This window comes from Aequorivita aurantiaca (assembly GCF_030410135.1).
Lineage (GTDB): Bacteria > Bacteroidota > Bacteroidia > Flavobacteriales > Flavobacteriaceae > Aequorivita > Aequorivita aurantiaca.
This window is the reverse complement of sequence record NZ_JAUGQQ010000002.1, coordinates 57,672-173,014: the sequence shown is the minus strand read 5'-3', so window position 1 is coordinate 173,014 and position 115,343 is coordinate 57,672. Positions and strand designations below refer to the sequence as shown.

102 protein-coding genes and 3 tRNA genes (2 of these 105 cut by a window edge) are annotated in these 115,343 nt (G+C 39.1%); 64 read left to right on the top strand and 41 right to left on the bottom strand.

The window, feature by feature from the left end; all coding sequences use genetic code 11:
• The 20 genes from QRD02_RS04140 to QRD02_RS04045 form a co-directional block, all read left to right on the top strand.
• Positions 1–1,302: the 3' portion of an arylsulfatase gene (locus QRD02_RS04140; RefSeq protein WP_290253653.1), read on the top strand. 1,077 nt of this gene lie to the left of the window's left edge; only the last 1,302 of its 2,379 coding nucleotides appear in the window; its start codon lies beyond the left edge, outside the window; its stop codon occupies positions 1,300–1,302.
• A 95-nt stretch (positions 1,303–1,397) separates the two neighbouring features.
• On the top strand, positions 1,398–2,534 hold the full coding sequence (locus QRD02_RS04135) for a DcaP family trimeric outer membrane transporter (RefSeq protein ID WP_290253652.1): 1,137 nt from the start codon (positions 1,398–1,400) through the stop codon (positions 2,532–2,534).
• A gap of 47 nt (positions 2,535–2,581) precedes the next feature.
• Complete coding sequence (locus QRD02_RS04130) at positions 2,582–3,400, top strand: carbonic anhydrase (RefSeq protein ID WP_290253651.1); 819 nt, start codon at positions 2,582–2,584, stop codon at positions 3,398–3,400.
• 428 nt (positions 3,401–3,828) lie between these two features.
• On the top strand, positions 3,829–5,445 hold the full coding sequence (locus QRD02_RS04125) for a tetratricopeptide repeat protein (RefSeq protein WP_290253650.1): 1,617 nt from the start codon (positions 3,829–3,831) through the stop codon (positions 5,443–5,445).
• A gap of 171 nt (positions 5,446–5,616) precedes the next feature.
• Positions 5,617–5,862, top strand: a complete 246-nt coding sequence (locus QRD02_RS04120) for a hypothetical protein (protein WP_290253649.1) — start codon at positions 5,617–5,619, stop codon at positions 5,860–5,862.
• A 27-nt stretch (positions 5,863–5,889) separates the two neighbouring features.
• Positions 5,890–6,663, top strand: a complete 774-nt coding sequence (locus QRD02_RS04115; protein ID WP_290253648.1) for a hypothetical protein — start codon at positions 5,890–5,892, stop codon at positions 6,661–6,663.
• Positions 6,664–6,711: 48 nt separating this feature from the next.
• Positions 6,712–9,057 carry an arylsulfatase gene (locus tag QRD02_RS04110; protein ID WP_290253647.1) on the top strand — a complete coding sequence of 782 codons (2,346 nt, stop codon included), beginning with the start codon at positions 6,712–6,714 and terminating at the stop codon, positions 9,055–9,057.
• A 113-nt stretch (positions 9,058–9,170) separates the two neighbouring features.
• Positions 9,171–9,983: a hypothetical protein gene (locus tag QRD02_RS04105; RefSeq protein WP_290253646.1), complete on the top strand. Its 813-nt coding sequence runs from the start codon at positions 9,171–9,173 to the stop codon at positions 9,981–9,983.
• An 88-nt stretch (positions 9,984–10,071) separates the two neighbouring features.
• Entirely contained in the window at positions 10,072–11,655 is a 1,584-nt protein-coding gene (locus tag QRD02_RS04100) for a DUF1254 domain-containing protein (protein WP_290253645.1), read from the top strand.
• Between the two features lie 164 nt (positions 11,656–11,819).
• The gene (locus QRD02_RS04095; protein WP_290253644.1) at positions 11,820–12,299 is read left to right on the top strand and encodes a hypothetical protein; all 480 of its coding nucleotides are present in this window, start codon (positions 11,820–11,822) and stop codon (positions 12,297–12,299) included.
• 95 nt (positions 12,300–12,394) lie between these two features.
• Positions 12,395–12,904 carry a glycine zipper family protein gene (locus tag QRD02_RS04090; RefSeq protein WP_290253643.1) on the top strand — a complete coding sequence of 170 codons (510 nt, stop codon included), beginning with the start codon at positions 12,395–12,397 and terminating at the stop codon, positions 12,902–12,904.
• A 20-nt stretch (positions 12,905–12,924) separates the two neighbouring features.
• The gene (locus QRD02_RS04085) at positions 12,925–13,698 is read left to right on the top strand and encodes a hypothetical protein (RefSeq protein WP_290253642.1); all 774 of its coding nucleotides are present in this window, start codon (positions 12,925–12,927) and stop codon (positions 13,696–13,698) included.
• 6 nt (positions 13,699–13,704) lie between these two features.
• Positions 13,705–14,343 (top strand): hypothetical protein, encoded by a 639-nt coding sequence (locus tag QRD02_RS04080; RefSeq protein WP_290253641.1) that lies wholly within the window; start codon positions 13,705–13,707, stop codon positions 14,341–14,343.
• A gap of 92 nt (positions 14,344–14,435) precedes the next feature.
• Positions 14,436–15,161, top strand: coding sequence for a DUF3575 domain-containing protein (locus QRD02_RS04075; protein ID WP_290253640.1), 726 nt, complete (start codon positions 14,436–14,438; stop codon positions 15,159–15,161).
• Positions 15,162–15,263: 102 nt separating this feature from the next.
• On the top strand, positions 15,264–15,935 hold the full coding sequence (locus tag QRD02_RS04070; RefSeq protein ID WP_290253639.1) for a hypothetical protein: 672 nt from the start codon (positions 15,264–15,266) through the stop codon (positions 15,933–15,935).
• Positions 15,936–16,068: 133 nt separating this feature from the next.
• A complete protein-coding gene (locus tag QRD02_RS04065; RefSeq protein WP_290253638.1) occupies positions 16,069–17,163 on the top strand; it encodes a BamA/TamA family outer membrane protein in 1,095 nt (364 codons plus the stop codon).
• 113 nt (positions 17,164–17,276) lie between these two features.
• Positions 17,277–17,885 (top strand): hypothetical protein, encoded by a 609-nt coding sequence (locus QRD02_RS04060; RefSeq protein WP_290253637.1) that lies wholly within the window; start codon positions 17,277–17,279, stop codon positions 17,883–17,885.
• Between the two features lie 43 nt (positions 17,886–17,928).
• Positions 17,929–18,846, top strand: a complete 918-nt coding sequence (locus QRD02_RS04055; RefSeq protein WP_290253636.1) for a transporter — start codon at positions 17,929–17,931, stop codon at positions 18,844–18,846.
• 23 nt (positions 18,847–18,869) lie between these two features.
• Entirely contained in the window at positions 18,870–19,478 is a 609-nt protein-coding gene (locus tag QRD02_RS04050) for a DUF502 domain-containing protein (protein WP_290253635.1), read from the top strand.
• A 65-nt stretch (positions 19,479–19,543) separates the two neighbouring features.
• Positions 19,544–20,020 carry a YqhA family protein gene (locus tag QRD02_RS04045; protein WP_290253634.1) on the top strand — a complete coding sequence of 159 codons (477 nt, stop codon included), beginning with the start codon at positions 19,544–19,546 and terminating at the stop codon, positions 20,018–20,020.
• Positions 20,021–20,130: 110 nt separating this feature from the next.
• Here the strand turns inward: QRD02_RS04045 and QRD02_RS04040 are convergent, their stop codons facing one another.
• Entirely contained in the window at positions 20,131–20,565 is a 435-nt protein-coding gene (locus QRD02_RS04040) for a hypothetical protein (protein WP_290253633.1), read from the bottom strand.
• A 110-nt stretch (positions 20,566–20,675) separates the two neighbouring features.
• Here QRD02_RS04040 and QRD02_RS04035 point away from each other — a divergent pair, with 110 nt between their 5' ends.
• Entirely contained in the window at positions 20,676–21,353 is a 678-nt protein-coding gene (locus QRD02_RS04035; RefSeq protein WP_290253632.1) for a DUF2461 domain-containing protein, read from the top strand.
• Positions 21,354–21,400: 47 nt separating this feature from the next.
• On the opposite strand, the gene QRD02_RS04030 is transcribed toward QRD02_RS04035, so the two are convergent.
• Entirely contained in the window at positions 21,401–21,805 is a 405-nt protein-coding gene (locus QRD02_RS04030) for a glyoxalase (RefSeq protein WP_290253631.1), read from the bottom strand.
• 131 nt (positions 21,806–21,936) lie between these two features.
• Here QRD02_RS04030 and QRD02_RS04025 point away from each other — a divergent pair, with 131 nt between their 5' ends.
• The 3 genes from QRD02_RS04025 (at position 21,937) to QRD02_RS04015 (ending at position 26,084) form a co-directional block, all read left to right on the top strand.
• Positions 21,937–23,475: an NAD(P)H-hydrate dehydratase gene (locus QRD02_RS04025; protein ID WP_290253630.1), complete on the top strand. Its 1,539-nt coding sequence runs from the start codon at positions 21,937–21,939 to the stop codon at positions 23,473–23,475.
• Between the two features lie 191 nt (positions 23,476–23,666).
• Positions 23,667–25,178: a histidine ammonia-lyase gene (gene hutH / locus QRD02_RS04020; protein ID WP_290253968.1), complete on the top strand. Its 1,512-nt coding sequence runs from the start codon at positions 23,667–23,669 to the stop codon at positions 25,176–25,178.
• A 21-nt stretch (positions 25,179–25,199) separates the two neighbouring features.
• The gene (locus QRD02_RS04015) at positions 25,200–26,084 is read left to right on the top strand and encodes a T9SS type A sorting domain-containing protein (protein ID WP_290253629.1); all 885 of its coding nucleotides are present in this window, start codon (positions 25,200–25,202) and stop codon (positions 26,082–26,084) included.
• A 9-nt stretch (positions 26,085–26,093) separates the two neighbouring features.
• On the opposite strand, the gene QRD02_RS04010 is transcribed toward QRD02_RS04015, so the two are convergent.
• On the bottom strand, positions 26,094–26,471 hold the full coding sequence (locus QRD02_RS04010; RefSeq protein WP_290253628.1) for a hypothetical protein: 378 nt from the start codon (positions 26,469–26,471) through the stop codon (positions 26,094–26,096).
• Positions 26,472–26,584: 113 nt separating this feature from the next.
• Positions 26,585–29,140, bottom strand: coding sequence for an ATP-dependent Clp protease ATP-binding subunit (locus QRD02_RS04005; protein WP_290253627.1), 2,556 nt, complete (start codon positions 29,138–29,140; stop codon positions 26,585–26,587).
• Positions 29,141–29,397: 257 nt separating this feature from the next.
• Between QRD02_RS04005 and gyrA the strand changes: the two genes are divergently transcribed.
• The gene (gyrA, locus tag QRD02_RS04000; RefSeq protein WP_290253626.1) at positions 29,398–31,923 is read left to right on the top strand and encodes a DNA gyrase subunit A; all 2,526 of its coding nucleotides are present in this window, start codon (positions 29,398–29,400) and stop codon (positions 31,921–31,923) included.
• A gap of 10 nt (positions 31,924–31,933) precedes the next feature.
• Positions 31,934–33,187 carry a tetratricopeptide repeat protein gene (locus tag QRD02_RS03995; protein WP_290253625.1) on the top strand — a complete coding sequence of 418 codons (1,254 nt, stop codon included), beginning with the start codon at positions 31,934–31,936 and terminating at the stop codon, positions 33,185–33,187.
• A 62-nt stretch (positions 33,188–33,249) separates the two neighbouring features.
• Here the strand turns inward: QRD02_RS03995 and QRD02_RS03990 are convergent, their stop codons facing one another.
• Together QRD02_RS03990 and QRD02_RS03985 are read right to left on the bottom strand one after the other, a co-directional pair.
• Positions 33,250–33,999, bottom strand: coding sequence for a C40 family peptidase (locus QRD02_RS03990; protein WP_290253624.1), 750 nt, complete (start codon positions 33,997–33,999; stop codon positions 33,250–33,252).
• Positions 34,000–34,023: 24 nt separating this feature from the next.
• Complete coding sequence (locus tag QRD02_RS03985) at positions 34,024–35,202, bottom strand: acetyl-CoA C-acyltransferase (RefSeq protein WP_290253623.1); 1,179 nt, start codon at positions 35,200–35,202, stop codon at positions 34,024–34,026.
• 129 nt (positions 35,203–35,331) lie between these two features.
• Here QRD02_RS03985 and QRD02_RS03980 point away from each other — a divergent pair, with 129 nt between their 5' ends.
• From QRD02_RS03980 to QRD02_RS03965, 4 genes are all read left to right on the top strand, one after another.
• Positions 35,332–37,377 (top strand): HD family phosphohydrolase, encoded by a 2,046-nt coding sequence (locus QRD02_RS03980; protein ID WP_290253622.1) that lies wholly within the window; start codon positions 35,332–35,334, stop codon positions 37,375–37,377.
• 150 nt (positions 37,378–37,527) lie between these two features.
• Positions 37,528–37,611: transfer RNA gene (locus tag QRD02_RS03975), tRNA-Ser, on the top strand.
• 59 nt (positions 37,612–37,670) lie between these two features.
• Positions 37,671–37,745, top strand: a tRNA-Pro gene (locus QRD02_RS03970).
• A gap of 40 nt (positions 37,746–37,785) precedes the next feature.
• Positions 37,786–37,859 (top strand) — tRNA-Arg (locus QRD02_RS03965).
• Positions 37,860–37,899: 40 nt separating this feature from the next.
• Here QRD02_RS03965 and QRD02_RS03960 read toward each other — a convergent pair.
• The 5 genes from QRD02_RS03960 to tsaD form a co-directional block, all read right to left on the bottom strand.
• Positions 37,900–39,069 (bottom strand): THUMP-like domain-containing protein, encoded by a 1,170-nt coding sequence (locus QRD02_RS03960; RefSeq protein WP_290253621.1) that lies wholly within the window; start codon positions 39,067–39,069, stop codon positions 37,900–37,902.
• A 3-nt stretch (positions 39,070–39,072) separates the two neighbouring features.
• Positions 39,073–40,167 (bottom strand): AI-2E family transporter, encoded by a 1,095-nt coding sequence (locus tag QRD02_RS03955; protein ID WP_290253620.1) that lies wholly within the window; start codon positions 40,165–40,167, stop codon positions 39,073–39,075.
• 69 nt (positions 40,168–40,236) lie between these two features.
• A complete protein-coding gene (locus QRD02_RS03950; RefSeq protein ID WP_290253619.1) occupies positions 40,237–40,881 on the bottom strand; it encodes a DUF4159 domain-containing protein in 645 nt (214 codons plus the stop codon).
• A 62-nt stretch (positions 40,882–40,943) separates the two neighbouring features.
• Positions 40,944–41,657 carry a 16S rRNA (uracil(1498)-N(3))-methyltransferase gene (locus tag QRD02_RS03945; protein WP_290253618.1) on the bottom strand — a complete coding sequence of 238 codons (714 nt, stop codon included), beginning with the start codon at positions 41,655–41,657 and terminating at the stop codon, positions 40,944–40,946.
• 22 nt (positions 41,658–41,679) lie between these two features.
• On the bottom strand, positions 41,680–42,702 hold the full coding sequence (gene tsaD / locus QRD02_RS03940) for a tRNA (adenosine(37)-N6)-threonylcarbamoyltransferase complex transferase subunit TsaD (protein ID WP_290253617.1): 1,023 nt from the start codon (positions 42,700–42,702) through the stop codon (positions 41,680–41,682).
• Positions 42,703–42,787: 85 nt separating this feature from the next.
• On the opposite strand from tsaD, the gene QRD02_RS03935 reads away from it, so the two are divergent.
• Positions 42,788–47,194: a translocation/assembly module TamB domain-containing protein gene (locus QRD02_RS03935; protein WP_290253616.1), complete on the top strand. Its 4,407-nt coding sequence runs from the start codon at positions 42,788–42,790 to the stop codon at positions 47,192–47,194.
• 16 nt (positions 47,195–47,210) lie between these two features.
• On the opposite strand, the gene QRD02_RS03930 is transcribed toward QRD02_RS03935, so the two are convergent.
• On the bottom strand, positions 47,211–47,846 hold the full coding sequence (locus QRD02_RS03930) for an alpha-ketoglutarate-dependent dioxygenase AlkB family protein (protein ID WP_290253615.1): 636 nt from the start codon (positions 47,844–47,846) through the stop codon (positions 47,211–47,213).
• A 164-nt stretch (positions 47,847–48,010) separates the two neighbouring features.
• Here QRD02_RS03930 and QRD02_RS03925 point away from each other — a divergent pair, with 164 nt between their 5' ends.
• Positions 48,011–49,000: a T9SS type A sorting domain-containing protein gene (locus tag QRD02_RS03925; protein WP_290253614.1), complete on the top strand. Its 990-nt coding sequence runs from the start codon at positions 48,011–48,013 to the stop codon at positions 48,998–49,000.
• Positions 49,001–49,197: 197 nt separating this feature from the next.
• On the opposite strand, the gene QRD02_RS03920 is transcribed toward QRD02_RS03925, so the two are convergent.
• Together QRD02_RS03920 and QRD02_RS03915 are read right to left on the bottom strand one after the other, a co-directional pair.
• Positions 49,198–49,578, bottom strand: a complete 381-nt coding sequence (locus tag QRD02_RS03920; RefSeq protein WP_290253613.1) for a RidA family protein — start codon at positions 49,576–49,578, stop codon at positions 49,198–49,200.
• A 33-nt stretch (positions 49,579–49,611) separates the two neighbouring features.
• A complete protein-coding gene (locus tag QRD02_RS03915) occupies positions 49,612–52,374 on the bottom strand; it encodes a putative LPS assembly protein LptD (RefSeq protein ID WP_290253612.1) in 2,763 nt (920 codons plus the stop codon).
• Between the two features lie 79 nt (positions 52,375–52,453).
• On the opposite strand from QRD02_RS03915, the gene QRD02_RS03910 reads away from it, so the two are divergent.
• The 7 genes from QRD02_RS03910 (at position 52,454) to bshA (ending at position 61,404) form a co-directional block, all read left to right on the top strand.
• Complete coding sequence (locus QRD02_RS03910; RefSeq protein ID WP_290253611.1) at positions 52,454–53,578, top strand: N-acetylmuramoyl-L-alanine amidase family protein; 1,125 nt, start codon at positions 52,454–52,456, stop codon at positions 53,576–53,578.
• Between the two features lie 54 nt (positions 53,579–53,632).
• Positions 53,633–54,583 carry an MlaD family protein gene (locus QRD02_RS03905; protein ID WP_290253610.1) on the top strand — a complete coding sequence of 317 codons (951 nt, stop codon included), beginning with the start codon at positions 53,633–53,635 and terminating at the stop codon, positions 54,581–54,583.
• Positions 54,584–54,586: 3 nt separating this feature from the next.
• Positions 54,587–55,918, top strand: a complete 1,332-nt coding sequence (locus QRD02_RS03900) for a 4Fe-4S dicluster domain-containing protein (RefSeq protein ID WP_290253609.1) — start codon at positions 54,587–54,589, stop codon at positions 55,916–55,918.
• A 68-nt stretch (positions 55,919–55,986) separates the two neighbouring features.
• Entirely contained in the window at positions 55,987–56,778 is a 792-nt protein-coding gene (locus QRD02_RS03895; protein WP_290253608.1) for a (Fe-S)-binding protein, read from the top strand.
• A gap of 3 nt (positions 56,779–56,781) precedes the next feature.
• Entirely contained in the window at positions 56,782–57,267 is a 486-nt protein-coding gene (locus tag QRD02_RS03890) for an ABC transporter ATPase (RefSeq protein ID WP_290253607.1), read from the top strand.
• 16 nt (positions 57,268–57,283) lie between these two features.
• Complete coding sequence (locus tag QRD02_RS03885) at positions 57,284–60,202, top strand: serine hydrolase domain-containing protein (protein ID WP_290253606.1); 2,919 nt, start codon at positions 57,284–57,286, stop codon at positions 60,200–60,202.
• 56 nt (positions 60,203–60,258) lie between these two features.
• Positions 60,259–61,404 carry an N-acetyl-alpha-D-glucosaminyl L-malate synthase BshA gene (bshA, locus tag QRD02_RS03880; protein WP_290253605.1) on the top strand — a complete coding sequence of 382 codons (1,146 nt, stop codon included), beginning with the start codon at positions 60,259–60,261 and terminating at the stop codon, positions 61,402–61,404.
• On the opposite strand, the gene QRD02_RS03875 is transcribed toward bshA, so the two are convergent.
• Together QRD02_RS03875 and QRD02_RS03870 are read right to left on the bottom strand one after the other, a co-directional pair.
• Complete coding sequence (locus QRD02_RS03875; protein ID WP_290253604.1) at positions 61,398–62,852, bottom strand: membrane dipeptidase; 1,455 nt, start codon at positions 62,850–62,852, stop codon at positions 61,398–61,400. The genes bshA and QRD02_RS03875 overlap by 7 nt on opposite strands.
• 129 nt (positions 62,853–62,981) lie before the next feature.
• Positions 62,982–63,470, bottom strand: coding sequence for a hypothetical protein (locus tag QRD02_RS03870; protein WP_290253603.1), 489 nt, complete (start codon positions 63,468–63,470; stop codon positions 62,982–62,984).
• A 130-nt stretch (positions 63,471–63,600) separates the two neighbouring features.
• On the opposite strand from QRD02_RS03870, the gene QRD02_RS03865 reads away from it, so the two are divergent.
• From QRD02_RS03865 to QRD02_RS03850, 4 genes are all read left to right on the top strand, one after another.
• Entirely contained in the window at positions 63,601–66,561 is a 2,961-nt protein-coding gene (locus tag QRD02_RS03865) for an FAD-binding and (Fe-S)-binding domain-containing protein (RefSeq protein WP_290253602.1), read from the top strand.
• Positions 66,562–66,623: 62 nt separating this feature from the next.
• Positions 66,624–67,688 carry a chorismate synthase gene (aroC, locus tag QRD02_RS03860; protein WP_290253601.1) on the top strand — a complete coding sequence of 355 codons (1,065 nt, stop codon included), beginning with the start codon at positions 66,624–66,626 and terminating at the stop codon, positions 67,686–67,688.
• A gap of 35 nt (positions 67,689–67,723) precedes the next feature.
• Positions 67,724–69,169, top strand: a complete 1,446-nt coding sequence (locus QRD02_RS03855) for a dicarboxylate/amino acid:cation symporter (protein WP_290253600.1) — start codon at positions 67,724–67,726, stop codon at positions 69,167–69,169.
• Positions 69,170–69,302: 133 nt separating this feature from the next.
• The gene (locus tag QRD02_RS03850; RefSeq protein ID WP_290253599.1) at positions 69,303–70,103 is read left to right on the top strand and encodes a phage tail-like protein; all 801 of its coding nucleotides are present in this window, start codon (positions 69,303–69,305) and stop codon (positions 70,101–70,103) included.
• Positions 70,104–70,166: 63 nt separating this feature from the next.
• Here QRD02_RS03850 and QRD02_RS03845 read toward each other — a convergent pair whose 3' ends face one another.
• Together QRD02_RS03845 and QRD02_RS03840 are read right to left on the bottom strand one after the other, a co-directional pair.
• Positions 70,167–70,571, bottom strand: a complete 405-nt coding sequence (locus tag QRD02_RS03845) for a thiol-disulfide oxidoreductase DCC family protein (RefSeq protein ID WP_290253598.1) — start codon at positions 70,569–70,571, stop codon at positions 70,167–70,169.
• Positions 70,572–70,627: 56 nt separating this feature from the next.
• The gene (locus tag QRD02_RS03840; RefSeq protein WP_290253597.1) at positions 70,628–72,802 is read right to left on the bottom strand and encodes an endonuclease MutS2; all 2,175 of its coding nucleotides are present in this window, start codon (positions 72,800–72,802) and stop codon (positions 70,628–70,630) included.
• Positions 72,803–72,841: 39 nt separating this feature from the next.
• On the opposite strand from QRD02_RS03840, the gene ung reads away from it, so the two are divergent.
• Positions 72,842–73,507 carry a uracil-DNA glycosylase gene (gene ung, locus QRD02_RS03835; protein WP_290253596.1) on the top strand — a complete coding sequence of 222 codons (666 nt, stop codon included), beginning with the start codon at positions 72,842–72,844 and terminating at the stop codon, positions 73,505–73,507.
• Between the two features lie 340 nt (positions 73,508–73,847).
• Here ung and QRD02_RS03830 read toward each other — a convergent pair whose 3' ends face one another.
• The 4 genes from QRD02_RS03830 to QRD02_RS03815 are packed head-to-tail and all read right to left on the bottom strand — an operon-like array spanning position 73,848 to position 76,909.
• Positions 73,848–74,702 carry a substrate-binding domain-containing protein gene (locus QRD02_RS03830; RefSeq protein ID WP_290253595.1) on the bottom strand — a complete coding sequence of 285 codons (855 nt, stop codon included), beginning with the start codon at positions 74,700–74,702 and terminating at the stop codon, positions 73,848–73,850.
• Complete coding sequence (locus QRD02_RS03825; protein WP_290253594.1) at positions 74,699–75,571, bottom strand: nucleoside phosphorylase; 873 nt, start codon at positions 75,569–75,571, stop codon at positions 74,699–74,701. Before QRD02_RS03825 ends, QRD02_RS03830 begins: the two co-directional genes overlap by 4 nt.
• 10 nt (positions 75,572–75,581) lie before the next feature.
• Positions 75,582–75,911 carry a translation initiation factor gene (locus QRD02_RS03820; RefSeq protein ID WP_290253593.1) on the bottom strand — a complete coding sequence of 110 codons (330 nt, stop codon included), beginning with the start codon at positions 75,909–75,911 and terminating at the stop codon, positions 75,582–75,584.
• A 47-nt stretch (positions 75,912–75,958) separates the two neighbouring features.
• The gene (locus QRD02_RS03815) at positions 75,959–76,909 is read right to left on the bottom strand and encodes an isopenicillin N synthase family dioxygenase (protein ID WP_290253592.1); all 951 of its coding nucleotides are present in this window, start codon (positions 76,907–76,909) and stop codon (positions 75,959–75,961) included.
• Positions 76,910–77,031: 122 nt separating this feature from the next.
• Here QRD02_RS03815 and QRD02_RS03810 point away from each other — a divergent pair, with 122 nt between their 5' ends.
• From QRD02_RS03810 to QRD02_RS03755, 12 genes are all read left to right on the top strand, one after another.
• Positions 77,032–79,041, top strand: a complete 2,010-nt coding sequence (locus tag QRD02_RS03810) for an alpha-ketoacid dehydrogenase subunit alpha/beta (RefSeq protein WP_290253591.1) — start codon at positions 77,032–77,034, stop codon at positions 79,039–79,041.
• 98 nt (positions 79,042–79,139) lie between these two features.
• Positions 79,140–79,301 (top strand): DUF1328 domain-containing protein, encoded by a 162-nt coding sequence (locus tag QRD02_RS03805; RefSeq protein ID WP_290253590.1) that lies wholly within the window; start codon positions 79,140–79,142, stop codon positions 79,299–79,301.
• A 45-nt stretch (positions 79,302–79,346) separates the two neighbouring features.
• The gene (locus tag QRD02_RS03800) at positions 79,347–79,829 is read left to right on the top strand and encodes a lipocalin family protein (RefSeq protein ID WP_290253589.1); all 483 of its coding nucleotides are present in this window, start codon (positions 79,347–79,349) and stop codon (positions 79,827–79,829) included.
• A 1-nt stretch (position 79,830) separates the two neighbouring features.
• Positions 79,831–80,538, top strand: coding sequence for a YiaD family glycine zipper/OmpA-like lipoprotein (locus tag QRD02_RS03795; RefSeq protein WP_290253588.1), 708 nt, complete (start codon positions 79,831–79,833; stop codon positions 80,536–80,538).
• Between the two features lie 68 nt (positions 80,539–80,606).
• A complete protein-coding gene (locus QRD02_RS03790; RefSeq protein ID WP_290253587.1) occupies positions 80,607–81,731 on the top strand; it encodes an NAD(P)/FAD-dependent oxidoreductase in 1,125 nt (374 codons plus the stop codon).
• Positions 81,728–82,447: a methyltransferase domain-containing protein gene (locus QRD02_RS03785; protein ID WP_290253586.1), complete on the top strand. Its 720-nt coding sequence runs from the start codon at positions 81,728–81,730 to the stop codon at positions 82,445–82,447. The genes QRD02_RS03790 and QRD02_RS03785 overlap by 4 nt, the downstream gene beginning before the upstream one ends.
• Positions 82,444–83,496, top strand: a complete 1,053-nt coding sequence (locus QRD02_RS03780) for a type III polyketide synthase (RefSeq protein WP_290253585.1) — start codon at positions 82,444–82,446, stop codon at positions 83,494–83,496. The genes QRD02_RS03785 and QRD02_RS03780 overlap by 4 nt, the downstream gene beginning before the upstream one ends.
• A 2-nt stretch (positions 83,497–83,498) precedes the next feature.
• Positions 83,499–84,272, top strand: coding sequence for an SDR family NAD(P)-dependent oxidoreductase (locus QRD02_RS03775; RefSeq protein ID WP_290253584.1), 774 nt, complete (start codon positions 83,499–83,501; stop codon positions 84,270–84,272).
• Positions 84,273–84,284: 12 nt separating this feature from the next.
• Positions 84,285–84,731: a 3-hydroxyacyl-ACP dehydratase FabZ family protein gene (locus QRD02_RS03770; protein ID WP_290253583.1), complete on the top strand. Its 447-nt coding sequence runs from the start codon at positions 84,285–84,287 to the stop codon at positions 84,729–84,731.
• Between the two features lie 55 nt (positions 84,732–84,786).
• A complete protein-coding gene (locus QRD02_RS03765) occupies positions 84,787–86,058 on the top strand; it encodes a beta-ketoacyl-[acyl-carrier-protein] synthase family protein (RefSeq protein WP_290253582.1) in 1,272 nt (423 codons plus the stop codon).
• Between the two features lie 5 nt (positions 86,059–86,063).
• The gene (locus QRD02_RS03760) at positions 86,064–86,315 is read left to right on the top strand and encodes an acyl carrier protein (RefSeq protein ID WP_290253581.1); all 252 of its coding nucleotides are present in this window, start codon (positions 86,064–86,066) and stop codon (positions 86,313–86,315) included.
• A 112-nt stretch (positions 86,316–86,427) separates the two neighbouring features.
• Positions 86,428–86,796, top strand: a complete 369-nt coding sequence (locus tag QRD02_RS03755; RefSeq protein ID WP_290253580.1) for a hypothetical protein — start codon at positions 86,428–86,430, stop codon at positions 86,794–86,796.
• A gap of 4 nt (positions 86,797–86,800) precedes the next feature.
• On the opposite strand, the gene QRD02_RS03750 is transcribed toward QRD02_RS03755, so the two are convergent.
• From QRD02_RS03750 to QRD02_RS03740, 3 genes are all read right to left on the bottom strand, one after another.
• Positions 86,801–87,262, bottom strand: a complete 462-nt coding sequence (locus QRD02_RS03750; protein ID WP_290253579.1) for an arsenate reductase family protein — start codon at positions 87,260–87,262, stop codon at positions 86,801–86,803.
• Between the two features lie 16 nt (positions 87,263–87,278).
• Complete coding sequence (hpf, locus tag QRD02_RS03745; RefSeq protein WP_290253578.1) at positions 87,279–87,581, bottom strand: ribosome hibernation-promoting factor, HPF/YfiA family; 303 nt, start codon at positions 87,579–87,581, stop codon at positions 87,279–87,281.
• Positions 87,582–87,660: 79 nt separating this feature from the next.
• Complete coding sequence (locus QRD02_RS03740) at positions 87,661–88,623, bottom strand: TerC family protein (protein ID WP_290253577.1); 963 nt, start codon at positions 88,621–88,623, stop codon at positions 87,661–87,663.
• A gap of 132 nt (positions 88,624–88,755) precedes the next feature.
• Between QRD02_RS03740 and QRD02_RS03735 the strand changes: the two genes are divergently transcribed.
• From QRD02_RS03735 to QRD02_RS03705, 7 genes are all read left to right on the top strand, one after another.
• Positions 88,756–89,367: a nitroreductase family protein gene (locus QRD02_RS03735; RefSeq protein ID WP_290253576.1), complete on the top strand. Its 612-nt coding sequence runs from the start codon at positions 88,756–88,758 to the stop codon at positions 89,365–89,367.
• Positions 89,368–89,372: 5 nt separating this feature from the next.
• Positions 89,373–89,573 (top strand): hypothetical protein, encoded by a 201-nt coding sequence (locus QRD02_RS03730; RefSeq protein ID WP_290253575.1) that lies wholly within the window; start codon positions 89,373–89,375, stop codon positions 89,571–89,573.
• 20 nt (positions 89,574–89,593) lie between these two features.
• Positions 89,594–90,232, top strand: coding sequence for an NADPH-dependent F420 reductase (locus tag QRD02_RS03725; RefSeq protein ID WP_290253574.1), 639 nt, complete (start codon positions 89,594–89,596; stop codon positions 90,230–90,232).
• A 341-nt stretch (positions 90,233–90,573) separates the two neighbouring features.
• Entirely contained in the window at positions 90,574–92,544 is a 1,971-nt protein-coding gene (locus QRD02_RS03720; protein ID WP_290253573.1) for a tetratricopeptide repeat protein, read from the top strand.
• Between the two features lie 36 nt (positions 92,545–92,580).
• On the top strand, positions 92,581–94,815 hold the full coding sequence (locus QRD02_RS03715; protein ID WP_290253572.1) for a caspase family protein: 2,235 nt from the start codon (positions 92,581–92,583) through the stop codon (positions 94,813–94,815).
• A 23-nt stretch (positions 94,816–94,838) separates the two neighbouring features.
• Positions 94,839–95,069 (top strand): PGDYG domain-containing protein, encoded by a 231-nt coding sequence (locus QRD02_RS03710; RefSeq protein ID WP_290253571.1) that lies wholly within the window; start codon positions 94,839–94,841, stop codon positions 95,067–95,069.
• Between the two features lie 29 nt (positions 95,070–95,098).
• The gene (locus QRD02_RS03705) at positions 95,099–96,103 is read left to right on the top strand and encodes a toll/interleukin-1 receptor domain-containing protein (RefSeq protein ID WP_290253570.1); all 1,005 of its coding nucleotides are present in this window, start codon (positions 95,099–95,101) and stop codon (positions 96,101–96,103) included.
• 131 nt (positions 96,104–96,234) lie between these two features.
• On the opposite strand, the gene QRD02_RS03700 is transcribed toward QRD02_RS03705, so the two are convergent.
• The 11 genes from QRD02_RS03700 to hisG form a co-directional block, all read right to left on the bottom strand.
• Positions 96,235–97,389 carry a PepSY-associated TM helix domain-containing protein gene (locus QRD02_RS03700; protein WP_290253569.1) on the bottom strand — a complete coding sequence of 385 codons (1,155 nt, stop codon included), beginning with the start codon at positions 97,387–97,389 and terminating at the stop codon, positions 96,235–96,237.
• Between the two features lie 30 nt (positions 97,390–97,419).
• Complete coding sequence (locus QRD02_RS03695; protein ID WP_290253568.1) at positions 97,420–99,843, bottom strand: TonB-dependent receptor; 2,424 nt, start codon at positions 99,841–99,843, stop codon at positions 97,420–97,422.
• Between the two features lie 150 nt (positions 99,844–99,993).
• Positions 99,994–101,079 (bottom strand): magnesium/cobalt transporter CorA, encoded by a 1,086-nt coding sequence (gene corA, locus QRD02_RS03690; protein ID WP_290253567.1) that lies wholly within the window; start codon positions 101,077–101,079, stop codon positions 99,994–99,996.
• Between the two features lie 46 nt (positions 101,080–101,125).
• On the bottom strand, positions 101,126–101,731 hold the full coding sequence (gene hisIE / locus QRD02_RS03685) for a bifunctional phosphoribosyl-AMP cyclohydrolase/phosphoribosyl-ATP diphosphatase HisIE (protein ID WP_290253566.1): 606 nt from the start codon (positions 101,729–101,731) through the stop codon (positions 101,126–101,128).
• A 3-nt stretch (positions 101,732–101,734) separates the two neighbouring features.
• Positions 101,735–102,490, bottom strand: coding sequence for an imidazole glycerol phosphate synthase subunit HisF (gene hisF, locus QRD02_RS03680; protein ID WP_290253565.1), 756 nt, complete (start codon positions 102,488–102,490; stop codon positions 101,735–101,737).
• The gene (gene hisA / locus QRD02_RS03675; protein WP_290253564.1) at positions 102,480–103,238 is read right to left on the bottom strand and encodes a 1-(5-phosphoribosyl)-5-[(5-phosphoribosylamino)methylideneamino]imidazole-4-carboxamide isomerase; all 759 of its coding nucleotides are present in this window, start codon (positions 103,236–103,238) and stop codon (positions 102,480–102,482) included. Before hisA ends, hisF begins: the two co-directional genes overlap by 11 nt.
• 7 nt (positions 103,239–103,245) lie before the next feature.
• The gene (gene hisH / locus QRD02_RS03670; protein WP_290253563.1) at positions 103,246–103,839 is read right to left on the bottom strand and encodes an imidazole glycerol phosphate synthase subunit HisH; all 594 of its coding nucleotides are present in this window, start codon (positions 103,837–103,839) and stop codon (positions 103,246–103,248) included.
• The gene (gene hisB, locus QRD02_RS03665) at positions 103,839–104,975 is read right to left on the bottom strand and encodes a bifunctional histidinol-phosphatase/imidazoleglycerol-phosphate dehydratase HisB (protein WP_290253562.1); all 1,137 of its coding nucleotides are present in this window, start codon (positions 104,973–104,975) and stop codon (positions 103,839–103,841) included. The genes hisH and hisB overlap by 1 nt, the downstream gene beginning before the upstream one ends.
• Positions 104,975–106,027, bottom strand: coding sequence for a histidinol-phosphate transaminase (hisC, locus tag QRD02_RS03660; RefSeq protein WP_290253561.1), 1,053 nt, complete (start codon positions 106,025–106,027; stop codon positions 104,975–104,977). Before hisC ends, hisB begins: the two co-directional genes overlap by 1 nt.
• Positions 106,020–107,318 carry a histidinol dehydrogenase gene (hisD, locus tag QRD02_RS03655; protein ID WP_290253560.1) on the bottom strand — a complete coding sequence of 433 codons (1,299 nt, stop codon included), beginning with the start codon at positions 107,316–107,318 and terminating at the stop codon, positions 106,020–106,022. The genes hisC and hisD overlap by 8 nt, the downstream gene beginning before the upstream one ends.
• Positions 107,319–107,370: 52 nt before the next feature.
• Positions 107,371–108,228, bottom strand: a complete 858-nt coding sequence (gene hisG / locus QRD02_RS03650) for an ATP phosphoribosyltransferase (protein ID WP_290253559.1) — start codon at positions 108,226–108,228, stop codon at positions 107,371–107,373.
• 290 nt (positions 108,229–108,518) lie between these two features.
• Here hisG and QRD02_RS03645 point away from each other — a divergent pair, with 290 nt between their 5' ends.
• The gene (locus QRD02_RS03645) at positions 108,519–110,246 is read left to right on the top strand and encodes a sodium:solute symporter family protein (RefSeq protein ID WP_290253558.1); all 1,728 of its coding nucleotides are present in this window, start codon (positions 108,519–108,521) and stop codon (positions 110,244–110,246) included.
• Positions 110,247–110,360: 114 nt separating this feature from the next.
• Here QRD02_RS03645 and QRD02_RS03640 read toward each other — a convergent pair whose 3' ends face one another.
• From QRD02_RS03640 to QRD02_RS03620, 5 genes are all read right to left on the bottom strand, one after another.
• Positions 110,361–111,176, bottom strand: coding sequence for a prohibitin family protein (locus QRD02_RS03640; protein WP_290253557.1), 816 nt, complete (start codon positions 111,174–111,176; stop codon positions 110,361–110,363).
• Positions 111,177–111,195: 19 nt separating this feature from the next.
• The gene (locus QRD02_RS03635) at positions 111,196–113,229 is read right to left on the bottom strand and encodes a VWA domain-containing protein (protein WP_290253555.1); all 2,034 of its coding nucleotides are present in this window, start codon (positions 113,227–113,229) and stop codon (positions 111,196–111,198) included.
• 84 nt (positions 113,230–113,313) lie between these two features.
• Positions 113,314–114,060 (bottom strand): 3-oxoacyl-[acyl-carrier-protein] reductase, encoded by a 747-nt coding sequence (gene fabG, locus QRD02_RS03630; RefSeq protein ID WP_290253554.1) that lies wholly within the window; start codon positions 114,058–114,060, stop codon positions 113,314–113,316.
• A gap of 154 nt (positions 114,061–114,214) precedes the next feature.
• Positions 114,215–115,087 (bottom strand): succinate--CoA ligase subunit alpha, encoded by an 873-nt coding sequence (gene sucD, locus QRD02_RS03625; RefSeq protein ID WP_290253553.1) that lies wholly within the window; start codon positions 115,085–115,087, stop codon positions 114,215–114,217.
• A gap of 111 nt (positions 115,088–115,198) precedes the next feature.
• Positions 115,199–115,343 carry the 3' portion of a nuclear transport factor 2 family protein gene (locus QRD02_RS03620; RefSeq protein ID WP_290253552.1) on the bottom strand. It continues 269 nt past the right edge of the window, so only the last 145 of its 414 coding nucleotides appear in the window; its start codon lies beyond the right edge, outside the window — the gene reads right to left on this strand; it ends in the stop codon at positions 115,199–115,201.

Genomic DNA, 115,343 nt, shown 5'->3' with positions numbered 1-115,343 from the left:
CTGGACAACACGCTAATTTTTTACATATGGGGCGATAATGGATCTTCAGCTGAAGGTCAAAACGGAAGTATTAGCGAATTACTGGCACAAAACGGTATTCCAACGACTATACAACAACATATTGATGCCTTGGAAGAACTTGGTGGTTTGGACGCCTTGGGATCTCCAAAAACCGACAATATGTACAATGCCGGCTGGGCATGGGCAGGTTCAACACCATACAAGTCCACAAAATTGATCGCGGCCCACTTTGGTGGCACAAGACAACCAATGGCAATTTCTTGGCCTAAAAACATTAAGCACGACAACACGCCACGCCCGCAGTTTCACCACGTTATTGATATTGTGCCAACTATTTATGAAGCCGTCAATATTGAGGAACCAAAAGTAGTGAATGGCTTTACCCAGGATCCTATCCACGGGGTAAGTATGAACTACACATTTGCAAATGCAAAGGCCGAAGGCACTCGAAAACTTCAGTTTTTTGATATTATGGGAAGTCGCGGTCTCTATTATGACGGATGGTTTGCTTCTGCCTTCGGACTTCGGAATCCTTGGGTGCCCGGCTTGCCGCCCGGTGCCGCCAATTGGAATCCACAAGAGGATACTTGGGAACTTTACAATTTAAATGAAGATTGGAGTCAAGCAAATGATTTATCCAAAAAGAATCCAGAAAAATTGGCCGAAATGAAAAGCATGTTCTTGGTAGAATCTGCAAAAAACAAAAACCTGCCCATTGGCGGTGGACTATGGTCTGTTGTTTATCATCCTGAAGATGCCCCGGCAACCCCTTTTACAGACTGGACTTTTACAGGAAGGATAGAGCGTATGCCAGAATTTACAGCCCCAAAACTTGGAAAATTTGATAACGATATAAGCATGGAAATAACCGTTCCTGAAAACGCCAACGGAGTTTTATACGCCCTCGGCGGTTTTTCTGGCGGACTCTCCTGTTATATCCAAGATGGTTATTTGTGTTATGAATATAATTTATTTGAAATCAATAGAACACAAATCAAATCGAAAACAAAGTTGCCTACGGGTAAGGTAAAAATTGGGGTGGTTTCCAGATTGGCTGCGGCTAAGCCAGGATCGCCAATGGATATTACCTTAACAGTAAATGGAAAAGAGGTGGCGACAGGACGGGTTCCAATTACGGCCCCCCTGGTATTTACTGCAAATGATTGTTTGGATTTTGGAAGTGATTTGGGCTCACCAGTTTCTATGGATTATTATGACAAAGCGCCATTTGAGTTTAATGGAACCATGGGCACTACAAAGATTTGGTATCCTCAAAAATAAATTTATCCAAATAAAATAAACTCTAGTTTAATGAGGGAGAAAATTTTTCGATTAAAAAATATTTCTCTCTCATTTCATTTAAAATCGTTTAGAAAATGAAAATAAACACACTTTTTCTGATAATATGTTTGTTAGCGGGAACAACCATTTTTTCCCAAGAAGAACAAGCCCCTCAGATTTCCGAATTGCCCGCAGGATGGTGGCAAATTCCTAAAACCCCGGTTATATTTACGTTCGGCGGATACGTGAAAACGGATTTAATCCATGATTTTGATGCCATCGATTCACCAGACTTTTTTGATGTTTCAAAAATACCAACCGATGGAAGCAAAGGGGAATCCACACATTTTAATGTAAAGGAAACACGTTTAAAGCTAGATGTAAAATATCCTGAAAGAGGGTTACGAGCCTACATTGAAGGGGACTTTTATGGATCGGGCAGTTCCCTTAGGATTAGGCACGCTTATGTAGAATATAAAGGTTTGCTGGCAGGACAAACTTGGTCGAATTTTATGGATGAAAATATTATTCCGGCAACCCTCGATTTTGAAAAACCTGCAGCATATGCTTTCGCTCGCCAGGGTATGTTGCGCTACAAACATGCCATTTCAGATGATATGTATTTTGGTGTTGCCTTGGAAGAATCAAAGGCTACAGGGCAGGCTCCAGTTCAGGCGGGGAAATTTGAGAACCCGCTTCCAGACCTTACCGGGCGATTTCGGGTGACGAAAAATTGGGGCCATATTCAAATTTCAGGATTTTTGGCATCCATTCGCTACCGCTACGACGCCGGTAATAAAGATGACATCACACTATACGGTGGAAATTTATCCGGTCAATTCAATTTTCTGAAAAAAGATAAAATAATTTATCAAGTGGTCTATGGGCCCGGAATTGGCAGGTACCGTGGCGGCCAATCTGTAGCATTGGACCAAAATGGCAATTTGGAACCCCTCACTGATTTAGGGTTAACATTTGGAATTGAACACTTTTGGACCGATAAACTTTCATCGTTACTAGTGTATAATTATGGAAAGGTAGAAAACACAGCCGGCCAGCCAACTTCTGCCTTGGAATCAACAGATTACTTTGCGGCAAATTTAATCTACTACGTAATGAATGGAACCTTTATAGGTGTGGAATATTTAAGAGGAAATAGAGAGGATTATAATGGCGCGGATGGTACTGCCAACCGTTTGCAACTGAGTGTTCGCTATAGCTTTAATATGTAATGGATTCAAAATATAACAAATTAATTATCAACGAAAATAGTAAAATCATGAAAAAACTAGGAGCATTAGCCATACTTTTCGCAATGGTATTTATAGTATCATGCAAGGACGAAAAGAAAACAGAAAACGAAGGTGAAACCACTGAAGTTGTAGTGGAAGAAACCACCGAAAAACCGAAACATTGGGGATATGATGGTGAGAGTAGCCCGGAACATTGGGCCGAAATTGAAAAGGAATCTACTTGCGGAGGCAGTCATCAATCTCCCATAGATATTGTAACAGCAAATGTAGTGTCACAAGCCTCCGGATTAAAAGCATCGGATATTCATTATGACGCCTCAACGCTTATCCACGATGTTACTAACAATGGCCACTCCATTCAATATAATTTTGAAGCCAAAGACAATTATGTCGATTTTAAAGGAAAGCGGTATGATTTGGTACAGTTTCATTTCCATGCAGCATCCGAACATTCCATAAATGGGATGCACTACCCACTTGTAGTACACCTAGTTCATGTAAGTAGCGATAAGGAATATGTAGTATTGGCAATTATGGTTGAGGAAGGAAAGGAAAGCAAGACATTTGATTTTATTGAAACCTATTTGCCTGTACAAGCAGGCGAAACAAAGACCATTGGTCAGCCCCATAGTTTTTCGAAATATATTTTAGGCAATTTTGAGCACTATTATTACAAAGGATCGCTGACTACGCCTCCTTGCACGGAAGGGGTAAATTGGTTCATATTTACAGAACCGCTAAGCATATCAGCAGCGCAGGCAAAAGCTATAGCTGATTTAATGCCACGATACAATTACAGGCCCACCCAACCCTTGAATGATAGGAAGGTATATTTGAGCAAGTAGTTCTCACCATATATATTTATTTAAAATTTACATTGCCAACTTTGCCATGGGGCAAGGTTGGCAATTTTTTTATTACAGTTTGCCGAAAATTTTAATTTTAAAAAAACCAATAAAACCAATAGGTTTAAGGTTTTTGAGTTTATTTTAAACAAAATAAATCTTAGGATTTTACATATTTCTCAGGTTCAAGGGATTATTTAATAGAAAAAGCGGTATTTTTTTTTCTATATTTGTTAAAATAATTATAAAAACATAATTGAGAAATCGCCATTATAGCATTATACAGCAATAATACATTATGATTTTTTAAGACTTTTCGTAATTAGAGCTTGGAAAAGATGGGGTCGAGCCGAAAATAATCAACAATTGAAATATACTTTTTAGTTATAAATTTTTATTCGTCGACCTAAAACCAAATTCAATTTTCAATGCTTTTAAACACTCAAGAAAATAACGAATTGTACAAATATTCAGAAAAGGAAATTGTTGGAGAATTGCACCTAATTCTCTCAAGCCAATTGTTTGCTCGTTCTACCGTGCTTTCAAACTTTCTGAAATATATAGTCCATGAAACCCTTGACAATCGAACCGAAAATTTAAAGGAATATACCATAGCGGTAAATGCCCTCGGAAAATCGAGTTCATTCAATCCCCAAGTTGATGCCATTGTCAGAATTCATGCAGGCAGACTTAGACGATTATTAAATGAGTATTATACCAGTAACGGTAATTCCAATACCATTCGGATTGAAGTGGTAAAAGGTACGTATGTGCCAGTTTTTAGGCCAAGGTTGGAGTACAACACTAATAACGTTTCCGAAAATGAAAAGCCAATAAAACAATTTTCAAGATCAAAACTTACCCTTGCCGTTCTTCCGTTTCGGAATTTGTGTCCAAATAACGACTATCAATTTTTTGTGGATGGATTTGGAGAGGAACTCACCCGCATTTTCAGCAATTTTCAGGAAATTGCAGTGGTAGCACATTATTCCACTCGAAAATATATATCGGAGCCAGAGGATATTAGAAGCATTGGTTCAGATTTGGGCGCTCATTATCTTATTACAGGTTCTGTAAAGCGCTCCACACATGAAATAAGGGTAAATATATGTTTGGTGAAAACTTTGGATGGAATGCAGGTTTGGTCCCAAACTTATAATAACCCTTTAAATCTTGATACGTTAATAGATATTCAGGACCAAATTGTTAACGAAGTATGCTCACTTTTGGGAGGTTTTTATGGTATAATAATTCACGAAGATTCAAAAACCCATCGTAAAACCTTGCCTAGTATTCATTCCTTCGATGCCGCGTTGTGGAATTATTATTTTCATATGAATTTTTCACTTGAAGCTTATAACCAAACGCGCCAAGCCCTTGAGGAAGCAATGGTTCAATCTCCTAACTATGCTACAGGGTTAGCGATGCTTTCAGAATTATATCTTGATGCATATTCCCTCGGATTTCCAACCGTGGACGAGCCTGTTTTGAAAGCTTATGAACTTGCTAAAAAGGCCATAAAAATAGATCCGCACTGTCAATATGCATATCAAGAATTTGCCTGGGCAAATATTTATTTAAAAAGAAAGGAGGAAGCTATAAAAGCAATGGAAAGTTGTATGGCGCTAAACCCTTCCTCAGTTTCCGCCATGGGTGCCATTGGTTTTGGCCTGGCGTGTGTAGGGGAATATAAACGGGCAGATATAATGCTTACAAACTCTCTCGACCTTAACCCAAATTGTCCATGGTGGTTTTTTCTCGGATTTTTCCTGGCCCGATTTAAAGCAGGCCGTTATAAGGAAGCTTTAATTTATGCTGAAAAAATAGAAGTTCCAGACGTTTTTCTGGATCCTTTAACCAAAGTTTTGGCCAAGGCAGAACTTGGAATGGTTGAAGAAGCCCAAAGGGATTTGAAAAATTTAACCCAGAATTTTCCGGAAATTGTGGAAAATCTTGAAGAACATTTAAGTTCTTTCCTGCTCGATACTGAAATTATAGAAAAAATGGTACAAGGTATCCAGAAAGCGCAACGCGCCACTGCCTGAAATTAGCATACCATTATTATTCATTCCTAGGCGCTCTACTTAATAAATTTCTACGCTGCTACAGCCAATTTTTAACTTCCCATTTAACGGTTAAGTAACCGTATTGAACTTACCTAATACCTTATTGAGTCGTAGTTTTACTTGCTTGCATTAAATAGCAATACAACTTCAATGGAGAAAAGCATTCATTCTATTGTTAGTCTATTTCCAGATTTTGAGGAAAGGATTGAATTTCTGTTCGAATCTGACGAAAATTTTCGGGATATCTGTAAAGATTACATTTTGTGTACTAGCTATATAATGGAACAGAAGAAAAATTCAAATAAATACCGAATCCAACTTGAGGAATACGAAGACGTAAAGCAAAATCTGGAAGAGGAAATCTTCAGAATGCTCAGCAAAAACGAATCAACTTAAATGATATCGAAATTAAATTCAATGCCTATGAAAACGCTGCCCAAGATACCATTCATTTTCTCCATTATATTTTTCTCAGCAAGCTTATTCCTGTATGCCCAGGAAGAAATTCAGCCGCAAGAGCAAAGTTCAGAATGGAGATTTGTTATTGAACCCTATATCATGTTGCCAAATATGAGTGGCGAAACCGGAATCGGCGAACTCATTCCGCCCGTTGAAGTTGATGCTAGCGTTGGCGACATTTTTGGACATCTAAAAATGGGAGCCATGCTTTATATGGAAGCTACCAACGAAACTTGGGCAATAACTTCCGATGTGCTATACATGAAGCTGGGCCAAGATATTGAAACGGGAAAGTTTATAACCGGGGGCGATGTCACAATGCAACAAATAGCTTGGGAAGTGGCTGGTTTGCGACGCGTCGCCCCTTGGTTGGATGCAGGGCTGGCTTTAAGATTGGTAAGTCTAGATATGGAGATAAATACTTCGACGCTGCTAACAAACAGAAATGCTTCCACCAATGAAACTTGGGTTGATCCGGTATTTGTGGCCAGGTCTCAAGGAATTATTCATAATAATTGGATTTACAATGCACGTGGCGATTTTGGTGGTTTTGGAATTGGATCAGACTTTACCTGGCAAGTGCAGGCAGATTTCGGGTATAAATTTTCGGAACTCTTTCAAACATCCTTAGGTTATCGGGTAATTGGAATAGACTATGACAGCGGAAGTGGCTCAGAACGTTTTCTTTACAATGTTGATACTTATGGTGCAGTGGTGCGACTGGGTTTTAATTTTTAGAGTCTCACAAATAAGATATTGAATTTAAATTAATTAAAAACAAATAAAATGAAATCAACAAAACTATCCTTCGCCTTATTATTGGTACTTATGTGCTTTACAGGTTTAAAAGCACAGGAGATCCTCAACCGAGAAATATTGCCAATAGTTCCACCCGAGCCACAGACCTATACAGAACTGGATGTTCGAAACACCAAACCACCCAAACCCTTTAATGTTACACCCCCAAAGGGAGCACCAAACGTGGTAATTGTACTCATAGACGATTTGGGTTTTGGAGCCACTACTACCTTTGGTGGACCAATAAAAACACCCACTATGGATAGACTTGCGAGCAATGGATTGCGGTATAATAATTTTCATACAACTTCCCTATGTTCCCCTTCAAGAATGGCCATTAAGACTGGAAGAAATCATCATACTGCCAATACAGGATCCATTATGGAAACGGCTACGGCCTATCCGGGCAATACTGGTTCACTTCCCAGTAGTGTAGCGCCACTCGCCGAAATGTTGAAATTAAATGGATACAGTACCGGAGCCTTCGGAAAGTGGCACGAAACAGCAGCTTGGGAAACTTCCGTTTCCGGCCCGTTTGATAGATGGCCAACTTACCAAGGTTTTGATAAATTCTATGGATTCATTGGCGGAGAAACAGATCAGTGGGCGCCCCTTATTTATGATGGACTTAAAAAAGTGAACCCACCAAAAATGGATAATTACCACTTTACCACGGACATGACAAATCAGGCCATCAACTGGGTAAAAGCGCAACAATCCATGACTCCAGATAAACCATTCTTCGTCTATTTTGCAACTGGGGCAGTGCATGCACCACACCACGTATCGAAAGAATGGTCCGATAAATACAAAGGTCAGTTTGACAAAGGATGGGATGTTACACGGGAAGAAACCGTGAAAAAAATGAAAAGTATGGGTATAATCCCTCAAAACACAAATCTCACCCCGAAACCAAAGGATATAAAAGATTGGGATAAACTTACAGACAACGAAAGAAGACTATTTGCTCGCCAAGCAGAAGTATTCGCCGGCTTTATGGAAATGACAGATTATGAAGTGGGAAGATTAATGGATGCCATAACCGAGATTGGAGAAATGGATAACACCCTATTTATTTTTGTTGCTGGGGATAACGGTACAAGTGCAGAAGGCGGTATGGTGGGAATGTATAACGAAATGACCTACTTTAATGGTGTAGAGGAAAAAGTGGAAGATTTGCTTCCTTTAATGGATGAGTGGGGTGGTCCGTCCACATTTCCACACATGGCCGCCGGATGGGCCGTTGCCTTCGATGCACCCTTTAAATGGACCAAACAAGTAGCTTCAGATTTTGGCGGAACGCGCAATGGAATGATTGTTCATTATCCACAAGGGATAAAAGAAAAGAGTGGGCTGCGGAGCCAGTTCACCCACGTAATTGATGTTACCCCGACCATTTTAGAATTGGCTGGCCTGCCCGAACCCAAAGTTGTTAACGGGGTTCCGCAAATTCCCATAGAAGGAACCAGTTTTGCATATACTTTGAATGATGCCAAAGCTGCGGAAAGACATACCATTCAATATTTCGAAATGTTCGGTAATCGCGCTCTTTATAACAATGGTTGGTTTGCACGAACCATTCATAGAGCAGCCTGGCAGGTTAATAACCTTCCCAATTTGAAGGATGATGTTTGGGAATTGTATAATACGAAGGAAGATTTCAGTCTTTCCAATAACCTAGCCTCCCAATATCCAGAAAAATTAGAGGAAATGAAAGGTTTGTTTATGTATGAGGCGCAAAAATATCACGTACTTCCCATTGATGATCGCACAATATTGAGAACCAATGCGGAACTAGCCGGACGTCCCGATATTTTGGCAGGCAGAAAATCTTTGAAATTATATGAAGGAATGGAAGGAATGATGGAGAATACATTTATAAACATTAAAAACAAATCATTCTCAGTTACGGCAAAATTAGATCTTCCACAAGATGCGGCCAACGGTGTTATATTGGCTCAAGGAGGTCGATTCGGCGGCTGGTCTATGTATATGAAGGACGGTATTCCGGCCTTTACATACAATTTTCTTGGCCTAGATCGGTACGTTATTACTGGTAGTGATAAATTGGCGAAAGGTCCAACTACAGTAAAAGTTGATTTTAAATATGATGGCGATGGCCTTGGCAAGGGAGGTTTGGCTACTCTGTACGTGGATGGAAAAGAAGTTGGAAAAGGAAGAATTGAAAAAACACAACCAAACATTTTTTCTGCCGATGAAACTGCAGATGTTGGCCTTGACAACCAAACCCCAGTTGCCGAAGGTATTGGGTATGGCCCCGATGAAACCAGGTTCACCGGCAAAATAAATGAAGTAACTGTAGATTTAAAATAACATTTCCAAACTCGGTATGGCAGGTACAAATTTTTACACTGACATTCTTATAATGAAATTGGTGCTAATACGCCTTAATGAATTTTAATCTAATTGAAACCTAAAAAATAACAATGAAAAATATCTTATTTCTAAGTTTTGCAATATTAATAGGAACTATTGCCTATTCCCAAGACGATCCACCCGCCCAAACGGCTGGAGCGGACGCTTTGGCAAAACAACTTCAGAACCCTATTGCCAGCCTAATAAGTGTTCCAATACAAGGAAATTTCGACTTTGGTTACGACCCCAATAATGGATCCCGTGTCCTTATAAATCTTCAGCCAGTCGTTCCAGTGAGCATTGGCGAAAATTGGAATTTAATAACAAGGGCAATTCTTCCAATAATTTCCCAAACCGATATTTACGGACCAAGCGGAAACCAATTTGGTCTGGGCGACATTACCGCAAGTGCCTTTTTTTCTCCCAAAGCACCAACTAAAGGAGGATTGATTTGGGGAGTTGGTCCCGTATTAACCGTGCCAACAGCTACCGATCAACTATTAGGTTCTGAAAAATTGGGCATCGGTCCAACGGCTGTCGGCTTAATGCAAATTGAAACAGTAACGATAGGGCTTTTATTTAATCACGTGTGGTCTATTGCCGGGAGTGATACTAGGGCAGATATCAACAATAGCTTTTTCCAGCCATTTTTTGGAAAAAATTTTAAAGGTGGCTATGCCGTAAATCTTAATACCGAATTAAGTCAAAATTGGGATGCCGATGCCACAGTAGGAACCATAAATGTGGGAGGTTCGAAAGTGATAAAATTGGGCAAGCAATTGGCGCAAGTGGCGTTAGGACCACGCATTCCTTATGGTAACGGGAACGCTTCAGACTGGGGTTTTAGGGCGCAGTTCATACTTCTTTTTCCGACGGGGAACTAAATTGGTTGCTTCAGATTATGAATGAATTAGCAGCCTTCAAATACCTTATTGAGTTTAATTATATCAATCTTTTTAATACTATAAAAAAATGAATTACAGACTTAAATTACCAATTACAATCAGCATCATATCGCTCTTGGCTTTTGGATGCCAAAATGCAGAGAAGAAGGAATTGACAACGGATAATGTTCAGGAAGCACAATCAATAGATTCCATTAAAGCCAAATATAATACCGACATACCTGAAAAAATATTGACGCCGGATGTGGTAGAGACACGAATAGGGACGCTCAATTTCTTTGATGGTTTACCTTCCGATGAAACCGTTCAAAAAGTTTATGATCAACTTGATTTCGCCAGAGGGGTTGAAACCTTTTTGAGTGGCATTCCCGCTACCTCTATAGAAGGGCTCCGTTTGGGATCTGAGGACATGGGCGCGACAAATTCAAATCAAGTTTTAATTTTTGATGAACTAATGGATTCAAATCCATTGTTTCTAACAGGCAATACTAGTACCGTATATGCAAGTATGTTTTTAGATCTTGAAAAAGATGGTCCAACGGTAGTGGAAGTTCCGGCCGGCTCTGGTCCGGGAACCGTTAATGATGCCTACTTCAGATTTGTAATTGATATGGGCGCTCCGGGCCCCGATCGTGGAAAAGGCGGAAAATATCTCATCTTACCTCCAAATTATGAAGGGGAAATACCTTCGGGCTATTTCGTGGCGAATTCGTCCAGTTATGTGAATTGGGTAATCTTAAGAGGATTTTTAGTTGATGCAAAACCAGAATCTTCCTCAAAAATGTATCGGGAAGGTTTAAAGGTGTATCCACTAAAAGACAAGGACAATCAGCCAAAAATGGAATTTATTAACGCATCCAAGAAAGCCTTCAATACCATTCATGCCAATGATTATGAATTTTACGAAGAATTGGACCACGTAGTTCAACGCGAACCGATTTCATTTTTAGATCCCGAATTACGCGGATTATTTGCCAGCATCGGAATTGAAAAAGGAAAACCTTTTGCACCCGATCAAAGATTGGAAGGGATCTTAAGAGATGCGGTTATCGTGGGCAATGCCACTGCAAGAGCAATTGTATTTAAATCTCGGGAAAAGGAAGCCCGGATTTTTGAAAAAGGCTCATGGGAATCAGGATTTCTTGGCGGCAATTATGAATGGATAAAAGACGAAGGCAATGGGGGTCGTTATTTAGACGCCAGAACAAGATTTTTCTACGCCGCTACGGTTAATACTCCCGCAATGGTAATGAAAATGATAGGGTTAGGATCACAGTACGCACTTGGCATGCGTGATTCCGACGGAAATTATTTGGATGGAAAGAAAAATTACACTTTAAATATTCCCGCAAATGTACCCGCAAAAGAATTTTGGTCAGTGGTTATGTATGACCCACAAACTCGCTCTATGCTACAAACGGACCAATCCCTACCCAGTGTGAGCAGTCAAAGAACGCCATTGGTTAAAAATGATGATGGCTCAGTAACCATATATTTTGGACCAACCAATAACGCCCCCAAAGGAAGTGAGGCTAACTGGCTACAATCCGTCCCGGGAAAAGGATTTTTTGTGTTGTTTAGACTCTATGGCCCATTGGAGCCTTGGTTCGACAGATCTTGGCAACCCGGTGAATTCGAACTTGTGAAATAAACCAAGTCTTTTAAAACGAATAATTTAAAATGCAAAAAATGAAGTAAATAAGAAAAGAAACGAATTCCGGCAGATTTTTCCACAATAATTATTGCTCCGGCCGGAAGTCAAAATCATTTCAAAACTGAGAATAAATTAATAATCAAATCAAAAAACCAATACAAATGAAAAAAACATTTTTAAGCGTAGTAAGCATCCTTTTTATGTCGGTATTTTTTAATCAAACCGTCAATGCGCAATCCAACAAGGAAGAAACAGACCTAATCCAATCCGTTTTTGGAATGGAAAAAAAGGCGATCGTAGCCGATTTTGTAGGCAACGATGCCGGAGAAACTTTCTGGACACTCTATGATGAATATGAAACCAAGCGAAAGGAATTGGGAAAAAGGAGAGTAGCCGTAATGGCAGATTATGTGGAAAATTACAACAATCTGGATAATGCCAAATATGATGAAGTGATAGCCAATATGATATCACTGCAAAAGGAAACGGACAAGTTGATTGACCAATATTATAAAAAAATAAAAAAAGCGTCGGGATCAAAAGTTGCCGCGCAGTTTTTTCAGTTAGAGGGTTATATACTCACCCAAATCAGGGCGGCTATATTTGAAAGAATACCCATTATTGGAGAATTCGGAAATTAAACCAATAGAAACTATGCTAATGCCCATTTTTGATATTTTCCATTAACCTAAAAACAATTAATGGGCATTTTCATTATAATCAAATATGTAAAAAGATGAAAAAAATAATATTTACTTCAATTTTATTACTGTTTCAAATAGGTATATCATTCGGCACTTTCGCGCAAAGTGCGGGAGAGGCGGTTGCAAAGAAAATGAGCGTATATGTATTCCCAACGAAAAACCAATCTGCCGAGCAACAAGCGCAGGATCAGTCTGCCTGCTACACCTGGGCAGTTGAGCAATCTGGTTATGATCCCATTAACCCAACCGTGGTAAAGGCCCAACAAGTGCCAACCGGACCAGATGGCGCAGCGGTAGTAGGTTCTGCTGGAGGTGCCGCAGTGGGAGTTGCCATAGGTGCCATTGCCGGCGATGCTGGAAAAGGTGCAGCCATTGGTGCCGTAAGTGGCGCAGTAGTGGGAAGAAGAAGAGGGAATATGCAAAAAGCTTCCGCCCAAAATCAAGCTAATAATCAAGCCGCGCAGGCCAATAAAAATCTTGAAGATGGATTTAGAAAGGCTTTTTCAGCCTGCCTGGAAGCAAAGAATTATACGGTCAAATAAATCCCTTTAAATATCAACAAATGAAAAAAATAACTACAATATTATTATTGCTCTTCATTTCCTGCTTTGAAGGGGCATTTGCACAGATTTCTGATAAGGACTGGAAATATATAATGGTTAGAGAGGACATAGTCAAACCATCCATGACAAAATATTACGAAGCGACTCTGTCTGATTTAAAGCAGTTTCTAACAGAAAATAATGTAAAACACGTGAGCTACATGACTCAGTTGCAAGATAATTTTAATTACTCGCACGTAACCCCGCTCAAGAATATGAACGATATGGATGGCGGATTAGAATCCTTCATAAAAGGAAAGGAAAGGTCTGCCGAGTTTGACTTGATTTGGAGTGACCTAAATGAAACCATAGAAAGCTACAGCTATTATGTAGTAAAATATGAGTCTGAAATGTCTTACGTTCCAGATGGAAAGGTATGGCTTGAAGATGCCCCTTACCGAAGGTGGAATTATTTATATTTTGAACCGGGAACAGAAAAGGAAGCAGATCAAATACTTCTAGCCTATAAAAACTTATACCAAACTAAGGGAGTTAAAAGTGGCTTTCGAGTATTTAAAGGCGTAATTGGTCTTGACCAGCCCGTTATTATGTTCACTACATGGTCCAAAACGCCATTAGATTATCAAAAAGAACTTCAGGAAAGCATAGCTCTGTTAGGGGAGGAAGGTGCTGTTTTATGGGTGGCAATGATGGAACTTGTCAGCAATGCCCAAACCCTCGAAGGTTGGTATCTGCCTCAATATTCATATAATCCCGAAACCCAAAAAAAGTAAAAAAAAATGAAAAAGATTATCCTCATATTCGGTTTTCTTTCCTTTCTAATAATTAGCTGTGCAACTCCCTATTTGCAGAGTTCCACAAATGTTAGCAAGGTTAAAAAGAAGTACGATAAGATTTTGATTTTTGCTAATTCCAAAGACAAAACTACCCGTTTACAATTTGAAAATCAAATGGTCCAAGATTTTGCGGCTCAGGGTATAAAGGCGTTCTCATCTATGGCAGTCATTCAAACGAATAGTTTCTCAAAGCAATTAAACGAAAAGGATGTTGAAGAATTAAGGGCCAAGTTGGTAGCCGATGGATATACAGGGGTAATTATTACAAACTTGCTAAGTAAGGATCAATATTCTGATGTGGTTTCCGGTGGAACTTCTACCGCCTATGTACCAATGCGGTACGGAAGATTTGGTCGCTATTATGGCGCCTATCCAGTGAACTATTGGGAGCCAGATCAAGTGCAAATTGGCACGGAATACACTTTGGAAAGTTGTCTTTATGACATCACCGAATCGGATAAAGATAACTTACAGTGGGTGGGAAGGTTTCAAGTGAAGGATCCGAGCTCGTTAACGGGTTCCATCGAAAAATATTCAAAGGAATTGGTGGATCAATTATTATTAGAAAACATTGCACAGTAATTTGATTATTAGGTAATTAAATATTCCGCCATTAGCTTGAATTGGGTTAATTTATCTACATTAGTTATACTAATTAAACTAAAAATTTCAACATGAAAAAGCTATTCCTTTCCGTCATTTTTCTACTAACGTTATACAGTTTAAATGCCCAAAATCCAGAAGAGGACCTGAAGGCTAAAAACGAAATTGATCTAGTAATATCAGATTTACTCGATGGCGCATTCCAACTGAAATACGAACGAATGCTCAGCAAGCATTTTACCGCCAATTTGGGAATTGGATTTAAAGGGGAAAATGGCATCATAAATTTAGCCGGACTGGATACCGATAAAATAAAAACAAACGGTATAACCTATTCGGGCTACAAACTTGTACCCGAGGTGCGATATTATTTAAATAATTCCGGACAGGCCTCCATGCGCGGGTTTTATTTTGGCGCATACCTTAAATATTCCGATTATAAATCGGACTTAAACGGGAGGTATTTCACAAATTCCTTTGAAGAATATGAAATAGCATTTCAAGCCGATATAAAAGTGACCTCAATTGGCTTATTGGTAGGATATAAACTGCCCGTATCTAAAAGATGGACCGTAGATTTTTTGATTGCTGGCCCTGGCACAGGATTTTATAATTTTTCCATAAAAAACACAAAGGATTTGCCTGATGAGTTTTACGAGGATTTAAATCAAGCGCTTGAGAATTACCACATTTTTGAATTGTTGGATGGTAATTTTAGGTTCAGTGCTTCGGAAAGAAAATCCAATTTTAACTTGCTGAGTCTTCGTTATGGCATTTCTGTTGGGTATTCCTTCTAAAATTACGCAAATCAAAAGATTGCTTTTTTCAAGCTTGAGTACAAAAAATGTTTTGAAGTAATATCTATTTCATCCTTCGAATTATTCAAAATTTAATTTATAATGAAAAAAATAACCAGTATAATCATCGCCGTTGCTCTACCGCTTTTTATAATCGGTTGTTCAAGTGTAAAAGTGCTGAGCTCATGGAAGACAGAAAATATAGAGCAAGCCAAGGAAAATAATTTTATTGTCATTGCAAGGACAGCAAACAAACAAGCCCGAATTGCTTTTGAGAATGAAATCGTAAAACAGATGACGGAAAAAGGCTTGAAAGCCACTGCGAGTTTTACAAAATTTCCAGATTTAAACCCAGACCAGAAAGTTACAGAGGAAAGTAGGGGCGAAATTATAGCTATATTGGAGAGTGAAGGGTTTAATGGAGTAGTGCTAACCGTAGTTAAGAAAGTAGAGGATCTAACCAAAACTACTAAAGATGGAGGATATTATGCCGGGGAGAACTATAGTGAATATTACCCGGTGTATTATGGCGGGTTCACAGATTATTATCACAATCCGATGTCCTACGTTTCCACGGGAAATTATGTGCCCGAAACCTATACTACTTCCACGGCCCATAACTATGTTTTGGAAACTTTAATTTACAATTTAGAGAATACCGGTGAAAAACAATTAATTGCAGTTGTGACCTCAAAAATTGAGGAGCCTCAAAAAGCATCGGAAGCTGCAGAACAATACGTAAAGGCGATTACAAAAAGTTTTGATGACAATTGAAACATATACTTTCTAAATTTTAAAATCAAGGAAACTAATATTTCCGAACGATAATTAAGCCAGAGTGCCTTCCACATCAGATTCTACAATTAATATGAAATAATTCAACATTAAAAAATCACTGCTCATATTATTGATTGCGCTACCCATATTCGGTTTTTCCCAAGATGGGAAACAAATTATTGACTCCATGGTGGTGCGCAGCAAAGATTCTGTGAAAGTAAAAAAATTCACCTTCAATGGGTATCCTTATGCTTTTTATTCTCCCGAAACACAAGCTGCGGTGGGTGCCGGCGGCATAATATTGTTTTATACAAAGAATGATTCAAAAAATTTAAGACCTTCCAAAATCGGCTTTGGTGCTTTTTATACTTCAAATAAGCAGTACAAATTTTCCGTGAATCCGAGTATTTACTTCAATTCCAATAATCTAGTGGTGCAAATGCCGGTGTCTTTCAGCTTCTCCCAAGATAAATTCTGGGGCATCGGCAATGAAACTATTGAAACGGGAACAGAAGATTTTTTGCGGGAAGATTTTAATATACAATTGGAAGTTCAAATCCCACCTTTTCTATTTTTTTCTGACCGTTTTGGATTCGTTTTGGATTATAAACATACCACCATAGTTGACGTGGAGGAAAATCAATTCTTAATTGATGAAACCGTTATTGGCTATGAAGGTGGCGATATTTTTGGCGCGGGAATCGATTTGGTTTGGGACCGACGCGATAACTTGTTCTATCCAACATCTGGCCACTATCAATTCATAAAACTATTAGTTTATACCGAACCCAGCGATTACACCTACACCACTTTTGAAATAGATGTGAGATATTATAAAAAGATTTTCAAAAATCAGGTTTTGGCCACAAATTTTTACTTCAAAAACGTTAGCGGCGACGTACCGTTTTATGAATTGCCAGCCTTGGGTGGACATCAGCGTATGCGGGGATATTTTCTGGGTAGGTACAGGGACAATAATTATTTCTCGCTCCAAACCGAATACCGTCAGTATTTTTGGAAAAGCTGGGGTTTTGTGGCTTTTGGAGGAATTGGGGATGTAAGCTCGGAAATTACCGATCTAAATTTAAAGGAATTGAAATACAGTTTCGGCGGTGGCCTTAGATACCTCTTCAATAAAAAGGAACATGTAAATTTAAGAATGGACATAGGCGTGGGACGCGACGGCACCACAGGAATTTATTTCGGTATTGAAGAGGCATTTTGAAACTATTTAAATAAACATATAAAGCACTTAAATTATTAATTATGAAAAACTATTGTATTCTCATTTTAACTCTTATTCTTATATCCCTTCAAAGTTGTTCCAGTTCCAAAATATTGGATTCATGGAAAGCCGAACCGTCAGTAGTTGATCTTTTTAAGAAAAAAAACGTGTTGGTTATTGCGCGAACTTCAAATAATGACGCACGTTTCGCTTTTGAGAGTGCAATGGCAGATGCCTTAAGGGCACGAGGCATTAAAGCTACGGAAAGCTACAACAAAGCTCCACATATCCACCCCCACCGGGAAATGACAGAGGAACGGCTCACTTTGTTAAAAACCCTCATGAAAACTGAAGGACTCAACGCCGTACTTTTAACAGTGGTAAAGGATAAGCAGCAAACCGTGAGGACCACCACGGATGGGTTTTATACAGGCGGATTATATTCGGCATATTATCCGGGATATTACGGCAGTTTCTATAATTATTATAGCTACCCTTATGCTTACGGAGGTTACTACAGTTCCTTCGGCGGCTATATTCCTTCAGAAACCACAGAGGAAACAACTTATGTTTTGGAGACTGTTGCATACATTCTTGATGAGACTGAAGAAAACCAATTGGTGGCGGTTGTAACCACACGTTTGGATGATCCGAATGATGCGCATAAAAGTGCCAAACAATACATTGACACAATGATCAAGGCATTAGAAACCGACAAATAATGAATATAAAATATTTCAAATAAATATTTGGTTTGCAAAAAACATGGCGCCTTCGCATTTCATAATTCTGCTCTTTTGCTTACATCTTGGTTGTAACCCTAAGGGTTATGCACAGGATGTGGAACCGAGACGTTGGACCCCTTTACCCTTAAAAACCAATGTCATAGGCATAGGTTATGTTTATACTGAAGGCAAAATTGCCTTTGATCCGGTAATTCACATTGAAGATGCTACTGTTGCCGTAAATACATTCGCAATTCAATATGTTCGACCTTTCAAACTTGGCCATAAATTGGCACGGGTTGATGTATTGCTGCCATATGCCTTTGCCCATTGGAAGGGATTGTTGGATGGTCTTACCGCGGAAGTGTCCCGAAACGGCTTTGCAGATCCTAGATTGCGGCTGTCCCTCAACTTCCTTGGCCCGCCGGCAATGGAGGCAAAAGAACTACAGGAATATTTATTGGTGCATCCAACACATACTGTTGTTGGCGCATCTCTGTCCATTACTTTTCCGCTGGGGCAATATTATGATGATAAACTTCTAAATTTAGGCCAGAACCGCTTTGTGTTCCGGCCACAAATTGGTTTTGTGCACACTTGGAATAAATGGTCGTATGAATTAACGGGATCAGTATTTTTTTTTACGGACAATAATGAATTTTTCAACGGCAAAAAGCGCGAGCAAGATCCAGTTTTTGCATTGCAAACACATTTGGTACGGAAGTTTAAACCGACAATGTGGGCCTCATTGAGCTTGGGAACAGGTTTGGCGGGGCAATCCATTGTGAACAATATTCCCCATAATGACGATCAGGAAAATATTTTGGCCGGCGTTTCCTTTGCAATGCCCATAATGAAAATGCAATCCCTTAAAGTAGTTTACGTTCGGTCCCAAACGCTGACAAATATTGGGGCAGACACAAACAGTATTAGTGCTGTTTGGTCAACAATATTTTAAAATAATTGAAAACGAAAGGTTTTATGAAAAGAATACTACTGTTTGTAAAGACTACTTTAATTGGCGGGCTCTTTTTCATATTCCCGTTGGCATTGTTCATTTTTTTACTGTTGAAAATAATCGAAATTTTTCGGCGTATTACCGCTCCCATTGCTGATAAAATAGATATTTCGTTTTTCGGTGAAGAAACTATGGCCAGAATTATAGCCGTGCTCATTTTGCTATTAGTATGCTTTATTGCCGGATTGGTGGCAAGAAGAAAAAAATCAAGTCCTGTAAAGGATTGGATTGAGACGAATATCTTTTCCAATATTCCAGGCTATACCCTAGTAAAAGGAATGACTGAAAGGGCCGCAGGGTTCGAATCTAAAAACTTAAAAGAAGTGGTTTTGGTGAACATTGAAGAAGTTTGGCAAGTGGGTTTTTTAATGGATCGAGTAGATATGGACATTAATGTTGTTTTCATCCCTAGCGCGCCAAATCCAATGGAAGGCGATGTCGTGCTTGTGAAAAATGAGCGCTTGAAAAAATTGGATATTGATGAAATCAATGTTATAAAAATCTACAGAAAACTAGGTCAGGATTTCCGACAAATTCTTGAAGGGAAGATTGATAAATCTATATTCGATTAAAACAAAATCGCAATTCAATAAATCCTTTTGCAACGGCGCAATTAAGCTACAAAAAATCAAATATTATGAGAACAATTTTAAAAATAATAATCGGAATTCCTATTATTACCACCTTCATTATCGGAATTATATTTATTGGTTTAGGAGTTTATGAAGCCTCCCTTGGACTTATCGGAATTCTACTGGGTGAAATTTTATCGGAAGGAAGACCAGGGTTAAAACTCTTTCAAGCCTTGGATCTTTTTTTAATAGGATTTCTGTTTTTAATTTTTTCCATTGGATTTCTGCAACTTTTCTTCCCAAAATCTTCAAAGATTATGGCCCATTTGGAAGGAATTGCCCCGCCCTGGTTGCACGTAGAAAATTTTACGCAACTCAAATTAATACTCTGGGATACGGTATTAACAACTTTAGTAGTCCTTTTTATTGGTGATGTGTTTATTGCTTCAGGGAATTATAATTGGAATTTAACTATTATACCCATCGCAATTCTTATGATTTCTCTCGCCAAATTTTTGATTAAAAAAATAAAAGAACATTGAAGCTGCAAATTTTCATTGCAGCACAACTTGACCCATAATGGGAATTCTTTTTTTCGAAAAGAGGAGCGCATTGTAGTCTTTTCTAAACGCAATTTATGGTCTGACTATATTTAAACCAGCCATCCATTTCGAGCTGCACCTTTACTGTAAAAATATTCAAAAATAGCCACAGCTATTACCAATAATGGCATTATTAAAGATTGTGGTCCCATCACTTCCACTAAATCCATTGCGAAAATCCAATACAATTGCAACAATAGCACGGCGATAAGCGAAATCAAAAAAAGGCCGATCGCAAGTCTCTTCCGAAGCAATAAAATCAAGCTGCCCAACAATCCCCCGAAAACGGCTATGGCATAAATATACATGCTCCAAGCTGGTGCGTTGGCCATCAGTTCTACCTGCTCTGCGGGAATAGTGGCCCTAATTTCGTCAGTCATCAGAAAATATTCCAAAAGCCAGAAATACACTCCAATAATGTTCCATAAAAGTGCGGCAACGGCAATTATCCAAAAGGCTGTATTTGGTTTTGCATTGGTGTTCATTTTTCTTAGGTTTAATGTTGTTTTTATAAATGTAGTAATAATCTGCAAAAAAATATTGGTTTGTTATGAACCATCCACATTGCTTAACTTTCCACAGAAAAATAATTTATATGACCCCCACCATTCCAAAAACTGCTTTCGATTTTCTTTTAAGATTAAAGCAGAACAATAACCGCGACTGGATGCAGGAGCACAAGCAGGAATATTTGGCACATGAAAAGGCCTTTCGAAGTTTTTATGACGCAGTGGCAACTGGTCTCAATCGCACCGATGAAATAGCGAAAACAAAAATATTCCGAATTAACCGAGACATCCGTTTCAGTAATGACAAAACACCCTACAATGTCCACCGAAGCGTGAGTTTCAGTAGGGCAGGGGCTCACAGACGTGGGGGTTATTATCTTCGTCTAGAGTCCGGCAATAGCTATTTGGCGGGGGGATTTTTCGATCCGATTCCTCCCGACCTGCTTAGAATTCGAAAGGAATTTGAAATGGATGGGAATAGTATTCGAAAAATTTTAAGCAATACTGAATTTAAAAGAGCCTTTGGAAACTTCAATCAGGAATATGCGGTCAAAACTGCTCCAAAAGGTTTCAATAAAGAAGATGGAAATATCGATCTAATCCGGCTTAAAAGCTTTTTTGTTAGACATCCATTTACTGATGCTGAAGTATTTTCGCCAGATTTTGGTGAAAACGTGATTATGCATTATCAACTGCTAAGGCCATTTTTCGATTATATGAGTGAAGTGTTGACAACAGATTTAAATGGTGAATCTCTACTTTAACTATAACTCTTAAATATCTAAAATATAGTTATTTAATACTCGTCACATCAAGCATATTGATAGTCCAAAAGCTGAATATTACTTTTCAAGCGATCCTTCACGATGTCCATCATCCGCTTGTTGAGGGCGGAAGAGTTTTGTATATAAACGTCAAATTCATCCAAAGTGAATTGGCCAATAATAATACCTTTTAGCGAATTTCTGAATTTCATATCCTTGTGAATGGCATTCTCAATATAATCCAGTCTTTTATCGATGGTGAGATCATAAAAAACGTTTTTGTGTTTCACCACATAATTTTTAAAAACCGCCAACAATAAATCGTTCTGAAGCTTTGCCACGGGGCGCAAAGTTCTGTTTTGAAAACATTCGTCAGCAGTCATCAATGGAAAGTTTTTTGCCGAGGCAATTTCGGGGCGCATACGGAGCAGTGAACTATCGCGTGATTCCATGTATGGTTTTTTCTAAAATTATAAATAATCAGAGGTTATTTCGGACGCTTCACAATTAGTTATAAACGTTCTTTTCAACAAAGCAAAAGAATGTTGCTATCTTTGAAAATAACGCTTAATTGTCTTAAAAAATGAAAATATTCTCCGCGGAACAATTGTACGAGGCCGATAAAACAACTCTCGAAAAACAGGAAATCACTTCGGAGGCGCTGATGGAGCGAGCCGGAACGAAAATATTTAATTGGCTGCAAAAAAGAATGCAGGGCGCACCCGTTAAATTCCATATTTTTTGCGGCATTGGGAACAACGGCGGTGATGGTCTGGTGGTTGGCAGATTACTGATTGAGCATGGTTATAACGTGCACGTGTATGTAGTGAATTGTAGCGACAAACGTTCCAAAAACTTTTTAATTAATTACGATAAAATTAAAAACGCAACCAAAAAATGGCCCAGCCTAATGAAAGGCGAGGATGATTTTCCTCAAATAAATCCCGATGATATTATTGTGGATGCCATTTTCGGAATTGGCCTAAACCGCTGCCCCAGCGGATGGGTCAAAAATTTAATTCAATATCTCAACCGCAGCCAGGCTTTCATACTGGCAATTGATATTCCCAGCGGATTATCGGCCAATGCGCCGTTGGAAGATATGGAAGCGGTAATTAAGGCCAACCATACCCTAACTTTCCAGACTCCAAAACTATCTTTCTTTTTACCGGAAACAGGGGTTTTTGTTTCCAATTTTGATGTTTTGGATATTGGTCTAGATTTGGAATATCTTCAAAAAACTGAACCTTTGGCGCAGATTATCTCAAAAGCGGAAGCGCAGCGGTTTTACCGAACCCGTGAAAAATTTGGACACAAAGGCACTTATGGCCACACCTTGATAATTGCCGGCAGTTATGGGAAAATAGGGGCTGCAGTGTTGGCATCAACAGCGGCTTTTAGGATTGGGGCGGGAATGGTTACGGCATTTGTTCCAAAGTGTGGCTATTCAATTTTGCAAAGCACAGTGCCGGAGGCTATGGTGCTAACGGACAAGGAAGAGGAGTTTCTTAGCGAAATTACCTATGACTTTGAACCGTCCGCAATTGGGATTGGGATGGGAATCGGTAAAAACGAGGCAACCGTTTCAGCACTCGAAAAATTATTTAAAAACAACAAAACTCCTTTCGTTATTGATGCCGATGCACTCAACATAATTTCTGAGAACAGGGAATTATTGAAATCACTTCCGAAAAATTCAGTATTGACACCCCATCCGGGTGAATTGAAAGGCTTAGTGGGCAAGTGGAAAAACGATTACGATAAACTTGAAAAAGTAAAAAAGTTCTCAAAAAAACACGGGGTTGTGGTCATCATTAAAGGAGCTTATACCATTACCGTATTTAATGATAAGCTATATATAAACTCATCGGGAAATCCTGGAATGGCCACAGCCGGTAGTGGCGATAGCCTGAGCGGAGTTGTGGCCGGACTACTTTCCCAGGGTTATGATGCTTTACTCGCAGCTGTTTTTGGAGTTTATATCCACGGTCGCGCTGGTGACATTGCTGCGGAATTAATGGGTTATGAGGCCACAATGGCCAGTGATATTATTGGAAATTTATCGGAAGCATATTTGGATCTTTTCTCAAAAGAAGAACCACAATCGGAACCTATGGCGTAAGAACCATTTCCGAAATTGTTCGAAAAAAATTAATATGAATGCTTTCAGCTTCAACATAGAGAAAAAGTTACAATATTTTTTTACCGCGTTTTTGCACGTTATTTTATATTCCAACGTAAAACTGCTTTTGAAACATAGAATACTAGCACAACAGTTTAAAAATAGTATTTTTGCGAAAAGTTTCTTTCCCAATGCAAGATACCCACTACATAAGCTCTGAAATTTTGGATTTGGCCCTAGTCAAAGAAATTATTGATAGCCATAAAAAGTTAGCGCTGTCTGAGGAGGCGCAACTGAATATTAAAAAATCCCGGGAATATCTGGTCCATAAAATGAAGGATAATCAGACTCCGGTATATGGCATTAATACAGGATTTGGTTCCCTCTGCAATGTGAAGATTTCCTCGGAAAACCTTTCAAAATTGCAAGAAAACTTAGTGATGAGCCACGCATGCGGCACAGGTGAATATGTTCCAAAACCAATTATTAAATTGATGCTTTTGCTGAAAATACAATCGTTAAGCTATGGTTATAGCGGAGTACAACCCGAAACTGTTGAGAGGCTGATTGATTTTTATAACAACGATATTTTACCAGTTATTTATACACAGGGAAGCCTTGGTGCTTCTGGCGATTTGGCACCGTTAGCACATCTTTCACTTCCATTGCTTGGGAAAGGGGAAGTGTATTACAGTGGCGAAAGAATGACTTCTGAAAAATTGCTGAAAAAGTTCAATTGGGAACCTATTGAACTGCAGGCAAAGGAAGGTTTGGCGCTGTTGAATGGCACACAGTTTATGAGTGCCTATGGGGTTTACATGCTTCTTAAAAGCTATAAGCTTTCATATTTGGCAGATTTAATTGGAGCTGTATCCATTGACGCTTTTGATTGCAATATGAGCCCCTTCAATGCCTTAGTTCATTTAGTGCGTCCACACAGAGGGCAGGTAAAGACAGCCGAGCAAATCCTGGAATTTTTGGAAGGGAGCGAATTGGGACTTTCCGAAAAGAAAAATGTTCAGGATCCATATTCCTTCCGTTGTATTCCCCAAGTTCATGGAGCAACGAAAGATACGCTGCAATTTGTGCATAAAACCTTCAAAACCGAAATAAATTCAGTAACGGACAATCCAAACATTTTCGTAAACGAAGACATCATTATTTCAGGGGGAAATTTTCACGGACAACCGCTGGCCCTGGCATTGGATTATCTGGCCATCGCAATGGCAGAGTTAGGTAATATTTCCGAAAGAAGAACCTACCAACTGGTTTCTGGGCTTCGCGAATTACCGGCATTTTTGGTTGACAATCCTGGGCTGAATAGCGGATTCATGATTCCGCAGTACACCGCTGCAAGTATAGTGAGCCAAAACAAACAGTTGGCCACACCCGCATCGGTAGATTCAATTGTTTCCTCCAATGGACAGGAAGATCACGTGAGCATGGGTGCCAACGGCGCAACCAAATGTTTGCGAGTTATTGAAAATTTGGAAACAATACTCGCCATTGAATTGATGAATGCTTCGCAAGCACTTAAATTCAGAGCGCCAAAAAAATCGTCTCCTTTGGTAGAATCATTTCTTAAACCGTACCGTTCCATCGTTCCTTTTGTGGAAAATGACCGTGTATTGGCAGAGGATATCCACGCAAGTGTTGGCTTTTTGGATACATTGGACATTGACCCTGAAATTTTATTTGGGTAAAAAAAACTGAAAAAGCATATAATGAAACAGAAAATCCTAACATTCAGTTTTTTACTTTTAGGTTTCTCAATTATTGCGCAAAATTACAAACCGCTTCTCGATAATATTAATGAATGGCATTTTACTACCTGCCATTTTGGATGCTTGACGGATGTTTATTTTACTGATGGAGACACGTTGGTTGATGGAAAAAACTATAAGATTTTGGATGGTTACCATTATATTTCTCGTAGTTTTTTACTTCGCGAGGATATAGTTTCAAAACAAGTTTATTTAAAAATTGCCTCCCCTGGATTAAATGAGGAATTTTTGTTATATGATTTTTCATTGGATGTTGGTGCTACATTCCAAATGAAAAATCCCATAAGTCCGTTTCCACAAGAAGGCGGTCCGTTTATTTTGGATTCTATAATTGAAAGGCCATTGATTGACGGCAATCAATACAAACATTTTTATTTTTCACCCGCACCGGGAAATACCGCAAGCACAGAAAACGCAGTTTGGATTGAAGGGGTTGGATCCCTTTCAATGGTGAATGCCCCCGGCGGTCACCCCAATATAAACGAAGTAGGCCATCTCAGTTGCTTTTTTAAGAATTCGGAAGCCTTTTATGCAAACCTCGATTCCATCAATGATTGTTTGCCGCTAATATTGGAAAATAAAAAACACAATTTGCAGAAGGTAATCGTTTCAAAACCAGCAAATAAAAATATATGCATTTTGAGCAATACGGAACCCGTGAAAACAGTAACTGTATTTGATGTTACAGGGAAAATAATTTATACGAAATCCAATAACGGTCAAAGGTCTATATCTATTGATTTGTCAAATTATCAAAATGGAATGTATTTAATTAGAATTACTGGTTGGGGCCAGACCAAGAAGATTTTTAAAATTGTAAAGTAATTTTCTCGCTTACCCAGGCGTGTTGTCAATCATTTCGTTTACCCACATTTTAGCTTCGTCCAGATTTTTGAAATGTTTAAAGGGTTTTTTCAGAAATCGTTTTTCCAATTCCAAATTGGCAATTTTCAGTCCATCGGTGGAAACTACAGCAAAAGCTACCAAGTTTTTAATTTCTGAAGTTTTGAAATAAACCATCGGATTTACTGCATAGCTATTTTTTCGAAATGTAATGTAGCCAAAGGGTCGGTCTCTAAAATACTTTTCTGAAACCTCTAACAAGTCATCGTTATATTCCGGCTTAACCGTAATTCCCTCTTTCATTATGACAAGGACAAAGTTGCTGAAAATACGCATTTCTCCAAATTCAAAGTATAAAACATCAGCCATATTGAGAATTTTTGTCTCTCTAATTTACGGAATTTTGAGCTGGGAAAAATAAAAGTCAAAAAAAAAAATCCCCCGAATTGTAGTTCGGGGGATAATTGAGCGCTAAGCTATAATTAAGATTCGGTCGTATTTTTTTGCTTTTTGATTTTGATAGTCAACTCTTTTGACTTTTCATCAAGATCCATAATTATCGCATCACCTTCCTGCACATTGCTGTTAATGATTTCCTCTGCAAGGGCATCTTCAATGTATTTTTGGATAGCCCTATTCAGAGGTCTTGCCCCATATTGCTTGTCAAAACCTTTGTCTGCAATATAATCCTTTGCGGTGTCCGTAAGCTTCAGATCGTAACCTAAATCTGCAATTCGAAGAAAGAGCTTATCCAATTCAATATCAATAATTTTATGGATATCTTCTCTTTCAAGCGCATTGAAGACCATTACATCATCAATACGGTTAAGGAATTCTGGCGCAAAGGTTTTCTTTAATGCATTTTCTATCACACTTTTTGTATGCGCATCTTCCTGATCTTTTCTTGCGGAAGTGCCGAAACCAACACCTTGGCCGAAATCTTTTATTTGGCGTGCCCCAATATTTGAGGTCATTATTATAATGGTATTCCGAAAGTCAATTTTTCTCCCAAGGCTATCTGTCAAATAACCATCATCCAAAACCTGTAATAACATATTGAAAACATCAGGATGTGCTTTTTCTATTTCATCCAAAAGTACAACGGCATAGGGTTTTCTTCTGATTTTTTCGGTTAGTTGGCCGCCTTCTTCGTAACCCACATACCCGGGAGGTGCTCCGACCAATCTTGAAATAGCGAATTTTTCCATATACTCGCTCATGTCAATTCGAATTAAAGCGTTTTCAGAATCAAACAATTCCCGGGCCAGCACTTTGGCCAATTGGGTTTTTCCAACCCCCGTTTGCCCTAGAAATATGAAAGAGCCAATAGGCTTGTTCGGATCTTTTAGTCCGGCTCTGTTCCTTTGAATTGCTTTTACCACCTTAGCAACGGCTTCATCCTGCCCAATTACCTTTCCTTTAATACGGTCGGGAAGTGCGGCTAGTTTGGTGCTTTCGGTCTGCGCAATTCTATTGACAGGAATTCCCGTCATCATAGAAACTACTTCAGCTACGTTTTCCTCAGATACGGTTTCTTTATGAAGTTTTGAATCTTCTTCCCACTGTTCTTGCTGGATGGCGAGCTCTTTTTCGAAATTTTTCTCGTCGTCCCTAAGTTTAGCGGCTTCTTCGTATTTCTGTTTTTTAACTACAGTATTCTTCAACTCTCGAACTTCTTCCAACTGCTTCTCTAATTCCAAAATCTTGTCTGGAACATGTATATTGGTAATATGAACGCGGGAACCTGCTTCGTCCAAAGCATCAATAGCTTTGTCTGGCAAAAATCGCTCAGTCATATAGCGATTGGTTAACGTAACACACGCTTTAATTGCTTCATCGGTATAGATTACGTTATGGTGCGATTCGTACTTATCTTTAATATTTGTTAGAATTTCAATAGTTTCCTCAACCGTGGTCGGTTCCACCAATACTTTTTGGAAGCGTCTTTCCAGCGCACCATCTTTTTCGATATACTGTCTATATTCATCCAAAGTTGTAGCACCAATGCATTGTATTTCGCCTCTTGCCAAGGCAGGCTTAAACATGTTGGAAGCATCCAAAGAACCCGTGGCGCCACCGGCACCAACTATGGTATGTATTTCATCAATGAAAAGAATTATGTCGTCATTCTTTTCAAGTTCGTTCATAACCGCTTTCATACGTTCTTCAAATTGTCCGCGATATTTGGTTCCCGCAACAAGGCTAGCCAAATCGAGCGTAACTACCCGTTTATCATAAAGAATTCGGGAAACTTTACGTTGAATAATACGAAGCGCCAAACCTTCCGCAATGGCTGATTTTCCAACCCCAGGCTCACCAATCAATAGTGGATTGTTTTTCTTTCTTCTGCTCAAAATTTGCGAGACTCGCTGAATTTCACTTTCGCGGCCCACAACTGGATCAAGTTTTCCTTCTTCGGCCATGGCAGTCAGGTCCCTACCAAAATTATCCAATACAGGGGTTTTGGATTTTTTATTGGTTTTTGATGCAGTTCCGGCGAATAGGTTTTCCTTGCCAGCATCTTCAGCTGCGGTATCGTCATCATTGGGAAATGATTCGGCACTCGGGGTGTTGTCTATATAATCGTCATCATTTGTTATCATGAGTTTAAATTGGTCTTTTACCACATCATAGTCAATCTTCATTTTGTTCAACATTTTAGTGGTGGGGTCATTTTCATTCCGTAAAATACACAAAAGCAAATGCGCCGTATTGATGGAATTGCTCTGAAAAAGCTTTGCTTCCAAAAAGGTAGTTTTAAGCGCCCTTTCCGCTTGTCGCGTTAGGTGCAGATTCTTTTTATCGTTTGTGTTTGTGGTAATGCCCGGATTTGCTGGGCTTAATATTTCTACTTTTCTTCTTAAATGGTTTAGGTCTATTGCAAGTGCGTTAAGAATTGTTACCGCCTTGCCGTTGCCATCTCTCAACAATCCGAGCATTAAATGTTCGGTGCCAATAAAATCGTGGCCTAAGCGTAGTGCTTCTTCTTTGCTGTATGCAATTACATCTTTAACTCTTGGGGAAAAATTATCATCCATATTTTAAAATCCTCTCTTCTGTTTGGTACTAAATTAACCAAAATAGGGCAAAAACTGTTCCTATTCGATATCATTTTAGTAAAAGGACAAAATATATAAGGGAATTCAAAGAATTTTCTGTGATACTTATCAACGAAAATGACCCCTAATTTTGTTAATAAATTCGTGAATAACGAAGGCCAAAAAACCCTGTTAGGCCTACGGAAATGTGTATCTTGCTCCATTAGTTTAACAACGATAAATAAACCTATTTTCTTATGGCTGAAGGTGAGAAATTAATCCCCATAAATATTGAAGATGAAATGAAATCGGCTTACATCGATTATTCGATGTCGGTCATAGTGTCACGTGCGCTGCCAGACGTTCGTGATGGAATGAAACCTGTTCACAGACGGGTTTTGTTCGGCATGCACGAACTGGGTGTTAGGGCCACAGGGGCACATAAAAAATCCGCAAGAATCGTGGGAGAAGTTCTCGGTAAGTATCACCCCCACGGTGATACCTCCGTTTATGACGCAATGGTTCGTATGGCGCAGGAGTGGAGCTTACGTTATATGTTAGTGGACGGACAAGGAAACTTTGGAAGCGTTGACGGCGACAGTCCTGCCGCAATGCGTTATACCGAAGCAAGAATGCAGAAAATTTCTGAAGACATGCTTGCTGATATTGACAAAGAAACCGTTGACCACCAACTAAACTTTGACGATACTTTAAAGGAACCAACTGTACTTCCCACACGTGTTCCGGGGCTTTTGATAAATGGCGCCTCCGGAATTGCCGTAGGTATGGCAACTAATATGCCGCCGCATAACCTAACCGAGGTTGTAAACGGGACCATAGCTTATATTGAAAATAATGATATAGAAATTGATGAGCTAATGCAGCATATCAAGGCGCCCGATTTTCCCACCGGAGGAATAATTTACGGTTATGAGGGCGTTCGCGAAGCGTTCCATACCGGGCGTGGCAGAGTAGTGATGCGCGCAAAAGCCAGTTTTGAAGAAGTTCAAGGCAGGGAATGTATTATCGTTACAGAAATACCATATCAAGTGAATAAGGCGGAAATGATAAAAAAAACCGCTGATATGGTAAACGAAAAGAAAATTGAAGGAATTTCCAACATTCGCGATGAAAGTGACAGAAATGGAATGCGCATCGTATACATCTTGAAGCGGGACGCAATTCCAAACATCGTCCTAAATACTCTATATAAATATACCTCCCTTCAATCCAGTTTCAGTGTAAACAATATTGCGCTTGTAAAGGGAAGGCCCCAAATGCTGAATTTAAAGGAACTAATCCATTATTTCGTTGAGCATCGCCACGAGGTTGTGGTTCGACGTACGGAGTATTTGCTTCGAAAGGCAGAAGAGCGCGCCCATATATTAGAAGGACTAATTATAGCTTCAGACAATATTGATGAAGTAATACGTTTGATTCGAGCTTCCTCCAATGCCGATGAAGCAAGGGAACGATTGATGGAGACTTTCAAGTTAACGGAAATCCAGGCCAAAGCAATTGTTGAAATGCGCTTGCGCCAATTAACGGGGCTGGAGCAGGACAAACTTCGAAGTGAGTATGAGGAATTGATGAAAACAATTCAGGATTATAAGGAAATTCTTGCGAGCAAGGATCGTAGAATGCAGATCATCAAAGAAGAGCTTGCAGAAATTCGAACAAAATACGGTGACGAGCGCAGATCAATTATCGAATACGCAGGCGGGGACGTAAGCATTACCGATTTGATAGCAGACGAGCAAGTGGTAATTACCATTTCCCATGCCGGCTACATAAAACGTACATCCCTTTCCGAATATAAAACACAGAATAGGGGCGGAGTGGGCCAAAAAGGCTCCGCTACCAGAAATGAGGATTTTCTGGAACATCTTTTTGTGGGTACAAACCATCAGTATATGTTGTTCTTCACCCAAAAGGGTAAATGTTTCTGGATGCGGGTTTTTGAAATTCCCGAAGGTACACGAACTTCAAAGGGACGCGCAATTCAAAACCTAATAAACATAGAATCGGATGATAAAGTGAAAGCTTTCATCTGTACCCAGGACCTAAAAAATGAAGATTACATTAACAGCCACTATGTTATAATGGCTACCAAAAAAGGTCAAGTAAAGAAAACACCATTGGAACAATATTCTAGGCCGCGAGCCAACGGAATAAACGCAATCACCATTCGCGAAGACGATGAATTGCTTGAGGCAAAACTTACAACAGGCAAAAGCCAGGTTATGTTGGCAGTGAAGTCTGGAAAGGCAATTCGTTTCGAAGAGGAAAAAACAAGACCTATGGGTAGGAATGCTTCAGGGGTGAGAGGTATTTCCCTCGGCAATAAAAGTGACGAAGTTATAGGGATGATTGCCGTGGAGGAAGGGGATTCCGAAATTCTTGTTGTTTCAGAAAATGGTTACGGAAAACGCTCATCTATCGAAGATTATCGAATTACCAACCGAGGTGGAAAAGGCGTGAAAACAATTAATATTACCGAAAAAACCGGTAAATTAGTAGCCATCAAAAATGTGACCGACGATGATGATTTAATGATTATTAACAAATCCGGTATAGCTATTCGAATGGCCGTTTCCGATCTTCGTGTTATGGGCCGAGCTACGCAAGGTGTACGATTAATAAAGGTAAGAGAAGATGACGCCATTGCAGCTGTTGCAAAGGCAATGAAGGATGACGATGAAAATGATATAGCCAATAGCGCAGAAAACATTGATGGCACTACTCTTGATAATAACGAAACTCAAACCGAAAATAACGAATAAACTTTAACACATGAAAACACGAATTTTAATAACAGGACTGGCTTTTGTATCTGCTATTTCATTTGGACAAAAAAAAGAAATAAAGAAAGCTGAAAAGGCCATACAGTCTAACGATTACAATGAGGCATTAAATTATCTAAAAGAAGCGGAACCGATGCTCGGCTCGGTGGATAATGACGTCAAGGCCCAGTACTACGCCGCACGAGGCCAAGCGCTTTTAGGATCCGGAAGTTCAGATTTTACAAAATTGAAAAATGCCGCTGAAGCTTTTAACCAAGCGCTCACATTGGATCCCAAAATTGAATCTCAATTAGCCGCTCCAATCCAGAACCTTCGTGCTGCCCTTATCAACAGCGCTGTGCAGGACCAAACATCTGGACAGTACAAAACAGCAACGGAAAAACTTTACACCAGTTATTTAGTAACAAAAGATCCGTCGGATTTATATTATGCCGCGAGCAATGCGGTTAACGGTAAGGACTATGAGTCTGCATTGAAATATTATCAAATGGCACTGGATGCTGGCTACACCGGTGAAAAAGAAGAATTTGTCGCCACAAATAAGGAAACAGGCGAGGTTGAATCCTTTGAAAATGAAAATGTTAGGAATATTGCAGTAAAGTCTGGTCAATATATTAAGCCTGAAAAGCGTGTTGGCGAATCAAAAAAAGGCGAAATTCTTCGGAACATGACCCTTATTTATATTGAACAAGGCGATAATGAAAAAGCAACGGCACTTATGAAAACGGCCAGAGCCGAAAATCCAAACGATATCTACTTGATGCGTGCCGATGCCGATATGAGTTATAAAATGGGAGATATTTCCCGCTATAACCAACTGATGGGACAGATTGTAGCTTCAGATCCTGAGAATCCAGAAGTTTATTTTAACCTTGGCGTTGGAAGTGCAGAAATTGGGCAGAAGGAAGAGGCAATTAAATATTATCAAAAGGCGCTAGAGCTAAAACCAGAATATGAAGCGGCTTTAATCAACATTGCAGTTTTAAAACTTTCTGGTGAAGACGCGTTGGTTGAGGAAATGAATAGTTTAGGAAACTCAAGGGCAGACAACCAAAGATATGATGAATTGAAACAGCAACGGAATGATATTTATACCGAAACCCTTCCCTATCTGGAGAAAGCTCTTGTTTTGCAACCAAATAGCAAGGAAGTTGTTAGAACCTTAATGAACATTTATGGGCAGCTGGCCGACGATGCAAAATACAAGGAAATGAAAGCGAAACTTGAATCCTTGGAAAAATAAGGTTAATGTTCACCTGATTTAATTAAGACAAAATCCCCTGAGAATTCAGGGGATTTTTGCTTTTAAATAATTCGTTTAATTACTCGAAGTTTGTGCGTATGTTTTCGCAATTCGGAATTAAAGATTCCGCTGTGGTCAAGACGGTCAATACGGACCTTTCCATGGGCGTGGATAATATAATTGTCAGCCATTATTATTCCAACGTGGGTTATTCTACCTTCCTCGTCGTCAAAAAATGCCAGATCTCCCGGCTCACTTTCTTCAATAAAACTTAATGCTTCCCCCTGTTTCGCCTGTTGGCTTGCATCGCGTAATAACGCATACCCGTTAAGTTTATAAACCATTTGCGTAAAACCACTGCAGTCCATTCCAAAGGGAGTTTTGCCACCCCATAAATAGGGAGTGTTTAGATAAAGTAATGCAATTTCAATTAAATGGTTTTTTTGAAGAATACCGGAAATGAATTTTCCTTCAAAATGATGATCCAAAAATGCAGAAGCAGCGATATTGCTTCCTAAACAGATGGAAAAAAGTTGATTGTTGGAAGCGGTAACAAAGTCTACCAAATCTGAGGAAAGCCTTAATTCCTGTTCTTGCAAATCAGCATAATCCTCCTCATTAATATTAGAATATTGTTTATTGTCAATCCACCCTTCGTAACCATCAAAAGCTAACCGAATGCGACTCCACTTTTTTCGGGTTTCCAATATTTTGAAATGTTCGCCATAAAGTACCTGCGTAACCATTTCGCTCACATCGGAAGCCTCGGCTCGAAGTGGGACAACGCTTAGACTGCAGATACCGTAATCCATTCAGAAATTTATAGGAATATTCGGTTAGGTTCTTTCAATTACCATTGCCGAAGCGCCGCCGCCGCCATTGCAAATTGCTGCGGCACCAATCTTGGCGTCGTTTTGCTTTAAAACGTTCAATAAAGTAACTAGAATACGTACGCCACTGCATCCAAGTGGATGGCCTAGGGAAACGGCACCTCCGTTTACGTTTACATTGCCATCCTCAAGCCCTAATATTTTCATATTTGCTAGCCCGACAACCGAAAAAGCCTCATTAAATTCGAAATAATCCACATCTTTTATTTCAATTCCAGCTTTTGCGATGGCTTTTGGAAGTGCTTTAGCCGGTGCCGTGGTAAACCATTTTGGTTCTTGGGCTGCATCTGCATATCCTTTTATATAGGCCAATGGATTCAATCCCAATTCTCTTGCCTTTGCTTCGCTCATCAATATCATTGCGGCAGCTCCGTCATTGATAGTGGAAGCGTTTGCGGCCGTAACTGTTCCGTCTTTTGTAAAGGCTGGTCGTAAAGATGAAATTTTATCCATTTTTACGTTTTTATATTCTTCGTCTTCGGAAACTATTATAGGTTCTCCTTTGCGCTGTGGTACTTCCACAGAAATTACTTCGTCCCTAAACTTGCCATCGGCCCAAGCTTTAGCGGAGCGCTCATAGGATTTAATGGCAAAATTATCCTGGTCCTCACGCGAAAAATTATATTCCGTAGCACATAAATCTGCACAGGTTCCCATTGCGTTATTATCATAAGCATCCACCAATCCATCTTTTTGCATACCATCAATTAATGTGGAGGGTCCAAATTTAGTTCCGTTTCGCATATGGACATAATGGGGAATATTGCTCATACTTTCCATCCCGCCTGCAACCACTATTTCGACATCCCCAAGGGCGATGGACTGCGCTGCTTGCATAACCGCCTTCATACCGGAGGCGCATACCTTATTTACCGTAGTGCAAGGAACAGTTTGTGGCATTCCTGCGCCTAAGGCAGCTTGTCTTGCGGGAGCTTGACCAACACCGGCTTGAACAACATTACCCATAAAAACTTCCTGAACCAAAGAAGGGTCCAGATTTATTTTTTCCATTGCACCCTTTATTGCTGCCGAACCTAACTGGGTTGCGGTCAATGAGGAAAGACTTCCCATGAAACTTCCGATTGGGGTTCTCACTGCCGATACGATAACTACTTTATTGCTCATGCTACTGTTTATATTATGAAATAAGGTTTGCGAAATTACGGATTTCAATCTTAAAAATCAATCTTTGCAAGTATTGGTTTTGGGATTACTCGTTGCTTATTTATACCTTTACTTTAAGTTATCATTTTTATGAAGAACCTTTTTTCTTTGTTTGCAAAAAACCAATCCCTTATTTACAAGGTTTTTCTTTTCATAATTTCCACACTTCTAATTATTTATCTTTTGCCCAAGGGTGGCCAATTTAAATATAACTTCCAAAAAGGAAAACCTTGGCAGTATGAAAATCTTTATGCGCCTTTCAATTTCACCATTAAAAAAAATGAAGATACCATTAAGAAAGAGCGGGAGGAAATCAAGGCGAATGCAATACCATATTTCGAATATAATGGCGAAGTGGAGGCTGGGGTTTTGGAACAGTTCAACACAATGCTGGAAGCGCGATATATTGACAGCCTTTACAAAACGCCGAAACAAGCCGTTGCAAAATTAGCAGGCAATCTTATTGCAGAAGTTTATAAAAATGGCCTTACGGACGAAATTCACACGTATGATGACAACAGGTTGATTTATCTTAAAAAGGGGAACGAAATAGAAGAGCGCAATTATTCCCAACTTTTTAAAAAGGAAAATCTGAACAAAAAAGTACGGGAGCTGGTACAAAAGAATAATTTTGAAGATGTACAGGTGCTTTTATACAACATATTGAATGAAGTTTTTGAGTCCAACGTAAAACTTAACTCCAAACTCACCGAGGCGTCCATAGAAGCCGAAATAAAAACCTTAAATCCAAACCGGGGAATTATTGAGAAAGGTGGAAGAATTATTGCAAAAGGGGAAGTGGTGGAAGGTGACAAATTTCAGATACTGGAATCGTTGCGGGCTGAATTCCAAAGCCAGATTTGGAGCAAGAATAATTATTTGTGGCTTTTGGTGGGTTATTCCATGCTCGTTTCTTTGGTGTTTTTAATGTTATTTCTATTTCTAAAAAATTACCGGCCCTATATTTATAACAACAATACCAAGGTTACTTTTATATTTTTCAATATTTTCTTGATGGTATTTCTTACCACATTGGTATTGAAAGTGCACAGCGATTATGTATATGTGGTTCCAATATGTATTTTGCCCCTTATTCTCAAAGCTTTTTTTGATCCACGTGTGGGCCTTTTTGTTCACGTTCTAACCATTCTTTTATTGGGATTTATAGTTCCCAACAGTTTTGAGTATATGTTTCTTCAATTTATCGCGGGAATCGTTACTATTCTCACCGTCTCGGAATTGTACAAAAGAGCAAATCTTTTTATTTCGGTAGGGCAAATAACCTTAATTTATATTCTTGGGTACTTTGCGTTCTTTGTGATTCAGGAAGGGAACATTCAAACACTTGAATGGGAAAATTTCGGATATTTCATACTTTGCGGATTGGCAACTCTTTTCGCTCATCCGCTGATTTATTTTTACGAGAAAATTTTCGGATTGGTTTCAGATGTTTCGCTGCTGGAATTGAGTGATACCAATTCAAAATTATTAAAGGAGCTTTCCAACAAGGCGCCGGGAACATTTCACCATTCCTTAAATGTGGCAAATTTGGCCGAGGCATCCGCAAACGAAATTGGGGCGAATAGCATGCTGGTTAGGGTGGGGGCACTCTATCACGATATCGGCAAAATGCTGAATCCTACCATGTTCACCGAAAATCAGGCTAACTCCATCAATTCCCATAATGAATTAGACCCCAAGGAAAGTGCCCAAATAATAATAGAGCATGTAATTAAAGGCATTGAAATAGCCCGAAAGAACAACCTGCCGGACAGAATTATAGATTTTATCCGAACACACCACGGAACAAGTTTGGTCTATTATTTTTATAAAAAAGAACGTGAACAACAGGGTTCAGCCAATAAAGAAGATTTTATTTATCCGGGGCCCATTCCTTTTTCAAAGGAAACTGCAATTTTAATGATGGCCGACAGCGTTGAGGCAGCCAGCAAAAGTTTGAAAGATCCTTCCTCGTCCATTATTGATGAATTTGTCGAGAAGATTATCAACAACCAAATGGCGCAGGGTCAGTTTTTGAATGCCAATATTACTTTCAAGGAAATTGAAATGATTAAGAAAGTTTTAAAAAAGAAATTGAACAACATCTATCATTTAAGGGTTGAATATCCCGAGTAATTAGAATTGTTGTTACTTTTTAAATTTGTAAGATGCTCAAAAATAGTGAGATTCAATTTTCCGAAAAAAACGTAAATTTTTTGTTGCGTTATAGCATTTATAAACTTACATTTGCAACCGCATTTTAGGATGACACGTTCATAAAAACTTGGAGAGGTGCCGGAGTGGTAACGGAGCAGATTGCTAATCTGTCGACGGGTAACCGTCGCCAGGGTTCGAGTCCCTGTCTCTCCGCATTAAAGAGTTTTCACAAAAACTCCAAAATTACAGTGAGCAATTTTAGTAGCTGTTCACGGGGTGTAGCGTAGCCCGGTTATCGCGCCTGCTTTGGGAGCAGGAGGCCGCAGGTTCGAATCCTGCCACCCCGACAAAAACCGGACACCAAGTTCGGTTTTTTTGTTTAACAATGGTCGCGTAGCTCAGCTGGATAGAGCATCTGCCTTCTAAGCAGACGGTCACAGGTTCGAATCCTGTCGCGATCACATTAAATCCCCATCATTTGGGGATTTTTTAATTTAAGGTTCAAACTTTCGAACAGATAATCATTTCTTTTTTGTTCGCAACATTAGTCACAAAAAATAAATAAACCGAACCACCGTCCGCAATTTTCCACTTTTTCCGAAGTGATTCCACCGATTCGGGAAAATTCCTTGTTGCGATATTAGCTTTTTTAAAGGTAAGTGCCGCCCGCATTTCTGCTTTGGAATACGGGACTATTTTTTCTATAAAAAAACTTCGTCCCGGAAAATCTATCATATTATTTCCAGTATATAGATGTGTGTTTTGGTGTAATTTCTTGAGCTTAAATTTTTTGGAAATTAAAGTAAAAGCGCCACTTTTTAAAATGGCGGCATTGGGTTCAAACAGATAGTTTCGAGCAAAATCATATTCGGCATTTGCGGATTTATTCCATTCAAAATCAAAATTTTCAGCCCCAGATTTCGTAAAATTTATGGTCTTTATTTCCGTTTTTCCGACGCTCGTTTTTTCAAGCAACCACAATAATTCCTTCACTTCATTTTCCACGGCAACAATATGAATTTGCTTCACATTCTTCAATTCATCCAAACCTATCGACATGTCAAGCATTGGCGAAGATTTTAAAAGGAAAGTATCGCAATGTTCCAATATGCGCTTAATATTATCGGGAATATTAGGTTGGCAGTCGGCAAGCATGAAAACCTTCCCCTTTTTATCGTGACGTCGTGAAGGATCGGCATAAATTACGTTGAAATGTTTTTGAAATATCGCCTCCAATCCATCTTTTACTAAAAAGGACACGTTTTCTTTTCCAAAAACCTGAAAATTATGTTTTGCCAAATTTGAAAGGGCTTCATCTGTTTCAAAATGAATTACGGAATTAAAATTATCACTGAAGTAGAAACTGTCAACCCCGAAACCTCCGGTTATATCAGCAATTGAATCACCGCTGATTAACGTTGCTTTATACTTTGCCGTAATTTCGGAAGAGGTTTGTTCCAGATTTTTCTTTGGCGGAAAAAGTATATTTCGAGTTTTGAACCAGGTTGGCAATTTTTTTTCTGCTTTTTTTCTACTTTCAATTTGTTGCATCAATTCCTTCACGGAAACATTTTCAAAAGGGCTATATGAAAATGCGAGTTTTGAAATGTCACCCTGAAAATTTCGGATAAAATCCTGAACCTCGGTTTTTAAAAGTGCGGTGTTGAACAAAATTTAAAGGTTTCGGGTGAGTCGCTTTACAATTTTATATTCCGAAAGAAATTCCTTCGCAATTACCTTTAGAGCCGTGTAAGTGGGTACGGCGAGAATCATGCCCGGTATTCCAAAAAGATAACCTCCCGTAAGAATTACGATAAATATTTCCAACGGGTGGGAGCGTACGCTGTGACCGAAAATTACGGGCTGCGATATGAAATTATCAAAAATTTGCGCAATGGCATAGCCCGCAGAAACCAGGAGCAATAATGGCAAGAGTCCGCTCGAGAAATCTGCGCCCAGGTTATTTGAAACTACTACAAGCAGCATTAAAATCCATGCGATTATGGGTCCTAAATAGGGCACTATGTTCAAAAATGCACAAATTAGTGCAACCGCAACCGCATCATTTACATCCAAATAAAGCAGAAGAACGGAATAAAAAAGCGCCAATAAAAAGATTTGCAGCAACAGGCCAATAAAATATCTTGACAACAATTCTTTGATTTTGATTAATATACGCTTAAATTTTTCTTCGTCACCGCTATTGGCAAAAACCAGAACGCAGCGCGCTATCAGATTTTCATCCTTCAAGAGAAAAAACGATATAAATAAAACCGAAAAAATGCCCACAAGAGTCTGGGCAATGTTTCCGAAGAAAATATCGATAAAGCTTGGGATAATTTCTCGGTCAAATTCCTGCACATAAGTGGTTCGCTTTACGGCCTCCACTAATTGAAAATGGTCCACCCCAAGATAATCACTGGCTTGGATATTTAGTTCATTTAAATCACGTTTTACTTGTTCAAAATCTATTTGGGAAATATGCTTGCCCTGTTCAATGAGTATGGGTACGAAAATGCTGAGTAAGAGACTGAAAAGCCCAATAATGATAAGCAAAGTTAAGACTGATGCGAAGGTATTTCGAAACTTCAATCTCTTTTTCAGGAATAAAACTACGGGGCGACCAATTAAGGAAACCACGAGAGCCAACCCAATATAAAGTATGAGCGCCTGAATTTCGAATAAAAACCATAGTAAAAGTATGATACCTACCAGTACCGAAAGTGCTTTTAAAATACCAAGGGCTATTGCTTTTGCTGTGGTCTTCACTGCGTAAATATACTATATTCCGAAGTAGCAAAAATTCAAAGTTTTGTTAATGGAAATGGAGCAACAAAATCAATTTTCAAAAACATACTTAACTATGTTCGCCCCCATTTGAAGTGCCTTGAGCCTCACTTCAGGCGGATCATTGTGGACTTCTGGATTTTCCCAACCGTCGCCGAGGTCAGTCTCAAAAGTGTAAAGTAGAATCAATCTATCTCCCTCAAATATCCCAAATGCCTGTGGGCGACCGCCATTGTGTTCGTGTATTTTTGGCATACCTTGCGGAAACTTGTAATGATAGCTGAACATTGGATAGTTTGCCGGAAGTTCTTTCATTTCCTTATTTGGGAAAATTTTGCCGATTTCTTCACGTATATATTTATCCATTCCATAATTGTCATCAATGTACAAAAAGCCGCCGCTCAATAGATATTTTCTAATATTTTCTGCTTCCTCGGTTGTAAAAAAAACATTGCCATGACCAGTCATATGTACAAATGGATAATCAAATATTTCCACACTTCCCGGAGTTACGGTTTGGGGCTTCTCCTTTAATGTGGTATTTATATTTTGATTACAGAATTTGGCCAAATTGGGGAGCGCTGTTGGGTTAGCATACCAATCACCACCACCGCCGTACTGCAATAGGGCAAGTTCCTGAGCCGAGCCGTAGGTAACGAAAATTAAAAAGAAAAGAGAAATAAGTTTGATGCGCATAGGGTTTCAAAAATACAAAATTGGAAATAGAAACCTAATGGATTTCACTCACCGAAATTTCTTTATTTTTGGTTGATAAATGCGACACTGTGGCAGGCAACAATTGCGGCGGTCTCGGTCCGCAAACGGGTTTCGCCCAAGCTTACGGGTGCAAAGCCATTTTCAATTGCCAATTGAATTTCTTCATTAGAAAAATCGCCTTCGGGACCAATTAGGATTAGTAAGTTTTGTGATGGCTTTAATATGGACTTCAAAGTTTTTTTATCCATTTGCTCACAATGGGCGATATATTTTTGAGTTACTGAATTTTTTTGTGATTCTATGAATTCATTGAAATTTACTGCTTCGTTCAAAACTGGTAGATATGCCTTCAATGATTGCTTCATTGCGCTCTGCAAGATTTTTTCATAACGGTCATTTTTTATGATTTTCCGTTCACTATGGTCGCAGATTATTGGCGAGATTTCTGTTATTCCTATTTCCGTAGCTTTTTCCAAAAACCATTCGTACCGATCGTTAAGTTTGGTAGGCGCTACGGCCAAATGGAGTTGATAGGGGATGGGTGGCTGTTTTTCTGTGGAAATTTTACTGGCCAAACATGCTTTCGGATGTGCATTTGTGATTTCCACCGAAAAAAAGGAGCCTTTTCCATTGGTTATTGTGAGCGTTTGTCCCTCCTTCATTCGCAGAACCGTCACTATATGACGGCTCTCTTCTTTATCAAATTTTATTTCCTGGGTATCTTCAGAAAGATGGGGGTTGTAAAAAAGCTGCATCTATATCGTCATGTTTTTTTGATTAAAACTGCATTCGTGCGGAAGCTACCACATTGTTTTTCGCAAAATTTTTGGTTTTGTATTTCAGCTCCCCCACCATGGCAATCATGGCGGCATTGTCCGTACAGAATTCAAATTTCGGAATATGGGTTTTCCAACCATATTTCCCTTCAGCTTCCTGTAGCGCGTCGCGAATGCCGCTGTTTGCCGACACTCCACCGCCAATCGCTATTTCTTTGATGCCGGTTTTCTTTACGGCATTTTTCAATTTATCCATCAAATAATCAACGATTGTATATTGAATACTCGCACAAATATCTTCTATATTGTCAGAAATAAAATCTGGATTTATCGCCACTTGCTTTTCTACGAAATAAAGAACGGATGTTTTCAAGCCACTAAAGCTGAAATCCATCGGGCTCACTTTCGGTTTTGGAAAATGGAAGGCTTTGGGGTTGCCTCTTTGAGCATATTTATCCACCAGTGGTCCTCCGGGATAGGGTAAACCCAAAATTTTCGCGCTTTTGTCAAATGCCTCGCCCACAGCATCGTCAATGGTTTGGCCAATTATTTCCATTTCAAAATAATCCGTGACTTTCACAATTTGGGTGTGGCCGCCACTAATGGTCATTGCCAGAAAAGGAAAGTTAGGGGGCGTTTGTCCTTCGGTTTTAATAAAATGTGCCAAAATGTGCGCCTGCATATGGTTTACATCAATTAAGGGAATATTTAAACCCATTGCCAAAGATTTTGAGAATGAGGTGCCTACAAGCAATGAACCCATTAAGCCGGGTCCTCGTGTAAATGCAATAGCAGATAACTGATTTTTGTCGATATTTGCCTTGCGCAAAGCTTGGTGCACCACAGGAACAATATTTTGTTGGTGTGCGCGTGAGGCGAGCTCTGGAACCACACCACCGTATTGTTCATGAATTGCCTGAGTGGCAACAACATTGCTCAGGATTTCACCGTTGTTGATTACTGCCGCGGCAGTGTCATCACAGGAAGATTCAATACCTAGGATATAGCAGTTTTTTTGTGTCAAAGCGAAAGGGGTATAATTAATGGTTGTAAAATTAAAACTTTAAAAGCGTATCAAAAAACTTCGGAAAATAATAGTCCGCACTTTCGTGATCATCGTATTGCTGCTTGTGCTCATCGTAATTATTTTTTCAATTCCTGCCGTACAAACGTGGGCCGCCAAAAAGGTGACCGCTAATTTGAATGAGACTTATGGCACCGATATTAACATACAGCGCCTGGGCCTTAACTGGAAAGGCGATGTGGACATTCGTGAGGTTTATATTGCCGATCACCATCAAGATACCTTAATTTACAGCAAAGAAGTTCAGACAAATATTATCAGTTTTCAAAATTTGATAAATGGGGAACTCGGTTTTGGTGACATTGTGTTAAGCCACGCGAAGCTTTATGTGAAAACCTATAAAGATGAAGCAAATGACAATCTTTCCATTTTCGCTAAAAAATTTAAAACCGACAAACCGAGTACTACGCCTTTTTCGTTGTTCAGCAACGATGTTACACTTAACAATAGCAGAGTTAAAATATCGGATGAAAATCTCGAAAAACCAGAAATATTTGTTTTGGACAATGTAAATCTCATTGCCAATAACTTTAATATTGACGATACCGATGTAAAGGCAGAAATAAAAACCCTTTCCTTCCTCTCTTCATGGGGTATTGATGTAAAGGATTTACAGGCTGATTTTTCCTATACCGAAACCAATATTACCCTCAATGAACTTTATCTTGAAACCACGGAATCCAAATTAATTGGAGACGTGGATTTAGATTATTCCGAAAACGGAATGTCCGATTTTGTAAATGAGGTAATGATCACAGCCCATTTTCAAGATTCACAATTATCAACTAATGATTTGAACAGTTTTTACAATGAATTTGGTCCTGATCAATTGATATTGTTGAATATGGATTTTAAAGGTACTTTGAACAATTTTGTGGCCAATAATTTATTTTTGGAAACTGGCGATACCAATATTCAAGGTAATTACAGCTTTAATAATCTATTGGACCCGGAAAAGGAATATTCCATTGTGGCTTCCAATCATAGCATATCTTCCAATTATTTTGATTTGAGAAGATTTATGCCCACGGTGTTGGGAGAAGTAGTTCCCGCAGAACTTAAGGAACTGGGTGGCTTTAATTTCAGTGGCAATACTTCCATAATTGGCAATGAATTAAATACAAACAGTATTCTGCTGAGCAGCATTGGGCAAGCCACTGTTTCGTTGAAAATGGGTAATATTGATAATATTGATTTTGCCCATTATAAAGGTAATGTGGTGCTAAAGGAATTTAACCTTGGCAGGATTGCGAATACCACCTCCCTCGGAAAAATGACGGCCAATCTTAACTTTGACGGTAGAGGTTTTGATAAAGATAATGTAAACACTGAAATTTCCGGAACGGTTTCCTCGTTTGTTTTTGAAGGCTATAACTATAAAAATATTGTTGTTTCGGGTAATTTAAAGAACCCGCTCTTCAACGGTGAACTTTCCATAAACGATCCCAACCTTAAATTGGAATTTAAAGGCCTCATTGATGCATCCGCAAAAACAAATCACTTTGATTTTGAGGCGGATGTGGAATTTGCGGAATTGAATCAATTAAATTTAGTCACCCGTGATAGTATTTCCGTTTTCACGGGAAAAGTAGTGGTGGATATGGACGGAAGAACGATTGACGATTTGGTGGGAACTATAAACTTTAGCCAGACTTTCTACCAAAATGAGCGCGACTACTTCTATTTTGACGATTTTACCGTCACCTCAACTTTTGATGGCCCAGTAAGGACTATTGAAATAAATTCCCCCGATATTATAAAAGGACAAATTTCTGGCGAATTCTTAATTGAGGATATTCCAAATCTTTTTCAAAACGGGATCGCGAGCATCTATGCCAATTACATTCCGCAGGAGGTAACTACCAATCAATACATTGATTATGAATTTGTAGTCTATAACAAAATTGTGGACGTATTTGTGCCTGAAATCCAATTGGGAGATAATACCCGATTAAAGGGAGCCGTATCCTCCGATCAATCGAAATTTAAACTTGATTTCCGTTCTCCTGAAATTATTCTATTTGAGAATTATATTGGTAAACTTAATATACAAGTGGACAATGATAATCCGCTATATAACACTTACATATCTGCGGATTCCGTTTATACCGGTTTTTACAATTTGAAGAATTTGGATATCATCAACAAAACTTTGAATGATACTATGTACGTCCGCACGGAATTTCGGGGCGGCCAAAAAAAGGAGGATTTATTCAATCTTTCTCTTTATCATACAATAAACCCTGCGGGAAAATCAGTTATCGGCGTAAAAAAATCCGACATAACCTATAAAAATAACGTTTGGTATTTAAATGAAAATAATAACCAACTGAACAAAGTTGTTTTTGATGATAATTTCAAGGAAATTCGAATCGATTCGCTGGTTCTTAGCCACGAAAATGAAGTGATTCAAATGGCTGGAATAATGAGAGATTCCACCTATAAAGATTTTAAAGTTCGCTTCAAAGATGTGAATATCGGCAATATTACCCCCGAAGTTGATAGCCTCCGCTTGAACGGAAATATGAACGGCAGTTTTGATTTTTTACAGAAAAATGGAGCTTATTACCCCAACAGCGCGGTTACCATTGATAATGTGAACATCAACGAAATTCCCTTCGGCAACTTGAAATTGAATATTGAAGGCAACGAAGATCTAACGAAATATAGAATAAATACATCGCTAACAAACAACGAAGTTAAATCCATACAGGCCGTGGGCGAAATTGATGTTTCCCCTCGAAACCCACAAATACTCTTAAATTTAGACCTGAATCAATTCAACATGCAGGCTTTCAGTCCTTTTGGCGGCGAGGTTATTACGGACGTTCGGGGGTTCATTTCGGGTAATGCAAAAGTTTCCGGCAGTTACAAATCTCCGGATATTCTTGGACGTTTTACTTTGGAAAATAGTGGTTTGAAAATTCCATTTCTGAATACCGATTTCGATATTGAGAACAATTCCCAAATAATTGTAACGAAGAACAAATTTGAAATTGCCCGAACCAATATCACGGACACAAAATTTGAAACCCAGGGTATTTTATATGGCAATGCCACGCATTCTAATTTTAGTGAATGGGCGCTCAATTTACATGTTGAGGCCCCCGAAAGACTGCTGGTTTTAAATACTCCCAAAGAAGAAGATGCACTTTATTATGGCACCGCATTTATAAGCGGAAGGGCAGATATTGTGGGCCCAATAGATGAATTAGTGATAGACGTGCAAGCAACCACCCAACCGGGCACAACCTTTAAAATTCCAATCAGCGATACGGAATCTATTAGTGATGATTCCTTCGTGCATTTCCTCTCGCCCAAAGAAAAAGAAGCCCGCATAAAGGGAGAAGATTTAATTAATGAAGAAGCTAAGGGACTTTCCCTCAACTTCGATTTGGACATTAATAAAAACGCCGAAGTGGAGGTGGTAGTGGACCAACAGAACAATTCAACCTTAAAGGGCCGAGGGGCAGGAATTCTTCTTATTGAAATTAATACCAATGGAAAATTCCAGATGTACGGTGATTTTCAAATTTATGAAGGCCTATTTGATTTTCGTTACGGCGGCGTAATTCAAAGGAATATTGGGGTAGTTCCCGGCGGAAACATCACGTGGGACGGCGCACCGGAAAAAGCAAACCTTAACCTAAGCGCCATATATAAAACCCAGGCCAATCCATCCATACTGTTGGACAATCCTTCCATAAACCGAAAAATTCCTGTAGAGGTAGTTGTGGGTTTGAATGGTCAACTTGCGCAACCAGCCCTCAAATTTGATATTGATTTTCCAAACGTAAGTTCAACCCTAAAAAGTGAGTTGGAATACAAACTCAAAACCGAGGAACAAAAACAGAACCAAGCAATATTCCTCTTGGCGACTGGTAATTTTGTTAACGATAACTATGGTGGCTCAAACGCTTTTGCGGGAACTTTGGCGGATAGGGTTTCTAGCTTGGTGAATGATCTTTTTGCCGATCAGGACGGAAAATTCAAGCTTGGACTTGGATATACTGTTGGTGATGATACGCCCGACCAAGAAACTGCGGACTACGTAGATGTAACCATTTCCACTAAAATAACCGAACGTATTCTCATCAACGGAAAAGTGGGAGTACCAGTGGGCGGCGCAAATGAAACTTCCGTGGCCGGTGATATTGAGGTGCAATGGCTAATAAATGACGACGGAAGCCTACGAATGACCTTCTTTAATAGGCAGGCCGATTTACAGTTTATTGGGGAAGACCAAATTTTTGAACAAGGTGCCGGAATTTCATACTCTGTTGATTTTAATACCTTTCAAGAACTGATGTTGAAATTGTTCAATAAGAAAATTGAAATAGAAGCTGAGCTACCAGTTATTCCGGATGACAATAGCTTTCCCGTTGATTTCGATCCGCAGGCCATACAAACCGAGGATGAATCTGGCGAGTAGTAAACAATCAATGGTTTTATTTATGAAGTGAAACAGGTTTATGCTTGGCTTCGTCAATTGTTCTAAAAGTTAGGTTGATTCTTGCTCCGGGCACTTTTTTGGTAGGCGGCAGTCGGTGCAACCAATATTTTTGTGTGATCCCTTTCATGATCAAGGCGCTTCCATTTTCCAATGTTAAAGATATTGTTTCCTTCGTTTTTTTATGTTTAAATGCAAATTTCCGTTGCGCGCCAAAACTTATGGAAACTATAGCGGCATTCTTCTTTAAATCGCTTTCAGCATCACTGTGCCAGCCCATTCCCTCGGCTCCGGAATGGTAAAGGTTTAGCAGACAGCTATTGAAAGTTTCGCCGCTTTTCGCTTCAATTTGTTCCTTCAGAAATATTAATTCCGGAGTCCATATTTTTGCCTTTCTGCGGATTTTTGAATAGGTATATTCAAATTCCCTATCGCCATACCAAGCTACTTTTCGTTTGGTAATAATTTTTTTTCCGAAAAGCATAACCTCATCATTTTTCCAGTGAATGGTATTGAAAAGCGTATTAAAGTGAAAATCAGCTTCCTCATCAGAAAAAATCTTTCCCAAATAAATTACGGTCCCGTCCTTTGGAAGAAGGTTGCTATCCGTAGTATTACGTTTGGATGAATTCATTTGAAGCGGAAATTATAGATGTTAAGATTATGTTTCCTGATTCCTGATCTCATTGTCAAAAGTACGATTCATAGTTTAAAGTTTCAAAAAAGATTACTTCGGCAAAAAAAGCTACAATTTTTTTTTAGTACATTTAGGCATAACAACTTCAAAACAAAAACCTTATGAAAAAAATTATTTTAGTATTCCTTAGCTTATTTTCCTTATTGGGAATAACCTATGCTCAGCAAGTACAAAAAAATATTGGCACTGCAACAGTTCAATTTTCCAAACCGGGTGAGGCCACTGCTTTTACTGATTTAATGCCGTCCCCAAAAATTTTCATAAACACGTCTGTAGCGAAGACAAATACGGAAATAAATGGCTCGCAAAGAAATCCGACTATGGTTCAATTTTATTTGGATAGGACAGTTTTTCAGGCGGCATATCCGCATACGTTAATAGGTGAGGATTTTTCGGGAGGACCCGGCGCGGGAATTATTTCAGTTTGTGGCCCCATTGTTAGCAGTTCAGGGGACGGATGTTTTTCCGCAGGCGAACTTGAGGACGGTTTTACCATAACGGCATCCACTGATACTGTAATTTATATAGGTTCGGGTGCCGTAGGAAATACCTCCACCTTGATGGGCGCAAGTCTTTTTGCGGATATCACCATAATCAATTTTCCATCTGGAACGTATGCAGTGGGAATGGATATTTTTGTTGATGCCGTGGCCAATCATAACTTTAGGGTTTATAATACAGACGGTATGTTATTAATTGATTACTTATACACACAACTTCCAAATACTGAAGTCTTTTTTGGGGTGACCTCAGAAGTGGCAATTGGAAGAATTGAAATTGAGGCAGAAGCAGATGCCGGAGAGCTATTCGGCAATCTTGAATTTGGAATGGAGCCAATTCTAAGTATTGCTGAAAATAATTTGGCCGGGTTTAAATTCTACCCCAATCCTACAAATTCCGTGCTTTCGGTTATGGCTGAAGGCAACATAGATTCAATTTCTATTTTCAATCTTTTGGGGCAAAAATTGCTGGAAAATAAAATAGGTGCCAACAATGCCAAAATAGATTTAGCTGCTTTAGCAACCGGAAATTACATCATGGAGGTTATTATTGGCGGTCAGGCAGGTTCCTATAAAATTGTGAAAAATTAGGTGTTGAATTTTCATCAATAATAATACCGTATGCAATGTCTGATTTGGCCATTCCATACGGTATTAGTTTTTTTCAGAAATACTTGAGGGTGAAAAGAACGGACCTTGCTTAAGAATTTTTATGTTGAGCTCAACAAGAAAGTATTTAAAGCAAAATGTCCCCGAAATTTTAAGTCATTTATGGCAGAGAGTGAAGGTTAAAACGAGGCTATTACAGAAATCTCCACATTTACGAACTTCGGCAAGTTTGCAACTTCAACAGTTTCACGAGCTGGAGCAGTTGCTTCATCAAAATAGGTGGCATAAACTTCATTTATTGCCCCGAAGTTATGCATATCGCTAATAAAAATAGTTGTTTTTAAAATATTCTCAAAGGTCATTCCGGCTTCGGCAAGAATGGCTTTTAGATTTTCCATCACTAATTTGGTTTCGGATTTTATATCACCCAAAACCAGATTTCCTGTTTTAGGATCTATGGCAATTTGCCCAGAAGTATAGAGCATATTTCCTTTTAACACCGCTTGATTGTAAGGACCGATTGGGGCCGGAGCATTGGAGGTAGTAATTATCTTTTTCATAAAATGGAAGTTATTGGTTTAATGGGGAAAAAATTATAATCTCTTATCACTTTCCCGGCGCTTGTCATATTTTATGTCGCTAAGAACTGACGATTTAATTCCAATAAAGAAGTACCACGCAGTATTGATGCTGCCAATAGGGGTCCAGTTGAAACTCATTTGCCAACTCTCCAAATCCCGCTGAAAACGGAATTGGGTAAGGGTGACCCCTTTATTCTTAAAGTCGTAACCCGAGGAAACACCCACCGTCCAGCGTGGTGCAAGCTCCATATTCGTGCTCATCATAAAGGATTGGCTGGAAATTTCGTTCTGTCGCTGCGCATTGCCGTAGGTAATGGTATAGGCAAAACGAACATCCCACGGAATACTATAATTGTACCATTCAACATTGGTTTTATCAACTTCATCCTCCTGCGTGTCTTCGTAAATCTGCCCATCATAAATATTGGCGGCTTCCCCGAAAAGATCATCCGGCCGCCCTCCATTCCTAAAGGTGTCATTGTCCAATCCCGTATCTTTCATCTTGGATTCAAAATCCTTACTGCTGAAGGAATAATTGATGCTAACATTGGCATTGGTAAGCCTGAACAAACTACCGCCATTATTAATATTAAAAACATCAACCCTATTGTTGTTGTTATCCAAAGCATAGGGATCCAGCGCTCCACTAAAATTGAAGTCGAGTTTTGGAATAATCGGGATGCTCCCGTTGAATTGCAACGGACTCCAATTTAAAGAATCTCCAGCAAGGTTATAGGCCGTAGAAAAATTAAGGTTGTTCAAAAGTGTTACCTTTTTGGGCTCTAATGCAGTAGTATCGCGGTCGCGGACTTTTGCTTCAAAGGTATTGCTAAGGGACATCCCGATGCTGCTGGAATATACCTTGCTGGGTGGGCCATAAAGTGTGTTTTCGAATTTTGAATATTGCACAATTTCTCCCGCAGCCTCATCTGCGGTGTCGGGAATGATAAATTCATCATAATATCTGTCAAAGGCCGGATTTATATTATAGCTAACTGAAGGCCGCACCACATGACGGATGGCTTGAATTTTTTTATCATTTCCGAAATTGAAGAGGCCGTACAAGGTAGTTCCCAAACTGGTTGAGAAATTATAGGTCCTATAACTTTCAAAACCTGCAACGGTATCTTGTACAATTCCTCCGATTCCATCATTCACATTTTCGTCATAACGTTTTCGCGTTGTTTTTAAAACCCAGGTTTCCCTATAATTAGTACCCGCGGAAGCGCTCAAGTACTTTAATATTTTAAAATTAGTGGTAAGCGGAATGCTATGCTGCGCACCAATTTGTGCACTATTAAACATTTCTGGCTTGAAGAAAAGTGAATCATAAGTTTGGATTCTGTTTTCTGCTGTAACATCATATTGGAAATTGATATTTTCAATTATCCCTTTTTTGGTGCCGTCCTTTGGTGCGAATGGATATATACGCGAAACACTCGCATTGAGGTTTGGGAGGGACATGGCAATTTCCTCGGTATTGGTATTTTGGGAATGTGTGGCCGCCACAGTCAAGTTTACCTGCGGGTCGCCCTCAAAAGTTTTTGAATATGAAATTGAGGAACTGAGCGTGTTCACCAAAGCACTTGCATTGTTAGTTTGATTTATAGATTGGTTAAAATATTTACTGCTCCCTAAATTCACCGATGCCGAAAACCGTGAGCTAGGGTTGCTTTTTGTATCCTGGGAATGCGTCCATCGAATATTGTAGATGGTACTTTGCTGGAAATTTGGAAACCCGCGTTCTTCTTGCACCAAATTTTCATATCGGGCGCTGAAATTTCCGCGATATTTATACTTCAACACATAAGTGGATTCCCCGCGAAGGGCGTAACTTCCATTGGTGTAGTAATCGCCGAGCAGGCTAAAATCCAGATAATCATTAATGGCGAAGTAATACCCACCATTTTGAAAAAAGAAACCTCGGCTGTTATTCTCACCAAACGTGGGAATGATGAACCCAGAAGTTCGATCCTCCGTCAACGGAAAATAAGCGAAGGGCAAGCCCACAGGGGTGGGAACATCAGCAATATACATATTGGTCAGTCCGGTAACTATTTTTTTCTTTGGAACAAACTTCGCTTTTCGCGTATAAAAATAATATTCAGGATCATCAATATTCTTTGAAGTGGTGAACTTCACATTCCTTAAATATACCACGGAATCATTCACTTTTTTGGTAACTTCAGAAATTACTCTAAAACCGTTTTGTTCGGTTCGGCTATTATATACCAGCGCCTTTTCGGTATCAAAATTATAGCGTATTGAATCTGGCTCCACTTTATTGGTAGCTTGCACAAAAACGGGGCGTTGGCTATAAACGCCGGCACTGTCTATACCTTTGGCGTACACTTCGTTTTTATCGTAATCAAGAATTATCAAGCCGGCGTCAATGCGCATATCGCCATAGATTATATATGCCTTATTGTACATATATACTTTGTTTTCCTTTCTATTTAGCAATACATAATCCTCGCCATAATAATCTACAATATCCGTCAATGTTTCCTTGGGAGGTTTTACCGTATCAGTTTTTACGCTATCCAGGGCCTGCTCGTTTATTTCGTCCACCATAGGTTTCAGATTTACTGTAATCGTGTCTTCTTTAGTGGTTTTGGGAAGGTTAGTTTGGTTGTTCGGCGGAATGTCCTGCGCATGTAACATGGTGCTGCAAAGGAGCAGCAATGTTAAGAAGATTGTTAAGTAATGACTACTAGTCTGCAATGCGCTGATGCTATTATTTTGTAGATTTGGCTCAATAATTGAAACGGTCAAAAATAAACATATTTTTTTGGGTACGTTTTTTTAAATCATTTTTTTAAAATATCAAATTTTATCCAACGTTAACAGGTATATGAAAACGAAATTTTTTTCTTCTTTCGTACTATTTATAAGCTTTTCATTTTTTTCCTTGGCCGTAAAAGCTGCTGAAAATCCCATAAAACCATTCGTGGTGGTTTTGGACGCGGGCCACGGTGGCCACGACCATGGCAACAAAGGCAATGGCTATAAGGAATCTGAGATTTCCCTTAATATTGTGCTTAAAGTGGGGGCGGAGCTTGAAAAGCTTCCGAATGTGAGGGTGATTTATACCCGCAAAAGTGATGTGTTTATTGAATTGCGCGAACGGGCCGCAATCGCCAATAGGGCGGATGCAGATCTTTTTGTTTCGGTACACTGCAACGCCCACAGCAGTAATGCTTTTGGCACTGAAACCTTCGTGCTCGGATTGCACAAAAGTCAAGCAAACTTTGAAGTCGCCAAAAAGGAAAACGAAGTAATATATTTAGAAGAAAATTATCAAGAAAAATACGGCGGATTCGATCCAAATGCGCCCGAATCCTTAATAGGAATGGTATTGATGCAAGAGGAATATTTGGACCAAAGCATTCTTTTGGCGAGTTTGGTGCAAAACAATATTGTGAACAATCTTAAACAAAATGACCGCAGCGTTAAACAGGCTGGATTTTGGGTGCTCCACAACACGTATATGCCCAGTGTATTGATTGAAACTGGGTTTCTTACCAATAAAAAGGAAGGCGCATATTTGAATTCCGCAAAAGGCCAGGCGGAAATGGCACGTGAAATCGGCAATGCCATAAAATCTTACATAAACAGTATTTCGGTAGTAAATGATAAGGTAGTCAAAGATCCCGAGGTAAAGGAATTGGAAGTCGAAAAGGTTATAGAAACTACGAAAGAGGAAATATATGAAGGCATACATTTTAAAGTACAGTTGGCTGCTACAAGTAAAAAATTGGACACCAAGGCCAGTAACTTTAAGGGCCTCAAGGATGTAGTGCGAACAAAGGAGGATGGGCTCTACAAATACTATTATGGCGACACCTCAGATTATAACAAAATACAGGTAATGAAAACCTTTGTACAACAAAAAGGTTTTCCCTCTGCATACATTGTTGCGTATAAAAATGGAAAAAAGGTTAATGTGCAAGAAGTGTTAAAATCGAAAGCCAATTAGCGTGCTTTCTTTATATTTATCGCTTAAATTTGTCTAAATTCTAAAATTGCACACTTGAGACTATCCAAAGAAGTAAAAACCGGAATCCTTGCCATCGGCGCCATTTTGTTATTGATATTTGGCTATAGTTTTTTAAAAGGCACCAATCTTCTCGACAAAAATCGAGAATTTTATGTGAAATATGACAATGTGGAAGGTTTGGCACAAGCCGCACCCGTGACCATAAATGGTCTTACCGTTGGTAAAGTCCAAAATATTTCATTTGCGAATTCAAAGGGAGGGCTGGTAGTTAAATTTACAGTTGAAAGAGATTTTGATTTTTCCAGAAATAGCATTGTAAGAATTTATAGTTCAGGACTTTTAGGAGGAAAAAACCTCGCTATCTATCCGGTTTATGATGCAAGCAGTATTGCGAAAAGTGGTGACACCCTGCGCGGTGATGTTGAGGATGGCATGTTGACTGCCGTAACCAAGGCACTGGGCCCTCTGGAGAAAAAAGTGAACAACACATTGGCTACCGTTGATACACTTTTGCTGAACGTAAATGCCATTTTTGACGAGCGGACCCGTCAAAACCTAAAGGAGGCGATTGAAAACCTAAATAATACCTTGAATTCCTTCTCGGGCGTTTCAGCGAATCTGAATACTATTCTTTCCGACAATTCCGGAAAACTGGACAACACCTTTACTAATCTGGATAAAACGGCAAGCAATCTATCTAAGTTAACCGATTCATTGGCCCAGCTGGAAACAGGCAAATTAGTTACCGATTTGCAAAACGTGGTGGATAAAATGGACAAGATTGTTTCTGGTGTTGATAACGGTGAAGGCTCCATCGGAAAGCTCTTAAAGGATGATAAACTGTATGAAAATCTTGAAGGGGCCACCAGGCAGCTTGAACAACTTTTACAGGATATAAAACTTAATCCAAAACGCTACGTTCACATTTCAGTGTTCGGCAGAAAACAGAAGGAATACGAAACCCCGGACAATCCAGACGAATAAGCCATGCAATATCTTCCGAATATACTCTTCACCATAGCCCTTGTGGCGGGAATAGGATATTTTACGCTCAACATTCGTAAAATAATCCGAAACATAAAATTGGGGTTGGCCGTAGATGCTTCGGACCACACGGCACAAAGATGGGGCAATGTAGTGCGTATTGCTCTGGGCCAGTCAAAAATGGTTGTTAGACCCATTCCCGGATTGCTTCACTTTTTTGTGTATGTAGGTTTTATAATTATAAATATTGAAGTACTTGAGATTATAATTGATGGAATTTTCGGAACCCATCGTGTTCTTTCCACATTTTTGCCGACGGGGCTATATAATTTTTTGATTGGCTCTTTTGAAATATTGGCGTTTTTAGTATTGGTAGGGGTTATTCTTTTTTGGACACGACGGAACATTCAAAAATTAAGAAGGTTTTGGGCAAATGAAATGAAAGGATGGCCAAAGAATGATGCCAATTTAATTCTCTATTTTGAAATGGTATTGATGGTGCTTTTTCTAACTATGAATGCCGCGGACCAATCCCTGCAAGCATTAGGTTCTCCCCATTATGTGCAGGCCGGAGCTTACCCAATTAGCAAATTTATCGTGCCTTTTATGAGCGGTCTTTCTGAAGCAACATTAATTGCCATTGAGCGTGGCGCATGGTGGTTGCACATATTGGGAATTTTGGTTTTCCTTAATTATTTATATTTCTCCAAACACCTTCATATTATCCTGGCTTTTCCAAATGTTTACTTCGGAAAAGTAGTGCCCAAAGGAAAATTCAAAAACTTGCAATCCGTTACCAACGAAGTAAAAATGATGATGGATCCAAACATTGATCCATTCGCGGCGCCGGCAGAAGGCACCACTGAGACCCCTGCAAAATTCGGAGCAAGTGATGTAATGGATTTAAATAGAATTCAACTTTTAAACGCATACACTTGCACAGAATGCGGACGTTGTACCGATGAATGCCCTGCAAACAACACAGGTAAAAAATTATCGCCCCGAAAAATAATGATGGATACCCGCGACCGATTGGAGGAAATCGGGAAAAACATCAATAAGAATGGAGAATTCAAGCCGGACGGAAAACAATTGTTGGATGATTATATTACTCGGGAAGAGCTTTGGGCTTGCACTACCTGCAACGCATGCGTTCAAGTTTGTCCCGTAAGCATTGATCCTTTGAGCATAATCATGGACATGCGCCAATATTTAGTTATGGAGCAATCCGCAGCCCCGATGGAACTTAATGTTGCAATGACAAATATTGAAAATAACGGAGCTCCCTGGCCTTATAATCAAATGGATCGGTTGAATTGGAAAAATGAAAATTGAAACTGTCTGCAGTTAACAAATAAGCGTTAATGGTGGACATAAACCCATTAACAACTAACAAATAAATCATGAGTGAAGCACTAAAGGTCCCAACAATGGCTGAATATATGGCCCAAGGCAAACAACCAGAGGTATTGTTTTGGGTAGGATGTGCTGGGAGTTTTGACGACCGAGCAAAAAAGATAACCAAGGCATTTGTAAAGTTACTCCACAAGGCAAATATAGATTTCGCCGTTTTGGGAACCGAGGAAAGTTGCACCGGAGATCCCGCCAAAAGAGCGGGCAATGAATTCCTATTCCAGATGCAGGCAATGACCAATATAGAAGTACTCAATGGTTATGGAATAACAAAAATTGTAACAGCCTGTCCCCACTGCTTCAACACCATAAAGAACGAATACCCTGGACTGGGCGGCACTTATGAAATTATGCACCACACCCAATTTCTCAAAACCTTGCTCAATGAAGGAAAACTTAAAGTGGAAGGCGGGAAATTCAAGGGAAAAAAAATAACCTTTCACGATCCATGTTATTTAGGAAGGGCAAATGGCGAATATGAGGCACCACGAAATCTATTGGAAAAATTGGAAGTGGAATTGGTAGAGATGAAGCGGAACAAAAGGCACGGAATGTGCTGTGGCGCAGGTGGCGCTCAAATGTTTAAGGAACCAGAACCAGGAAATAAGGACGTAAATGTACTGAGAACGGAACAGGCAATGGAGACTTCCTCTGAAATAATTGCTACCGGTTGTCCGTTCTGTATGGTAATGATGAATGATGGCGTAAAAGCCAAAAACGCTGAAGACAATGTTCAAGTTTTGGACGTTGCGGAAATGATTGCAAATGCAGAAGATTTATAAATAATGTTGACAGATTTTAAAAACCTGCCGGATGATTCAAGAGTGTGGATTTATCAGGCTAATAGAAAGTTTAGCGACCGCGAAGTTGCCGAAATTATTGAACTAACAAAAGATTTCCTTACAAAATGGACCGCCCACGGCGCCGAATTGGAAGCAGCGTTTGAAATTAAATACAATCGGTTTATAGTCATTGGCCTCAATCAGGCTAATGCTTCTGCATCTGGCTGCAGTATTGATGCTTCCGTCCATTTTATTCAATCGTTACAGGAAAAATTTGATGTAGATCTGCTCGATAAAATGAATGTTACATTCTACTCGGGCGAATATATTGCCTACAAACCCTTAGCCGATTTCCGAAAAATGGCAAAGGAAAAATCAGTTTCAAAAAATACCGTTGTCTTTAATAATCTTGTAAATACAAAAGCAGAATATCTTGAAAATTGGGAAGTTCCGGCCACGGACAGTTGGCATAATCGTTTTTTATCATAATCCCTTTTCAAATGCTATGAAGAAATTTCTGTTAATCTGTATTTTCATATCTATATATTTCCCAGCAACTGCCCAGGAAAATAATCCGCTCATTCTTAAAAATGATTTCCAAAACCAAAGGAATTGGGTGGATAGCATTTACAGCAACATGACCTTGGAAGAGAAAATTGGCCAGCTATTTATGGCCGATATTTTCAGTAGTGACCCTAAGGCTAAAACAGATAAAATAAAGGACTTAATAACGAATTATCACTTAGGTGGTGTTATTTTTTCGAAAGGTGGTCCGGTTCGCCAAGCCAAACTAAACAATGAATTTCAAGCCTTGGCCAAAGTTCCTTTAATGATTGGAATGGACGCCGAATGGGGCCTCGCCATGCGCCTTGATTCCACATATGCCTTCCCGTGGAATATGACCTTGGGCGCCATTACCGATAACAAAATTGTAGAAAAAATCGGTAAAAGAATTGGGGAACAATCCAAGCGATTGGGCGTGCACATTAACTTTGCCCCGGTTGTCGATATAAATACGAACCCAAAAAATCCCATTATCGGAAACCGGTCCTTTGGTGAGGACAGAGAAAATGTAACACAAAAAGCGTTGGCATTTATGAAAGGAATGCAAAGCGCCGGTGTTTTGGGAAGTGCAAAACATTTTCCCGGTCACGGCGATACCGATGCAGATAGCCATAAAACCTTGCCAACTATTGATTTTTCAAGGGAAAGATTGGATACATTGGAATTGTATCCTTATAAAAAGCTTATTAGTGAAGGCTTAAGCAGTGTAATGGTGGCCCATTTAAATGTTCCGGCTTTGGAACCTCAAATGAATTATCCATCCTCTCTTTCATCCAAGGTAATTACCGATCTTCTGAAAAAAGAAATGGGTTTCCACGGCCTTATATTTACGGACGCCCTCAATATGAAAGGAGCGTCAAATTACAAAAAGCCCGGTGAGATTGAGTTGGCAGCTTTTTTGGCCGGAAACGACGTTCTTTTAATTTCGGAAGATGTGCCGAAAGCAATCACATTTCTTATCAATGCTTACAACGAAGAAACCTTAACCGAGAAGCGCTTGGCTTATTCCGTCAAGAAAATTCTGTATGCGAAATACAAGGTTGGACTGAACTATTATAAGCCGGTGAAAATGGCCTATTTGGGTGACGATCTCAATTCAGTTATGGACGATGCGCTCTACGAGGAGGCAATGGACCATGCGTTAACGGTGCTTAAGAATAACCGCGCCATTCTTCCCATAAAGGATCTTCAAAAGAAAAAGATTGCATACATTAATTTTGGCGATGATTCCGGACAAATATTCTTAAATGAACTGAAAAAATATGGCAGCGTAGATTGGGTTGTCGCCAACAGCTTGGATGAATATATTCAAAAGCTGAAGGAATATAATTACGTTATTATCGGCTTTCATAAAAACAATGATAACCCGTGGAAACCATTTCAATTCACCGAAAATGAACTCGTTTGGCTTTATGAAATTGCTCGGACCAATACGGTTATTTTAAATGTTTTTGCAAGGCCGTATGCAATGTTGGATTTAAAGAGCACAGCCAATTTTGAAGGCGTGATAATGTCCTATCAAAACAGTAAAATATCACAGCAACTTTCGGCACAATTAATTTTTGGAGCGCGGGAAGCTAAAGGTAAATTGCCGGTATCACTGGGAGAGGATTTTCCTTTGAACACTTTTTTACAGACCAAATCCCTGCGAAGGTTGCAATACGGAACGCCGGAAAGTGTGGGTGTAAATAGCTACAAATTAAGAAAAATTGATTCCCTAGCTATTTCGGGAATCAAGGACGGAATGTATCCCGGCGCACAGGTTTTAGTTGCTCGCAAGGGTAAGATTATTTATCAAAAAAACTTTGGGCACCACGAATACGATAAACAAATTGCTGTGCGCGATTCCACAGTTTATGATTTGGCTTCATTGACAAAAATTTTGGCAAGTCTTCCCATTGTGATGGAACTGGTGGATAAAAAAGAGTTAAGTCTGAACACCAAACTTTCGGAAATGCTTCCGGAATATAGAAATTCAAATAAGGCTGATGTTACCTTAAAACAAATGCTTTCCCATTACGCACGTTTTAAAGCTTGGATTCCTTTTTATAGATATACATTTAACGACGCTAAAACAGGGGTTTCATCGGAATATTATTCCGATGTTCCCGGCAAGGATTTCAATGTTCAAGTAGCTGAAAATTTATATATGCGACGGGACTACATTGATACAATTTATAGCGAAATCCGCGATAGTGAATTGAATTCAAAACTAGAGTATAAGTATAGCGATTTGCCATATTATATTTTAAAGGAGTATTTGGAGCGGAAATTCGGCAAACCTTTGGAACTTATCGTACAGGAAAATCTATATGAATCGTTGGGTGCAAACTTCACGATGTACCATCCTTTAGAAAAATTTTCAAAAGAAAACATACCTCCAACAGAGCAGGACAATCTTTTCAGAAAACAGAAGGTACAAGGCTATGTGCACGATCAGGGCGCAGCAATGCTGGGGGGAGCGAGTGGCCATGCGGGCTTGTTCAGCAATTCCAATGATGTTGCCAAAATAATGCAGATGTTCCTTTGGAAGGGTTTTTATGGCGGCAAACGCTATTTTAATCCTAACATTATGGACGATTTCAACAATTGTTATTACTGCAATAAAAACGTGAGGCGGGGCGTGGGTTTTGACAAGCCACAATTGGGCAATTCGGGCCCCACATGCGGCTGCGTTTCCATGAGTAGTTTTGGACATAGCGGTTTTACTGGAACCTTCGCTTGGGCAGACCCGGAGGAGGAAATTGTTTATGTATTTTTATCAAACCGAACTTTTCCCGATGCGGAAAATCGCAAATTAATTAGAAGCGACCTACGCAGCAAAATTCAAAAAGCCATTTATGAAGCTATCGACTTTTGATTTTTAGTATATTTAATGGACCAAGAAATAAAATCGCTAGCAATGAATTTTACAAAATGAAAATAGCAATAGTTTGTTACCCAACCTTCGGAGGAAGTGGGGTAGTGGCCACAGAGTTGGGCCTTGCACTGGCAGAAAAAGGCCATGAAATACATTTCATTACATACAAACAGCCTGTACGATTGGAATTGCTTTCTAAAAATATTCATTTCCACGAAGTTTCGGTTCCAGATTATCCACTCTTTCATTATCAGCCATACGAACTTGCGCTTTCCAGCAAGTTGGTGGATATGGTAAAACTTCATAAAATCGAGGTGCTTCACGTGCACTATGCTATTCCGCATGCCTATGCAGGTTATATGGCGAAAAAAATGCTTGAAGAAGAAAACATCCATATCCCTATGGTTACGACACTTCACGGTACGGACATCACACTAGTGGGAAGCCATCCTTTCTATAAAACCGCCGTTACCTTCAGCATAAATAATAGTGATGTGGTTACTTCCGTTTCACAGAGCTTAAAGGAGGACACCCTTCAATTATTCGATATTAAAAAGGAAATCCATGTAGTCCCTAATTTTATTGATATTCCTAAAAAAATAAATCCCTTTACGGATTGCCAGCGCACAATGATGGCCGATCGCGATGAAAGGATAATTACACACGTTAGTAACCTTCGGAAAGTAAAACGTGTAAAGGATGTTATTGAAATTTTTGACCGCATCCAAAAAAAAATTCCCTCCAAACTTATTATTGTTGGGGAAGGGCCGGAACGAGAGGATTGTGAAAGGCTATGCGCACAAAAAGGTATAGAGGAAAAGGTGCTTTTTGTGGGCAATAGTAATGAGGTCGATAAAATACTCTGCTTTACAGATCTTTTTATTCTTCCTTCGGAAAAGGAAAGCTTCGGGCTTGCTGCACTGGAGGCAATGGCGTGCGGCGTTCCCGTCATTTCCAGCAACACGGGTGGTTTGCCAGAGGTGAATATTCAAGGGGTAAGTGGATTTTTGAGCGAGGTGGGCAACGTAGCGGAAATGGCCGAAAACGCATTAAAAATTTTAGCTACGGAAAAAACCTTGCAAACTTTTAAGATGCAGGCCATTGAAGCAGCAATGGTTTACGATACTAAAAAGATTGTTCCGATGTACGAAAACCTTTATGAAGCGGCAATAGACAATAGTAGAATTCCAAAACCTCAATAGTTACGTTGTATAAATTCCATTGCATTTATATGCATAACCCGTTCTACAATATCTTCGGCGTTTATTCTGTTGAAATCATTCAATAATATTAAATTTTTCGAAAGATAATTCTCTGCGTGGTTCAACATTTCTTCTGCCAGATCTTTCATATTTTCAGCTGTCCAAAGACCATTTATTGGATTTACGATACCGTCGAAATCGCTGCCAATGCACTGAATTCCCCAACAAAATAATCCTTCCTTATCCAACACCTCCGCAATATGCTGCACTTGTCTCCAAACCAATAATGCTTTTTTATTGAGCTGTTTTCGCTTGTTTGGAAAAATCATTCTGCTTTCAGAAATTGCCTTATCGCTACCAATTCTCCGTTCGTCCAACTGAATTCCGAATAGGCCATCACTCTTTGCAATTCGAATCAATTCGGTGTCATAAAAATTGATGTCAATATTGCAGAACCAATCCCGATGGTCCATAAAATTTGTTCTGTCCCAATGAACAATGGAATGTTTGCCATTGCAGGCTCCATGGCTTGCAACTACAGGTATTTTTTCGGAGGCATATTTCGTGTCGAGCAACTGGTAATAAGCTTCGCGCGAAGCAGTGCTTAAATGTTTCACATCAATAGGAATTCTTTTGCCATCAGTATTGTCAAGCAAAAGTTCAATTGCCTCAAGGCCCAAATCCGTAATGCCTGAATTCATGCCTCTTTCCTGATTTTTTTTCAGCATATCCATTGTTATACTCGGGGCGTGCCCGCAGAGTTCATTATAAAAATGATGGGCCAGCGTTAAAAAAATGGGGCGGTGTTCCCAATTTTTAATGGCTTTAATATTCCCAATAACTTCCGTGCGGCTCGCCATATCCTTATCCATATGCAGACCTGTATTGAAGCTATGGCCACCCTCAATAGATAAAATTATATTAATAATTTTTTTCGATTCGGTTTCTTGGGAAAAATTATTTTCAATATCCTGGAAATTTCGAACAAGCCGATAGGTGAAGGTTTTACCATCAATAGTTTGGACAAGATTATCAAGCTGTTGATAATATTGATATTCATCCATTAAATCCAAAAAATAGTCGGTGCTGCTTCTAATATAATCCATCCGGGCCTGGCTAATGCTTGCCGCAAGATTTACCATTACGTCCGTAACGCCTTTTATTCCTATTATTTCTTTCCCGAAAAAATGTTTCTCAAAAGGATAGAGCGAAACAATAACAACGTTGGATTTGGCCCTAGCCAGAGCCGTGATATCCGTTTGTGTAAACTTTGTAAGCGTGACCAGGCGGTTCACGAGTTTTTCAAGAAAATTGGGTGGGCTATAGTGCCAAATGGAATTTTTCCGATTTGGATCGAGCGCATTTTGCTTCGTGGGCTGGTATTTAAAACTTTTACTGAAAGGCTTTAACGAGGGATGACAATGTATGTCCACATAATGTTTTTCCATAGCACATCTTATTGAATTCTATAAAATTGCAATAAAATACCCATATATGAAACAGGATTTTCCCCGTTTTTTTAAAAGGGAAATGCCCCTTTTCGTGGGGCATTTCTTTCAAAAATAAAGTCGGAGTTTTTAAAATTGATATCTGGCACTAATACCTACATCAAAATTAACATCATCGCGATAGTTCAAGTTTATCTGAGGCCTAAAATCGAAGGATATCAATAATGGAAAGTCAAAGTTGTATTCTATTCCAACATCGCCGGTAAAAAATGCGAATGCTTCCGATTCCTTATAACGATCATCATCACTATAGCGATCATACGTTTCAATTCCGGCGCCCAAACCTGGCCCGGTATACCAATTAAATCCACCATCAATGTTCCATACCCATTGATAAATTCCCGTAAATTTTACATCATCCCAATAGCGCTCACTGTGCCACGCCAAACCCAATTCCAAACGGTTTGATTCGCCCAGGGCACGTTGATAATTAACTTCAGGACCAAAGCCATTGCTCTCGCTCAACCGTAGTCCAATGGCGTTTTCAGCAATTTTTTGAGCGTGGGCGTTAAACCCAAATGCGATAGAAGTCAAAAGTATTAAAATTGATTTTTTCATAATTTTTATTTTAGTTAACACAGCAGTAAAATTAAGTTTAATATGTTGCGATATTCGTTAATGCCGAGCCAATCCTCCCTTTAAAATTTACAAATTTTTGTTAAGGAATTTTCTACATTTACACTTGCCCATGAAAAAGAAATTTCAGGATTTTCAAAAAATATTTAATGGCGAAATTTTTACAGATTCGCTTTATACCTCCTTATACGCCACAGATGCTTCGGTATATCGAAAATTACCGATGGCAGTTGCCTTTCCTAAAAATGAAAGGGGCATCAAACAACTTGTTGCCTTCGCGGAAACAAACGAAGTATCGTTAATTCCGCGCACTGCAGGTACTTCACTGGCCGGACAATGCGTGGGCAGTGGAATTGTGGTTGATGTTTCAAAACATTTCACAAAAATAATTTCGTTGGACAAAGAGCGCCGAACTGTTACGGTGCAGCCTGGGGTAATCCGTGATGAATTAAATATGTTTCTTAAACCCTTCGTACTATTTTTTGGCCCGAACACCTCAACCAGCAATCGTTGCATGATTGGTGGAATGGTTGGCAACAACAGCAGTGGCACAACTTCAATTCAATATGGGGTGACACGAGATAAGGTTTTAAAATTAAAAACCATTCTTTCCGACGGTTCGGAAGTAATTTTTGAAGCTCTCTCCAAGGATGAATTTTTGGACAAAATGACCGTTGATTCCTTAGAAGGAAATATTTACAAAACCCTATATAATGAATTGGTTTCTGAAGCAGCACAAAAAGAAATTCAGAAAGAATTCCCCAAACCTGAAATTCACCGAAGAAACACTGGTTATGCCGTGGACAGTCTGTTGAACACTTCAGTTTTTAGTGAATATAATCAAAAGATCAATCTCTGCAAACTCCTCTGCGGAAGTGAGGGTACACTTGCCTTTACTACTGAAATAACACTTCAATTGGATCCGTTGCCACCAGAATTTACCGCAATGGTGGCCACGCATTATGATTCAGTGGAAGCCTGTTTAAATGACGTGGTAGTTGCCATGCAGCACAAGCTGTACACTTGTGAAATGATGGACAATGTAATTTTGGAGTGTACAAAACAAAATAAAACCTATGAACCAAACCGCTTTTTCGTAAATGGAAATCCGAAGGCGATCCTTTTGTTGGAATTGAAAAGCAATTCAGAAGAGGACCTTTTAAGCCAGACCGAGGCATTGCTACGATCATTAAAAATTTCCAATTATTCGTATCACAGCCCAGTTTTGGAAGGGGAAGAAATAGACAAGGCTATGGAGCTTCGAAAGGCTGGTTTGGGACTATTGGGAAATATGGTTGGCGACAGGAAAACCGTGGCCTGCATTGAAGATACGGCGGTAGCATTGGAAGATTTGCCAGCCTATATCAAGGAATTTTCTGCATTGATGAAAAAGTATGACCAACAAGCAGTTTACTATGCCCACGCCGGAGCGGGGGAGCTACACCTGCGGCCGATACTGAATTTAAAAGAGAAAGAAGGCGTGGAGTACTTTCGAAAAATTACTACTGATGTTGCACTGCTTTGTAAAAAATATCAAGGTTCCTTTTCCGGAGAACATGGGGATGGCATTGTGCGCGCGGAATTTATTCCTTTAATGGTTGGCAAAAAAAACTATGCCCTTTTTAAGCGAATAAAAGCCGCATTTGATCCGCAGAACATTTTTAATCCCGGGAAAATTGTTGATGCCTTAAGAATGGACGAATCCCTAAGATATAAAACAGATAGGGTAGAGCCGGAGATAAAAACATTACTGAATTTCAGCGATTCCGGTGGTATTCTTCGATTGGCAGAAAAATGCAACGGGAGCGGCGATTGCAGAAAAACCGCCGAATCAGCCGGAGCAATGTGTCCAAGTTATCACGCCACCAAAAACGAAAAGGATACCACCCGCGCTCGTGCCAATGCCTTGCGCGAAGTTTTGACAAATAATGAAGCGGCCAATAAATTCAACTCCACGGATTTAAAGGAAGTTTTTGACCTTTGCTTAAGCTGCAAAGCCTGCGCCAGTGAATGCCCCAGTAATGTGGACATCAGCACCGCAAAAGCAGAGTTTTTGTTTCAGTATAATAAAGCAAATGGTGTTTCCTTTTCCCAAAAATTATTTGCAGAGAGTACCAAAATGAACAAATTTGCCTCACAAATGCCGAAGGTTTCTAATTGGTTCTATTCCAATTTTTTTACCTCAAAAATAATTAAGAAAATTGGCGGTATTCATCCGGATAGATCCTTGCCAAAACTTTCAAATGAAAGCTTTAGTCAAAGGTTTTATAAACTTAAAAAACAACCTGTTAACTCCATTCCTCAAAATTTAAAACATCAACGGAATGTATTGTTGTTCGTAGATGAATTCAGCAATTTTTTAGATGCCGAAATCGCGATGGATTCATTCCTATTTTTAAGTCAAATGGGGTACAATGTAACAGTGGTTGACATTTTGGATAGTGCAAGGGCATTAATTTCCAAAGGGTTTTTGCAGCAAGCGAAAAACGAGGCCAATAAAAACATATCATTTTTAAAAGAAAAGGTTTCGGAAGCATGTCCATTATTAGGCATTGAACCATCGGCCATATTATCGTTTCGGGATGAATACCTTCGTTTGGCGGATGACTTGGTTTCCGCGGAAGCCATTTCACAAAATACATTTTTAATTGAGGAATTCATCGCTTCGGAAATTGCAAAAGGTGCTATTACCTCGGAACAATTCACTTCCGAAGAAAAAAATATTAAAATACACGTGCATTGCCATCAAAAAGCATTGAGCAACTCAAAAGTTACATTTGATATTCTAAACCTTCCCAAAAATTACAAACCAACACTTATTCCCACGGGCTGTTGTGGCATGGCGGGCAGTTTTGGGTATGAAAAGGAGCATTACAATGTGAGTATGAAAATTGGGGAATTAAAACTATTTCCCGCAATACGCAAGGCGGATATTGATTCAATAATTGTCGCCAACGGCACCAGTTGTCGGCATCAAATTATGGACGGAACCCAGCGCAAATCCTTTCACCCAATTACCATTTTAAAAAATGCAATGTTGCAATCCAATAATGGTTTAGGCAATCATATCTGAATTTTGAATTTTGAACCTTGAATATTTGCACTTGAAAGTTTACATTTGTTGAAAACACACCTATGGCAGGCAATTCCTTCGGAAACATCTTTAAATTGACCACTTTTGGCGAATCCCATGGCCCGGCCATTGGAGGAGTTATAGATGGATGCCCAGCCGGACTTTCAATAAATTTTGAAGCCATTAATGCGGAAATGAAACGCAGAATGCCTGGCCAATCGGCCATCGTTACCCAGCGCAAGGAAGCAGATGAAGTAAAATTTCTCTCGGGAATTTTTGAAGGGATTACCACCGGCATGCCCATTGGTTTTTTAATTGAAAATACCGATCAAAAAAGTAAAGATTACGCACATATAAAAAATATCTACCGCCCATCCCATGCAGATTATACTTTCGACCAAAAGTATGGCATCCGTGACTATCGCGGCGGCGGGCGATCCTCAGCCCGTGAAACGGCCTGCAGGGTCGTGGCCGGAGCAATAGCAAAACAGTTATTGGGGAATTTAAAAATAACTGCCTATGTTTCGTCCGTGGGAAAAATGGAACTAGGTAAACATTATTCCGAAATAGACTTTTCAGAAATAGAAAAGAATCCCGTGCGTTGTCCGGACGCAGCAATGGCTAGTGAAATGGAAGATTTCATAAAGGATATTCGTAAAAAAGGTGATACCGTTGGCGGCACCGTAACCTGCGTTATACAGAATGTGCCAAAAGGCTTGGGCGAACCTGTTTTTGATAAATTGCACGCCGAACTTGGGAAGGCTATGTTATCCATAAATGCCGTAAAAGGCTTTGAATATGGAAGCGGTTTTGAAGGCACAAAAATGAAGGGCAGTGAACACAACGATTCATTCAATATAGACGGTAGCACAAAAACTAACCACAGCGGCGGAATTCAGGGAGGCATAAGCAATGGGGAAACTATTTACTTTAAAGTAGCCTTCAAACCCGTTGCCACCATTATGCAGAAGCAAGAAACCATTGACAGCAAAGGAAATCCCGCCATTGCCGAAGGAAAAGGGCGCCATGATCCTTGCGTGGTACCGCGTGCCGTACCAATTGTAGAGGCCATGGCAGCCTTGGTTTTGGCTGATTTTTGGTTGCTGAACAAATTATCCAAATTATAAATATCTATAAAGAGTATTAATCAAAAAACACCCTAATGAAAAAACTTGCACTACACTGGAAAATAATTATCGGACTTGTTTTAGGTATTATTTGGGCATTGCTTTCAAGTCAACTTGGGTGGAGTGAGTTTACGATCAATTGGATTGCACCTTTTGGCAAAATATTTATCAACCTTTTGAAATTGATTGCCGTACCATTGGTCTTGGTTTCAATAATAAGCGGGGTTGCAAACATTGGCGATCCTTCAAGTTTGGGTAGAATGGGCGGAAAAACGTTGCTAGCCTATCTGCTTACCACGCTGTTCGCCGTGAGTTTAGGGCTAGTGTTAGTAAATACAATAAAACCAGGAAAATTAATTGATGAACAGAGCCGGATTGACAACCGTATAAGCTATGAAATTTGGGCCTCCGCAAAGGGCCACCCGCCAAAGGATGGTATCAATTATTTGCAGGATCCGGCGTTTTTTGAACGCGCCAAAAAAATTACGGATCTATCAAAAGGAGAACTTCAGAATGCCGCTGTAACCGAAAGAATGCAGACCGCCGAACAAACCAAGGAAGCCACCCCGCTGCAACCTTTGGTGGATATTGTTCCTGAGAATTTCTTCTTTTCCTTGACTGACAATGGGTTAATGCTCCAGATTATTTTCTTCGGAATATTTTTTGGGGTATGCCTGCTTTTGATTCCAGGTGAAAAATCAAAGCCTGTGCGGGATTTTATGGACAGCGCTATGGAGGTCTTCCTAAAAATGGTTGATTTGGTTATGCAGGCGGCACCCTTCTTCGTGTTTGCACTTTTGGCGGGAGTAGTGGGAAAAATGGCCGGAGATGATGTGGGAAAGGTGTATGAAATTTTTAAAGGTTTAAGCTGGTATTCCCTTACGGTGTTCGTTGGTCTTATGTTGATGATTTTTATTGTCTATCCTGTTTTGATGAAATTGTTCGTAAAACGAATTCCTTATAAAGGCTTTTTTAAGGCAATGGCCCCGGCCCAGACATTGGCTTTTTCCACCTCAAGTAGTGCCGCCACCTTGCCCGTAACTATGGAATGTGTAGAGGAAAATCTGGGGGTAGACAAAAAGATAACCAGTTTTGTGCTGCCCATAGGGGCCACGGTAAATATGGATGGCACCTGTCTTTATCAAGCAGTGGCCGTAGTATTTTTGGCACAGTTGCATATGATTGATTTAACCCTTGGGCAGCAATTAACCATAGTGCTCACGGCCACACTGGCCTCCATAGGCTCGGCAGCAGTGCCCAGTGCCGGCTTGGTAATGCTCATTATAGTGTTGGAATCCGTAGGTTTAAACCCTGCGTGGATTGCCATAATTTTCCCGGTGGATAGAATTTTGGATATGTTCCGAACCGTGGTGAATGTTACGGGTGATGCTACCGTTTGTACCATAATAGCCAATGATGAAGGCCTGCTAAACTACCAACCACCAAAAAATCCGTCGGAGACTTTTGATTTGGATTCGTAGCTCTACGCTATAATGGTTGTAAAAAAAATTTGTTGGAAAGATTAATTTGATTAAATTAGATTTCTCCCCAGAAAGTAGGCCCAATCTACATTTCTGAATTTCATCTTCTTAGCTATGACTAAAAACCATAGTTATGAGAACAATTATCTTATTTTTCGCCTCTGCATTTTTTGCAACCAATTTTTATTGCCAAGTGGGAATAGGTACTACCACACCTTCACCCGCGTCTATGTTGGAAGTTTCAAGTACTTCCGATGGAGGCACAACCTATAAAGGCTTTATGCCGCCGCGGGTGCCAAGTATTGCGGCGCGTGAGGCGATAAACCCAGGCTATGCGGATTTTGGCTTGATGGTTTTTGTGATGGATTTGCCCAACAATTTAGGATTGCTCCAAATTTGGGACGGTGATAGTTGGGAGGAAATCCACCGTGTGACATTGGCCAGTCCCATAGCTTGGATCAATGAGTTTCATTATGATAATGCAGGAACTGATCAAGATGAGTTTATTGAAATAGCCGGACCTGCGGGTCTAGATTTGAGTACTTATTCTATTGAACTCTATAATGGAGTAAACAGGCAAGTCTATAATACAACAAGCCTTAGTGGAACTATTCCGGACCAATCCAATGGAATTGGTACAATTAGTTTCTCATATCCTAGCAATGGAATCGAAAATGGAGCTCCCGACGGTCTTGCCTTGATTGATTCTGGAACAGTTCTATATTTTATAAGTTATGAAGGATCTTTTACTGCATCAAATGGTACAGCTATTGGGTTAACATCGACAGATATCGGGGTTAGCGAACCAGGTTCCACCCCAATTGGAGAATCGCTTCAACTAACTGGCACTGGCCACCAATACACTGACTTCCTCTGGAGCGGGCCCTCAGTCAATACTGCGGGAGCCATTAATTCGGGGCAGACCTTTAATTAAAAAATTGGCCAAAAATCTTCAGAGTATTTTTTACTAGCAAAAATTAATTTCAAAAAAATGGGATTACAAAAATTTACCCCTCAACTCCCCAGTCGGCACCATACAGCTTTCCCTTTTCCCAAACCAGCGGTAGCGGTTTTTGGCAATATAACGGTACACCGCGTCTCTAATGAACTTCGGCACCACCATAAACCCAAACAGTAGGGGGTAGGCACCCGAAAGATGTTTGGCGATATGGAGCGCCGTTGAAGATTTATCGTACTGTTTTTCGTCTTCAATAAAAATAATGGAATCTACTTTTGAGGTATCAATCTTGAATTGTGAAATCAGTTCCCGACCAATTTCGCTTTGGAGTGCAGCAAATTTAAATACGTTCCTTTTATCGCGCTTAATTATAAAAGTAACTGCGCCGTTGCAAAGATTGCAAACGCCGTCGAAGAGTATTATTTTGTGATTTTCAGTTTTCATAAATAACAACCAGCTCCAGTCGCGGTAAACAATTTTCCTGAAAATGGCGACATACTTTATACTTTCTCCAGTTCTTCCAAACTAACATTTGTGGTGAACATGCCGTAATTTACGATGGCTTTATTTTTTTCAATAGTATCAATCGTGCCTATGGCGCGGCCGTCTATCATCCGCACCCGGTCGCCAATTTTTAGGGCTACTTTGGGTTTTGGTGGGGGTAGTTTCTTGGCTTGTTCCTTTTCCTCTTTTTTGCGTTCACGGATTACTTCTACCTTTTTTTCAACTTCCTTTATAATCTGGTGCTCCTTTGCCTTTACTGCTTTTTTTGCCTTAGGGGCCAGCTTTTTGCGTTTGCTGTTTTCAACCATAATTAGTTTCATCATCTCGTCCATCAATTGCTTTTTCTGCTTGTTGTTGAAGTATTTTTCAGAAAGTGCATCAAATTTTTTTCCGAGGCTTATAAGCTTTTGGTTGGCATCAAAAAGTTCCTGGTAGCTTTCCAGTTTTTCCTGCACGCGGGCATTCACCTCTTCCAACTGCCTGCTTTCCTGACGCGCCTTTTGCTCCTCGGTTTTTAAGGATTCTGAAGTTTTCCGAAGGTTGCTGCGTTCCTTTTGCAGGTTCGCAATAGTTTTATCAAACCGAACCTTGCCGCGTTCAATTTTTTTCTTGGCCTTGTTGATCAAACTGTAGGGAATGCCATTTTTTTGTGCCACTTCAAAAGTGTAGCTGCTCCCGGCCTCGCCCAAATGCAGGTGATAAAGCGGCTCCAAGGATTTATTGTCGAACTGCATATTGGCATTTATGGCGTGCGGCAGTTCATTTGCCAACAGTTTAAGGTTTGTGTAGTGGGTAGTAATTATTCCAAAAGCTTCCCTTTCATAAAAAACTTCCAAAAAGGTTTCAGCCAAAGCGCCCCCAAGTTCGGGATCGCTCCCGGTACCAAATTCATCAATAAGAAAAAGCGTTTTTTTATCGCACTTTTTCAGAAATTGATTCATCTTTTTCAATCGGTAACTGTACGTACTTAAATGATTTTCGATGGATTGGTTGTCGCCAATATCTGTTAACACACGTTTGAAGAAACACATTTCGCTCTGCGCATCGGCGGAAATCAGTAGGCCACTTTGCAGCATAACCTGTAAAAGTCCAACGGTTTTTAGTGTGATACTTTTGCCCCCTGCGTTGGGGCCCGAGATTACGATGATGCGTTTTTCGGGAAAAAGGGAAATGCTCTGCGGAAATGTTTTCTGATTTCTTTTATTGTTTGAAACCAACAACAATGGGTGAAATGCATTTTGAAGCGAAATCTTTTTCTCTGAAGTGATAATAGGCAATACGCCATTAATTTTCAAGGCATATTTGGCCTTGGCGTACAGCACATCCATCCTTATTAGATAATTTTGATAGCTGTCCAGCAGCGACGCGTGCGGACGAATAAATGCGGTCATCGCATTTAGTATTTTTTTTATTTCCTCAGATTCCTCATAAAGCAAGTTGCTTAGTTCATTAGCATATTCAAGGGTTTCCTGTGGCTCGATGTAAACAATGCTTCCCGTTTTTGAACTGCCCAAAACAGCACCTCTCACTTTTTTCCGGTGCATTGCCTTTACGGCCAGAACTCTTCGGTTTTCTACAACCGATTCCCGAATCTCGTCCAAATAATCGTTTTGGATATAATGGGAAAGCGCTTTTGTAAAGGAAGAATTTATTTTTCCTTTCACCACATTCAACCGCCTGCGAATGGTGCCCAACTCTGTGGAAGCTTCATCCTTTATTTCGCCATATTTATCAATCCGCTTATTTATTTCCTCGGAAAGAATTGAAGTGTAGTTAATTTCCTCAGAAAAGGAATTGAGATGAATATAAAATTCCTCAAATTTTTTAAAGAATTTAAGAAGTATGCGAGTGGTTTCAGAAATAAAAAGAATTTTCCGAAATCCTGAAATTTCCAGGCTACTGTTTTCAATTTCCAGCAAACGAAGTTCCTTGAAAATAGGCTCAAAACCGTGATTTGGAATACTATTGTCCCCATCAAACGAAGCCGTAAATTCCTTAACCCGCCGTAGCTCAGGTTCAATTTCTGTAAATTCGTGAAAGGGCGCTAGTGAAAGCACATTGTTTTTTCCAGGCTCTGTTACGGCAAATTCTGCAACCTGCCGCAGGACGGAAGGAAATTCAAGATCTTCTAAAGTTTTATTGTCTATACGGGCTTTCCGTTTTAATTCCATTAATTTTACTTTTTCAGCAATCATACAAAAGTAATAATAATGGAGGTAACAATTGAGCCGCGATGGAAGGCGATTTTAAAGGGAGAATTCGACAAACCATATTTTACAGCCTTGGTGGATTATATTAAAAATGAATATAGTTCCGGCAAATGTTTTCCTCCGGGAAAGCAAATTTTTTCCGCTTTCAACCATACACCTTTTGATAAAGTAAAGGTTGTTATTATAGGGCAGGACCCTTACCACGGTGAAGGACAGGCGCATGGACTGTGTTTTTCGGTAGGTGAAAATGTTGCTGTACCTCCATCATTAAAAAATATTTTTACTGAAATAAGAAATGATGTTGCCGCCCCATTGCCAAAAAATGGAAACCTAAAACGATGGGCAGATCAAGGGGTTCTTCTATTAAATGCAACCTTAACCGTGAGGGCCCATCAAGCTGGAAGCCATCAAAACAAAGGATGGGAAATGTTCACGGATGCCGTAATTGAAAAATTATCGAAAGAAAGAGAAGGATTGGTATTTATGCTCTGGGGAGGGCCTGCAAAAAAGAAAGGGGCAAAAGTGGACGCATCAAAACATTTGATTTTAACCAGCGGCCATCCGTCGCCATTGGCAGCCAATAGAGGATATTGGTTTGGGAACAAACACTTCAGCAAAGCGAACGAATATCTGAAGGAAAAAGATGTGAATCCAATTAAGTGGTAATCTTTTTTCTGCGGAGTAACGCGAGAATTATTTTGAAAAACATAAAAAAATCGACAAATGCCGATGAAATACTTTTCAATAAAAAGTCAAGAATAGAAAAAAGAATCGCATTAATTATAAACTGTGGAGTTTATAAAAGAAATCCCTATAATGCGGTTTATTATATTATTCCTCTTCAGGAACTTCAGACTCCGTGGCGTCATTACAGCTAAATTGCAACAGCAGAAAATTCGTGACTAGCAACGCCCCCAAAACGATTAAGAAAGTAGTCATAACATTTAATTTTATAATAATTAGATGCAGGATCTACTACAGGGTTGCGCAGATATTATGATTTTTTTTAGAAATTATGTAAGATGTTATTCTCCTGCGTTTTATGTTCAATTAAATCGAGCTCCAATAATTTTTGTTGTATTAATTCAAGCTCTTCTTTTTTTAATTGGCGATTGCTCCATTCCGTTAATGAGAGCCATTCCTGTACATCTTGGATTTCCAAACCGTATCGTTGTGAAATCATTGCATCAATATTGGGTATGTTTTTAAAATTTTCGGTGATGCCGTTTATGACTTTTAATATTGCCTGCACACTTTCCTTTTCATTTTCCAATACTTCATTATTAACGGCAATAACAAAACTTGGCCATGGAGTGGGCGATTCGCCAATCAACCGAAAAATGCCATTATCCACATAGGGCTTGGTCATAAACTTTTCCCACATGAAGTAGTCGCCTTTGCCCAGGGGCAAACCTGCCAAGGCTCCTTCCAAATCTTTAATTTCCTTGAACCGCAGATCATTCTTTAAATCCCAATCCAAGGTTTCAGCGTTTACGAAGGCCATTAAATGGGAGCCGGAACCGAAACGGCTTATTGCAGCATTGGTTCCTTTTAAATCCGAAACTGTTTCGTAATTAGAATTCGCAGCCACGTGTATTCCCCACAAAAGTGGCGATTTAACGAAAACCTGTACAATTTTGCAATCATTACCATTAATGATATCCCGAACAATTCCTTCGGTAAGAATGACGGCCATATCAATTTCTTTTTCGCGCAGAGCGCTTGCCATTTGGCCTGTTCCACCGGGATAATCCTTCCAGCGAAGTTTGATTCCCTGTTGCTGAAAATCTTTATCGCGCAAAGCGATGTACCAAGGTAGATTAAAATGTTCCGGCACTCCGCCGATTATAAAATTTTTCATTGTGCTATTTTTTCCAAAGTATATTGAATAAGGGCGTCCACGGTTTTTGTAGGATTCTTGCTAAAAGTGCCGGAGGCGCGATTGGCTATAATGGCATTCATTGAAAGCGCACGGTGTCCAAGCATTTTAGTCATACCATATATTGTTGCAGTTTCCATTTCAAGATTGGTGATTTTTTTCCCTTTGTAGCGAAAAGAGGATAATTTTTCATTTAAATCTTCATCTTTCAATTTTGCACGAAGCACTCTTCCCTGTGGCCCGTAAAAACCGACATTTGTAATGGTAATTCCCTGTAGAGTTTTTTCAGAGGCAAATTTCATTAATAAATTTTTATCTGCCCCTACGGCATATGGCACTGAATTGTCGGGATTCCATTGAGTATGGTCAATAAAAAGTTGGGCAAAATCACGATTAAAGATTTTTTCCGCTTTGTCGTAATAATGCATTACATTGTCCAGACCAATGGCGGAATTGCTTATTAAAAAGCTATCGAGTTCAATATCCTCGGTTAAACCCCCAGAGGTGCCAATTCTAATAATATCCAACGAGGTTAGTTTTTTTTTGACTTGGCGTTTTTCAAAATCTATATTGACCAACGCGTCAAGTTCATTCATCACAATGTCAATATTATCAGGACCTATTCCTGTGGAAATGACGCTTATCCGTTTTCCCTTATATAATCCTGTATGGGTTTTGAATTCGCGATGCTGCGCTTTAGTTTCAATGATATCAAAATACTTCGAAACCATTTCCACACGGTCTGGATCACCCACGGTAATTACGGTGGGCGCAAGTTGCGATGGCGCGAGGTTAAGATGGTAAATATTGCCTTTCTCCGTTAATATCAGTTCAGATTCTTTTATTGACATATTTTAATAATTATCCTCCAACCCGTTTAACCTTAAAGCCTTTATCTTTTAAAAACTGCATGATTTTGTCGCGATAATCGCCTTGAATAATAATCTGTTCATTTTTAAAACTACCACCAACGCTCAAGAGTTGTTTGATTTCTTTTGCAAGTATTTTGAAATCGGAGTCGGCACCATTATAACCTTCAATAATGGTAATTGGTTTACCTTTTCTCTTTTCATACTTACAGATAAGAGGTTCGTTTTGTAACCAGATGTTAGGCTTTATATCTGCTTCAACTGTTTCCTCTGGCTGATGTTCCGGAAAAAGGTTTTTTAATTGGTCTTCTAAAGATTTCAAATGTTGAAAATGTTTCAATGATTAATAAATCCTGCAGCGGTTGGAGGTTATTTTTTTAACAGGCCTATTTCCACCAATCGCTGGTGAAGAAACTCACCCGCCGTAATGTCCTCATAAGCCTTTGGATGCTCCGCATCTATGCATTCAGGAAGACAGTTTAACTTCATATCACTGCGCGGGTGCATAAAGAAGGGAATAGAGTAGCGGGGGCTGCCCCATTCCTCCCTTGGCGGATTCACAACGCGGTGAATTGTAGAGCGCAATTTGTTGTTGGTGTGCCGTTCCAGCATATCGCCAACATTTATTACCAGTTCGTCCTCATTGGGGATTGCGTCTATCCATTCGCCATCTTTTCGCAGCACCTGCAGACCGCCCGCAGATGCCCCCATTAAAAGGGTTATTAAATTTATATCACCGTGTGCTCCCGCACGAACCGCACCTTTTGGTTCCTCCGTGATGGGAGGGTAGTGGATGGGACGAAGAATGCTGTTCCCGTTTGTAGCCCAATGGTCAAAATAAAACTCGTCCAGCCCTATATAAATTGCGAGCGCACGGAGCACATAAATCCCGGTTTTTTCGAGCATTCTGTATGCTTCCATTCCGGTGTGGTTAAAATCGAGCAATTCTTCAACCTGAACATTTTTTGGATATTCCTCAGAAAGGTTTGCGTCAGCGCTTGGCTCTTGGCCAAAGTGCCAAAATTCTTTTAAATCGCCTTCCTTTTTCCCTTTGGCGTGTTCCTTTCCAAAGGATATATAACCCCGCTGGCCGCCCAGGCCCTCAATTTCATATTTCTTCTTTATTTCCAAAGGAAGTGCAAAAAAGCTTTTTACTTCCTTGTAAAGTTCATCAACCAAATTATCGCTTAGAAAGTGATTCTTTAATGATACGAACCCAATATCTTCATATGCTGAACCAATTTCATTTACAAATTTTTGCTTCCTATTTGGATCTTCGGAAAGAAAATCGGCCAAATCTACGCTCGGAATATTCTTCATATTTTTTAATTTTTTGAAGCACAAAGATACCAAAATTGTAAAAGTTATCCCGCGACTAAATATTGCTTTATTATTCATGCTTGCAATCTGATTTTTTCTACTTTTGAGGCTGCAAAATTATTATGATGAAACCTGAAGCCACCCCGCAAATTTTCTTTGATTATAAAAGAAATGATATTGATGACACTACTTTGTTGAGCTTATACCGAGGTATGTTGAAACCAAGAATGATAGAAGAAAAAATGCTGATTCTACTTCGCCAGGGGAAGGTTTCCAAATGGTTTAGTGGGATTGGGCAAGAGGCCATTTCAGTGGGAATCGCGTCAGTTTTGGACAGGGACGAATATATTTTGCCGATGCACCGGAATCTTGGGGTTTTTACAATGCGCGACATTCCGCTGTACCGATTGTTTTCGCAGTGGCAGGGAAAGGCAAATGGTTTCACAAAAGGTCGAGATAGAAGTTTTCACTTTGGAACGCAAGAGTTCCACATTGTGGGTATGATTTCACACCTGGGCCCACAATTTGGAGTAGCTGACGGAATCGCCCTGGCCAATAAATTGAAAGGGAACAATAAAGTATGTGCCGTTTTTACTGGCGAGGGCGGCACAAGTGAAGGCGACATCCATGAGGCATTGAACGTGGCCTCCGTATGGCAACTTCCGGTTTTATTTTGTGTTGAAAACAATGGTTACGGACTTTCAACCCCAACAAATGAGCAATATAATTGTGAAAACATAGCCGATCGCGGAAAAGGTTACGGAATGGAATCACACATTATTGAAGGTAATGATATCTTGGAAGTTTACGTTAAATTAAAAACTTTGGTTGAAAGCATGCGTAGCAATCCGCGCCCCATTCTTTTGGAATTCAAAACTTTTAGGATGCGCGGTCACGAGGAGGCAAGCGGTACAAAATATGTACCTTCAGAGTTGATAGACGATTGGGGACTTCGGGACCCGCTAATCAATTATGAAAACTTTTTGCTCGCCGAGGGTGTTCTTACAGAAGAAAAAATGCGAGAATTCCGAAATGAATTTAAACAAGAAATTGATTATAATCTTGACATTGCGTTTGCAGAACCCAAAATTGAGCCCTTTGAAACGACCGAGTTAAATGATGTTTTCAAAAAATTTGACTATCAGGCAATTAAAGCCAATCCAAAGACAGAAAATATTCGTTTTATTGATGCCATTTCACAAGGGTTGAAACAATCGATGGAGCGCCATAATAACCTCGTGTTAATGGGTCAGGATATTGCCGAGTATGGAGGTGTATTTAAAATTACGGAAGGGTTTGTGGAACAATTTGGCAAGGAGCGTGTACGCAATACTCCAATATGTGAATCAGCAATTGTATCTGCGGCAATGGGGCTTTCCATTAATGGTTTTAAAGCGGTGGTGGAAATGCAGTTTGCAGATTTTGTTACCTCCGGCTTCAATCCCATAATAAATTATCTCGCAAAAAACCATTATAGATGGAATGAAAAAGCAGATGTTGTAGTCCGAATGCCCTGCGGTGCGGGTGTAGGGGCAGGGCCATTTCATAGCCAAACCAATGAAGCCTGGTTTACACACACCCCGGGACTGAAAGTTGTTTATCCTGCTTTTCCCTATGACGCTAAAGGACTTTTGGCAACAAGCATAGAGGATCCGAATCCGGTAATGTTTTTTGAGCACAAGGCATTGTACAGAAGCATTAGGCAAGACGTTCCAACTGATTATTACACACTTCCACTAGGCAAAGCGTCAATGCTTAAAGAGGGAAATGATGTTACAATTATAACCTATGGTGCCGGTGTACATTGGGCTTTGGAAACCTTAGACCAAAATTCCGAAATCAGCGCGGACCTGATTGATTTAAGAACTTTAATTCCATTGGATAGCGAAACAATTTACAACTCTGTAAAGAAAACAGGAAAGGCGATTATTTTACAGGAAGATTCTTTATTTGGTGGTATTGCATCGGATATTTCAGCTCTAATAATAGAAAACTGTTTCGAACATTTGGATGCTCCGGTCAGGCGTGTGGCCAGTTTAGAAACCCCCATTCCTTTTGCGGCAAACTTAGAATCTGCGTACCTTCCCAAAGAAAAATTTATAGATAATTTGAAGAATTTACTATCTTACTAATAATTTAACATTCGTTGTTAAACTTTAGATAAAGACAAACCAAACGTTAAAATTGTTATTTAATTTAGTGCCATACTAATCATTAAAACTAAATAATTATGTTACGTTGGATCGTTATTTTTCTCGTTATTGCAATAATTGCAGCAATTTTTGGATTTGGTGGCATCGCTGAAGGTGCGGCCGATATAGCAAAAATTATCTTTTACATCTTTATTGTTCTGTTAGTGCTATCATTGCTTTCAAGCCTATTTAGAAGATAGGACACTTTACTAACCCAAATTATTAAACACCCTAAAAATTCATTTATGAAAAGAATCCTCATTTTGGCCCTAATCGCGGCCACGGCATTTTCTTGCGGAACGCCAAAAACCGTTCAAGAATCAAAAAAAGTTATAAAAGGCTATTGGACCTTGGACAACATTTCCTATGACACTGCAGGAACCTTTAATGTTACCCTTTTTAATGACACTTCAGTAGAATGTTTTGAAGGAAGTACATGGCGTTTTATACCCAATAACAATACAGGATCTTATACAATAGATAATCCAGATTGCCCGACGGGTGATCGCAATTTCATTTTTACTATAATAGAAATTGATCCCGCTTCTGGCCTCTATGATTTTATGGTTAAGCCAACAAATGCAAAAGGAAAATCAGACAATAATGTTGGGTTTAGATTGCATTTGGCACAATTGAGCGAGTCATCTATGCGATGGGAACAGACCGTAACGATGGATGGAAAACCTTTTAAAATAAATATTAATTTCTCTAAAATAAACGAACAATAATATGAAAACATTCTTTAAACAAACCGCATTATTAGCTTTAGCTTTTACTCTCATAATAAGTTTGGGAAGTTGTGAAGCCACGAGAAATGCCAATAATAAACAAAAAGGTGCCGTAATCGGTGCCACGGGTGGTGCAATTTTAGGCGCCATAATCGGAAATAATGTAGGTAAAGGAGGCAACGGAGCCCTTGGTGCAGTTATTGGCGGGGTAGTTGGTGGTGGAGCTGGTGTACTCATTGGCGACAAAATGGATAAACAAGCCCAGAAAATTGAGGAAGAAATTCCCGGCGCACAAGTGGAAAGAGTTGATGATGGTATTGTAGTAACTTTTGACGAAAACAGTGGTGTATATTTTGACACCGCTAAATATAACATTAACGCCGCTTCGCAAGCAACTTTGGATAAATTGGCCAATGTGTTGAAAGAATATCCAGATACTGATGTACTTGTAGTAGGCCACACCGATAGCGTTGGTGCCGATGAGATGAACATGACACTCTCAAAAAATAGAGCTCAAGCCGTGACCAATTATTTTGTTCAGAACAAAAATTTGGGTGCGGGTAGATTTACCACAAATTGGTATGGTGAAACAGCACCGGTCGCAGATAATACCACAGCTGAGGGTCGCGCAAAAAACCGACGCGTAAATTTAGCGATTCTCCCAAATGAGAAAATGAAGCAGGAAGCTAAAAAACAGGCCGGTGAATAATTAAATTCTTAATAATATAAGGAAATCCCGAACCGATTGATGGATCGGGATTTTTTTTAGCTTCAACCATGGCAAACAATAAATGGGACATAATTATAATAGGTGGAGGATTGGCAGGGCTTACCGCAGGGCTTCATCTTGCCCAAAATAATGTAAAGGTTTGTTTGATCGAAAAAAACGAATATCCACATCACAAAGTTTGTGGAGAATATGTGAGCAACGAAATTTTACCATATTTCAATTCCCTCGGAATAGATCCTTTTAAAGAAGGGGCAAAAAAAATTTCCAAATTTTTATTTACGACCAATAATGGATCGGCCTTGAATGCCCATCTTCCTCTTGGGGGCTTCGGAATTAGCCGTTATGCTTTAGACAATTTGTTGTACGAAAATTTAAATAAAAAGGCAGAAATTATTTTCGATACGGTGGAAAAGGTCATATTTGAAAAAAACCAATTTTTTGTCAGCACCCAAGGAAAAAATGTTCTGCAAGCAGCATTCGTCCTTGGTTCCTTTGGAAAAAGGTCCAACCTGGATACTTTTTTAAATCGAAAATTTATGCGAAAAAATTCGCCATGGCTGGCAGTCAAGGCGCACTACGATTACGAATTTCCCTCCGATACCGTAGCACTTCACAATTTTAATGATGGATACTGTGGATTAAGCAAAATTGAAAACGATGCCGTGAATGCGTGCTATTTGGCAACGATCCAATCATTTAAGAAATACGGCGCTATCCCAGCTTTCCAAAAAAATCAACTCTCAAAGAATCCCCATCTTCGAGAATTTTACAGCAAGGCCAAACCCCTTTTCAAAAAACCCAAAACCATCAGCCAAATTTCTTTTCAGAAAAAGGAACCCATAATCAACCATATTTTCATGTTGGGCGACAGCGCTGGACTCATTCACCCCTTATGCGGAAATGGAATGGCAATGGCAATTAAAAGTGCACAAATTTTTGCGGAGTCATTTTTAAAAAATTTCGAAAATGAAAATTTTGCCAGATTGAAATTGGAACATGAATACGCAGCGCTGTGGCAACAAGAATTCGGGAAAAGGTTACAAACCGGCCGGGTAATCCAGCAAATTTTGATGAATCCCTTTGCATCGAAAATAGGCTTTGGGGTCGCCAAGATGGTTCCAATGCTATTGCCGAAATTAATTGAAAGAACTCATGGAACAGTTCAAACATGATAAAATTCAGCAATAAATACCGCTCCGACCAAATAGAGATAATGGACGATATGGATTTTCATGGCGAAGAAATGAAAAATCTTTTGGCAGACTTGTTCACGGTAAACAAATGGCTGGGCGGCAATACTATAACCATTGATGGGTTAATCAAAATCATAAAAGACCATTCCAATAAGGGACCAATTATACTACTCGATATTGGCTGTGGCGATGGTGCTTTACTAAGACGATGCACTGAATTCGGGCGAAGGCATAATTTGACATTTGAATGTATCGGTTTGGATTTTAATCAAAATATTATAAATATTGCAAAAAACCAAAGTGAGAAATATCCCAATATCCGTTTTGAGAAAGTTGATGTTTTTTTAAATAAAGAATTAATTCCAAATTGCGATATTGCAATCTGTTCGTTGTTTCTACATCATTTAGAGAACAATAAAATTGAAGATTTATTGAAGGTTTTAATTCGGAAATCGGATATGGGTTTAATAATAAATGACTTACATCGCAGCAGATATGCATTTGAACTCTTTAAAATTTTCGGCCAACTATTTTTGAAAACAAAAACGGCTAGGCACGACGGTTTGGTTTCCATTGCAAGAGGCTTCAAAAAAAGTGAATTGATGCAATTGTCCTATAAAATTCCAAATCAAAAAAGTGAAATTAATTGGCGCTGGGCATTCCGTTACCAATGGATTCTTAAAAAAAATATATGACCGTAAAAATAATTAAAGTAGCCAAGCAATTACCTAAATATAGTCGGGAAACCGCTGAGGTTATTCCTTTTGTGAAGCAATGGATGCACGCACAGGACGAGAGATTTCAGCGGAAAGTAATTAAAATTTTTGAAGGTGCCGGCGTGGATAAGCGCTATTCCATTATGGATCCGGTTGAAGTTTTTACAAATACCAGTTTTGAAGAGCGAAATGCAATTTACGCCCGCGAAATTACCAAATTAGGCAAACAATGTTTAGAGAATGCGCTTCAGAAAGCGTCATGGAAAGCTACCGATATAGATTTTATAATAACCGTTAGCTGTACGGGTATAATGATTCCTTCCGTTGATGCCTATTTAATAAATGAAATGAAAATGAGGCAGAACATTTTGCGACTTCCCGTTACTGAAATGGGCTGTGCTGCTGGAATCTCGGGTATCATTTATGCAAATAATTTTTTAAAGGCAAATCCCGGCAAACGTGCAGCAGTATTAGCTTTGGAAGCGCCAACCGCCACTTTTCAACTAGAGGATTTTTCTATGGTCAATATTGTGAGTGCGGCAATTTTTGGTGATGGTGCGGCGTGTGTCCTTTTGTCATCGAATGAGGAGGACGAGGGCCCTGAAATTATTGATGAGGAAATGTATCATTTTTACGATTCCACCGAAATGATGGGCTTTAAACTTGTAAATACAGGACTGCAAATGATTCTCGATAAAAATGTCCCAGAAAAAATCGCGGAGCATTTCCCCAATATTATTCATCCATTTTTGAAAAAAAATAATTTGAAAATTCAAAATATTGAACATCTTATTTTTCATCCCGGAGGAAGAAAAATATTGGAAACCGTTGATGATCTGTTCGGAGATCTTGACAAAAACATTGAGGATACCAAAGAAGTACTTAAATTGTACGGGAATATGAGCAGCGCTACAGTATTATATGTGCTGGAACGGTTTCTGGAACAATATCCCGAAAAAGGAAACTTAGGTTTAATGTTAAGTTTTGGTCCCGGCTTTTCGGCGCAGCGTGTTTTATTAAGGTTTTAATTATGAGCGAATTTAAAAATCAATGGGCGCTAATATTGGGTGGAAGTAGTGGGTTAGGCCTAGCCAGCGCTAAAAAACTCGCTTCTGAGGGAATGAACATTTGCATTGTTCACCGGGACAGAAAGGAAAATTTGCCATCATTGGAAAAGGAAATTGAAGGAATGCAGGCATTAGGGGTGGCCGTAAAAACCTTTAACAAAAATGCGCTTCAAAAAGATATTATAGATGACATTCTCACTCATTTTCCAAAACATAGTGTAAAATTATTATTGCACAGTATTGCAAAAGGGAGTTTGAAAAAAATTAATGGCGCTAAAGATGAAATTCTTTCCAAAGAAGATTTTGACATCACGCTCCATGCAATGGCCTTGAGTTGGTATGAGTGGGCACAAGCTTTGATTGAAAAGGAAATTTTTGTTTTAAATGCTCAAAATTTAGCCTTTACAAGTGAAGGCAACGCAAAGGTTTGGCTTGGTTATGCTGCTGTTTCTGCCGCCAAGTCCGCATTGGAAGCTTTAATGCGTAGCATGGCAATTGAGTGGGCGCCCCTTGGAATAACAACCAATTGTATTCAAGCCGGAACTACAGAAACACCTTCGTTTATTGCCATTCCGGGTAGCAGAGAACTATCGGAAATTGCAAAAAATAGAAATCCTTTCAATAGACTTACGACCCCCAATGATATTGCCAATGTTGTTTATTTGTTATGCAAAAAAGAGGCAGCATGGATAAACGGTTCTATAATAAAAGTAGATGGAGGTGAAAGCCTTCAATAAAATAAAGCAAGTTTGAAGAAAGAAGAAATTATAGCCCTGCTGCCATATTCCGACCCATTTCTGTTTGTGGATCAATTGATTTCTATTTCAGATGATGCTGTTTCGGGCACTTTCACTTTCAAGGTCGATTCTTTTTTTTATCGGGGTCATTTCCGCAATAATCCAATTACGCCTGGCGTAATCCTAACCGAATGTATGGGCCAAATTGGCTTGGTTTGCTTAGGTATATTTATTTTACATGTCGAAAAAGGTTCAACAAACCCAACCTTTGCAATGAGCGGCACCAAAATAAATTTTTATGCGCCAGTGTACCCCGGCGAAACAGTTACGGTTCAATCACAAAAAATCTATTTTCGTTTCAATAAACTGAAATGTGAAGTGCAAATGTTGAATTCGGAAAATGTTGTTGTAGCCAAGGGAACCATTGATGGAATGCTACGAGAGAGCATATTAGAGTGAAGAGAAAAAATGCGGCAAATAGCGCATAACCCCTTAATTTCCCAAATTTTTAAAAATGAAAAAACGTGTAGTAATAACAGGACTCGGAGTGGTTTCGCCCAATGGCGTGGGTATTGCGCCGTTTAGTGATGCAATAAAAAATGGTGTATCTGGAATTCGTTTTTTTTCAGAATTACGGGATTTGAATTTTTCATGCCAGTTGGGAGCTATGCCAGAGATTTCCGATGAAAAAAAACGTGCATATCTATCTGATCTGCAACTGCGAAATTTCCTCAGCAGTGGCATATTGTATGGTATAATTGCGGGAATGGATGCTTTTAAGGATGCAAATTTGGAAATTGCAAAAATGGATGAAGCACCATTTTGGGATATGGGAATAGTTTTCGGAAGTGGAACAAGTGGCGTTGAAAAATTTAGGGAAGCCATCTATAAAATAGATGACAAAAATGTGCGACGGTTAGGAAGCAACTCTGTAGCGCAAACTATGACTAGTGGCGTTAGCGCTTATTTGGCTGGAATTATAGGCGCTGGAAATTGGGTTACCGCCAATTCATCTGCGTGCGCGACTGGCACAGAAGCCCTTTTGATGGGCTATGAACATATTGCCCAAGGTAAAGCAACCTATATGTTGTGCGGCAGTACAAGTGATTCCGGACCTTATATTTGGGGCGGATTTGACGCCATTAAAGTCACAAACTATAAACACAATAATTCCCCACAAAATGTTGAGGGCCCAATGAGCCAGGGCGCAAGTGGTTTTGTTCCGGGCAGTGGCGCGGGAGCCTATATTTTAGAATCATTGGATAATGCTGAACAACGCGGAGCCAAAATTTATGCTGAAATCTTGGGAGGCGCCCTTAACACCGGTGGGCAACGACTAGGTGGGAGTATGACTGCCCCAAACAGTACCGCAATTCAAAACTGTATACAAAATGCCTTGACCGACTCCAATGTTGATGCCTCTGAAATTGATTATATAAACGGACATCTTACAGCAACCACCAAGGATCCGGATGAGATTGAAAATTGGAGCCTCGCCTTAAACAGGAATGGGGATGACTTTCCTTATATCAATTCCTTAAAAGGAATGGTCGGTCATTGTTTGGCCGCAAGTGGAAGTATTGAAATTGTTTCATCCATTCTCCAACTGAATGAGGGTTTCATTTTTCCAAACGTCAATTGTGATGTATTGCATCCAAAAATTACTGCCATAATTTCACCTGAAAAAATTTCGATGAAACTGCGCAAAACATCGTTACAAACTATTGCCAAAGCCAGTTTCGGTTTTGGTGATGTAAATGCTTGTGCTATCTTTAAAAAAATTTAAATCTTATGACTTCGGAAGAGATTTTCGCATTGCTTGAACCCATTATAAAAACATATTTGCCACAAGATGTTTCGGCCCAGGAAATAAACAGAAGCAGTGACTTAACGCGTGAACTAAATATAAATTCCGCCCATTTGGTGGATATCATACTTGATATTGAAGATGTTTTTAATATTGAATTCAAAAATGAGGATATGGAAAAACTGCGAAATGTAGATGATGCGATAATCCTTATTCAACAAAAAATTTCTAGCTAAAAGCAAAGTTTTTATACTCATTAATGTTTTAATATAATGCCGTTAAAGAGCGTTAAAAGCTTTTGGATGTGGTGCTTTATTTTTTATATTATTCGAAATTAATATTGAAATCATGAAGCATTTAATTTCTTTTCTATTGTTTTTTATAGCACTGAATACCTATTCACAGGATCCTTATCTACAAAATTCTAGCTGGGATGTGGAACAGGAAGCCGAAAAATTGACTGAAAGTTATAATGAAGACCTTGTTCTAACAACAGAACAGCGCTTGTTATTTCAGCAGAAAGTTACAGAGTTTTTAATAAGAAAGCACCAAATTCAAGCCTCCATAACTGGAAAGGAAATGCTTGACGAACTTTATAAATTAAAGGTTCAGGAAACTGCCGAAATGGGAGATATTCTTACTAGACCACAGCTTTCATTGTATAAAAAAATTAGACCAAAGATTCAACCTCTGGAAACTATTGATGTAAAGGACTAATTAATCATTTCTTTTCAATAAAGTTTTCATCCTCAGTAGTCCTTTCAATATCGGGCGGAGTATCGTTTAATGGACTTTGCTCCAAACCCGCTGAATCAACTTCGTAATATTCCAATAAATCAGTGGAACTCGTGATTTGCCTTGTGATTTTTCCCTTTATAACTATTGGAAATTGAATAACTTTGTCATTATTTTGAATAATCTTTAACCAATCGTTTGTGCCGAATTCCGTTGTACTATCAATTGCTAATTCCACTTCTTTTTTATCTACCAAATCACCCACTTTCACTCCCAAGGCATCCGCAATTTCCACCCACTGAGTATCGGAAACTTTAGTTTTTGATATATCAATATCCAAAAATTTCTTATCCAATCCGTTTAAATAGGCGTATGCTCTTTTCCCAACCCGGGTATTGCTACTGTAAATAAGGGTTAATTGGTTTTCATTTCGTGCTATAACTCCCATATTTTTCATATAATTTTTAATGTGCGTTCAATTTTTTTTTTCGTTTTTGAAGTTGTGAACGAAGTTCAGAAATAACTTTGGCGACGGAGGCTTCAAAAGATGCGGAAGAAGATTCAGCGAAAATGGTTGCTCCTGGCATACTTAAACGAACACTGCAAATTTTTCCGATTTCTGGGTTAGAGGTGTTTTCTCTTTTGAAATAGACATCAGCGCCAACTATGGAGTCATATTTATTTTCAAGTTTATCTAATTTTTCGGCAACAAAACTTTCCAATCTCGGACTGGCCGTCACCTCGTGATATTCATAATTTATGTTCATGGTATGCTGTTTTATAAGTGATTTTTAAAGATACGATAGGCAAAAAACCATTCCAAACTTTTAATAGGATTTTGGGAAATCACAGAGGAAGATGGTCCGCCTCATCCTTTTCATTAATGGCTATGGAAGCAATTATCCCTCCTGCCAAACAAACCACTATCACGCTAAGAGACAGCCATTCGGGGAATTTCACGTGATGGGAAAGTATCAATTTAACGCCAACAAACGCAAGAATAAATACAAGACTGTAATTGATATATCTAAATTTTTCGAGCATTCTTGAAATTAAAAAATACATGCTGCGAAGCCCCAAAATTGCGAGGATATTGGAAGTGAAAACAATAAACGGATCTGCTGTAATGGCAAGTATAGCCGGAATACTGTCCAGCGCAAACAAAATATCGGTAAGTTCAATAATTATTAAGGCCACAAAAAGGGGAGTGGCAGCACGAACGCCCATTCTTTTTATAAAAAATTTGTCACCCTCCATCTTCGAGGATATCGGAAAAACTTTGCGTATATAACTATATATTTTTGAATTTTTTGGATCGAATTCTTTCTCTTTGTGCGTTAACATTCGATAGGCCGTAATCAATAAAAATGCTCCGAAAACATATACTATCCAATCGAATTTATTGATTAGCGCCACTCCAAAAACAATCATCAACGCTCTAAAGACGATAGCTCCAAGAATTCCCCAAAACAAAACTTCATGCTGGTATTTAGCAGGAATTGCGAATGAAGAAAATATTACAGCAATTACAAAAACGTTGTCAATACTAAGCGATAGTTCAATTAAATAACCGGTAATATATTTTAAGGTTGCTTCATTGGGTGTGTAATTTTCCGGATTATCATATAAGCCCGGATCGCTGAAAAGCCAATAGATAACCCCAGAAAAAGCAAGGGCAACGGTCACCCAAATGCTGGTCCATATTGCCGCTTCCTTGGTTTTGATGACGTGGGGGGTGCGGTTGAAAACTCCCAGGTCTAAAGCTAAAAATATTATAACGAAAGCAATAAAAATTCCCCAGAGTAGCATTTGTAGTTTTTTGCGTAAAAATAATAGCAAATAGATTTTAAACCTATTAGAAAATGTTAATAGTGAGTTTCGTTAAAACTTTTTTAAAAGCTTTTTGCGCTGTTTCAAACGTGTTACTTTTAAAGGAAAAAGATGGAAAATATAATCTCCGTACAGAAAATCACACCGGTAGCACACCCAATTCTTGATAGTATAAAGAAAAGGTGGAGTCCACGTGCATTTGCCCAAACGCCTATAACTGAAAATCAGCTTCATATTATTTTAGAAGCCGGACGATGGGCACCAAGTGCCTCGAATATTCAACCGTGGCGAGTACTTTGGGGATTAAAGGGTACTGAAATGTATGATAGAATATTCAATTGTTTGGACGATTTTAATCAGTCATGGGCCGGAAATGCACAGATGCTCTGGATAAACGCGTTCAAAAAAACCATGGAAAAAAATGAAAAAGAAAACTTTCATGCCTTGCACGATCTTGGTCTTTTTATGGGAAATGTAATCCACCAAGCTAATAGTATGGGGATTGCAGTGCACCAAATGGCTGGGGTTAAATTTAAACAAGCCCTTTCCGAATTCAAATTTTCTGAGGATTATCATGTTGCGACTGCAGTGGCTTTTGGCTATTTCGGAGGGGATCCGGATGATTTAAATGAAGATTTAAAAAAACAGGAATTAAAACAATTGCGTGAAAGGAAGGAGCAGTCCACATTTGCCTTTAATGGAAACTTCGAAAATAAAAAATAAGCATTATGAAAAAGAACAAAAAACACGCGGATTTTCAGGATGATTACCGCAAATCCTCCAACTTTGGTAAAATTGTGGAAGAGGATAAATTAAAGATTAAAGGTGATGGTGAACTTAAACTGAACAAGGACAAAGCCATGAAAACAAAATCAGAAAATGAGAAAATTTCAGAAACCTTTAAAAAATTAAATTCAGAAGAAGAGTAGCAAATAAAAAACTAAAAAATATGAAAATTGGAATAATAGGAAGTGGAAATATAGGAGGAAACCTTGGAAAGCATTGGGCGCGTGCGGGTCACGAGGTGTTATTTACGTCCAGACATCCCGAAAAATTAACTCAATTGGCAATAGATGCCGGCGGCAATTCTAAGGCCGTAACCCTCGATGAAGCATGGGAAGCAAGGGCAGACGTATACCTTTTGGCCGTGCCTTTTATGGCAATTGACGAACTTGCCGAACTTTACGCTGGGGAATACGGAAACAAGGTAATTATTGACGCTACCAACCCATATCCCGAAAGAGATGGAAAGATGGCGCAAGAAGTTCGCGACAGTAATCGGAATGCTTCAGAATATACAGCTATGAAATTTGGAACGGCCAAAACAGCCAAGGCCTTCAACACCATATATGCCGAACATCTGAAAGAAAAGGCATTCCGTGAAACAGACAAACTTGCAATCCCATTTGCCGCTCAGGATGAACAAAGCAAAAATGTTACGCAACAATTAATTGAAGATATTGGTTTTGAAGCCGTTTATATCGGTGGATTGGCAGATACCCATATGATGGATCCCGATCAGAAAATTTATGGCAAGTCCACCAATAGGGAAAACCTTGAAAAAATGATTGGAGAAAAACAAGGTTGAAGCTGAGGAATTTTTCCTATTTCGAAGCTTTATTAGATTCTGCGCAAGCAACTTATCATATAATCTTTAATGTTTCAGAAACCTTGATAGCATCCGGTTCTATTAAGAGGGCTGGATATCTGCCCCTGGTTTCGGCTTCGCTTTCGGTTTTGCCTTAGCAGGGGTTTTTACGGGTTTTGGCTTCGCCTCGGTGTTCTTTTTAGGTGTTGTTGGCATAATTGAAAATTTTAGTTAGACAATAACTAAAGATAAACAAATAGTGTTATTTACTGAATATAAATATATTATAAATCGCCGAACTTGGCTGATTTTAGGTAAATTAGCGATACTAACCGAATATTATGAAGCTTAATTCCTTTTTTAAGCAGTGCCATGAAAAGGAAGTCTTTAAAATGTTGTCCATTTATGTGGTTTCTGCGTGGGTAGTTTTGCAGGTGCTCGCAATAACATGGCAGCCTTTGGGTCTTCCCCAAAAGTCCGTGACTTTTCTTATTGTTGTGCTGCTTCTTTGCTTCCCGATATACATTTTTTTTCTTTGGAAACTGAGAATTTCCCCCGTCAACTTAACCATAGAGGAGGAGGAGGACGAGAAGGAGGGAAGCAAGAGAATAGCTTTTAGAAAAATGTATTTCACCGCCTTGGGAATCATAACCTCAATATGCGTAATCGTCGCATTTTTGATAGTTAACAATAATTTTTTCAAGCGCACCATAGTTGCAACACCCACTATTGAGAAGAATGATAAAATTGCGGTTTTAAAATTCGGCAATAATACCGGCGATCCGCAATATGACATCGTAAGCAAAATGGCGGCCGATTGGATAATCCATGGCATAACGGAAAACAATGTGGCGCAGGTAATCACTCAAGATCAAGTGGATGAATATAAAAGCATTCTGAAATCAAAAAATATTGAAGATGAGGATAACACTATTGTGAAGAAATACCTGAATCCCAGCAAGATTATTTCGGGCAATTTCTATTTAAAAAATAACAATTTAATATTCCAAGGAATGCTAACGGATGGGAAAACAAACCAAACCAGTTTTTCCTTTAGGCCAACGGAATGTCCAGCCGACAATCCTTTAAAATGTATTGAGGATTTAAATGAACTGATAACGGGTTACTTCATCACAGAAGATCAAAAAAAGTTGATGTTACAGGAAAATCCCCCAAAATATGAGGCGTATAAATATCTACTCGAGGCAAAGTATAGCACGGACGACCAGACATATATTAATCTTTTAAATCAGGCAATTGCTGCAGATTCAACCTATTTTGAGCCTAAAGTTTTACGCGTTGGCCATTACTACAATCAAAAAGAATTTAAAAAATCCGACTCCCTATTAAAGCTTATAAAACCTGATTCCTACACCAACAAAAGGCAGCTGAATCTTCTTAATATGTATCGGGCCTTATTGAAAGGTGATAACCATACAGTGTACAATTCTATTTTAAAGGAATACAATATTGCACCTTTCGATTTAATTACAAACCGAACCGCGATGGTCGTCGCCCTACAATACGTGAATCGTCCGGAAGATGTGGATGACATTTACAAAACAGTGGCAATGGATAGTATGAACCTTCAAAATTGTTCCGATTGCGCCAGCAGAATTTACATAAAAGCTTACGCAGATATTGAAATGAAAAAATACAATTCCGCAATTCAAATTATTGAAGACGCACAGCAGGAGGTTGAGGCAAAAATGTTGAACAGACCACTTGCTACTGCTTACGTTCGAGCCGACAAAACTGCAGCCCTAAACAAATTTCTAAAAAGAATTGAATTCACTGCCAATCCCACGCAGACACAGGAGTTATTTTTACAAGTGGGGAAGGAGTTCCTATTAAAAAATGACCAACCCACGGCCAATGAATATTTCGATAAAATAATTGACGCTGAACCAAAAACCGATATTGAAATGCTGTTGGCCGATGCCTATTTTTATAAAGAGGAATGGGCCAAAGCAAAAATCGCTTTGAAAGAAGTGCTACAAAAAGAACCAAAGAATATTGAAGCTACTGCAAAACTTGCCATTTGTAATTTTAAACTTGGAAACTCAGCCGATGCCGAAAATTTATTGCTCCATTTGGAAACTTTGAGAGCCAATTATCAATTCGGCGAAGTGGATTACGCTCTTGGCCAATATTACGCGGCAACCAACAATGTTAACTCCGTTTATAAAAACCTATTAAAAGCCGTGGCCAACGGTCACTTATATCTTTGGAAATCATATGTGAACGATCCAATTTTTAAAAATTTTAGAAACCAAAAAGAGTTTGATGACGTCATGAAGTTTTGGAACTAACCGTAAGAAATTTTAACCCGCTTAAATCCTTGGAGTATGGCAAAGCTTAAAAACGCACACGCACTATTGATTGGTGTCGGCAGTGAAGATTTACCGGAAACCGTAACGGACGCTAAGGCACTGCAACAAATCTTAGGAAACAAAAAATACGGAAGCTATTATAAAAAGAACGTAACACTGCTCACCGGAAAAAAAGCCACACGCTTGGGAATTCTCAGTGCTTTTGATGAGTTACTGAGTCGAACGGATGAAAAATCTTCCATATTCCTTTATTATTCAGGTCACGGCGGAATGTATAGCGATAACACATTTATAAAGGATGAATTACAAAAAAAACCAGAGGACCAAAATCAAAAATATTTTCATCTGTGTCCGAATGATTATGATCCAAAAAATTATGAAAATACATGGATAAAAGCCGAAGAGATCAAGAGTAAAATTAACCAAATGAAATCCCGAAGATTAATTTTCTTTTTGGATTGTTGCCATGCCGCAGGAATGACCGCGGGAGTAACGAGTTTACCCTCGCAGCCCCGGCACACAAATGCGGATGGGTTAGCCCAAAAATTGGACAATGGCCGTGGAATGACCATAGTTTCTGCATGTAGGGCTGAACAATTGAGCGTTATTTTGGAAGGGGACCAGAATAGTCTTTTCACCAAATGTATGATTGAAGTTTTGCGGGGAGATGCAAAAATAAATTCGGATCCGTTCGTTAGAATTTTTGAGGTTGTGCAGTACATTTTTAAAAAAGTTCCCGAAATATATCCCGATCAAAATCCGTACGCCAATCTTCAAATATTCGAAGATTTTGTGGTTAGTTTTACTTCCCATTCAAGCGAAATTAATACCGATGAAGTTGAGATTGAAACTTTAGCAGAACCTACAGAATTTACTGCTAAAGAACCCATTACGAAATTTCGCGAAACAGAAGAATCCAATAGCGTAATCATTTTTGTGCATGGATTTTCCGGCATTGCGGAGATGACCTTTTTCCAAGCAACAAAATTATTAATTGAAAATTCAGAAATGGATGGGTGGGATATGTTCCCATTAGGCTATAGCGGTAATATTGTCCCCGAAATGGGCAAAAATATTTGGGCCTGTGCCAGCGACATAAAACGTAATTCCGACTATTTGCTTACTTCAATCAAAAACAAATTTGGTCACTACAAGCGCATCGCTCTCATTGCCCATGATTTGGGTGGAATAGTAATCCAACAAACCTTGTTGGAGCTGGATCGCGAAGATTTGGATCGAATAAGTCATATTTTATTATTTGGTACACCAAGCAACGGTCTGCCGGAAATTCAGTTGAAAAATTTCTTTACTTACAGCAATGAGGAAAAGGAATTGAAAGAGGGCAGTCCATATATTCAGCGTCTTCGAAGTAGTTGGGAGGCAAAATTCAATAATAAATATCCCTTCGCCTTCAAGACAGTGGCGGCAACAAGAGACGATTTTGTTCCCATTTCATCGAGTTTAGGACCGTTTGACAAGAAGCACCATGAAATTATTGAAGGTGATCATTTTTCAATAGTAAAAATAGACGATGAAAATGATGACGGTTATAGACTTCTGCTGAATACGTTGATGAACAAAGGGTTCCTAAATAAATTTTCAAATAAAGAAGAAGTGAATATTGCCTTGGGTGAATATAATTCGGTTATAAATGCGTTGCTCCCCAAGTTGGACACTTTGGATAAAAAAGGGTTGGAACAATTAGTCTATGCGCTTGAAGGTGTGAGTAGGGAGGAGGAAGCGTTCCAAATTTTGAATGACCATTCAGAGGCTAAAAATAACTCCAACATTTTAGGAATAATGGGTGGACGCTACAAACGTCAATATCTTAAAACCTTTTCCGCCGAAGATTTGAGAATGGCCCGTAAACACTACAGTAATGCACTACAAATTGCAGAGGGCAGGAATGATTTCTCCCAAATATATTACCACGCCATAAATCTTGCGTTTTTAAGTTTAATGAATGAAAACAAAATTGAAATGGCGGAGTTTGCTGAATTAGCTTTTACCGCCGCACAACGGGATCCGTTTCCCAGTTTGTGGAAACTAGCTACCCTAGGGGAGGCATATCTGTACAAAGGCAATTTTGAGAATTCAAAATTAAATTACAAAAAGGCCGCACAAATGGCCGGCCTGCGCGAAAAAATATCCATTCACTCCAATGCCTATAATGCATACGTAAGCTTAATGCAGACGGACAATCCAAACGATTTGTTTATTAAATTCCTTAAAACTAATTATTTATCGTAATTTCAAATAAAAAATAGAAAGCTATGTTGAGATTTCTTCTAGATGAAACTCCAAATTTGGACTATAAAATAGCATTAAAAAAACCGATCCCCATAAAATGTATACAAATAGACGAGCCTTTTGAAGTGGAAAGTATGGAGGGTACGATGAAAGGAAAAGCCGGAGACTGGCTTATGATAGGAGTAAATGGGGAAAAATATGTTTGTGACGCAGCAATCTTTCAAAAAACATATAGAATTATTGATGATAATTAATTCAGAATAAACACTAAAATCGCTAAAAGATGGGGACAAAAAAAATATTTATCAGCTACTCAAGAAGAGATACTGATTATGTAAAATCGTTAGTTGAGGCCTTACGAAAACAAGGTTTTGAAGTATGGTTCGATAAAAACATCCGCACCGGAACCGATTGGGATGATACAATCGAAACCGAACTTAAAAATGCGGATGCCATTGTGTTGATTCTATCAAAAACCTCCGTGGCATCAGAAAATGTAAAAGATGAAATTTCATATGCCATAGGCTTGGATAAGCCCGTGAACCCAATAAAAATAGAAGAGTGCGAAGTGCCAATGCGTTTGGCTCGAAAGCAATTTGTTGACTTCACAATATTAGGTCCTGAGGCTGGCTTCGAACGGTTGGTAAACGATTTAAACTTCAGTTTGAATGAAGCAAAAACAAATGTTCCAAAAGGAACTTTTACGCCGCCAAAAAGTACGGAAAGCACTGCAAATAATACGAATAAACCTTCTAAAAAAATTGCGCCTTATTTAATTGGAGGGATTGTGGCATTAATTCTTTTTATAGTTTTTATTGTTAATTGCACCAGTGAAACTGTAGAAGATTCATATCAAAATGAAGTGGAGATGCTATCCCAAGACATCAGCCCAGAATGGGAAAAGGCTATAAATGCAAATACAATAAACGGTTATTTAGGATACATTTATGATCACGGACCCAATGATATAAATTATCAATCCGCACAGGATAGTATTGATACCTTAATGCCATTTCTTGGAATGGGAATGTATTCTGAGGGAACTGACCGCTATTTCGTAAAAAATCTTTACACGGATATGAATGGTGATACCGTGTATCAAGAAGACGATAATGAAATTCCTAAAAAAGGTGATATAATTACCGCGCTAAAACCCGTAGCACTTTATGATACCGAAAATGCTGATGCGGAATCTGTTATATTGGAACCCGGAGAAAAGGCTCGAGTATTAAGCGTTCGAATGGACGGGGAAGCAGTATGGGTTATGCTCCAGTATCCTGAAATGTAAGGTTTAAAGGATAGAACCACGGAAGCGAGATTATCTAATTGAAATATTCAATTTTACATAATATAAATTATAGAACATTTTATATTTTGCTATTTAACAATATTCACATTTAGAAGAAATAATCTCCAGGCTCAACTTTTTACTTTAATCTTCTTTGTTTTTTTGCCTTTGTTCTTTTTCTTGTAATTTCTTCCATACCACAGGAAAACCCCGGTAACTGGTAAACTTGCCGTGAGCAAACTTATCAGAAAGGCAATTATTTTGCCCGCCAGTCCGCCAATTGCTCCAATATGAATATCATAATTCATTCGGATAATTTTGTCCGCAACTTTGGCATTTTCGAATTTTCCATAAATGCTCGGGGTCTCGATTTCTTCCAAAGTATTCTGATCGAAAAATCTATAATCTGCCTTATAATATAAACCATCAGTACTTGATATCTCAACATAAATACTTTCTTGCGGAGTATTTGGATAGTGCAATTCAATTCCACCAGCGTTCGGGAGTTCCTTTTGAAGTTTTTCAATTAAAAAATCCATAGGCACGATACTGTCATTAATATTCCTACCGCTTAGGTTTTCAGGAATTACAAAGTTGGATTCCTTTTCCCCACCAATGGTTTTATAAATTCCGTAGCGCAGCCAATTATAGGACATTATTGAACCGGTAATTGCCAAAATTAGCGCCAACGAACAGATATAAAATCCTACTACCGCGTGCATATCAAAATTTTTCCGCTTCCATTTTGTGGTTTCCTTCCAATCAAATTTTAGGCGCTGTTTCAGGTTTTTTCGTTTTTTCGGAATCCATAATATAAAACCTGAAATAATAATAAAAATAAAAATCAATATTGATACCCCAACCACTTGTTCGCCAATTTCCCGAGGCAGCCAAAGCCGCATATGTCCTTTTAGGATGAATGCGAAAAAGCCAGATAGATGGTCGTCAATTTGAATGATTTTTCCGGAATAAGGGTTTAAAAAAACACTTTGATAAAATTCTGGTTCGGCATCATAAAAAATAACTTCGATGGCGTCATCATTCTTTTTAAAAAGCGTTCCGTGTACCGAGTTTTGCGGGAATACGTCCAATGCAATGGCTTTTGCCTCGGTTGGCGTTAACATTGCGGCTTGCTGTGGCTCTACTTTTTTATATTGGTTATATAGGCTTTCTATTTCTTCCTTAAAAGCCCAACAGCAGCCGGTAATGGCAACAATAAAAACTACCAAACCCGTGGCCAGGCCTAGAATTTTGTGAATTTGGAAGATAATTTTTTTAAACGTCATTTATTAAATTATAAAGCCTTTTGCTGTAAATTAAAATTTATACGAAATTGTCGCCAATAAACTTCTCGGAGCTTGTGGATTGATGGTAGTCCAACCTTTATAATATTCCTCATTCAAGGCATGGTTCAATTTCAAACCTATTCTATATTTATTGGCCTGGTAAAAAATTGAGGCATTTGCAATTGTATAACTTGGAAGAATGAAATCGCCGGTAGATTCATAATTAATCGCAAAACTTTCACTGGCGCCATTAAAGCCGGCCCCTATTCCAAATCCATCTAATTTTCCATTTTGAAACTCATAGCTTGTCCAAAAATTATAAAGTGTTTCCGGTCCCGCCTCAAGAGGCCGTCTGTGCAAAATTTCGGTGTTGTCTGATTTTGTGGTTTCGCTAAAATTATTACTGAATCCGGCATGAATGTTTAGGCCCGAAATTGGATTGGCATTAATTTCAATCTCAAAACCTTTGCTAACCACTTCCCCACCCTGAATTTTATTGAAAGGAGATGATGGATCGGTGATCACCCGGTCCTTCACCTTTATGTCATAATAACTAACGGTAGCATTCAATTTATTGTTGAAAAGATTTGTTTTCACTCCAAATTCCAACTGATTGGCTTCCTCGGGATCAAAGGTTTTTAAGGTTTGCGGTCCCTCATCTGGATTCCCTACCAATTGCGGAGCTACATTTGTAAATCCATTTTGGTAATTCGCAAAAACGGCCAGCCTATCTGTTATTGGTTGGAACAGCAATCCAAATTTGGGGGATAATGTGGTTTGATCATAATCATCTTCCGTGGTTGTCAAATCACCTTCGTTGTCAAATCTATCCAAACGCAAGCCCACCATTGCGGAAAACCGATCTGTAATGTTTACAACATCGGAGGCATAAAGACTATAGATATGGTATTTAGATTTGTTGTTTCCCACAGCCTGTGAGGCCAATACCGCATCCGCCCCGGCGGTGGATAGTGGGTAAACCTCCGTTTCAATTTCAGGAGTAAAAGGATTATCGCCGTTAGCGCCACCTTCCGGAGTAATGTTACCATAGAATGCATAACCTGTGCCATTGTCGGTTTGAGTGGCATTGAAATAATCCAAGCCAATCACCACTCGATTTCGAACGGAGGCAATTTTAAAATCGCCTATAAAATTTTGCTGAATATCAGTAGTTTGTGTATTTGAATTTTGCTTATTTATAAAACGGGTAAAAGTATTATTTCCCAAAATGCCGTAGTCAAACAAATAAGTATAGTAACCCCTGGTTGAAGTGGTGCTTTTAGAAAGCAGCGTTTGTGACTGCCAGGTTTCTGACAATTTATAATCCATTTCAATTCTATAATTCTGATTTGGATTTTTAAGGGTTAGATCATTACTGGTAAAGGAGAGTTTATTGTTATAATCTAATTCCTCAATATTGCTTGCTTCCATAGGCGCAGAGCGGTTCAAAAATAAGAATGTGGGATTAGTTTGTTCAGCCTGTGTTATTTCGGCATAAAGAGAAAATGAAAGTTTATTGTTCACTTTATAAGAAAGTGAAGGCGCCACAAAAAACGATTTTCTAAATCCTGCATCCTGAAAACTTTGCTCGGTGGTGTAGGCTGTGTTTATTCTAAAATAAAGGTCGTCTTCCTTACTTAATGCTGTATTGAAATCGCCAATTATCTGGTTTAAACCGTACGTGCCGGAGGTATATGACACCTCGCCTCCCGTGCCCACGAACGGTTTTTTCGTAACCACATTAATGAGGCCGCCATATGAACTTACGGCATTGCCAAATAATGTGGCCGATGGACCTTTAAGCACTTCAATACGTTCAATGTTTGCAGGATTTATTGTGCCATTGGTAAGGCCAGGCAAACCGTTCACCAATTGCGGCTGTACCGAAAAACCACGAAGCGAATAATATCCCGCCCCATCACCGCCACGTCCGGTGGAGGTCCAAAGCTGTTCTACGCCCGTTGCATTTTTTAAGGCATCATCGAAATTTGTGATCATTTGTGATTCCAATAATTCCGTGGTGATGGTACTGTAAACCTGCGTATTTTCAATGTCCTTTAAAGGTAGTTTGGCCACATAGGCCGTTTGCTTTCGCGAAAATTTATTGGTACGCTCACCTGTTATTAACACTTCATTTAAAATTTCATTTCCTTCATAAAGAATGATGGCGCTTAAAGATAAACTTTGGCCGTCAGCTAAGGAAATATTCATTTCCCTTGTCTTGTAGCCAACATAGGAAACCGAGAGAATGTAACTACCCGAACTTAAATTTTCTATTTTAAAAACACCTTCACCATTGGTAAGCGTTCCTTTGTTGGAATCTTTTATAATAACATTTACACCAGAAATTGGAAGTTGGTTGTTGTCTATAATTTTTCCGGAGACGGAGGCATTCTGCGAAGTACCGTAAATAGTAAAAAATAATAAAAAAAAGAGAGTGTGTAGGATTTTCATTATTGCTTATTTGGACTATATAAAATAAATTTCGGCAAAGATATTTTACGGAAATGTAACTACCTAATTTATTTAAACTAAATCTAAATAAGAATATTTAAAAGGTTCTTTATCTGTGTAATGAGTTGTAAAATTAATATCTGAAAAAGGCTACAACCATTTTTTTCTTTTGAAATACCACAACATTCCGAAAAAAACTACAATCATTGCGCCCCAAAAATAATAATAGCCATAGCGTAAGTGCAGTTCAGGCATAAACTCGAAATTCATTCCATAGATTCCAGCCATAAAGGTTAATGGTATAAAGATGGACGCCATAATGGTGAGCACTTTCATGACTTCGTTCATTTTATTGCTAATGGTGGTCATATACATATCCATAAGGCTCCAAATCATTTCGCGGTAAATTTCCACGCTATCATTTACTTGGATTATATGGTCATAAAGGTCACGGATGTATTTATTGGTGCGTTCCTCAATTAAGGGAATTTCCAATTTTTCCAATCGGTTTATTACTTCGCGTAATGGAACTACGGCCTTTCTGATTTGAAGGATTTCCTTCTTTAATTCCTGAATTTCCTCAGCAATATTGGGATCTCCCTTATCGTCGAAAAGTTTATCTTCCAATATTTCCACCTTATTGCTAAGAAATTCAATTACAGTAAAATAATTGTCAACCACGGCATCCAAAATGGCAAACATTAAATAGTCCGAACCCGCGCCGCGGATGCGTCCCTTGCCGTGTTCCAACCGTTCGCGAAGGTCGCCGAACACATCCCCTTCCGCCTCTTGAAATGTTAATACATAATCTTTCCCCATTACAAGGCTTATGTGTTCTTTGGTCAGTTGTTCATCATCATAGTGCAGCATTTTGAAAACAAGGAACAAATATTCCTCATATTCATCAATCTTCGGGCGTTGGTAAGTGCTAACAATGTCCTCCTGTATTAACGGATGGAGCTCAAAATGATTTCCCAAGGTAACGATATCTTGGGTGTTGCTAAGGCCGTTTACGTTTATCCACGTGATGTTCGTTGAGTCTTCATAGTTAAAGGCTTCGTGAATATTATTGGTCTCAAATCGATGGAAATGTTCTTTGGAATAGTCAATTATATCCAGCGTTGTAACAGTAGTGATTTTTTTTCCGGTATAGGTTACCGTTCCAGGCGAAAAATTTCTGGCTCTCTTGGGTTGTATTTTTGTGGTCTGGGTCTTTCTTCTTTTTTTCGCAGCCATGGATTGATTTATAATTTTAATTTGGACAGATAAAAGGTATAAAAAATTATTCTGCTTTGTGCCGCTGCTGAAGTTTTTTCACAATGTCCTGAAGGGTAAATCCTTTTGCCTGTAGCAAAATCAAGTAATGGAAAAGCAAATCTGCACTTTCATTTAAAAAAAGTTCGTCATTCGTATCCTTTGCTTCAATAATCATTTCTATAGTTTCTTCACCCACTTTTTGCGCAATTTTATTCATCCCTTTTTCAAAAAGCGAAGCAATATAACTACCCTCATTGGTACTCGCATTTTTTCTGTTGTGAATGGTTTTTTCCAATACAGATAGAAAACCATATTCCACAATATTTTGGTTTCCCCAACAGGTGTCAGTTCCTTTGTGGCAAACGGGTCCGGTGGGGTTTACTTTTATTAACAAAGCATCATTATCGCAATCTATTGCAATAGAAACAACTTCCAAAAAATTGCCACTCTCCTCCCCTTTTGTCCATAGCCTTTTTTTGCTGCGGCTATAAAAGGTAACTTGTTTAAATTGTTTGGTTCTCAAAAATGCCGATTCGTCCATATAACCCAGCATCAACACGTTCTGCGTAATATTGTCCTGAATTATTGCCGGCACTAAACCGTCCTTGAATTTCTTAAAATCTATTTCCATATTTTATAATCGCACCGGGATTTGGTTTCGTTTTAATTCAGATTTCAATTCCAAAATTGATATTTCCTTATAATGGAAAACACTCGCAGCCAAGGCAGCATCAGCTTTCCCTTCATCAAACACATCAACAAAATGATTTATATTCCCTGCACCGCCAGAAGCAATGAGAGGAATTTTTACTTCCTCGGAAAGTTTCGTCAAGGCAATATTTGCAAAACCATTTTTTGTGCCGTCGTGATCCATGGAAGTGAATAGAATTTCCCCAGCGCCTCTATTCTCAACTTCCCTTGCCCAATGAAATAGATTAATTTTGGTTGCAACTTTTCCGCCCAACAAATGCACTATCCATTCATCGTGAAGTTGTTTGGCATCAATGGCCACGACAATGCACTGTGAGCCAAATTTTGCCGCCAGTTCAGTGATCAATTTTGGATTTTTTACGGCGGAAGTATTCAATGAAACTTTATCGGCGCCGTTTTTCAATAGAATTTCCACGTCTTCCACCGAAGAAATTCCTCCGCCAACAGTGAAAGGTATACTAATGGTTTCCGCTACTTTCAAAACCAAATCAGCCAATGTTTTTCTGCGTTCTTCTGTTGCCGAAATATCCAGAAAAACCAGTTCGTCAGCTCCATTCTCTGAATAAAACTTTGCCATTTCTACCGGGTTTCCGGCATCGCGTAAATTGAGAAAATTGATTCCCTTTACAGCACGGCCGTCTTTGATGTCGAGACAGGTAATAATTCTTTTAGCCAACATTTAAAATATAGTTTTCAAGTTGTTTCAATGAAATTCGATTTTCATAAATGGCTTTGCCCAATATTGCTCCCTCACACCCCAAAAGGGCCAGTTTTGGAAGGTCAGAGATCGTAGAAATTCCTCCGGAAGCAATGAGTTTAATTTCATTACCATTAAATAATTTAGGATTGTTGGCCGGGAGTTTTGTTATGATTTTTTGATACAAATCAAATGAAGGCCCTTGCAACATGCCGTCCTTGCTGATGTCGGTACAAATTATGTATTCAATTCCATTTTCAACATAATTTTGAATAAATGGAAATAGGTTCTCTTTTGAATTTTCTTTCCAACCATTTATTGCCACTTTTTCATTCCTTGCATCAGCGCCGAGAATTATTTTCTGGCTTCCATATTTTTGAAGCCATCCCATATAAATAGAAGGATTTTTTACCGCTATACTGCCACCAGTAATTTGATTTGCACCATTTTCAAAAGCAATTTTTAAATCATTATCAGATTTTAGCCCTCCACCGAAATCAATAATTAAGGAGGTTTTTGAGGCAATTTCATTCAAAATTTTATGGTTTACAATATGGTTGCCCTTTGCGCCATCCAAATCCACCAAATGGAGATATTTTATGCCATGGGCCTCAAATTGTTTTCCAACTTCCAGCGGATTTTCGTTGTAAATCTGCTTAGTGGTGTAATCGCCTTTGGAAAGACGTACACATTTGCCGTCAATAATGTCTATTGCTGGAATTATTCTCATAGCTCCTTCACTTTTTGGAATTTATATTTAAAAAATTGCTCAATATTTGTGCTCCTACCTTACTGCTTTTTTCGGGATGGAATTGTACGCCGTAAAAATTATTTTTTTGTAATGCGGATGCATACTGAATTCCATACTCTGAAGTTGCAATGGCTTCCGCGCACAGGGGGGCGTAAAAGCTATGTACCGAATACATAAATTCATTTTCTGGAATGCCCTCGAATAATTGGGATTTTAAGTTCGAAATGTTATTCCAGCCTATTTGTGGCACTTTTATATTGCCCTCAAATTTTTTGACATCAACATTGAAAATTCCCATGCCTTGGGTATTCCCTTCCTTAGACGAGTTACACAACAACTGCATCCCTAAACAGATTCCCAAAACTGGTTGTGATAATGTGGGAATAACTGTGTCCAGTCCCGATTTTTTCAATTTCTGCATTGCATAACTTGCCTCGCCCACACCGGGAAAAATAATTCTATCGGCTTGACGGATTTCCTCCTTACTATCGCTCAAGATTGCCTCCACTCCCATTCTTTTGAAAGCAAATTTTATACTTTGAATATTGCCGGCGCCATAATCTATTATTACTATTTTCATTACAGCAGCCCTTTGGTTGTGGGTAAAATCATTTTTTCGGTATCGCGTTTTACCGCCATTTTAATCGCTTTCGCAAACGCCTTGAAAATTGCTTCAATCTTGTGGTGTTCATTGGCTCCTTCAGCTTTAATATTGAGGTTTGCCTTTGCGCCGTCAGTAAAGCTTTTAAAAAAATGGTAAAACATCTCGGTGGGCATCTTTCCAATCATTTCCCGATTGAATTCGGCGTCCCAAACCAACCAATTTCTTCCACCGAAATCAATTGCCACTTGCGCCAAACAATCATCCATAGGCAGGCAAAAACCGTAGCGTTCCAATCCTAATTTGTCGCCTAACGCCCGATTAAAAACCTCACCTAAGGCAATGGCAGTATCTTCTATGGTGTGATGCTCATCCACCGCCAAATCGCCCTTTACGGAAATTTCCAAGTCTATTTGGCCGTGCCGCGACAGTTGATCGAGCATGTGATCAAAAAATGCAATGCCGGTATTTATTTCACTTTTTCCGGTTCCGTCCAAATTCAGTTTTATGAATATATCAGTTTCATTGGTTTTTCGGTGCAATTCAGAAACACGCTGTTTTAGTTTCAAAAATTCGTATATATTTTTCCAATCACTTGTTTCCAATGCAATATATTTCTGAAGCTCAGATGTTTTAAAGGAAATTTCATTCAAGCCCAAATAGGTGCCATCATTTATGTATATTCCTTTCGCCCCCAGATTTTTGGCCAACTCCATATCGGTCATTCTATCTCCGATAACGAAGGAATTTTTTAAATCAAAATTTTCCATGAAATATTCCTGCAGAAGCCCTGTTCCTGGTTTTCGCGTTAGTGCCTTCTCGTGGTGGAAAGTTCTATCTATGAAGACATTTTTAAAAACCACGCCCTCATTTTCAAATGCTGCCATTATAAAATTGTGCACCGGCCAAAAACTGTTTTCGGGAAAGGCATCGGTTCCCAGCCCGTCTTGATTGGTGATCATTACCAATTCAAAATTCAATTCCGTTGCAATTTTTCCGAGGTAAGTAAATACTTTTGGATAGAACATCATTTTTTCAAAAGCGTCTATTTGCTCATCCACGGTTTCTTTTATCAAAGTTCCGTCGCGATCTATAAACAATACAGGTTTATTCATTACGGCAAATTTTTAAGTGTTTCAATCAGATTTCGGTTTTCTGAAGGCGTGCCAACGGTGATGCGCAGCGTGTTTTCGCAAAGTGGTTGGATGCTTCTATTTCTTACAACAATACCTTTATTCAATAATTGAATGTACCTTTTTTCGGCGTCGTCAACTTTTAGGAGAATAAAATTTCCTTGGGAAGGATATACTTTTTCGATAAATTTTATTTGTGAAAAATCCTTAAATAATTGCGTTCTTTGTTCTGTTATTGCATTGATTTCTGCTTTGATTCTATTCAAATTCTGAAGTTTGGAAATCGCAGTTCCTTGCGTCAATTCGCTGATATTATAGGGAGGTTTGATTTTGTTCAAAAGGTTAATTATTGCTTCGGAAGCGAAACAGATTCCCACCCGAATTCCTGCCATTCCGTAAGCTTTTGAAAGGGTTTGTGTGATTATTAAATTGGGAAAGTGAGGCAACCGGGAAGTCCAACTTTTTTCATTTGCAAAATCTATGTAGGCTTCATCAAGCACTACCAATCCATCAAAATTTTCCAACAATTCCAAAATTAAATTCGAATCAATTAAATTGCCGGTGGGATTGTTCGGAGAGCAGATAAATATCAACTTGGTGCGGGCATCGATAGCGCTGAAAATCTCTTCCAAATTGGGTTGAAAACATGCATTGAGCACTACTTCCCTATTTTCAATTTCATTCAAATTTGAAAGGACCGAATACATGCCATAGGTGGGCGGCAACGTGATTATATTATCCTTTTTCGGTTCACAAAAAGTTCGAAAAATAAGGTCGACCACTTCATCACTCCCATTACCCAACAGTGTGTTCGCAAGGGGAATATTCCTTTTCTCCGCAATCATCTGTTTCAACTTTATTTGCTTCGGGTCCGGGTAGCGATTAATTTGGTTTTCAAAGGGATTTTCATTTGCATCGAGAAAAACCATAGATTTATTAAAGTTTTGGAATTCGTCGCGGGCCGAGCTGTATGGTTTCATTTGGGCTACGTTTGGCCGAACTAAGCGGTTTATGTTAAATTCACTTTTACGCATTTTCTCTCATTTTTAAACTTTCCAACCTTATGGTCACGGCATTTTTATGGGCCTGCAACCCCTCAGCTTCAGCCATGATTTCAATGGCGCTGCCAATATTTTGGATTCCCTTTTCAGAAATCTTTTGAAAGGTCATGGTTTTCAAAAAACTGTCCAGATTTACCCCGCTATATTGTTTTGCAAAGCCGTTGGTGGGCAAGGTGTGGTTTGTGCCGGAAGCATAATCACCAGCGCTTTCCGGAGTATAGCTGCCTATAAAAACGGACCCTGCATTTTGGATATTTTCAATGAAAAAATCTTCCTCATTTGATACTATGAGAAAATGTTCGGGGGCATATTCATTAATAAGATTTATTGCCATTAAATTCGTTTCCACTAAAATCAATTTTGAATTGTTAAGTGATTGTGAAGCAACAGCTATACGAGGCAATACCTTAAGTTGCGATTGAAGTTCCTTTTCCACATTATTTAATAACCTTCGGGAAGTTGTGATTAAAATAACTTGACTATCCGCACCATGTTCAGCTTGCGACAATAGATCTGAGGCCACAAATGAGGCATTGGCGGTTTCATCAGCAAAAACTAGCAATTCTGAAGGGCCCGCAGGCATGTCTATTGCCACTCCATGTTTAGTTGCTATTTGTTTGGCAATTGTCACAAAATTATTTCCAGGGCCAAAAATTTTATAAACGGAAGGAACTGATTCGGTGCCAAATGTCATTGCGCCAATGGCCTGTATTCCGCCAATTTTAAATATTTTGGTAACTCCACAAAGTTTCGCTGCATAAAGTATGGATGGCTCAATTTTTCCTTCTTTATTTGGTGGCGTGCATAGTATGATTTCTTCACAACCAGCAATTTTCGCGGGAATGGCGAGCATTAAAACGGTTGAAAACAATGGTGCGGTGCCGCCCGGAATGTAAAGTCCCACCTTCTGGATTGGCCGTTTTTCCTGCCAGCATTTTACTCCTTCAGAAGTTTCCAACACTATTTTTTCTGACTTTTGTGCACAATGAAATTTCTCAATATTTGTTTTGGCCAGATTGATGGCATTCTTCAAGTCCGAGGTAATTTCTTTTTCAGAAGTGGTTAACTCATTCGTAGAAACCATTAATTTTTCAATTTCAATTCCATCGAAAAGCTGCGTATATTTTTTTACTGCCAGATCTCCTTTCAGCTTTATTTCTGAAAAAATATCACTCACCGTCGCTTCAATATTTGTAAGGTTTTGCGGGGGACGTTCTAATATTTCTGGCCAAGACGCGGGTTTTGGGTTGTATATTTTGTTCATTGTTAACAATTTAATTATATAATATTAATTTTGATTTGATTACGGTAATTACTCATATTATCATTTTTTCAATAGGACATACCAGAATTCCTTCGGCGCCGGCTTCTCTCAATTCCTCTATTACTTCCCAAAAAGCATCGCTATTTACCACGGAATGAACGCTGCTCCAACCTGCCTCAGCAAGTGGAAGCAACGTTGGGCTTTTCATGCCCGGAAGCAGATTAATAATTTCCGCAAGTTTGTGGTTGGGGGCGTTCAAAAGTACATAACGCGAGTTTCGTCCGTGCAAAACTGAACGAATCCTAAAGCGAAGCTTGTTAAGAATTTCGCCTCCTTTTTTTGAAATGGATGGCGAAACTGCCAATACTGCCTGACTTTTGAATATAACCTCTACTTCTTTTAAATTGTTTTTGAATAAGGTGTTGCCGCTGCTAACAATATCGCAGATTGCATCGGCAAGACCAATATTAGGGGCAATTTCCACGCTTCCATTTATTAAGTGCAGTTCTGCTTGAATATTATTTTGCGTTAAAAAATTTTGGGTTGTTTCTGGATAACTTGTTGCAATCCGTTTCCCATTTAAGTCATTAATGGAATTATATTTAAAGGTTTTAGGAACGGCCAGTGAAACCCGACACTTGGAAAATCCCAACCAATCCACAACGCTGAGTTCTTGGCCTTTTTCAATCAAAATATTTTCTCCCAGAATGGCGCAATCTACAACCCCATCCTTCAAATACTGCGGAATATCGCCGTTGCGCAAATAGTAGATTTCTATAGGAAAATTTGAAGAAGCCGCTTTAAGTTGCTCACGACCATTGTCTATATAAATTCCGCAATCCTTTAGCAATGCCATCGACTCATCGTGAAGACGCCCTGCTTTTTGTACCGCTATTTTTAATTGTTCCATTTTTTTGATTGTTTTGGATGAGTTCTGGGAATAAAAAAACCCGTTTGATTGCTCAAACGGGTTTTTGAATATTGTGAAATTTATACAACAGCCATATCACCTCGCGAGCGCGTGGAAAAATATATGGTGATGATGTAAAAATGAATTGTTCATATTTGTGACGCCAAATCTAAACAAAATATTTGTTTAAAAAACTGTGAATATTAAATTTTAACGCTTTATTAATTTTAACGGCAATTTCTTTACATTCACCCAAGCAATTATGAACCGTTGAAAAATCAATACTTCCTATGCATTTAGCCACGCTCGATTGGATTATTATAATTCTCTTTTTTATTGTTTTCTTAATTATTGGTTTGCTTGTTGCAAAAAAATCCGGCAAGGATTCAAAATCATTTTTCCTTTCCGATAGAAACATGCCATGGTGGTTGCTAGGCGTAAGTATGGTTGCCACAACCTTTGCAGCGGATACGCCAAATTTTGTGGCGGGGGTAATCCGTGAGGATGGTGTATTCGGAAATTGGATTTGGTGGAGCTTTTTGCTTACGGGAATGCTCACCGTTTTTTTCTATGCAAAATTGTGGCGAAGAAGCGGAATTACAACCGATTTAGAATTCTACGAATTGCGCTACAGCGGAAAGAGTGCTGCATTTTTAAGAGGATTCCGGGCTATTTATCTTGGCGTTTTTTTCAACATTGTTATTATGGCAAACGTTTGCTTGGCTGCGATTAAGATTGGCCACGTAATGTTTGGGTTGTCTTCCTTTGAGGTATTATTGATTGCTTCCCCTGTGGTGGTGATTTATTCAGCTTTTGGCGGATTACGGGGAGTTTTACTAACTGATTTTGTTCAATTCATTATTGCCATGGTCGGCAGTATTTGGGCTACAATTTTTATAGTAAATATGCCAGAAATCGGTGGAATTGAAAACCTTCTATCTACTCCTGCCGTGGCCGCAAAAACTGCGATGTTGCCAGATTTCTCAAAGCCGGAACTGTTGATCCCATTGCTCATTGTTCCACTTGCCGTACAGTGGTGGAGCGTTTGGTATCCAGGAGCCGAACCCGGTGGTGGCGGCTATATTGCCCAGCGAATGCTTGCCGCGAAAAATGAAAAACACGCAACTTGGGCAACGTTGTTTTTTAATTTCGCGCATTACGCCCTGCGCCCGTGGCCGTGGATTATTATTGGACTTGCATCAATTGTCATCTATCCGAATATCGAAAGCTTACAGGCAGCTTTTCCCAATTTGAACCCGGCTTTTGTAAAAAATGACCTCTCCTACCCTGCGATGCTAACCTTTTTGCCAGCGGGTTTGTTAGGAATAGTTATAACATCACTAATTGCTGCATTTATGAGTACCATTTCAACTCATTTAAATTGGGGAAGTTCTTATGTGGTAAATGATTTTTATGTAAGATTTCTTAGGAAGGAAGCCAGTGGGAAGGAACAAGTTGCCGTGGGAAGAACATCTACTGTTGTTATGATGATATTGGCAGCTTTGCTCGCATTGGTTTTGGAAGAAGCCCGGGATGGTTTCAATTTGTTGCTTTCCATTGGCGCTGGTACTGGTCTGCTGTTTATTTTGCGTTGGTTTTGGAGCAGAATAAATCCATACAGTGAGATTGCCGCAATGGTAATTTCATTTGTAATTGCGGCATTTTTCTTTATAAATGGAAAAATGGAAACCCCCTTAGTTGAAATGGCGGGCCATTGGCAATTGGTTTTTAGTGTAGCGATTACCACGGTCGGTTGGGTGCTTGTGACACTATTGACAAAACCCTCAGAGGCAGATACCTTGAACAGTTTCAACAGTTTAATATTTGGAAATGAATCCAAATTTAAAGGGTTTGGAATGAAGATTCTTGGATTTTTTGCAGGTGTAATTGGTGTTTATTGCGCTCTTTTCTCCATCGGGAATTTTATTTATGGCAATAATTTGTTAGCCTTTATCCTATCTTTGGTAAGCTTAGTTTGTGGATTATTGATTATAAAATCCTTTCGGACCACCAATTAATATAATTTCTGAAAATAAACCCTCCTTTAAGGAAGGTTTATTTTTAATTAATAAAAGGATAATTTGATCTAGTAATCGAATAAGAATTCTTGCCCGCGCTCTACCGGACCCATTTTAATTATTCCCCAAAATCAGAGGCAGTCCATTTTCTCCAGAGCCCACCACCACTACTTTTGCGTTTGATGATTTTGCGAGTTCCACAGTTGCCTGTATTCCTTTTTCCTGAAGAATTTTATCAGTAAGCGAGGCGCTCAAAATACTATTTGCGCGTGCCTTTCCTTCTGCCTCAATACGTTGGCGCTCTGCTTCTTTTGTAGCCTTTTCCAAACGGAACTCATATTCCAATGATTCCTGCTCCTGTCGCAGTTTTCGCTCAATTGCGTCTTTTATTGTCGGTGGAAGGGTTACATCACGTACCAATATTTCATTTAATTGCACATATTGCTTATCTAAAATCTTTTTAGTTTCCTCAAAAATTTCCTCCTGTATGGCGTCACGCTTGCTGGAATAAAGCTGCTCCGGAGTGTAACGACCTACAACGCTGCGGGCTGCACTGCGTATTGCAGGTTGAATCACACGCTTCAAATAATCCTCTCCTTTTTCCTGATGCAATTTTGCAACATCACCGTACAACGGCTGAAACCAAGCAGATGCATCTAGTTTTATTTCAAGTCCGTTGGAAGAAAGCACCTGCATTTTTTCGCTTAGCTCCTGCTGGCGCACTTCATAAATAAAAACCTTGTTCCAAGGAGCAATCAAATGAAAGCCCTCACCCAGTGGTGGTGCGTCGGTAACTACACCATCGCCGAAAGTTTGATAAAGTACGCCAGCGTGTCCAGCTTTTATGGTTACGGATGATTTTGCAACGACAATAATCAATAAAATAATTCCTATAATTACGGGTATTGTGAGTTTGGGTAATTTCTCCATTTTAAATGTGTTTGGGTTGTTATATAAGTCCATTGTATTTTCTAATAAACCATTCCGCAGCGAGGGCAAGAACTATAAGGGCAAGTAAATATTTCCAATCAATCAAAGGTACCACTTTTTGTTCGCTTCGTTCAATATTTTGAAAGTTTGGGTTTTCAAGCAATGCATCAATCAAAGCATCATATTGTGTTGTGAAATAAGCTTTTCCGCCTGTGTTTTGTGCAATTCTATTTAATTTTGAAACATCTGCATTAAGGAATTGCTGCTCAACATTAAAATCCAAAATTGTAAAATTGCCGCTGCTGGAAACCGCTTCATTCGCGACAGAAACGGTATAATTATATTCGCCCGCTGGTAGACTATTCAAATCCACTTCAAAGTAATTATTGCGCAACAACATTGGGAAGTTTGTCTGTTGCTCCGTTTCTGCATTTTTCACTGTAATATTCAACGAAGCGCGACTGTCGAAAACATAATTTTTATCGAAATATTGAGCAGAAATTTTTATGGGATTGTTGTTGTAATAAAAGGTTTCCGCGGAAACTTCCAATCTACTTCGGCGTTTATTCGAAGCCAAATATTGAACAAGGTTCCCTACAAAATCATCAAAACTTTGGAAGCTTTCCGTTTGCAGAAAACTATTTGCGCGCCAACGCCAAAAACCTTCACCGTCCCAAATTGCGTCGCGCTTACCGTTAATTTCCATAGTTGCGAGCAACGGGTTTCCATTTGAAATTCCGCTGACGGTCTGTTCCAACATTACTTCATTTGGAACGCTGATAACCAAAGCGCCAAATTCGGTCTGCAAGGGCGGAAAATCATCAAAGCCAATATTCTCCACGGCAAAAGTTCCATAATTGGAATTTAACTCTGCTTGAATATCGTCACTTTGGGTTGAGGCTTCTTTGTTGAAATTATCCTGCGCCCCGTTTAAAAAATACCAATCCGTTTGAAGGCCGGAAATAACCCAAGTGTTTTTATTCAGTTTTTCAATTTCATCAAAAACCGAAGCAAAATTTCTGTCAGGTTGATAAAGGATTACAAGTTGAAAATCATTTAAAATACTTGCCGCTTCCGCAGGTTTTTTGAAGGATATCGTACGCTGTTCATTACTAGTTATTGACTTTTTGAGCGCTCCCAAATCAGGATGGGAAATTTTGCTGACGACCAAAACATTTGTTGCCTGGTCCATCACTTCCACCGCAAACTGCTTACTATTATTGGTTTTGTTTTTTTCATCCGCAAGCGGAAGTAACTGCGCGGTATATTTTTGAAGACCAACGCTGGAAGCATTCAGCGTAAAATTCAACGTTTTTGAACTCTCGTTTTCCGAAAAGGAAACGTTTGTTCTATATACCGTTGTCGCACCTTGTGTAATGACAAAATCAGAATTTACGGGGATTGAGCCGCTGTAGGTCAAAATGACTTCAACGGGAAATTGATTTTTTAAAAAGGCGTATCTATTTGTATTCAGTTGCTCGATTTTTAAATCGGTGTATTTTATGGAATCGCCTAGAATAACTGGATAAATTGAATTTTTATAGGTTGCTGAAGAAAACTCATAATCGCTCCCCAGGGTTTGGTTTCCGTCGGTAATAATTATAGTTGGGGCGGTTTGGTTTTTGAAAAGCTCGTTAGTTGAAGCCAATGCCTTTGAAATATTGGTATTTTTTTCTTCAAAGTTTAGTGAATCGCTTTCGCTGAAATCATTTCCGAAGGAAAAATAGGAAACATCGAATTTATCATTCAGCTCGCTATTCTCTTTTAATTTTTGAATCAATCCAGAAACATTTTCGGTTTGTCCCAATTCCCCTACCGACGCAGAATTGTCAATCAGCACGGGCAGTTTCGGCTTTTCGATGGTATATGTTTCACTTTTGAATTTTGGGTTGATTATCAAAATCAAAATGGAAAACAACGTTATAAAACGAAGTATTCCGAAAACCCAACGCAACAAGCGCGTTTGCTTTGACTTATAGCCATACATAAAAACCGCCAAAGCAATTGATATTACTCCGGCGAGGCTTATTAAAAGTATGGTTTCTGTAGTCAACGAAAAAATTTAAATGTTTAGTAGTTTAAAGTTTAAAAATTTAGAGGGTAACTGCCCACTGCCACTGAACACTGTTTACTTTTTTTAAGTTAGCATTCCCCCATCCACATTCAGGACTTGGCCTGTAACGTAGGCAGAGAGGTCGCTGGCAAGGAAAACACAGGCATTTGCAATGTCTTCTGGCGAGCCACCGCGTTTCAGCGGAATGGCATCACGCCAACCTTGAACGGTGGCTTCATCCAGTTTTCCCGTCATTTCGGTTTCAATAAAACCGGGTGCAATGGCGTTACAGCGAATGTCGCGGGAACCCAATTCCAACGCCACGGATTTTGTAAACCCAATAATTCCCGCTTTTGAGGCGGCATAATTTGTTTGCCCGGCATTTCCTTTTACACCCACGACTGAACTCATATTTATAATAGAACCCTTTCTTTGCTTCAACATAGCCCGTTGCACAGCTTTGGTCATATTGAAAACTGACTTCAAGTTTACTTCTATTACTTTATCAAAATCTTCTTCGGAAATACGCATCAACAAATTGTCTTTTGTGATTCCGGCGTTGTTTACCAAAATATCAATACTTCCGAAATCGTTTAAAACTTCCTCCGCCAACTTTTGGGATTCTTCATAGGAAGCCGCATCACTTTTGTAAGCCTTTGCCTTTATGCCACTTTTTGAAACTTCATCGGCCAAAGCATTTGCCGCTTCTGCCGAAGAACTATAGGTAAAAGCCACATTGGCGCCGTGCTGTGCAAATATTTCAACGATTCCTCGACCAATTCCTCGGCTTCCGCCGGTGATGATTGCTGTTTTTCCTTCTAATAATTTCATAGTATCCCAGAGTGTTTGGTGGTTGGTAAAAAACCTACAAGATTTGGAAATCTTACAGGTTTGGACTAATAGGCCAAATATAACAAAAGGTTGTGGGTTCGCCATAAAAAAAGCCCTGTGAATTCACAGAGCTTTTACTTAAAAAGTTAAGGCATTAACCTAAAACTTCCTTCACTCGTTTTCCAATTTCCGCAGGGGAATCAACAACGTGAATGCCGCATTCACGCATTACTTTTTTCTTGGCCTGCGCAGTATCGTCGCTACCGCCAACGATTGCTCCCGCGTGGCCCATTGTTCTTCCGGCTGGTGCAGTTTCGCCGGCGATGAATCCGATTACCGGTTTTTTGATTCCGCTTTCTTTGTACCATTTGGCAGCGTCTATTTCAAGCTGGCCTCCAATTTCACCAATCATTACGACAGCTTCACTTTCTTCGTCATTTATCAACATTTCCAAGGCTTCTTTTGTTGTGGTTCCAATAATGGGATCTCCTCCAATTCCAATAGCTGTAGTAATTCCAAGACCCTGCTTTACAACTTGGTCAGCCGCTTCATATGTAAGTGTTCCAGATTTTGAAACGATACCTACTTTCCCCTTTTTGAAAACAAAACCAGGCATAATTCCCACTTTTGCTTCGCCGGGGGTGATAACCCCAGGGCAGTTAGGACCGATAAGGCGGCAATTTTTATCTTTGATATAATTTGCCGCTGTAATCATGTCTTTAACCGGAATTCCTTCGGTAATGGTAATGATTACCTTAATTCCCGCGTCTGCAGCTTCCATAATGGCGTCTGCGGCAAATGCTGGCGGAACAAAAATAATTGTAGTGTCAGCGCCAGTTTTTTCAACAGCCTCTGAAACTGTATTGAAAACAGGTTTGTCCAAATGTTTTTGGCCGCCTTTACCTGGAGTTACACCGCCTACCACATTGGTTCCATAATCAATCATCTGTTCGGCGTGAAAGGTTCCTTCACTTCCCGTAAATCCTTGTACAATTATTTTTGAATTTTTATTTACTAAAACGCTCATTTTTAATTATTTTCTGTTGATTATTTTTATTATTTATTCAAATAAAATATTGAATGGATTTTTTATGAATGCTCGCAAAGATACGTCTTTTACGAAAGCTTCAAAAAGATATTAAACCTTAACTCTGTGGTAGCTTTCATTAGTATCATCTTTGTCTGTAACCGGCTGACTTACCTGATAGCCGCGATAAAGTTTATCGTCCTTTACTTCCCATATCGCTATAAAATGTGCTATTCCTAATTCTTCGTCAGGATTC

What these genes read in the sequence shown, in the direction of transcription:
- QRD02_RS04135 (WP_290253652.1), top strand. Translation starts at nt 1,398, where the DNA reads ATGAAAATAAACACACTTTTTCTGATAATATGTTTGTTAGCGGGAACA.
- QRD02_RS03790 (WP_290253587.1), top strand. Translation starts at nt 80,607, where the DNA reads ATGGCAAACAATAAATGGGACATAATTATAATAGGTGGAGGATTGGCA.
- QRD02_RS04130 (WP_290253651.1), top strand. Translation starts at nt 2,582, where the DNA reads ATGAAAAAACTAGGAGCATTAGCCATACTTTTCGCAATGGTATTTATA.
- QRD02_RS03750 (WP_290253579.1), bottom strand. Translation starts at nt 87,262, where the DNA reads ATGGGAGTTATAGCACGAAATGAAAACCAATTAACCCTTATTTACAGT.
- ung (WP_290253596.1), top strand. Translation starts at nt 72,842, where the DNA reads ATGGAGGTAACAATTGAGCCGCGATGGAAGGCGATTTTAAAGGGAGAA.
- QRD02_RS03895 (WP_290253608.1), top strand. Translation starts at nt 55,987, where the DNA reads ATGAGTGAAGCACTAAAGGTCCCAACAATGGCTGAATATATGGCCCAA.
- QRD02_RS03985 (WP_290253623.1), bottom strand. Translation starts at nt 35,202, where the DNA reads ATGAGCAATAAAGTAGTTATCGTATCGGCAGTGAGAACCCCAATCGGA.
- QRD02_RS03850 (WP_290253599.1), top strand. Translation starts at nt 69,303, where the DNA reads ATGAGAACAATTATCTTATTTTTCGCCTCTGCATTTTTTGCAACCAAT.
- QRD02_RS04085 (WP_290253642.1), top strand. Translation starts at nt 12,925, where the DNA reads ATGAAAAAAATAACTACAATATTATTATTGCTCTTCATTTCCTGCTTT.
- QRD02_RS03780 (WP_290253585.1), top strand. Translation starts at nt 82,444, where the DNA reads ATGACCGTAAAAATAATTAAAGTAGCCAAGCAATTACCTAAATATAGT.
- QRD02_RS03695 (WP_290253568.1), bottom strand. Translation starts at nt 99,843, where the DNA reads ATGAAAATCCTACACACTCTCTTTTTTTTATTATTTTTTACTATTTAC.
- QRD02_RS04095 (WP_290253644.1), top strand. Translation starts at nt 11,820, where the DNA reads ATGAAAAAAACATTTTTAAGCGTAGTAAGCATCCTTTTTATGTCGGTA.
- hisA (WP_290253564.1), bottom strand. Translation starts at nt 103,238, where the DNA reads ATGAGAATAATTCCAGCAATAGACATTATTGACGGCAAATGTGTACGT.
- QRD02_RS04010 (WP_290253628.1), bottom strand. Translation starts at nt 26,471, where the DNA reads ATGGCTGATGTTTTATACTTTGAATTTGGAGAAATGCGTATTTTCAGC.
- QRD02_RS03765 (WP_290253582.1), top strand. Translation starts at nt 84,787, where the DNA reads ATGAAAAAACGTGTAGTAATAACAGGACTCGGAGTGGTTTCGCCCAAT.
- QRD02_RS03910 (WP_290253611.1), top strand. Translation starts at nt 52,454, where the DNA reads ATGAAAACGAAATTTTTTTCTTCTTTCGTACTATTTATAAGCTTTTCA.
- QRD02_RS03920 (WP_290253613.1), bottom strand. Translation starts at nt 49,578, where the DNA reads ATGAAAAAGATAATTACTACCTCCAATGCTCCGGCCCCAATCGGTCCT.
- hpf (WP_290253578.1), bottom strand. Translation starts at nt 87,581, where the DNA reads ATGAACATAAATTATGAATATCACGAGGTGACGGCCAGTCCGAGATTG.
- QRD02_RS03840 (WP_290253597.1), bottom strand. Translation starts at nt 72,802, where the DNA reads ATGGAATTAAAACGGAAAGCCCGTATAGACAATAAAACTTTAGAAGAT.
- QRD02_RS03735 (WP_290253576.1), top strand. Translation starts at nt 88,756, where the DNA reads ATGGAAAATATAATCTCCGTACAGAAAATCACACCGGTAGCACACCCA.
- hisG (WP_290253559.1), bottom strand. Translation starts at nt 108,228, where the DNA reads ATGGAACAATTAAAAATAGCGGTACAAAAAGCAGGGCGTCTTCACGAT.
- QRD02_RS03715 (WP_290253572.1), top strand. Translation starts at nt 92,581, where the DNA reads ATGGCAAAGCTTAAAAACGCACACGCACTATTGATTGGTGTCGGCAGT.
- QRD02_RS03845 (WP_290253598.1), bottom strand. Translation starts at nt 70,571, where the DNA reads ATGAAAACTGAAAATCACAAAATAATACTCTTCGACGGCGTTTGCAAT.
- QRD02_RS04090 (WP_290253643.1), top strand. Translation starts at nt 12,395, where the DNA reads ATGAAAAAAATAATATTTACTTCAATTTTATTACTGTTTCAAATAGGT.
- hisIE (WP_290253566.1), bottom strand. Translation starts at nt 101,731, where the DNA reads ATGGAAATAGATTTTAAGAAATTCAAGGACGGTTTAGTGCCGGCAATA.
- gyrA (WP_290253626.1), top strand. Translation starts at nt 29,398, where the DNA reads ATGGCTGAAGGTGAGAAATTAATCCCCATAAATATTGAAGATGAAATG.
- corA (WP_290253567.1), bottom strand. Translation starts at nt 101,079, where the DNA reads ATGGCTGCGAAAAAAAGAAGAAAGACCCAGACCACAAAAATACAACCC.
- QRD02_RS03800 (WP_290253589.1), top strand. Translation starts at nt 79,347, where the DNA reads ATGAAAAGAATCCTCATTTTGGCCCTAATCGCGGCCACGGCATTTTCT.
- QRD02_RS03720 (WP_290253573.1), top strand. Translation starts at nt 90,574, where the DNA reads ATGAAGCTTAATTCCTTTTTTAAGCAGTGCCATGAAAAGGAAGTCTTT.
- QRD02_RS04040 (WP_290253633.1), bottom strand. Translation starts at nt 20,565, where the DNA reads ATGAACACCAATGCAAAACCAAATACAGCCTTTTGGATAATTGCCGTT.
- QRD02_RS03805 (WP_290253590.1), top strand. Translation starts at nt 79,140, where the DNA reads ATGTTACGTTGGATCGTTATTTTTCTCGTTATTGCAATAATTGCAGCA.
- QRD02_RS03775 (WP_290253584.1), top strand. Translation starts at nt 83,499, where the DNA reads ATGAGCGAATTTAAAAATCAATGGGCGCTAATATTGGGTGGAAGTAGT.
- bshA (WP_290253605.1), top strand. Translation starts at nt 60,259, where the DNA reads ATGAAAATAGCAATAGTTTGTTACCCAACCTTCGGAGGAAGTGGGGTA.
- QRD02_RS03995 (WP_290253625.1), top strand. Translation starts at nt 31,934, where the DNA reads ATGAAAACACGAATTTTAATAACAGGACTGGCTTTTGTATCTGCTATT.
- QRD02_RS03930 (WP_290253615.1), bottom strand. Translation starts at nt 47,846, where the DNA reads ATGAATTCATCCAAACGTAATACTACGGATAGCAACCTTCTTCCAAAG.
- QRD02_RS04120 (WP_290253649.1), top strand. Translation starts at nt 5,617, where the DNA reads ATGGAGAAAAGCATTCATTCTATTGTTAGTCTATTTCCAGATTTTGAG.
- QRD02_RS04030 (WP_290253631.1), bottom strand. Translation starts at nt 21,805, where the DNA reads ATGGAATCACGCGATAGTTCACTGCTCCGTATGCGCCCCGAAATTGCC.
- QRD02_RS03740 (WP_290253577.1), bottom strand. Translation starts at nt 88,623, where the DNA reads ATGCTACTCTGGGGAATTTTTATTGCTTTCGTTATAATATTTTTAGCT.
- hisB (WP_290253562.1), bottom strand. Translation starts at nt 104,975, where the DNA reads ATGAATAAACCTGTATTGTTTATAGATCGCGACGGAACTTTGATAAAA.
- QRD02_RS03990 (WP_290253624.1), bottom strand. Translation starts at nt 33,999, where the DNA reads ATGGATTACGGTATCTGCAGTCTAAGCGTTGTCCCACTTCGAGCCGAG.
- QRD02_RS03885 (WP_290253606.1), top strand. Translation starts at nt 57,284, where the DNA reads ATGAAGAAATTTCTGTTAATCTGTATTTTCATATCTATATATTTCCCA.
- QRD02_RS04005 (WP_290253627.1), bottom strand. Translation starts at nt 29,140, where the DNA reads ATGGATGATAATTTTTCCCCAAGAGTTAAAGATGTAATTGCATACAGC.
- QRD02_RS03810 (WP_290253591.1), top strand. Translation starts at nt 77,032, where the DNA reads ATGATGAAACCTGAAGCCACCCCGCAAATTTTCTTTGATTATAAAAGA.
- QRD02_RS04110 (WP_290253647.1), top strand. Translation starts at nt 6,712, where the DNA reads ATGAAATCAACAAAACTATCCTTCGCCTTATTATTGGTACTTATGTGC.
- hisC (WP_290253561.1), bottom strand. Translation starts at nt 106,027, where the DNA reads ATGCGTAAAAGTGAATTTAACATAAACCGCTTAGTTCGGCCAAACGTA.
- QRD02_RS04015 (WP_290253629.1), top strand. Translation starts at nt 25,200, where the DNA reads ATGAAACAGAAAATCCTAACATTCAGTTTTTTACTTTTAGGTTTCTCA.
- QRD02_RS03795 (WP_290253588.1), top strand. Translation starts at nt 79,831, where the DNA reads ATGAAAACATTCTTTAAACAAACCGCATTATTAGCTTTAGCTTTTACT.
- QRD02_RS03640 (WP_290253557.1), bottom strand. Translation starts at nt 111,176, where the DNA reads ATGGAGAAATTACCCAAACTCACAATACCCGTAATTATAGGAATTATT.
- QRD02_RS03855 (WP_290253600.1), top strand. Translation starts at nt 67,724, where the DNA reads ATGAAAAAACTTGCACTACACTGGAAAATAATTATCGGACTTGTTTTA.
- QRD02_RS03755 (WP_290253580.1), top strand. Translation starts at nt 86,428, where the DNA reads ATGAAGCATTTAATTTCTTTTCTATTGTTTTTTATAGCACTGAATACC.
- QRD02_RS03830 (WP_290253595.1), bottom strand. Translation starts at nt 74,702, where the DNA reads ATGAAAAATTTTATAATCGGCGGAGTGCCGGAACATTTTAATCTACCT.
- QRD02_RS03900 (WP_290253609.1), top strand. Translation starts at nt 54,587, where the DNA reads ATGCAATATCTTCCGAATATACTCTTCACCATAGCCCTTGTGGCGGGA.
- sucD (WP_290253553.1), bottom strand. Translation starts at nt 115,087, where the DNA reads ATGAGCGTTTTAGTAAATAAAAATTCAAAAATAATTGTACAAGGATTT.
- QRD02_RS03925 (WP_290253614.1), top strand. Translation starts at nt 48,011, where the DNA reads ATGAAAAAAATTATTTTAGTATTCCTTAGCTTATTTTCCTTATTGGGA.
- QRD02_RS03865 (WP_290253602.1), top strand. Translation starts at nt 63,601, where the DNA reads ATGAAAAAGAAATTTCAGGATTTTCAAAAAATATTTAATGGCGAAATT.
- QRD02_RS03875 (WP_290253604.1), bottom strand. Translation starts at nt 62,852, where the DNA reads ATGGAAAAACATTATGTGGACATACATTGTCATCCCTCGTTAAAGCCT.
- QRD02_RS04115 (WP_290253648.1), top strand. Translation starts at nt 5,890, where the DNA reads ATGAAAACGCTGCCCAAGATACCATTCATTTTCTCCATTATATTTTTC.
- QRD02_RS04100 (WP_290253645.1), top strand. Translation starts at nt 10,072, where the DNA reads ATGAATTACAGACTTAAATTACCAATTACAATCAGCATCATATCGCTC.
- QRD02_RS04080 (WP_290253641.1), top strand. Translation starts at nt 13,705, where the DNA reads ATGAAAAAGATTATCCTCATATTCGGTTTTCTTTCCTTTCTAATAATT.
- QRD02_RS03710 (WP_290253571.1), top strand. Translation starts at nt 94,839, where the DNA reads ATGTTGAGATTTCTTCTAGATGAAACTCCAAATTTGGACTATAAAATA.
- hisF (WP_290253565.1), bottom strand. Translation starts at nt 102,490, where the DNA reads ATGTTGGCTAAAAGAATTATTACCTGTCTCGACATCAAAGACGGCCGT.
- QRD02_RS03645 (WP_290253558.1), top strand. Translation starts at nt 108,519, where the DNA reads ATGCATTTAGCCACGCTCGATTGGATTATTATAATTCTCTTTTTTATT.
- QRD02_RS04075 (WP_290253640.1), top strand. Translation starts at nt 14,436, where the DNA reads ATGAAAAAGCTATTCCTTTCCGTCATTTTTCTACTAACGTTATACAGT.
- QRD02_RS04050 (WP_290253635.1), top strand. Translation starts at nt 18,870, where the DNA reads ATGAAAAGAATACTACTGTTTGTAAAGACTACTTTAATTGGCGGGCTC.
- fabG (WP_290253554.1), bottom strand. Translation starts at nt 114,060, where the DNA reads ATGAAATTATTAGAAGGAAAAACAGCAATCATCACCGGCGGAAGCCGA.
- hutH (WP_290253968.1), top strand. Translation starts at nt 23,667, where the DNA reads ATGCAAGATACCCACTACATAAGCTCTGAAATTTTGGATTTGGCCCTA.
- QRD02_RS03760 (WP_290253581.1), top strand. Translation starts at nt 86,064, where the DNA reads ATGACTTCGGAAGAGATTTTCGCATTGCTTGAACCCATTATAAAAACA.
- QRD02_RS04055 (WP_290253636.1), top strand. Translation starts at nt 17,929, where the DNA reads ATGGCGCCTTCGCATTTCATAATTCTGCTCTTTTGCTTACATCTTGGT.
- QRD02_RS04025 (WP_290253630.1), top strand. Translation starts at nt 21,937, where the DNA reads ATGAAAATATTCTCCGCGGAACAATTGTACGAGGCCGATAAAACAACT.
- QRD02_RS03890 (WP_290253607.1), top strand. Translation starts at nt 56,782, where the DNA reads ATGTTGACAGATTTTAAAAACCTGCCGGATGATTCAAGAGTGTGGATT.
- QRD02_RS03980 (WP_290253622.1), top strand. Translation starts at nt 35,332, where the DNA reads ATGAAGAACCTTTTTTCTTTGTTTGCAAAAAACCAATCCCTTATTTAC.
- hisH (WP_290253563.1), bottom strand. Translation starts at nt 103,839, where the DNA reads ATGAAAATAGTAATAATAGATTATGGCGCCGGCAATATTCAAAGTATA.
- QRD02_RS03730 (WP_290253575.1), top strand. Translation starts at nt 89,373, where the DNA reads ATGAAAAAGAACAAAAAACACGCGGATTTTCAGGATGATTACCGCAAA.
- QRD02_RS03945 (WP_290253618.1), bottom strand. Translation starts at nt 41,657, where the DNA reads ATGCAGCTTTTTTACAACCCCCATCTTTCTGAAGATACCCAGGAAATA.
- QRD02_RS03785 (WP_290253586.1), top strand. Translation starts at nt 81,728, where the DNA reads ATGATAAAATTCAGCAATAAATACCGCTCCGACCAAATAGAGATAATG.
- QRD02_RS03815 (WP_290253592.1), bottom strand. Translation starts at nt 76,909, where the DNA reads ATGAAGAATATTCCGAGCGTAGATTTGGCCGATTTTCTTTCCGAAGAT.
- QRD02_RS03705 (WP_290253570.1), top strand. Translation starts at nt 95,099, where the DNA reads ATGGGGACAAAAAAAATATTTATCAGCTACTCAAGAAGAGATACTGAT.
- QRD02_RS04125 (WP_290253650.1), top strand. Translation starts at nt 3,829, where the DNA reads ATGCTTTTAAACACTCAAGAAAATAACGAATTGTACAAATATTCAGAA.
- QRD02_RS03725 (WP_290253574.1), top strand. Translation starts at nt 89,594, where the DNA reads ATGAAAATTGGAATAATAGGAAGTGGAAATATAGGAGGAAACCTTGGA.
- QRD02_RS04035 (WP_290253632.1), top strand. Translation starts at nt 20,676, where the DNA reads ATGACCCCCACCATTCCAAAAACTGCTTTCGATTTTCTTTTAAGATTA.
- QRD02_RS03870 (WP_290253603.1), bottom strand. Translation starts at nt 63,470, where the DNA reads ATGAAAAAATCAATTTTAATACTTTTGACTTCTATCGCATTTGGGTTT.
- QRD02_RS03950 (WP_290253619.1), bottom strand. Translation starts at nt 40,881, where the DNA reads ATGCGCATCAAACTTATTTCTCTTTTCTTTTTAATTTTCGTTACCTAC.
- QRD02_RS04105 (WP_290253646.1), top strand. Translation starts at nt 9,171, where the DNA reads ATGAAAAATATCTTATTTCTAAGTTTTGCAATATTAATAGGAACTATT.
- aroC (WP_290253601.1), top strand. Translation starts at nt 66,624, where the DNA reads ATGGCAGGCAATTCCTTCGGAAACATCTTTAAATTGACCACTTTTGGC.
- QRD02_RS03825 (WP_290253594.1), bottom strand. Translation starts at nt 75,571, where the DNA reads ATGTCAATAAAAGAATCTGAACTGATATTAACGGAGAAAGGCAATATT.
- QRD02_RS04045 (WP_290253634.1), top strand. Translation starts at nt 19,544, where the DNA reads ATGAGAACAATTTTAAAAATAATAATCGGAATTCCTATTATTACCACC.
- QRD02_RS03700 (WP_290253569.1), bottom strand. Translation starts at nt 97,389, where the DNA reads ATGACGTTTAAAAAAATTATCTTCCAAATTCACAAAATTCTAGGCCTG.
- QRD02_RS04070 (WP_290253639.1), top strand. Translation starts at nt 15,264, where the DNA reads ATGAAAAAAATAACCAGTATAATCATCGCCGTTGCTCTACCGCTTTTT.
- hisD (WP_290253560.1), bottom strand. Translation starts at nt 107,318, where the DNA reads ATGAACAAAATATACAACCCAAAACCCGCGTCTTGGCCAGAAATATTA.